Source organism: Streptomyces sp. NPDC005898 (genome assembly GCF_040629635.1).
GTDB lineage: Bacteria > Actinomycetota > Actinomycetes > Streptomycetales > Streptomycetaceae > Streptomyces.
In genome coordinates this window covers 1-112261 of sequence record NZ_JBEXWC010000023.1, presented here as the reverse complement: position 1 = coordinate 112261, position 112261 = coordinate 1, and the positions used below count along the sequence as shown (strand labels likewise).

100 protein-coding genes and 2 pseudogenes (1 of these 102 cut by a window edge) are annotated in these 112261 nt (G+C 73.2%); 47 read left to right on the top strand and 55 right to left on the bottom strand.

Going from position 1 to position 112261, the window contains the following annotated elements; all coding sequences use genetic code 11:
- The 3 genes from ABZ385_RS26355 to ABZ385_RS26345 form a co-directional block, all read right to left on the bottom strand.
- Nucleotides 1-1047 carry the 5' portion of an FUSC family protein gene (locus ABZ385_RS26355; protein ID WP_358697510.1) on the bottom strand. Its footprint begins 48 nt before the window's first position, so 1047 of the gene's 1095 nt are visible here — the first part of the coding sequence; it begins with the start codon at nt 1045-1047; its stop codon lies beyond the left edge, outside the window.
- A gap of 115 nt (nt 1048-1162) precedes the next feature.
- Nucleotides 1163-2059 carry an SDR family oxidoreductase gene (locus ABZ385_RS26350; protein ID WP_358578778.1) on the bottom strand — a complete coding sequence of 299 codons (897 nt, stop codon included), beginning with the start codon at nt 2057-2059 and terminating at the stop codon, nt 1163-1165.
- 174 nt (nt 2060-2233) lie between these two features.
- Nucleotides 2234-3727, bottom strand: coding sequence for a SulP family inorganic anion transporter (locus ABZ385_RS26345; RefSeq protein WP_358913537.1), 1494 nt, complete (start codon nt 3725-3727; stop codon nt 2234-2236).
- A gap of 702 nt (nt 3728-4429) precedes the next feature.
- Between ABZ385_RS26345 and ABZ385_RS26340 the strand changes: the two genes are divergently transcribed.
- From ABZ385_RS26340 to ABZ385_RS26320, 5 genes and pseudogenes are all read left to right on the top strand, one after another.
- The gene (locus ABZ385_RS26340) at nt 4430-5071 is read left to right on the top strand and encodes a carbonic anhydrase (RefSeq protein WP_358697509.1); all 642 of its coding nucleotides are present in this window, start codon (nt 4430-4432) and stop codon (nt 5069-5071) included.
- A 54-nt stretch (nt 5072-5125) separates the two neighbouring features.
- Nucleotides 5126-6682 carry a SulP family inorganic anion transporter gene (locus ABZ385_RS26335; protein ID WP_358913522.1) on the top strand — a complete coding sequence of 519 codons (1557 nt, stop codon included), beginning with the start codon at nt 5126-5128 and terminating at the stop codon, nt 6680-6682.
- 81 nt (nt 6683-6763) lie between these two features.
- Nucleotides 6764-6925, top strand: a complete 162-nt coding sequence (locus ABZ385_RS26330; protein ID WP_358578769.1) for a hypothetical protein — start codon at nt 6764-6766, stop codon at nt 6923-6925.
- Between the two features lie 101 nt (nt 6926-7026).
- Nucleotides 7027-8235, top strand: a pseudogene (locus ABZ385_RS26325) (hypothetical protein); the annotation flags it as partial.
- A gap of 87 nt (nt 8236-8322) precedes the next feature.
- Nucleotides 8323-8802, top strand: a complete 480-nt coding sequence (locus tag ABZ385_RS26320) for a hypothetical protein (RefSeq protein WP_358913535.1) — start codon at nt 8323-8325, stop codon at nt 8800-8802.
- A 216-nt stretch (nt 8803-9018) separates the two neighbouring features.
- Here ABZ385_RS26320 and ABZ385_RS26315 read toward each other — a convergent pair whose 3' ends face one another.
- A complete protein-coding gene (locus ABZ385_RS26315; protein WP_358913520.1) occupies nt 9019-9639 on the bottom strand; it encodes a DUF1579 family protein in 621 nt (206 codons plus the stop codon).
- 305 nt (nt 9640-9944) lie between these two features.
- Here ABZ385_RS26315 and ABZ385_RS26310 point away from each other — a divergent pair, with 305 nt between their 5' ends.
- The gene (locus ABZ385_RS26310) at nt 9945-11258 is read left to right on the top strand and encodes a phytase (RefSeq protein ID WP_358913533.1); all 1314 of its coding nucleotides are present in this window, start codon (nt 9945-9947) and stop codon (nt 11256-11258) included.
- A gap of 14 nt (nt 11259-11272) precedes the next feature.
- Here the strand turns inward: ABZ385_RS26310 and ABZ385_RS26305 are convergent, their stop codons facing one another.
- From ABZ385_RS26305 to ABZ385_RS26265, 9 genes are all read right to left on the bottom strand, one after another.
- Nucleotides 11273-12925 carry an FAD-dependent oxidoreductase gene (locus tag ABZ385_RS26305; RefSeq protein WP_358913518.1) on the bottom strand — a complete coding sequence of 551 codons (1653 nt, stop codon included), beginning with the start codon at nt 12923-12925 and terminating at the stop codon, nt 11273-11275.
- A gap of 70 nt (nt 12926-12995) precedes the next feature.
- Complete coding sequence (locus tag ABZ385_RS26300; protein ID WP_358578761.1) at nt 12996-13910, bottom strand: diiron oxygenase; 915 nt, start codon at nt 13908-13910, stop codon at nt 12996-12998.
- A 144-nt stretch (nt 13911-14054) separates the two neighbouring features.
- On the bottom strand, nt 14055-15251 hold the full coding sequence (locus ABZ385_RS26295; protein ID WP_358913516.1) for an MFS transporter: 1197 nt from the start codon (nt 15249-15251) through the stop codon (nt 14055-14057).
- Nucleotides 15229-15801 carry a GNAT family N-acetyltransferase gene (locus tag ABZ385_RS26290; RefSeq protein ID WP_358913514.1) on the bottom strand — a complete coding sequence of 191 codons (573 nt, stop codon included), beginning with the start codon at nt 15799-15801 and terminating at the stop codon, nt 15229-15231. Before ABZ385_RS26290 ends, ABZ385_RS26295 begins: the two co-directional genes overlap by 23 nt.
- Entirely contained in the window at nt 15798-16988 is a 1191-nt protein-coding gene (locus tag ABZ385_RS26285) for a type III PLP-dependent enzyme (protein ID WP_358913513.1), read from the bottom strand. Before ABZ385_RS26285 ends, ABZ385_RS26290 begins: the two co-directional genes overlap by 4 nt.
- Nucleotides 16985-18304, bottom strand: coding sequence for a DUF6271 family protein (locus ABZ385_RS26280; protein WP_358913511.1), 1320 nt, complete (start codon nt 18302-18304; stop codon nt 16985-16987). Before ABZ385_RS26280 ends, ABZ385_RS26285 begins: the two co-directional genes overlap by 4 nt.
- Nucleotides 18286-19350: a phytanoyl-CoA dioxygenase family protein gene (locus ABZ385_RS26275; RefSeq protein WP_358913509.1), complete on the bottom strand. Its 1065-nt coding sequence runs from the start codon at nt 19348-19350 to the stop codon at nt 18286-18288. Before ABZ385_RS26275 ends, ABZ385_RS26280 begins: the two co-directional genes overlap by 19 nt.
- A 355-nt stretch (nt 19351-19705) precedes the next feature.
- The gene (locus ABZ385_RS26270; protein WP_358913507.1) at nt 19706-20515 is read right to left on the bottom strand and encodes an SDR family oxidoreductase; all 810 of its coding nucleotides are present in this window, start codon (nt 20513-20515) and stop codon (nt 19706-19708) included.
- A 123-nt stretch (nt 20516-20638) separates the two neighbouring features.
- Complete coding sequence (locus tag ABZ385_RS26265; protein ID WP_358913505.1) at nt 20639-22114, bottom strand: esterase; 1476 nt, start codon at nt 22112-22114, stop codon at nt 20639-20641.
- 266 nt (nt 22115-22380) lie between these two features.
- Between ABZ385_RS26265 and ABZ385_RS26260 the strand changes: the two genes are divergently transcribed.
- Nucleotides 22381-24195, top strand: coding sequence for a choice-of-anchor A family protein (locus tag ABZ385_RS26260; protein ID WP_358913504.1), 1815 nt, complete (start codon nt 22381-22383; stop codon nt 24193-24195).
- Nucleotides 24196-24250: 55 nt separating this feature from the next.
- Here ABZ385_RS26260 and ABZ385_RS26255 read toward each other — a convergent pair whose 3' ends face one another.
- Entirely contained in the window at nt 24251-24952 is a 702-nt protein-coding gene (locus ABZ385_RS26255) for a L,D-transpeptidase (RefSeq protein ID WP_358578742.1), read from the bottom strand.
- Between the two features lie 119 nt (nt 24953-25071).
- On the opposite strand from ABZ385_RS26255, the gene ABZ385_RS26250 reads away from it, so the two are divergent.
- Complete coding sequence (locus ABZ385_RS26250) at nt 25072-25464, top strand: DUF779 domain-containing protein (RefSeq protein WP_358578740.1); 393 nt, start codon at nt 25072-25074, stop codon at nt 25462-25464.
- Nucleotides 25465-25534: 70 nt separating this feature from the next.
- On the top strand, nt 25535-26809 hold the full coding sequence (locus ABZ385_RS26245) for a phosphodiester glycosidase family protein (protein ID WP_358578738.1): 1275 nt from the start codon (nt 25535-25537) through the stop codon (nt 26807-26809).
- Nucleotides 26810-26828: 19 nt separating this feature from the next.
- On the opposite strand, the gene ABZ385_RS26240 is transcribed toward ABZ385_RS26245, so the two are convergent.
- The 12 genes from ABZ385_RS26240 to ABZ385_RS26185 form a co-directional block, all read right to left on the bottom strand.
- Nucleotides 26829-28397 carry a hypothetical protein gene (locus tag ABZ385_RS26240; protein WP_358913502.1) on the bottom strand — a complete coding sequence of 523 codons (1569 nt, stop codon included), beginning with the start codon at nt 28395-28397 and terminating at the stop codon, nt 26829-26831.
- An 88-nt stretch (nt 28398-28485) separates the two neighbouring features.
- Nucleotides 28486-28680, bottom strand: a complete 195-nt coding sequence (locus tag ABZ385_RS26235; RefSeq protein ID WP_358578735.1) for a hypothetical protein — start codon at nt 28678-28680, stop codon at nt 28486-28488.
- Between the two features lie 153 nt (nt 28681-28833).
- The gene (locus ABZ385_RS26230) at nt 28834-29706 is read right to left on the bottom strand and encodes a phosphatidylinositol-specific phospholipase C/glycerophosphodiester phosphodiesterase family protein (RefSeq protein WP_358913500.1); all 873 of its coding nucleotides are present in this window, start codon (nt 29704-29706) and stop codon (nt 28834-28836) included.
- Nucleotides 29707-30047: 341 nt separating this feature from the next.
- Complete coding sequence (locus ABZ385_RS26225; RefSeq protein ID WP_358578733.1) at nt 30048-30722, bottom strand: ATP-binding cassette domain-containing protein; 675 nt, start codon at nt 30720-30722, stop codon at nt 30048-30050.
- On the bottom strand, nt 30715-31626 hold the full coding sequence (locus ABZ385_RS26220) for an ABC transporter ATP-binding protein (protein WP_358913531.1): 912 nt from the start codon (nt 31624-31626) through the stop codon (nt 30715-30717). The genes ABZ385_RS26225 and ABZ385_RS26220 overlap by 8 nt, the downstream gene beginning before the upstream one ends.
- Nucleotides 31627-31670: 44 nt before the next feature.
- Complete coding sequence (locus ABZ385_RS26215; protein WP_358913498.1) at nt 31671-32537, bottom strand: ABC transporter permease; 867 nt, start codon at nt 32535-32537, stop codon at nt 31671-31673.
- Nucleotides 32530-33495 carry an ABC transporter permease gene (locus ABZ385_RS26210; RefSeq protein WP_358699498.1) on the bottom strand — a complete coding sequence of 322 codons (966 nt, stop codon included), beginning with the start codon at nt 33493-33495 and terminating at the stop codon, nt 32530-32532. The genes ABZ385_RS26215 and ABZ385_RS26210 overlap by 8 nt, the downstream gene beginning before the upstream one ends.
- A gap of 59 nt (nt 33496-33554) precedes the next feature.
- Nucleotides 33555-35144, bottom strand: coding sequence for an ABC transporter substrate-binding protein (locus ABZ385_RS26205; protein WP_358578726.1), 1590 nt, complete (start codon nt 35142-35144; stop codon nt 33555-33557).
- 136 nt (nt 35145-35280) lie between these two features.
- Nucleotides 35281-36372, bottom strand: a complete 1092-nt coding sequence (locus ABZ385_RS26200; protein WP_358913496.1) for an acyl-CoA dehydrogenase family protein — start codon at nt 36370-36372, stop codon at nt 35281-35283.
- Nucleotides 36369-37556 (bottom strand): acyl-CoA dehydrogenase family protein, encoded by a 1188-nt coding sequence (locus ABZ385_RS26195; protein ID WP_358913494.1) that lies wholly within the window; start codon nt 37554-37556, stop codon nt 36369-36371. Before ABZ385_RS26195 ends, ABZ385_RS26200 begins: the two co-directional genes overlap by 4 nt.
- Nucleotides 37553-38521 carry an NADPH:quinone oxidoreductase family protein gene (locus ABZ385_RS26190; protein ID WP_358578720.1) on the bottom strand — a complete coding sequence of 323 codons (969 nt, stop codon included), beginning with the start codon at nt 38519-38521 and terminating at the stop codon, nt 37553-37555. Before ABZ385_RS26190 ends, ABZ385_RS26195 begins: the two co-directional genes overlap by 4 nt.
- Nucleotides 38522-38662: 141 nt before the next feature.
- Complete coding sequence (locus ABZ385_RS26185; protein WP_358701430.1) at nt 38663-39274, bottom strand: XRE family transcriptional regulator; 612 nt, start codon at nt 39272-39274, stop codon at nt 38663-38665.
- A 118-nt stretch (nt 39275-39392) separates the two neighbouring features.
- On the opposite strand from ABZ385_RS26185, the gene ABZ385_RS26180 reads away from it, so the two are divergent.
- Nucleotides 39393-40430 (top strand): NAD(P)/FAD-dependent oxidoreductase, encoded by a 1038-nt coding sequence (locus tag ABZ385_RS26180; protein ID WP_358578715.1) that lies wholly within the window; start codon nt 39393-39395, stop codon nt 40428-40430.
- 103 nt (nt 40431-40533) lie between these two features.
- Here the strand turns inward: ABZ385_RS26180 and ABZ385_RS26175 are convergent, their stop codons facing one another.
- On the bottom strand, nt 40534-41301 hold the full coding sequence (locus tag ABZ385_RS26175) for a PIG-L family deacetylase (protein WP_358913492.1): 768 nt from the start codon (nt 41299-41301) through the stop codon (nt 40534-40536).
- 70 nt (nt 41302-41371) lie between these two features.
- Entirely contained in the window at nt 41372-42673 is a 1302-nt protein-coding gene (locus ABZ385_RS26170; protein WP_358913491.1) for an alpha/beta fold hydrolase, read from the bottom strand.
- Between the two features lie 272 nt (nt 42674-42945).
- Between ABZ385_RS26170 and ABZ385_RS26165 the strand changes: the two genes are divergently transcribed.
- From ABZ385_RS26165 to ABZ385_RS26150, 4 genes are read left to right on the top strand one after another with little or no spacing between them, the layout of a single operon-like run.
- Entirely contained in the window at nt 42946-43707 is a 762-nt protein-coding gene (locus tag ABZ385_RS26165) for a (Fe-S)-binding protein (protein WP_358913490.1), read from the top strand.
- Complete coding sequence (locus ABZ385_RS26160; protein WP_358913488.1) at nt 43704-45215, top strand: LutB/LldF family L-lactate oxidation iron-sulfur protein; 1512 nt, start codon at nt 43704-43706, stop codon at nt 45213-45215. The genes ABZ385_RS26165 and ABZ385_RS26160 overlap by 4 nt, the downstream gene beginning before the upstream one ends.
- Complete coding sequence (locus ABZ385_RS26155; RefSeq protein WP_358913487.1) at nt 45212-45859, top strand: LUD domain-containing protein; 648 nt, start codon at nt 45212-45214, stop codon at nt 45857-45859. The genes ABZ385_RS26160 and ABZ385_RS26155 overlap by 4 nt, the downstream gene beginning before the upstream one ends.
- Nucleotides 45860-45881: 22 nt before the next feature.
- The gene (locus ABZ385_RS26150; RefSeq protein WP_358578703.1) at nt 45882-47045 is read left to right on the top strand and encodes a betaine/proline/choline family ABC transporter ATP-binding protein; all 1164 of its coding nucleotides are present in this window, start codon (nt 45882-45884) and stop codon (nt 47043-47045) included.
- An 82-nt stretch (nt 47046-47127) separates the two neighbouring features.
- Here the strand turns inward: ABZ385_RS26150 and ABZ385_RS26145 are convergent, their stop codons facing one another.
- The 4 genes from ABZ385_RS26145 to ABZ385_RS26130 form a co-directional block, all read right to left on the bottom strand.
- On the bottom strand, nt 47128-48048 hold the full coding sequence (locus ABZ385_RS26145) for an ABC transporter substrate-binding protein (protein WP_358913485.1): 921 nt from the start codon (nt 48046-48048) through the stop codon (nt 47128-47130).
- Between the two features lie 179 nt (nt 48049-48227).
- The gene (locus ABZ385_RS26140; protein ID WP_358578699.1) at nt 48228-48908 is read right to left on the bottom strand and encodes an ABC transporter permease; all 681 of its coding nucleotides are present in this window, start codon (nt 48906-48908) and stop codon (nt 48228-48230) included.
- Nucleotides 48905-49594: an ABC transporter permease gene (locus ABZ385_RS26135; RefSeq protein WP_358578696.1), complete on the bottom strand. Its 690-nt coding sequence runs from the start codon at nt 49592-49594 to the stop codon at nt 48905-48907. Before ABZ385_RS26135 ends, ABZ385_RS26140 begins: the two co-directional genes overlap by 4 nt.
- A 176-nt stretch (nt 49595-49770) precedes the next feature.
- Nucleotides 49771-50355: a TetR/AcrR family transcriptional regulator gene (locus ABZ385_RS26130; RefSeq protein WP_358913483.1), complete on the bottom strand. Its 585-nt coding sequence runs from the start codon at nt 50353-50355 to the stop codon at nt 49771-49773.
- Nucleotides 50356-50472: 117 nt separating this feature from the next.
- Between ABZ385_RS26130 and ABZ385_RS26125 the strand changes: the two genes are divergently transcribed.
- The gene (locus tag ABZ385_RS26125) at nt 50473-51354 is read left to right on the top strand and encodes a methyltransferase domain-containing protein (protein ID WP_358913481.1); all 882 of its coding nucleotides are present in this window, start codon (nt 50473-50475) and stop codon (nt 51352-51354) included.
- Nucleotides 51355-51425: 71 nt separating this feature from the next.
- Here ABZ385_RS26125 and ABZ385_RS26120 read toward each other — a convergent pair whose 3' ends face one another.
- Nucleotides 51426-52088, bottom strand: coding sequence for a hypothetical protein (locus ABZ385_RS26120; RefSeq protein ID WP_358913479.1), 663 nt, complete (start codon nt 52086-52088; stop codon nt 51426-51428).
- Nucleotides 52089-52301: 213 nt separating this feature from the next.
- Here ABZ385_RS26120 and dhaK point away from each other — a divergent pair, with 213 nt between their 5' ends.
- The 4 genes from dhaK (at nt 52302) to ABZ385_RS26100 (ending at nt 55655) form a co-directional block, all read left to right on the top strand.
- Complete coding sequence (gene dhaK / locus ABZ385_RS26115) at nt 52302-53294, top strand: dihydroxyacetone kinase subunit DhaK (protein WP_358913477.1); 993 nt, start codon at nt 52302-52304, stop codon at nt 53292-53294.
- Between the two features lie 145 nt (nt 53295-53439).
- Nucleotides 53440-54060, top strand: coding sequence for a dihydroxyacetone kinase subunit DhaL (gene dhaL / locus ABZ385_RS26110; protein ID WP_358913475.1), 621 nt, complete (start codon nt 53440-53442; stop codon nt 54058-54060).
- Nucleotides 54053-54463, top strand: a complete 411-nt coding sequence (locus ABZ385_RS26105; protein ID WP_358913473.1) for a PTS fructose transporter subunit IIA — start codon at nt 54053-54055, stop codon at nt 54461-54463. Before dhaL ends, ABZ385_RS26105 begins: the two co-directional genes overlap by 8 nt.
- 205 nt (nt 54464-54668) lie before the next feature.
- A complete protein-coding gene (locus ABZ385_RS26100) occupies nt 54669-55655 on the top strand; it encodes a fibronectin type III domain-containing protein (protein WP_358913471.1) in 987 nt (328 codons plus the stop codon).
- A 9-nt stretch (nt 55656-55664) separates the two neighbouring features.
- Here ABZ385_RS26100 and ABZ385_RS26095 read toward each other — a convergent pair whose 3' ends face one another.
- Nucleotides 55665-56237: a PadR family transcriptional regulator gene (locus ABZ385_RS26095; protein WP_358913469.1), complete on the bottom strand. Its 573-nt coding sequence runs from the start codon at nt 56235-56237 to the stop codon at nt 55665-55667.
- Between the two features lie 85 nt (nt 56238-56322).
- Between ABZ385_RS26095 and ABZ385_RS26090 the strand changes: the two genes are divergently transcribed.
- Nucleotides 56323-56787, top strand: coding sequence for a nuclear transport factor 2 family protein (locus tag ABZ385_RS26090; protein WP_358578678.1), 465 nt, complete (start codon nt 56323-56325; stop codon nt 56785-56787).
- Between the two features lie 179 nt (nt 56788-56966).
- The gene (locus ABZ385_RS26085) at nt 56967-57473 is read left to right on the top strand and encodes a hypothetical protein (protein ID WP_358913467.1); all 507 of its coding nucleotides are present in this window, start codon (nt 56967-56969) and stop codon (nt 57471-57473) included.
- Nucleotides 57474-57574: 101 nt separating this feature from the next.
- On the opposite strand, the gene ABZ385_RS26080 is transcribed toward ABZ385_RS26085, so the two are convergent.
- Entirely contained in the window at nt 57575-58108 is a 534-nt protein-coding gene (locus ABZ385_RS26080) for a PadR family transcriptional regulator (protein WP_358699111.1), read from the bottom strand.
- Nucleotides 58109-58129: 21 nt separating this feature from the next.
- Nucleotides 58130-60151 (bottom strand): NADPH-dependent 2,4-dienoyl-CoA reductase, encoded by a 2022-nt coding sequence (locus tag ABZ385_RS26075; protein ID WP_358913465.1) that lies wholly within the window; start codon nt 60149-60151, stop codon nt 58130-58132.
- A gap of 222 nt (nt 60152-60373) precedes the next feature.
- Between ABZ385_RS26075 and ABZ385_RS26070 the strand changes: the two genes are divergently transcribed.
- Nucleotides 60374-60868: a methylated-DNA--[protein]-cysteine S-methyltransferase gene (locus tag ABZ385_RS26070; RefSeq protein ID WP_358913463.1), complete on the top strand. Its 495-nt coding sequence runs from the start codon at nt 60374-60376 to the stop codon at nt 60866-60868.
- Nucleotides 60869-60880: 12 nt separating this feature from the next.
- Here the strand turns inward: ABZ385_RS26070 and ABZ385_RS26065 are convergent, their stop codons facing one another.
- The 7 genes from ABZ385_RS26065 to ABZ385_RS26035 form a co-directional block, all read right to left on the bottom strand.
- Entirely contained in the window at nt 60881-61564 is a 684-nt protein-coding gene (locus ABZ385_RS26065; protein WP_358913461.1) for an alpha-ketoglutarate-dependent dioxygenase AlkB, read from the bottom strand.
- The gene (locus tag ABZ385_RS26060) at nt 61554-63926 is read right to left on the bottom strand and encodes a phosphoketolase family protein (RefSeq protein ID WP_358913459.1); all 2373 of its coding nucleotides are present in this window, start codon (nt 63924-63926) and stop codon (nt 61554-61556) included. Before ABZ385_RS26060 ends, ABZ385_RS26065 begins: the two co-directional genes overlap by 11 nt.
- Before the next feature lie 344 nt (nt 63927-64270).
- The gene (locus tag ABZ385_RS26055) at nt 64271-65440 is read right to left on the bottom strand and encodes a methyltransferase (protein WP_358913457.1); all 1170 of its coding nucleotides are present in this window, start codon (nt 65438-65440) and stop codon (nt 64271-64273) included.
- 71 nt (nt 65441-65511) lie between these two features.
- Nucleotides 65512-65991, bottom strand: coding sequence for an NUDIX domain-containing protein (locus tag ABZ385_RS26050; RefSeq protein ID WP_358578659.1), 480 nt, complete (start codon nt 65989-65991; stop codon nt 65512-65514).
- Between the two features lie 51 nt (nt 65992-66042).
- Entirely contained in the window at nt 66043-67653 is a 1611-nt protein-coding gene (gene lnt / locus ABZ385_RS26045) for an apolipoprotein N-acyltransferase (RefSeq protein ID WP_358578656.1), read from the bottom strand.
- Between the two features lie 95 nt (nt 67654-67748).
- The gene (locus tag ABZ385_RS26040) at nt 67749-68306 is read right to left on the bottom strand and encodes a hypothetical protein (protein ID WP_358578654.1); all 558 of its coding nucleotides are present in this window, start codon (nt 68304-68306) and stop codon (nt 67749-67751) included.
- Nucleotides 68307-68390: 84 nt separating this feature from the next.
- The gene (locus ABZ385_RS26035; RefSeq protein ID WP_358578652.1) at nt 68391-69179 is read right to left on the bottom strand and encodes an aspartate/glutamate racemase family protein; all 789 of its coding nucleotides are present in this window, start codon (nt 69177-69179) and stop codon (nt 68391-68393) included.
- Nucleotides 69180-69237: 58 nt separating this feature from the next.
- Between ABZ385_RS26035 and ABZ385_RS26030 the strand changes: the two genes are divergently transcribed.
- Nucleotides 69238-70425 (top strand): glycosyltransferase, encoded by a 1188-nt coding sequence (locus tag ABZ385_RS26030; RefSeq protein WP_358578650.1) that lies wholly within the window; start codon nt 69238-69240, stop codon nt 70423-70425.
- A 4-nt stretch (nt 70426-70429) separates the two neighbouring features.
- Here the strand turns inward: ABZ385_RS26030 and ABZ385_RS26025 are convergent, their stop codons facing one another.
- On the bottom strand, nt 70430-71716 hold the full coding sequence (locus tag ABZ385_RS26025) for a TerD family protein (protein ID WP_358913529.1): 1287 nt from the start codon (nt 71714-71716) through the stop codon (nt 70430-70432).
- Nucleotides 71717-72017: 301 nt separating this feature from the next.
- On the opposite strand from ABZ385_RS26025, the gene ABZ385_RS26020 reads away from it, so the two are divergent.
- The 4 genes from ABZ385_RS26020 (at nt 72018) to ABZ385_RS26005 (ending at nt 76698) form a co-directional block, all read left to right on the top strand.
- Nucleotides 72018-72452 carry a DUF6643 family protein gene (locus ABZ385_RS26020; RefSeq protein WP_358913455.1) on the top strand — a complete coding sequence of 145 codons (435 nt, stop codon included), beginning with the start codon at nt 72018-72020 and terminating at the stop codon, nt 72450-72452.
- 45 nt (nt 72453-72497) lie between these two features.
- Nucleotides 72498-73322 (top strand): MOSC N-terminal beta barrel domain-containing protein, encoded by an 825-nt coding sequence (locus ABZ385_RS26015; protein ID WP_358578642.1) that lies wholly within the window; start codon nt 72498-72500, stop codon nt 73320-73322.
- A 197-nt stretch (nt 73323-73519) separates the two neighbouring features.
- Complete coding sequence (locus ABZ385_RS26010; RefSeq protein WP_358913453.1) at nt 73520-74125, top strand: hypothetical protein; 606 nt, start codon at nt 73520-73522, stop codon at nt 74123-74125.
- Between the two features lie 173 nt (nt 74126-74298).
- Nucleotides 74299-76698, top strand: a complete 2400-nt coding sequence (locus tag ABZ385_RS26005) for a right-handed parallel beta-helix repeat-containing protein (protein ID WP_358579238.1) — start codon at nt 74299-74301, stop codon at nt 76696-76698.
- On the opposite strand, the gene ABZ385_RS26000 is transcribed toward ABZ385_RS26005, so the two are convergent.
- Nucleotides 76658-78922, bottom strand: coding sequence for a hypothetical protein (locus ABZ385_RS26000; protein WP_358913528.1), 2265 nt, complete (start codon nt 78920-78922; stop codon nt 76658-76660). The two genes, ABZ385_RS26005 and ABZ385_RS26000, sit on opposite strands and share 41 nt — an antisense overlap.
- Before the next feature lie 284 nt (nt 78923-79206).
- On the opposite strand from ABZ385_RS26000, the gene ABZ385_RS25995 reads away from it, so the two are divergent.
- Nucleotides 79207-80103 carry a DeoR/GlpR family DNA-binding transcription regulator gene (locus tag ABZ385_RS25995; RefSeq protein ID WP_358913451.1) on the top strand — a complete coding sequence of 299 codons (897 nt, stop codon included), beginning with the start codon at nt 79207-79209 and terminating at the stop codon, nt 80101-80103.
- A gap of 12 nt (nt 80104-80115) precedes the next feature.
- On the opposite strand, the gene ABZ385_RS25990 is transcribed toward ABZ385_RS25995, so the two are convergent.
- On the bottom strand, nt 80116-81213 hold the full coding sequence (locus tag ABZ385_RS25990; protein ID WP_358579379.1) for a PLP-dependent cysteine synthase family protein: 1098 nt from the start codon (nt 81211-81213) through the stop codon (nt 80116-80118).
- Nucleotides 81214-81542: 329 nt separating this feature from the next.
- Here ABZ385_RS25990 and ABZ385_RS25985 point away from each other — a divergent pair, with 329 nt between their 5' ends.
- From ABZ385_RS25985 to ABZ385_RS25950, 8 genes are all read left to right on the top strand, one after another.
- Nucleotides 81543-81872, top strand: a complete 330-nt coding sequence (locus ABZ385_RS25985) for a hypothetical protein (RefSeq protein WP_358579242.1) — start codon at nt 81543-81545, stop codon at nt 81870-81872.
- 618 nt (nt 81873-82490) lie between these two features.
- The gene (locus tag ABZ385_RS25980) at nt 82491-82964 is read left to right on the top strand and encodes an ATP-binding protein (protein WP_358579243.1); all 474 of its coding nucleotides are present in this window, start codon (nt 82491-82493) and stop codon (nt 82962-82964) included.
- A 174-nt stretch (nt 82965-83138) separates the two neighbouring features.
- A complete protein-coding gene (locus ABZ385_RS25975; protein ID WP_358913449.1) occupies nt 83139-83762 on the top strand; it encodes a TetR/AcrR family transcriptional regulator in 624 nt (207 codons plus the stop codon).
- A 14-nt stretch (nt 83763-83776) separates the two neighbouring features.
- Complete coding sequence (locus ABZ385_RS25970) at nt 83777-84172, top strand: cupin domain-containing protein (protein WP_358699174.1); 396 nt, start codon at nt 83777-83779, stop codon at nt 84170-84172.
- A 23-nt stretch (nt 84173-84195) separates the two neighbouring features.
- Nucleotides 84196-84780, top strand: coding sequence for a DUF4865 family protein (locus ABZ385_RS25965; RefSeq protein WP_358699172.1), 585 nt, complete (start codon nt 84196-84198; stop codon nt 84778-84780).
- Complete coding sequence (locus ABZ385_RS25960; protein ID WP_358699170.1) at nt 84777-85712, top strand: phosphotriesterase; 936 nt, start codon at nt 84777-84779, stop codon at nt 85710-85712. Before ABZ385_RS25965 ends, ABZ385_RS25960 begins: the two co-directional genes overlap by 4 nt.
- 43 nt (nt 85713-85755) lie before the next feature.
- Complete coding sequence (locus ABZ385_RS25955) at nt 85756-86355, top strand: TetR/AcrR family transcriptional regulator (RefSeq protein ID WP_358913447.1); 600 nt, start codon at nt 85756-85758, stop codon at nt 86353-86355.
- 117 nt (nt 86356-86472) lie between these two features.
- Nucleotides 86473-87693, top strand: a complete 1221-nt coding sequence (locus tag ABZ385_RS25950; protein ID WP_358913445.1) for an MFS transporter — start codon at nt 86473-86475, stop codon at nt 87691-87693.
- 58 nt (nt 87694-87751) lie between these two features.
- On the opposite strand, the gene ABZ385_RS25945 is transcribed toward ABZ385_RS25950, so the two are convergent.
- Entirely contained in the window at nt 87752-88984 is a 1233-nt protein-coding gene (locus tag ABZ385_RS25945; protein ID WP_358579258.1) for an ROK family protein, read from the bottom strand.
- Nucleotides 88985-89228: 244 nt separating this feature from the next.
- Here ABZ385_RS25945 and ABZ385_RS25940 point away from each other — a divergent pair, with 244 nt between their 5' ends.
- On the top strand, nt 89229-90521 hold the full coding sequence (locus ABZ385_RS25940) for an MFS transporter (RefSeq protein WP_358913443.1): 1293 nt from the start codon (nt 89229-89231) through the stop codon (nt 90519-90521).
- A 51-nt stretch (nt 90522-90572) separates the two neighbouring features.
- Complete coding sequence (locus ABZ385_RS25935) at nt 90573-91316, top strand: maleylpyruvate isomerase family mycothiol-dependent enzyme (protein WP_358913441.1); 744 nt, start codon at nt 90573-90575, stop codon at nt 91314-91316.
- Between the two features lie 63 nt (nt 91317-91379).
- Here ABZ385_RS25935 and ABZ385_RS25930 read toward each other — a convergent pair whose 3' ends face one another.
- Nucleotides 91380-91772, bottom strand: coding sequence for a MarR family transcriptional regulator (locus ABZ385_RS25930; protein ID WP_358579266.1), 393 nt, complete (start codon nt 91770-91772; stop codon nt 91380-91382).
- Nucleotides 91773-91829: 57 nt separating this feature from the next.
- Between ABZ385_RS25930 and ABZ385_RS25925 the strand changes: the two genes are divergently transcribed.
- Nucleotides 91830-92117: a DUF6332 family protein gene (locus tag ABZ385_RS25925; RefSeq protein ID WP_358579268.1), complete on the top strand. Its 288-nt coding sequence runs from the start codon at nt 91830-91832 to the stop codon at nt 92115-92117.
- Between the two features lie 5 nt (nt 92118-92122).
- Here the strand turns inward: ABZ385_RS25925 and ABZ385_RS25920 are convergent, their stop codons facing one another.
- Both ABZ385_RS25920 and ABZ385_RS25915 read right to left on the bottom strand, forming a co-directional pair.
- Nucleotides 92123-92899, bottom strand: coding sequence for an alpha/beta fold hydrolase (locus ABZ385_RS25920; RefSeq protein WP_358699390.1), 777 nt, complete (start codon nt 92897-92899; stop codon nt 92123-92125).
- A complete protein-coding gene (locus ABZ385_RS25915) occupies nt 92896-93891 on the bottom strand; it encodes an LLM class flavin-dependent oxidoreductase (protein WP_358699392.1) in 996 nt (331 codons plus the stop codon). Before ABZ385_RS25915 ends, ABZ385_RS25920 begins: the two co-directional genes overlap by 4 nt.
- Nucleotides 93892-94247: 356 nt before the next feature.
- Here ABZ385_RS25915 and ABZ385_RS25910 point away from each other — a divergent pair, with 356 nt between their 5' ends.
- Nucleotides 94248-95075, top strand: a complete 828-nt coding sequence (locus ABZ385_RS25910; protein ID WP_358913439.1) for an AfsR/SARP family transcriptional regulator — start codon at nt 94248-94250, stop codon at nt 95073-95075.
- Nucleotides 95076-95474: 399 nt separating this feature from the next.
- Entirely contained in the window at nt 95475-96929 is a 1455-nt protein-coding gene (locus ABZ385_RS25905) for an NAD(P)/FAD-dependent oxidoreductase (RefSeq protein ID WP_358913437.1), read from the top strand.
- An 84-nt stretch (nt 96930-97013) separates the two neighbouring features.
- On the opposite strand, the gene ABZ385_RS25900 is transcribed toward ABZ385_RS25905, so the two are convergent.
- Genes ABZ385_RS25900 through ABZ385_RS25890 form a run of 3 tightly spaced genes read right to left on the bottom strand, consistent with a single transcriptional unit; the run spans nt 97014 to nt 103469 of the window.
- Entirely contained in the window at nt 97014-98594 is a 1581-nt protein-coding gene (locus tag ABZ385_RS25900; RefSeq protein ID WP_358579282.1) for a long-chain-fatty-acid--CoA ligase, read from the bottom strand.
- The gene (locus ABZ385_RS25895) at nt 98591-103180 is read right to left on the bottom strand and encodes a beta-ketoacyl synthase N-terminal-like domain-containing protein (protein WP_358913436.1); all 4590 of its coding nucleotides are present in this window, start codon (nt 103178-103180) and stop codon (nt 98591-98593) included. Before ABZ385_RS25895 ends, ABZ385_RS25900 begins: the two co-directional genes overlap by 4 nt.
- A gap of 25 nt (nt 103181-103205) precedes the next feature.
- Nucleotides 103206-103469 carry an acyl carrier protein gene (locus ABZ385_RS25890; protein WP_358579287.1) on the bottom strand — a complete coding sequence of 88 codons (264 nt, stop codon included), beginning with the start codon at nt 103467-103469 and terminating at the stop codon, nt 103206-103208.
- A gap of 175 nt (nt 103470-103644) precedes the next feature.
- Here ABZ385_RS25890 and ABZ385_RS25885 point away from each other — a divergent pair, with 175 nt between their 5' ends.
- Both ABZ385_RS25885 and ABZ385_RS25880 read left to right on the top strand, forming a co-directional pair.
- Nucleotides 103645-105099 (top strand): CoA transferase, encoded by a 1455-nt coding sequence (locus ABZ385_RS25885; protein WP_358579289.1) that lies wholly within the window; start codon nt 103645-103647, stop codon nt 105097-105099.
- A gap of 82 nt (nt 105100-105181) precedes the next feature.
- A complete protein-coding gene (locus ABZ385_RS25880) occupies nt 105182-105742 on the top strand; it encodes a carboxymuconolactone decarboxylase family protein (RefSeq protein ID WP_358698924.1) in 561 nt (186 codons plus the stop codon).
- A 91-nt stretch (nt 105743-105833) separates the two neighbouring features.
- Here ABZ385_RS25880 and ABZ385_RS25875 read toward each other — a convergent pair whose 3' ends face one another.
- Nucleotides 105834-107036 (bottom strand): geranylgeranyl reductase family protein, encoded by a 1203-nt coding sequence (locus tag ABZ385_RS25875; protein ID WP_358579293.1) that lies wholly within the window; start codon nt 107034-107036, stop codon nt 105834-105836.
- 134 nt (nt 107037-107170) lie between these two features.
- Here ABZ385_RS25875 and ABZ385_RS25870 point away from each other — a divergent pair, with 134 nt between their 5' ends.
- Nucleotides 107171-108526, top strand: a complete 1356-nt coding sequence (locus tag ABZ385_RS25870) for a dipeptidase (protein WP_358579295.1) — start codon at nt 107171-107173, stop codon at nt 108524-108526.
- Between the two features lie 22 nt (nt 108527-108548).
- Here the strand turns inward: ABZ385_RS25870 and ABZ385_RS25865 are convergent, their stop codons facing one another.
- Nucleotides 108549-109604 carry an NUDIX domain-containing protein gene (locus ABZ385_RS25865; RefSeq protein ID WP_358913434.1) on the bottom strand — a complete coding sequence of 352 codons (1056 nt, stop codon included), beginning with the start codon at nt 109602-109604 and terminating at the stop codon, nt 108549-108551.
- A 286-nt stretch (nt 109605-109890) separates the two neighbouring features.
- On the opposite strand from ABZ385_RS25865, the gene ABZ385_RS25860 reads away from it, so the two are divergent.
- The 3 genes and pseudogenes from ABZ385_RS25860 to ABZ385_RS25850 all read left to right on the top strand — a co-directional run.
- A complete protein-coding gene (locus ABZ385_RS25860; RefSeq protein ID WP_358913432.1) occupies nt 109891-110289 on the top strand; it encodes an STAS domain-containing protein in 399 nt (132 codons plus the stop codon).
- 76 nt (nt 110290-110365) lie between these two features.
- A complete protein-coding gene (locus ABZ385_RS25855) occupies nt 110366-110557 on the top strand; it encodes a CsbD family protein (RefSeq protein ID WP_358579302.1) in 192 nt (63 codons plus the stop codon).
- A gap of 278 nt (nt 110558-110835) precedes the next feature.
- Nucleotides 110836-112113, top strand: a pseudogene (locus ABZ385_RS25850) (glycoside hydrolase family 27 protein); the annotation flags it as partial.
- Between the last annotated feature and the right edge of the window lie 148 nt (nt 112114-112261).

Sequence of the window (112261 nt, the reverse complement as noted above, 5' to 3'; positions counted from 1 at the left end):
CCGTTGCGTGTCGGCGGCCAGGCCGCCGAGGGCCGGGGTCGTCCCGGTGTCGGGGTCCTTGAGCAGGCCGGTCAGCCGCTCGTGCGCCTCCTTCGCCCTGCGCAGGGCGCTGTGGCGTTCGCGGGCCGTCTCGGAGGCGTCTCGCGGCCCGGTGGGTGCGGCGCCGCTCTCGTCGAGGGCGCAGAGGTCACCGGCCGCCCGCAGCAGCTCGGCCAGGATGCCCGGCGCCTCCTTCGGCAGGTCGGCGAGGGAGGGCCGGTCCTCGCCCGTCTCGGCGAGGGTGCGCACCGTCGTCCTGATGTGCTCCGTGATGCGGTCCCAGGTGAAGTCCCAGTCCGGCGAGGGCGGGGTGGGCACGGAGCGGCGCAGCTTGCGGCCGGGGTTGAAGCGGTAGCTCTCGTCGGTCCAGCGGCGGGCGGTGCGCAGGTCCGTCACGAGGTCGGTCAGCCGCTGCGCCCGGTCGTACCACCCCTCGGCCTTCTTCGGGTCGAAGGGGTCCTCCTCGATGCCGTCCGCGACGGCGTGCAGCAGCTCGGCGCTCTCCTTGGGCAGCCGGTCGCGCAGGTGCCGCACGTCGCGGCCGTGGACCGGGGGCAGGATCAGCGCGTTCACGGCGATGCCGATGAGGGCGCCGAGCAGTGTCTCGAAGAGGCGGTGCAGGATGTCGAAGGCCGAGTACGTCCCGTAGGCGAGGACGAACAGCGCCGCGGTCGGCGCGTACATCCCCTGGGTGCCGAAGCGGGCGTAGGTGCTCAGCAGGACGGTGACGGGCAGGACGATGGCCATGGCGGCGAGAGAGTTGTTGCCGGTCAGGACCGCCGCTCCGGCCGCCAGCAGGGTGCCCACCACGACGACCGCGAACTGCTGCATCGCCGACCGCAGGGAGCGGTAGACGGTGCTCTGCACGAGGAAGAGGGCCGTCCAGGGCGCGAGGAGCGCCATCGGCGCGCTCCACCACCAGCCGGCCAGCGCCCAGGCGAGCACTCCGGCGCCGGCCGCCTTCAGCGACTGCACGGTCGTGTCGCGTTCCGGTCCCGGGGTCGTCACAGCCCTGCGGACGGACTGCCGCAGGGCCGCGATTTCCCAGGTCAGTGCATTCCACCGAATGGCGGTGGCCTCCTTACGTCGTTGGCTGCGGGCGCCGTCGGCCGCGCTGTGCCGGTCACGGCAGCGGCGTGCCGCCGGTGGCGTTCATGACCTCGGCGGTGATGAAGCTCGCGTGGTCGGAGGCGAGGAAGACGTAGGCGGGCGCCATCTCGGCGGGCTGCGCGGGCCGCCCCAGGGGCGCCTGCTTGCCGAACTCCTTGGTGTCGGGCAGCGTCGCGGGGATCAGCGGCGTCCACACCGGGCCCGGCGCGACCGCGTTGACGCGGATGCCGTCGTCGACCAGCATCTGGGCGAGCCCCTGGGTGAAGGTGACGATGGCGCCCTTGGTCATGGCGTAGTCCAGCAGGTGCGGGCTCGGCTTGTACGCCTGCACGGACGTGGTGTTGATGATCGAGCCGCCCGAGGGGATGTGCGGCACGGCCATCTTGCAGAGCCAGAACATGCCGTACAGGTTCGTCCGTACGACCTGGTCGAACTGTTCGGTCGTGATGTCACCGATGCCTTCGGGCTGGGACATCTGGTAGGCGGCGTTGTTGACGAGGATGTCGATGCGGCCGAACTCCGTCACCGCCCGCTCCACGAGCCTGCGGCACTGCTCCTCCTCGCGGATGTCGCACGGCACGGCGAACGCCTGCCGTCCGGCGTCCTCCACCAGGCGCGCCGTCTCCCGGGCGTCGCCCGCCTCCGACGGCAGATGGGTGAAGAGGACGTCCGCGCCCTCGCGTGCGTAGGCCAGGGCCACCGCGCGGCCGATGCCGGAGTCGCCGCCGGTCAGCAGCACCTTGCGGTCCTTCAGCAGGCCGCTGCCCCGGTACGACTCCTCGCCGTGGTCGGGCGGCGGGTCCATGGGCCCGGTCCAGCCGGGCGGCTCCTGGTCCTGCTGGGGGAAGTCGGGCCGGGGGTGGCGGGTGGTCGGGTCCTGTCCGCCCTGTGCGCCGGGGGTGTCGTTCATCAGCTGCGCCTTCCTGGTCGTCCCTTCACACCCTCCGCTCCAGGGGCGGCTCCCACCACTTGGGCGTGGCGGGCCGCGTGTGGGCCGCCGAGGGCGGCCACCTGGCCGGGGGAAACTCCGGGTGCCCGGGCGCGCGGCCGTGAAACCGCGCGGTCAGGGAGGCAGGGGCGCAGCTCAGTGGCCGGTGAGTTCGCCGCTGAGCTTCTCGTGGAGGTGGGCGCTCGGCTGGTTCAGGCCGATGATCTCGACGCTCTTGCCGCGTTGGCGGTACTTCGTCTCGATCGCGTCGAGGGCGGCGACGGACGAGGCGTCCCAGACGTGGGCGGCGCTGAGGTCGATGACGACCACGTCGGGGTCCGTGCCGTAGTGGAACTGGCCGACGAGGTCGTTGGAGGAGGCGAAGAACAGTTCGCCGGTGACGGTGTAGACGACACTGGCCCCGTCCGGGGCGGTGACCGGGGTGACGTGGGCGAGATGGGCGACGCGCCGGGCGAAGATGACCATGGCGGTGACGGAGCCGACGACGACGCCGACGGCGAGGTTGTGGGTGCCGACGACGCACGTGACGGTGATGACCATGACCGCGATCTCCCCGGCCGGCATGCGCCTGAGCGTCCTCGGGGCGATGGAGTGCCAGTCGAAGGTCGCGAAGCAGACCATGACCATGACGGCGACCAGGGCGGCCATGGGGATGTCGGAGACGAGCGGGCCGAAGACGATGCAGAGCACCATGAGGAACGAGCCCGCGAGGAAGGTGGACAGGCGGGTGCGGGCGCCGGACACCTTCACGTTGATCATCGTCTGGCCGATCATGGCGCAGCCGCCCATGCCGCCGAGGAAGCCGGTGACGATGTTGGCGATGCCCTGGCCGATCGACTCGCGGGTCTTGGAGGAGTGGGTGTCCGTGATGTCGTCGACCAGCTTGGCGGTCATCAGGGACTCCATCAGGCCGACCAGCGCCATGGCGAGTGCGTACGGGGCGATGGTCGTCAGGGTGTCCATGGTGAACGGCACGTCGGGCAGTGACGGCACGGGCAGCGACGAGGGCAGCTCGCCCTTGTCGCCCACGGTCGGCACGGCGATGCCGGCCGCGACCGTGACGGCGGTGAGGGCGGCGATGGACACGAGCGGCGCCGGGATCGCCCGGGTGACCTTCGGGAGGAACACCATGAGGACGAGGCCGCCGGCGAGCAGCGGATAGACGGCCCAGGGCACGTCGTGCATCTCGGGGACCTGCGCCATGAAGATCAGGATGGCGAGGGAGTTGACGAAGCCCACCATCACGCTGCGGGGCACGAACCGCATCAGCCTGGCGACGCCGAGCGCGCCCAGGACGATCTGGAAGACGCCGGCCAGGATGACGGCGGCGACGAGGTGGCCGAGGCCGTGTTCGCGGTTGAGCGGGGCGATGACCAGGGCGACGGCGCCGGTCGCGGCGGAGATCATGGCGCGTCGCCCGCCGACGATCGAGATGGTGACGGCCATGGTGAAGGACGCGAACAGGCCGATCGCGGGATCGACCCCGGCGATGATCGAGAAGGAGATCGCCTCGGGGATCAGCGCGAGGGCGACGACGAGCCCGGCCAGGACTTCCGTGCGCCAGACCCGGGGGTCGCGGAGCCAGTCGGGGCGCAGACCGCGCAGACGCGCGGCCGGGGACGGAGACAGGGACGGGGACGGGGACGGGACAGGAGAGGACACGGGGGCGGGAACCTGTCGTGCTCGGGCACGCCCGGCGTGGCGAGGGGCGTGCGGGGAGGAACGGGAAGGAAGCGGAAGGCCGAGCGGCCTGCCGCAGGGGACCCGCCGACGGCGGGAGAAGTCTGTGGGTGACGCGCAAGGGGGGCCGGGCGGGGAGGATTCGCGCCGCTCAGGGATCGGCCCGCGCGTGCGGACGCGGGCCCGTGCGCGGGATGTGCGGGCGCGAGCGCGCTGCGGGCGCCGGGCCCGGGCGTTTCAGGGGCGGAGCTTCACGGCGGGCAGGCGGCGGAGCCGGCCGGCATCGACTTGCGCACGCTCTCTCCTGCGGGTGATGGATCGTCGCGGGGGCGCCGTCGGCCCCGGAATGCCGGTCAAGCCTACCGTGCCGGCCGGACGGCCACGCGGAAGCCTTGCCCAACGGTTCATGTCTGGACCAATCCGCAGGTCAGCGACGGTTATTACTCATTCTTTGGCAAGAATTTGCTCTGTCATCGAAGGTTAATGCGATGGCAAAGTGGGGGTCACGCCGCCCGACCAGGCTGCGTACCGGGCGACCCGGTGCCCGCCGCCACAGCGGCCGGGCGCCGCCCCCTCCCCCCCCACCTCGTCATCGACCCGACCACACCGCGTCCCCGGCGCCCGCCGGAGAGACGCAGGAGGCAGGCCACCGTGAAGTCACTGATCGACAACGCCCGCTCGTTCGCCGCGACGCACGTCGCGGACCCCCGCAACACCGCCGCCTTCGAGGCGCTCGGTGCCGGCCAGTCCCCCGAGGCACTCTTCGTCACGTGCTCCGACTCGCGCGTCGTTCCGGCCCTGATCACCGGAGCGCGCCCCGGCGAACTCTTCGAACTCCGCACGGCGGGCAACGTCGTGCCGCCCTACCCCTCGTCCCCTCACCCCGACCGCGCCGGCCACCCCATGAGCGAGGCGGCCACCATCGAGTACGCCGTCCGGGTGCTCGGCGTCCGCGACATCGTCGTCTGCGGACACTCGCACTGCGGCGCGGTGGGTGCCCTGGTGCGCGGCGAGGACCTGTCGGCCGTGCCGGCCGTGCGTGACTGGCTGGAGCACTCCGTCGCTCCGGACGACGCCCTGCGCTCCCTCATACCCACCTCGCCCGATGTGGCCGAGGCCGTGCAGACCCACGTACTCGCCCAGCTGGAGAGACTGCGCGCGTACCCCTGCGTCCGTGAGCGCGTCGCCGACGGCTCCCTCGCCCTGCACGCCTGGTACTACGAAGTGCACACCGGCACCGTCAGTGCCCACCGTCCGTCGTCCGACGGCCGCCCGGCGTTCGGTCCCCTGTGAGGACCGCCGCAGCCTTCCGTCCGGCCCGCTCCCACGACAGGACCCCCCACCCTCATGTCCTCCTTCCTCTCCCCCTTCCGCGCACTGCGTGAGCCCGGCGTCCTGCGCCAGGACGTACTCGCCTCCCTCGTCGTCTTCCTCGTGGCCCTGCCGCTGTGCGTCGGCGTGGCCGTGGCCTCCGGTGTCCCCGCCGAACTGGGCCTGGTCACCGGCATAGTCGGCGGCCTCGTCGTCGGCTGCCTGCCGGGCAGCGCCCTCCAGGTGAGCGGACCCGCCGCCGGTCTGACCGTGCTCGTCTTCGAGGCGGTGCAGGAGTTCGGCCTCGGCATGCTCGGCGCGATCGTGCTGCTCACCGGCGCCCTCCAGATAGCCCTCGGTCTGCTGCGGTGCGGCCGGTGGTTCCGCGCGATATCCGTCTCCGTCGTCCAGGGCATGCTGGCGGGCATCGGACTCGTGCTCATCCTCGGCCAGCTCTACACCATGGCGGGAGCGGAGCAACCCCGTTCCGGCATCGACAAGTTCGCCGGGCTGCCCGGGCTGCTCGCGGACGTCCTGAGCGACACCGCGTCCCTGACCGCCGCGGCCGTCGGCCTCGGCACCATCGCCATGCTCGTGCTCTGGCCGAAGCTGCCCGCCGCGGCCGCTCGCACGGTGCCGGCGCCGCTGGCCGCCGTCGCGCTGGCCACCGCCGTCGTCGCCGGGTTCGGCCTGGACGTGGCGAACGTGACGGTGCGGGGGCTGGTCGACGCCGTGCAGCCGCCGGGCCTCGGCGATCTGGCCGGCCTCGGGGGCGTGGCCGTGCTCGGCACCGTCCTGGCGTTCACCCTGATCGCCTCCGCCGAGTCGCTGTTCAGCGCCGCGGCCGTGGACCGCATGCACGACGGCCCCCGCACGCACTACGACAAGGAGCTGGTCGCCCAGGGCGTCGGCAACACGGTGTGCGGCGTGCTCGGGGCCCTGCCGATGACCGCGGTCATCGTCCGCAGCTCCGCCAATGTGCGGGCCGGGGCGCGCACCCCGCTCTCGCGGATCCTGCACGGCGCGTGGCTGCTGCTGTTCGCCGTGCTGCTGCCCACGGCGCTCGGCATCATCCCGCTGGCGGCGCTCGCGGGTGTGCTGGTGCACGCGGGCTGCAAGCTCATCCCCTTCAAGGAGATCGTCCCGCTCGCCCGCGCCCATCGGGGCGAGGCCCTCGTGCTCGCCACCACGGCGATCGCCATCGTCGTGACCAACATGTTCGAGGGCGTGGTGCTCGGCCTCGTCCTGGCCGTCGTCAAGTCCGCCTGGGAGACCTCCCATGTACACGTGGACGTACGGGAACTGCCCGGCGGCCGGCAGATCGTGACCCTCACGGGGAACGCCACGTTCCTGCGGCTGCCCCGCATCCTGGAGACGCTGGAGGCCCTGCCCAAGGACCGGCCCATCGAACTCGACCTGACCGTGGTGCGCCACCTCGACCACGCCTGCCGCACCGCGCTGGAGAACTGGGCGCTGCGGCACAACGACAGCGGCACGGAAGCCGTACGGATGAGGCTCCCGCAGGGGTCCGCCGACCCGGCCGCCGAACCGGCCGAGGAACCCGAGCGCGCCGAGGCCCGGGCACACGGCTGACCGGCCCCCCTTCGGCCGACTCCGGTCGGCCGCCTCGACCACCGCACACAGCAACTCAACCATCTCTCACGGAGGTTCACCATGGAGCAGCTCATCAAGCGGATGACGGAAGAGTCCGTGTGGCAGAAGTGGGTGGCCGCCAACTCGGCCTCGGGCGCCCGGTCCGCGAAGGACGGCTGCATCAGCGCGGCGCCGAAGAGCGGGTGCATCAGCGCCACCGGCAAGACCGGCTGCATCTCCTGAACCGGTAACGCCCATGGGGCCGCCGCCGCGACCGTCCACGTCCCGGCGGCGGCCCCGCCCCCTCGCCCCTTCCGCCGCCGCCAGATCGCCCCGGAGCCGCCTTGAACCCCGTGCCGAGCGCCGAAGTCCTGGACCAGGTCCGGGACATCCCCCTCTACCGCGCGTCCGTCGAGCGCGGAGACTTCCCGATTCTCGAGAAGCCGGAGATCGCCCGGGACTTCCCCGCCAACTGGATGACCCCGGAGCTGTCGCGCGCCCTGGAGACGGGCGAGGCCGAGTACGTGCTGTCCACCGGGACCAACCACGCCCGCATGCGGCTCATCCGGCCCCCGTACTTCCTGCTGCGCTCCTACTACCGGCTGTGGAGCGAGCACCCCGACCTCGGGCCCCTCTGGCACGCCGGCGCCCGCCGGATCTCGTTGACCACTGTCCTCGCCACCGAGCACGTCAGCCGCGTCAACGCCGCCAAGCCCGGTGCCACTCCCGGGGAGCGCTGGCTCGACGACCGCACGCTGTACCTCAACCGCCGCCTGGACCCCGCCGACTGGGACCGCGCGGAGGTCGAGCGGATGCTGGCGGAGATCCGCGAGGTCGCCGCCGCGCACCCACAGGGCGCCTACCTCCTGGACTGCTCCGGGTACCACCTGGCCCATCTGGTCCGCAAAGTCACCGAAGAGGACCTGTGGGACCGCTTCCCCCGGCCCGCCGGCATCGTGCACGCGTACGAGTACACGCCGCTGAACGTACGCGCGTATCTGCGGGAGCACTTCGACTGCCCGGTGGTCGACCTGTTCGGCAGCACCGAGCTGGGCTACCTCTTCTACAGCGACGCCGACGGCGGCTACCGCCCGTACCTGCACGACATGAGCGTGGAGCTGATCCCGGTGGAGCCCGGCAGCGGCATCCACAGCCTGATCGTCACCAGCGTCCGCAACCCCTACATGCCGCTGGTCCGCTACCGCTCCGGCGACTGCGTCCGCACCCGTGACGGCAGCGACGACCCGGAGCGGATCGTCTCCTTCTGCGGCCGCGAGAAGGAGCTGCTCGCCACGCCCGACGGACCCGTCGCCCAGGCCGACCTCGACGCCCGCGTCGCCGCCGTCTGCCCCCGGGTGTTCCTGCACCAACTGCGCCTGACCGGTGCGGGACACTGCCGGCTGTGGTGCACGACGTTCGACGGCGCACCGCTCGCCCCGGGCGAGGCGACCGAACTGGCCGCGGCGGTGGAGAAGCTCACGGGCCGTGCGTGCGAGGTGGAGCACCGCGCCCACGTGCCCATCGGGCGCTCGGGGAAGTACGCCTGGCTCACCACGGCCACCGCCACCGCCACCGAGGGCTCCGATGACCGGGCGGCGGCCACCGCCGAAGCGCCCCGCCGGGCCCCCACCTGCGAGGAGCTGCTCGGAGCGGACCTGCACACCGAGGTGGTGCGCCACTTCGCCGCGAAGCCCGGAGCCCCGGACACCGCCCGCGTCACCCACCAGGTCCGCGAGTGCCTGCGCTACCTCTACCTGATCTCCCGGCACCCCGAGCGGCTCGGCGGCCTCTTCCTCCCGGTGGAGCAGGAGATCGACGAGATCTGGCACTACCTGATCCTGCAGACCCGCGAGTACCGCGAGCTGTGCGAACAGCGCCTGCCCGGCGGGCACTTCATCCACCACCGCAGCATCTCGTACGAGGCCTACCAGGCGGACCCGGGCCGCGAGAAGGCCGCCGAGGAGGCGCTGCGGTGGATCCCCCTCTACACCGAGTCGTTCGGCCCCTTCGACGCGGACGCGCTGCCGCACTGGACGGTCGTGCGGTTCCTGCACGAGGAACTGGGCCTGCCCCTCACGGAGATCGCCGCGCTTGGAACGTCTCGCGACCATGCGCTATGATCGATCTTGAGCTCGCCGCCGGAACTCCGGCTCCGGGCCCGGCGTTGGTGGTCCAAGGAAAGGCGCCCCACTTCCTGTGGGGAGATGTAGGTGCAAGGCCTGCCCAGCGCTCGTGAGAGGCCCCGGTTTCCGTGACGGAGACCGGGGCCTCGTGTTTGCCCGCTGCCCCCTGGCCCTTCCCGCGCCCCTCTGCTCCCCTGCTTCCCGGGGCTTGCCTCACCTCTTGCGGTGGCAGTCCTGGGTGTCGAGCAGCTCCCACGTCCCGTTCTTCTCGATGTGCTCGCGAATGGTGAAGCGGTCCTCGTCGACGCGGGTGATGTCCCGCTTGATGGCCACCGGCCGCTGCGACTCGCCGAGCGCGTAGGTCCCGGTGAGGACGAAGTGGCCCTGCCGCCAGCCCGGAGAGGTCGAGGTGCCGCGCATGCCGGCGTCGTCGAAGTAGTAGGAGACGAACCGGCCGTCGACCCGGTCCCACCCGAGCACCCAGCTCCCCCGGACCCGTCCGCTCTTCCGCTCCCGCACCTGCGTCAGGTCCAGCTGGTAGTAGTGGCCGCCCAGAATGGGGCGCACCCGGGCGGTGCGGAGCGAGCCCGTGGCGAACAGGCAGCGCAACGTACCGAGCAGGAAGTCCAGTTCACGCATGCGTTCCGAGGGCGGTGGCGCGCTCGTCGGCAGCGCCCGTGTCGCCGCCCCGGCCGAGGAGGCGCCGAGCAGGACCGCGCCGGCCGCGGTGGCGACCGTGTCGAACCGCACCCGCCGCCACCGCGTGCGGGAGCCGGTCCGCCACCCCGGGGCGTAACCGCGCGGGGCGTGCACACCCCTGTTCTCTGTAGCCATCGTTCCCCCATCCATCCGGAAGTCGACCGGCCGTTGACACCGGCCATCAGGTGGCGCTTGGCAAAGGATCACCGCCTTCTGACCGATTACCGCATCATTTCGATCGATTAAGGGCCATATGCGGCAGCGGTTCGCCCCGAAAGTAGTCACGAACGGTCGACGGTAGTCACGAACGGCCGTCTCCATTTGTTCATACGCTGCACTAATTGACGTTGTGTTATTTGTCGGCAACTCTTCATCCAGGGATCACACACTCGCCGCGTCGCACTTCGCGACCTGCCTGATGAAGGAGTTCCCACGTGGTCATGGACCGCCCCGCCCGGTCGACGACGCTCGTCCTCGCCACGGCGCTCGCAGCGCTCACCGCGGCCGCCCTGCCGGTGCACGCCGCGGCGGAGCAGGGCCGCTCGCGCGCCGCCCTGCCCGCCGTCACCCCGGTCGCCGAGACCCCGGCCCTGCACGACGACGAGGCGGGCGGTGACGCCGACGCGGACGACCCGGCGATCTGGCGCAACGCCGCGGACCCCGCCCGCAGCCTGGTGATCGCCACCGCCAAGCAGGGCGGTCTGCGCGTCTACGACCTGCACGCCCGCGAGGTCCAGTCCGTGCCGGCGCCCGCCGCGCCCGGCCCGGACCACGCGCCCGGCCGCTTCAACAACGTCGACCTGGTGCACGGCCTGCGCCTGACGACCGGCCGCGCCGACCTCGCCGTGACCAGCGACCGGGGCAGCGACCGGCTCCGCTTCCACCGCATCGACGGCAACCGCCCCGGCGCCCCGCTCACCGACGTCACGGACCCGGCCGCCCCGCCCGTGTTCTCCTCCTCGCAGGAGGAGATCGACGAGCAGCGCACCGCGTACGGCCTCGCCACCTGGACCGACAAGTCCACGGGCCGCTCCTACGCCCTGGTCAGCCGGCGGGAGCGGTCCACCCTCGCGCTGCTCGAACTCACCCCCGCCGCCGGCGGCAAGGTCGGGTACCGCAAGATACGCACGCTCGACCTGCCCACCGACTTCCGCCTGCCCAACGGCACTTCGTGGTCACCCTGCGGTGAGCCGGGCGAGCTGCCGCAGGTCGAGGGCATGGTGGTGGACCCGGCGAACGGCACGCTGTACGCCGGGCAGGAGGACGTCGGCGTGTGGCGCGTGCGCGCCGATCTGACCGGCACGCCGAAGCTCATCGACAAGGTCCGTGAGTACGGCGTCCCCGGCACCTACGACGAGGAGACCGAGGAGTGCGTCGCGGGCGCCGACCCCGGCTTCGGCGGCACCCGCGTCACCGCCGACGTCGAAGGGCTGACGCTGCTCACCGAGCAGGACGGCGACGGCTACCTCCTCGCCTCCAGCCAGGGCGACAACACCTTCGTCGCCTACGACCGCGAGGTGTCCGACGCCAACGAGTACGAGGGCGGCTTCCGCGTCGCGGCGGCCTCCGCCACCCTGGACGGCTCCGAGGAGTGCGACGGCGCCGCCGCGCTCGCCGCGCCGCTCGGCCCCGACTTCCCCGACGGCCTGCTCGTGGTGCAGGACGGCCACGACGCCCCCGGGGACGGCGAACGCCCCTCCACCAACTTCAAGTTCGTGGACCTCGGTGACGTGAAGGACGCCCTGGAGGGCTGACCGCCGGGGCGCGCTCAGCGCGGCAGGCCCCCGCGCCTCGACCTGGCCGCGGCGACGAGTTCGTCGACCGTGGCCAGTTTGACCCGGGGGCGCCCCGCACGCCGGCCCCGCTCGGTCTCGGCCCGTTCGATCGCGGCCAGACCGCGCGCGTCCACCACCCGGCGGTTGCGGCGGCGGACCAGGCGGTGGAAGGCCCGCGTGGGGTGGCGGGGCTCGGGCAGGCTCCCGGCGACGGCGTCGGACAGCAGGGTGGAGACCGTCTCGGCGGCGCAGGTGCGGTTGGCGCCGATGCCGCCGGTCGGACCCCGCTTGATCCAGCCCACGACGTACGTCCCCGGCCGCCCGGTGACACGGCCGCCCTCGTGCGGCACGGTGCCGCTGCTCTCGTCGAAGGGCAGACCCGCCACCGGCGTCCCCCGGTAGCCGATCGCGCGCAGCAGCATGCCCGCCGGCAGGATCGACTCCCCCTCGTCGGACACGACGCGCACGGCTGCCACCCGGTCCCCACCGAGGACTTCGGCGGGCTCGCAGTGGAAGCGCAGGACGATGCGCCGCCCGGGATCCGGCGGCCGCGTCCAGTCCACCCGGCGCCGGCCGACACCGCGCAGGACGGCCGCCTTGCCCGGCGGCTCCGCCGCGTCGACGGCGAGGGCGATCCGCGGGTCGTGGTCGTCCACCACCAGCTCCACCCCCGGCAGGTGCTTGAGCGCGAGCAGTTCGGACCTGGTGTACGCGGCGTGGTCGGGTCCGCGCCGGGCGAGCAGGACCACCTCGCGGACGCGGCTGTCGCGCAGCGCCGTGAGGGCGTGGTCCGCGATGTCGGTGCGGGCCAGGGCCTCGGGAGCGGCGAGCAGGATGCGGGCCACGTCCAGGGCGACGTTGCCGTTGCCGACCACGACGACGCGCTCCGCCGACAGGTCGATGCCGTCGGGGCGCGCGTCGGGGTGGGCGTTGTACCAGGCGACGAAGGCACTCGCGGAGATGCTGCCGGGCAGGTCCTCGCCGGGCACCGACAGGCGGCGGTCGGCGGACGCGCCCACCGCGTAGATCACCGCGTCGTGGTGGGCGGCGATCTCCTCGGGGGTGACGTCGGTTCCGACGTCGAGCCCCAGGTGCATACGCACCCTCGGGTGCGTGTGGAAGCGGGCGAAGGTGTCGCCGACCTTCTTCGTCGCGGGGTGGTCGGGTGCCACGCCGTGGCGCACGAGACCGCCGGCCACCGGCAGCCGGTCGATCAGCGTCACCTCCGCGTTCGTGTGCAGCAGCAGGTCCTGCGCGGCGTACATGCCGGCCGGTCCGGTGCCGACGACGGCGACCTTGAGCGGCGCGAAGTCCGCGGGCAGCACCCGGGGGAAGTCCGGCTCGTCCCAGGAGTGGAAGTTCGGCCCCTCGCGGTCCGGCGCGGGCGCCCCGCTCCGCTCGAAGTACGCCGCGTTGATGGCGCCGTACTCCCGCTGCTCGGCGGGCAGGCGGTCCACCGGGAAGATCGCGTCGACGGGGCAGGCGTCGGCGCAGGCACCGCAGCCTATGCAGGTCTCCGGGTCGATGTGCAGCATCTCCGTGCTGCCGAAGGCCCGTTCCTGCGGGGTGGGATGGATGCAGTTGACCGGGCACACGGCCACGCAGGTGGCGTCGGCGCAGCAGGTCTGGGTGATGGCGTAGGTCATGTTCGTGGGCTCGGCTCGGCTCGGCTCGGATCGGCTCGGATCAGCGGGATCGGCTCGGACGCGGGACGGCTCAGATCAGGTGGGCCCGCTCGTAGAAGACCAGCGCCGGCTTGGTGAGCAGGCGGCACGAGGCCAGGAACTCCATGAGCCCCGCGCAGCTGGCCCGCATCATGGACTTGTGGTGCTCGTTGGCCTTCGCCTCGGCGAGGGCGCGCTTCTCGTCGAGTCCGGCGTTCGCGTAGACCTTGGGGTTCACCATGCTGGTGACGATGACGTACGACGCGATGGCGATCACCAGGGCGTTGAGCCGGCGGCGCACCCGGCCCGCGCCCGCGAGCCGCTTGCGGGTCTGGTCGCGGGCGAACTTCATGTGCCGCGACTCCTCGACGACATGGATGTTGTTGATCGTGCGTACGAACGGCACGACCCGCTCGTCCCGCATCCAGTCGCGCTGCATGACGTCGAGGACCTCTTCGGCCACGAGGATCGCGGCGTACGCGGCCTCCCCGAAGGCGACCGACTTGAAGACCCTGCCCAGTTCGACGGCGAGCCGGTGCGGCCGGTAGGCGGGCGCGCCGAGTTTCTCGGCGCCGCGGGCGAACATGATCGAGTGGCGGCACTCCTCGGCGATCTCGGTGAGCGCCCACTGGACCTCGGCGCTCGTGGGGTCCTTCGCGTAGACGTCGCGCAGCACCATCTGCTGGAGGATCATCTCGAACCAGATGCCGGTGCTGGCCACCGACGCGGCTTCCTGCCGGGTCAGCTCCTTGCGCTGTTCCTCGGTCATCTCCCGCCAGTACGCGGTGCCGTAGAGCGTGCACCACTCGGGGCTCGCCCCGTGGAAGTCACGGTCCAGCGGCGTGTCCCAGTCGACCTCGGTGGCCGGGTCGTACGCCAGGACGGCGGCGGAGTCGAGCAGCCGCCCGGCTATGTCGCCCTCCGGGGACTGCTCCTGTGCGCTCGGCCGAACAGTGCTGCCTGCCATGTCGCGGCTCCTTGACTGAAGACGTCAGGGCAGGGACCGCGACGCCCCGCACGGCACGCCACGACCCCCTTGTTAGACAGACCGTATAACAAGGGGGTCGGGTAGGCCTACCCTCAAGTAGCCACCAGGTGCGACAGGTGGTGACTAGGTCTGGCTCACCGGCTCGGCCGGCGCCGGTGCGGGCCAGCGGATGCGCGTGCTGCACGCGGACACGACCAGCGCCGAGGCCGCGACGGCGGTGAAGCCCCACACCAGGCTGCCGGCGTGGGCGATGAAGCCGATCAGCGGCGGCCCGGCGAGCAGCCCCGTCGTCCCCATGGCGGCGACCAGGGTCAGCGAGTTTGAGCCCTGGCCCGCCGCGGCCACGTAGACGCACGGGGTGACGGCCGCGATGCCGAGGCCCACGCAGGCGAAGCCGAGCAGCGCCGGCACCAGTCCCCCGCTGACCAGGGCGAGGATCAGGCCCCCGCCCGCCAGCGCGCTGCCCACCAGGACGACCCGGCCGTCCCCCCAGCGGCTGCGCCAGCCGTCGGCGAAGAGACGGGCCACGACCATCATTTCGGAGACGACGGCGATGCCGAGGGGCGCCACTTCGGCGGAGGCCCCGGCGACGTCCTTCAGGTAGAGGGCCGACCAGTCGTTCATGGCGCCTTCGGTGACGGTGCCGAAGGCCATCGCGACGCACATCCACAGCGTGACGCGGGAGGGCAGCGCCCACTTCCCGGCGCGCTTCTTCTCCCCCTTCCCGGCTGCCGGGGCCGCGCGTTGGCCGTCCGTCAGCAGGCCGGTCCGCGCGTACGCCACGAGGAGGAGCAGGATCGCCGCGGCCGCCGCGAAGTGCGCGGTGACGGAGGTGGTCAGCGCGTTCATGCCGGAGGCGAGCAGCGCGGCGAGCAGGGAGCCGCCGCTGAAGGTGGCGTGCAGCCGGGCCATGGCGTTGCGTTCGAAGGCGGCCTCAAGGGCGGCCCCCTGGGCGTTCATGGCGACGTTGAGGCAGCCCACGAGGACGCCGTCGACGCACATGACCAGCAGCGCGAGGGGGTAGTTCGGCGCCGCGGCCAGTGCCGGGAGCGCCAGCGCCAGGCAGAGCGCCGACAGCGTCGCGAGGCGCTGCGAGCCGAGGCGCCGCATCAGCGCGGCCACCAGGGGGAAGGACACCGCGGCGCCGACTCCCGCCGCCATCAGCAGCACGCCGACCTCCGCCGCACTCAGGCCGAGGCCGCTCTTGAGGGCGGGGATGCGCGACGCCCAGGTCGCGTACTGGAAGCCGAGCGAGCAGAACAGGGCCGCGATCGCCAACTGGCCCCGATGGAAAGGATCACGCACGCGGAGCACCCGCATCAGCCCACTTCTCCGATTCTCGGCGCGGCGCCGGCCCGGCCGGCAGCGCCCTGGACATGTACACGGCGGTCGGGCCGTATCCGGCCGGGGTCACGGGTCCGGCGGTGAACCCGCGGGCCGACCAGAACGTCTCGCTGCCGCCGACGGCCACCAGGGAGATCCGCTCGTACCCCTGGTGACGAGCCGTGGCCGTGAGGTGGCTCAGCAGGAGCCGGGCGAGGCCCTGGTGCCGCAGGTCCTCCGCGACGACGATGTCGTGCAGATGCAGGTTGCGCGAGGGGAGCGCGGGCGCGGCCTCGGCGCCCCGCAGGTCCGGGTAGGCGGACTCGGGGTAGGGCAGGGCCAGCAGGTAGCCCGCCAGTCGGCCGGTCAGGTCCAGCGCGAAACAGGTGGTCGGCGACGCGCTCACCTTGGCCTCCAGCGCGGCCCGGCCCTCCGACAGGCCGAGGCGGCTGTAGGCACCGCGTTCGAGGACGGTGATGTCCGGCCAGTCGCCGGCGGCGATGTGGCGTATGAGGGGCGCGTGGTGCACGCGTCTGTCGTGGTTCACGTGTCCCCGCCGTCTATCCAGGTGTACGGCAGCGGGCGGAAGCCGTTGAAGCCCCGCGTCATGTAGCTGGTCGCGTACGCGCCGCAGGACAGCACCCACACCGGGTCGCCCGAGGCCAGCGCCTTGGGCACCGGGACCAGGCCGTCCTCGTGGGAGAAGGCGTCGTCACTGTCGCAGGTGGGGCCCGCCACCACGGCCGGGACGGACTCGGCGCCGCGGTGGGAGGGGAAGACGAGGCGGTACTGCACCTGGTCCATCTCGTACAGGCCGTTGAACTTGCCGCAGCTGAGGTACAGCCAGTACTGCCGCTCACCGTCGGGGCTGCGGCGGGCCGCCAGCCGGGAGACGTGGGCGCGGATGGCGCCGTGGTCGGCGATGAGGTAGCGGCCGGGTTCGACGACGTAGCCGAGCCGGTGGCCCGGGATCTCTCCGAGGCGCGCCATGCCCTCGCGGATCACGGCGAAGATCTTGTCCAGCGGGGGGTCGAGCGCCCGGCCGTGCTTGTCGCGGTAGCCGAGGGCGGGCAGTCCGCCGCCGAGGTTGACGTGGTCCAGGGGGATGCCGCGCCGGGCCAGGGCGTGAGCCACGTCCGCGATCCGGTCGAAGGCGTCGCGCCAGGCTTCGGCCGTCATCTGCTGGGAGCCGACGTGAACGGACAGGCCCGCGGGGACGAGACCCAGTTCGCGGGCCGCGCTCAGCACGGCGACGGCGTCCTCGGGCGAGCAGCCGAATTTGTTGCTGAGCCCCCAGAGCGCGCCCTCGCCGGTGGTGGCGAGGCGGCAGAACACCCGGGCGCCGGGGGCGTGCCGCGCGAGGGCCGTCACGTCCTCCAGGCTGTCCGTCGCGAAGTCCCGCATGCCGAGGCGGTGGGCGTCGGCGATGTCGCGGTCGGACTTGACGGTGTTGCCGTAGTGCATCCGGCGCGCCGGGATCCCGGCGCGCAGGGCCTGTTCCATCTCGTGGGGGCTCGCCGCGTCGACGCCGCAGCCGCGTCCGGCGAGGCGGGTGAGCACCTCGTCCACCGGGCAGGCCTTCATGGCGAAGCGGACGGCGACCCCGGGCAGTTCGCGGCGCAGCGTCTCGTAGCGCTCCTCGATGCCCGGCAGGTCGAAGACGATCTGGTCCTCGGCGGCGGCCGCGAGCGCGTCGAACAGCGGGATGGCCTCGTGCGTCGTTGTGGCGCTCATGCGGGCTGTCCCGCCGCCCGGATCGGGCCGGCGTCCCTGGCGGCCCGGACCAGGGGCTCCCAGGCCTCGATCAGGAGGGCGAAGTCCTCGATGTCGCCGCGCGCCTCGTCCAGGAGACGCTCGCGGCGGGTGGCGAGGAGGTCGGCGAACTGCTCGTATCTGCCGCCGAGTCTGCGGTAGGCGGTGTCCACGCGCTCCAGGCGTTCGACGTTCTCGGCGCGGTCGAGTGCGGTGCTCTGCCTGACGAGGTCGGCCACCAGGGACGCGCGGACCTGGCCCCGCTCGTCCAGGAGCGTCTCCCCGGCCTCGGCCATGCGCTCGTAGATGACGTTGAAGTAGAGCATCGACAGGAAGAACTTGACGAAGCGCGTCTGGTACGCGACGAAGCCGGCGTCGGTCCTGCGCTCCGGGGTGTAGAAGTTGACGATGTCGCGGTTGTGCAGGACGCCCGGCAGCGCGGCGTCGTGGACGAGGTGGATGAGGAAGTAGTCGCTGCCGATGGTGTCGGTGGCGGGCGGCAGCGGCACGCGTTCGTGCACGCCGTGGAAGCTGATGTTGCACATGTCGACGCGCATGGGGTCGACCAGGGTCAGCGTCGCTCGGTCGTGGGTGAACCGCTCGGTGCCGGCGCCCCGGAAGGAGTCGTCGACGAGTTCCCGCTTCTGTGCGTCGCTCCAGTGGCCGGGCGCCCAGAGGCCGACCACGTCGTAGTAGACCTCGGGGTCCAGGGCGCGTATCTCGCCGATGTCGACGGACAGTTCGCCCACGAAGGAGCCGCCGACCATCGACACCCGCTTGTGGGCGTGGCGCTCGTCGAGGGCGGTGTGCACGGTGCCGCGCGCCGCGTCGGCCGCGCGTTTGCCGAGCGATGCCAGCTCGTGGTGGACGGGGAAGACGGGCGTGCCGTCGACGCTCTGGTACTCGCTGTCGGAGTCCCTGCGGTGCACGGACTCGCAGCCGAGCGCGGCGGCGAGCAGGAACGCGCGGTTGGTGCAGGCGCCGTACGAGAGCCGGGCGGGGAGCATCAGCTCCAGCAGCAGCTCGGGTTTGGCGTTCCCGGACCCGGCGATCACCCGGCGCAGGAAGGCGCGCTGCTCCGGCTCGCCGAGGTGGTGGGTGACGACGCGCGGGACGTCACCGAGCGCGCGCACGGCCCGCTCGTGCGCGGTGAAGGTGTCGGGGTCGGCGGAGTCCAGGATCAGCAGGTGCACCTCGACGTCGAAGTGCGTGGCGGCGTAGGCCGCTTCCGCGCCGATCGCCGCGATGGTCTGCGGGCAGGCGCGGTTGGTGGGCAGGGTCAGGCAGATGCGGCGCATGCGGCGTCCCCGATCGGCTGGTCGGTGTCCCGCCCGGTCCAGGACTTCAGGCCCAGCAGCTTCTCGCCCAGGTCGTTGAGGGTGGCGGTGCCGTAGCGCAGGGACTCGTGCCGGTCGGCGTCGCCGACCAGGGTGGCGTTCCAGGTGGGGGTGGTGAGGTGGCGCCAGGAGTCGATCCGGGAGCGGCGCAGCTCCTCGTGGGTCTCCAGGGCGGGCATCATCGACAGGTACTGGACGGCGCGCACGCCGTTCGCGGAGGTGTTGGGGGCGACGCCGTGCGCCAGCAGGCCGTTCCAGATCAGCAGGTCGCCCGCCGCCAGCTCGGGCCGGACGACGGGCATGTCGTCCTGGTCGACCGCGGGGCGGATGGGGTCGCGGTCGTCCGGTTGGAGGGCCTTCCAGCGGTCGAAGCGGCGGAACAGCTCGGGGCAGCACTGGAAGCCGCCGTGCTCGGGCCGGGTGTCGTCCAGGGCGATGATGCCCTGCACGCGCTGGGGCAGCACGCCGAGGGTGGTGTCGACGTCCCAGTGGAGGTTGATGTCGAAGCCGCGCTCGGTGGGGGCGATCAGGGAGCGGGAGCGGTTCTTGACGTTGGGTGGGTTGAGGTTGAGCCGGTCCAGTGTCACCCACAGCTCGTCGCAGTCCCAGACGTCGGTGAAGGCGTCGTAGACCCGCTGCGTCTGGCGGCTGTCCCAGATCAGCTGGTGGTGGTAGGCCTCGACGAAGCCGTAGACGTGCAGCTCGCGGTCCAGGTCCGAGCGGAACTCGCGCTCCTCGTACCAGGTCTCGGGGCGGCCCCGGTCGAGCCCCTGGAACTCCCAGGCGAAGTCCAGGAGGTCCTTGGCCGCCCGCGTGGGGATGGCCTGCTTCACGACGACGTAGCCGTACGTCTGCCAGAAGGCGAAGTCCTCCTCGGAGAGCACCTTGAGCGGCCGCGTCTTGGTCAGGTCCCGCAGCTGGGTCTGCGCCAGGTAGGTCTCGCCGTCGGCGCTGAAGTACGGGACGTCGCCGGGGGCTCGGTGGAGGTAGCGGTCGGAGGCTGGCATGGCGGGCTCCAAGGTTCGGTCTGTTCCGGGGCGGGCACGGCGGCAGGGGGTGTGCTCCCCCCGGGAGGTCCGCGCCGGGCCGGCGGGCCGCGTCAGGTCGGCCGGGGCGGCGCGTCTCACATCCGCCCCACGTCGAACTTGCGTACCATCAAAATGGACTAGACCAACGACCGCTGTCAACAATTGACTTGGGCGCCTTGTCGCTGAAAACGACGATATTCGCCCCCGGTTCACGCACGCTTCACCTCAGGCCGGGGCGGTATTTGCGCCTTCAACTGCCCTGGTCAGGAACCCAGTTGATGTCGTGCGGAGCGTCTCGGCCGACGCCGGGGCGGGAAGCCGTCGCCGGGGGACGTCAGTGGCGCGGCACGATCCCGAAGTCGAAGGCGACCGTGCCCGGGTCGATGGCCGTCACCCCGCCGTCCACCGTCAGCGTCGCGCCGTTGACGAAGGACGCCGCGGGCGAGAGCAGCCAGGCGATCGCCTCGGCGACCTCCGCCGGCCGCCCCGGACGGCCGGCCGGGATCAGCCGCGTCGCCTCCTCGTACGCCGCGTCGGCCCCCCGCTCCCCCAGTTCCGCCTCGTCGGCGAAGCGGGCCATGCGGCGGTCGGCCATCTCGGTGCGCACCCAGCTCGGGCACACCGTGTTGGCGCGCAGCCCGTCCTTGCCGTAGTCCACGGCGAGCGAGCGGCACAGCTGGAGGAGCGCCGCCTTCGACGTCGCGTACGCCGCGTTCGCCACGCCGTTGCGCAGGGCGGCGACCGACGCGACCGCGACGACCGCGCCGCGCGCCGCCAACAGGTGCGGCAGCGCGGCCCGCAGCAGCAGGAAGGGACCGGTGAGGTTGGTGCGCATCACCAGGTCCCAGTCCTCGTCGGAGAGCTCCCCGACGGCGCCGCTGCGCCCGACGCCGGCGTTGAGCACGACCCCGTCGATCCGGCCGTACGCGGCCACGGTCGCCTCGACCAGGCCGGCGACCGCCTCGGGGTCGGCCGCGTCGGCGGGGTGGGCCAGCGCCCCGGTCTCCTCGGCGACCCGGTGCAGCGGCTCGGGACGGCGGCCGGAGACGACCACCCGATGCCCGTCGGCCCGCAGCCGCCGGGCGGTGGCCGCTCCGATGCCGGTTCCGCCGCCGGTGACGATGACAACTCGGCTCTCCGTCATGCCTGTTCAGCCTCCGAACGCGGTCGTGAGCGCGGGGTGCGATCTCTTCCGTGATCATACGGAGAGGGCCCGCTCACGACCGCGCCCGGATGGCCCGAACCCGGCCGGCCGCTCAGGCGGTGTTCACTCGTCGATCGCCGCGCCGAACGCCGCCCCGGTGCCCGGCGCGCCCAGCGACGCCCCGCCGTACGTCCAGGACCCGGCGGCGGTGACGCCGCCCGAGCCCGCCGACAGGACCCAGACCACGCCGTCCCCGGCGTTCTCACCGGGTGCCGACGCGAGGAGGCCGAAGCGGCCGTCGTTGTTCGGGTCCGAGAGCCGCACCTGGGCGCCCCACTTGTCGCCCTTCTCGGGCACGCCCGGGATGTCCGCGGAGTCCTGGTCCCAGGACTTGGCGCCGGTCGCCGTCATCCCGTTCCGCGAGCCGCGCAGCACCCATACCGCGCCCGCGTCGGCGACGGTGCCGATGTCCTCGCCGGGCGCGCCGATCGCCACGTCCGCGTAGCCGTCGCCGTCGGTGTCCGCGACGGACAGGTCGGCGCCCCAGCGGTCACCGGGCTCGGGGGTGCCGGGTACGCCGGCGGAGCCCTGCGTCCACCACTTGGCCTCCTCGCCGAGGCCGTCCGCGGTGCCGTAGCGCACGCCGACCAGACCGCCGGTCATGGTCTCGCCGCCGTCGTCGGGCGACGCCGGCTCGCCGGTCACCAGGTCGTCGTAGCCGTCGTGGTCGATGTCACCGGACGCGGCCGCCGGGCCCCCGCGCAGGTCGCCCTTGTAGCTGAGTCCCTCCGCGCTTCCCGCGAAGTGCTTGGACCAGCCGTGCCCCGGCTCGTCGCCCACGCTCACCCCGGACACGACGAGGTCCGCGTAGCCGTTGTCGTCGTAGTCCCCGGTGGTGAGGGACTTGGGCAGGATGTCGCGCTCCTCGGCGGCCGCGCCGAGCCGCCGGGTGTCCTGGCGGCGCAGCGGGGGCTCGCCGGGCTGCGGCGCGGCTTCGTAGACGTACAGGTTCAGGTCGTCGCGGTCGAGTACGGCGAGCACGTCGCCCGGCGTGTCGCCGGTGAGGTGCGCGGCGGCGAGGCCGAGGCCGAACTGCTTGCCCGCGGCCGGCTCCTGGGCCTGGAGCCAGTCGCTGGCGGTCCCGCTGAGCCCGGTCTTGGAGCCCCACAGGATCGCGACGCCGCCGGCATCGGCCGTGGTGCCGATGTCCTCGCCGGGGATGCCGATGATCGCGTCGTCGTAGCCGTCGCCGTCCAGGTCTCCGGTGGCGACGGTCTTGCCGAAGCCGTCGCCGGCCTCCGCGGCGCCCGCGACCCCGTCCGTCGACTGGCTGAACCGGGCGACGTTGCTGGTGCCGATGCCCCTGGTCGAGCCGTACTGGACGGTGACCAGGCCTGCGCCCTTGTCACCGCTGACCGTGGCGCCCGGGGCCCCGACCAGCACGTCCTCGTATCCGTCGCCGTTGAAGTCGCTGTTGCGGTCGTCGGCGTGCGTACCCCCAGGGGTGCCGGCGAAGGCGGAAGGGGCGGCGGCGATACCGGCCCCGGTCAGCAGAAGGAACGATGCCGCGGCGAGGGCGGCCGAACGGTTCTTGCGCACGAGCGGCTCCTGTGAAGGAAGGTGGCCGGGCTGGCGCGGGGGCGTCCGGAAAGGGCCCGTTCCTTGTCCGGCGTCCTGTTCGACACGGCATGGCCCATAAGGGTTGTACGCGATCGCCGCCTTCTCGCCTCCGGCCATACGCGTGGGCCGCGGCCCCAGGCGCGGTGCTCTTTTCGTCGGGTCGCGCGGATCGGCCGGACGGCACAAGCTGTTGATCATGCGAGCCCCCTCCACGTCGATCCGCCCCCTGAGGAGCTGATGTGCCCGTGATCTCCCCTTCCCTCGCCCGGTCCGGGACGAGGTACCTCTGTCTCCTCGGCCTCGTGGCCGGGAGCACTCTGGCGGCGGTGCCCGCCGCGCAGGCCGGGCAGGCCGGTCCCGTCCCGGTGCCGCCCCCGCAGAGAACCGTCTTCGCCGCCGCGAAGCCCCTGCCCGGCGGGCTCGGGCCGTGCGTCCCCGGCACCTGCCCGCCCGACGGCTACCCGCCCGTCCACAACGGCTCGATCCGGTGGCGCGACAACGGCATCAACGTCTACGTGGGCGAGGACTTCCACGTCCGCGAGCGGGCGGCGGAGGCCGAGGGACGCGTCGTCGTCCTCGGGGACTTCGACCAGCGCAAGGCGGCCGGCGCCAGCGCCGTCTACAACGTCGGCGAGGCCGGTGTCGGCTCCCGGGTCGCGCCTCCGGTGGGCGCGGACTGGCTCACCACCGGAGGGGACGTCACGGTCGCCGCCGGGCAGCGGCTGCTCGCCGAGGGCGGCGTCGTGCGCCACGCGGGTGACGCGTCGGGGAGGATCCTCGCCACCCTGCGCCAGGACCCGGAAGCCGCCGCGCCCTACCGGGGGCTGCGGGACGAGCTGACGGAAGCCAGCCAGTGCTACGCGCACCCCGAGGGCGGCACGCGCACGCCCACCGGCCGGGCCGTGCACGCGGGCGGTGAGACGCTGTTCACCGGGGACGGTGTCTCCGCGCTCCAGGTCTTCAACGTCGACTTCGACCTGATGAGCGGTGGCGGCGGACAGGAGGGCATCCGCTTCGCGGCCATCCCCGAGGGCGCCACCGTGCTGGTGAACGTGCTCGGCACCCGGCGCACCATCAATACGTACAGCGGCACGATCGACGACAGCAGCCCGTTCAACAAGCTGCGCGGCCGCCTGCTGTGGAACTTCCCCGACGCCACCTCCGTCGAGTTCAAGGGCACCGGCCAGTTCCAGGGCAGCGTCCTGATCGGCGATCAGCGGTCGACGACCACGGTCAGCGTGCCGGGCATGAACGGCCGCTTCTTCACCACCGGTTCCCTCACCCACACCAGCGCGGCGACGGGCGGCGGCGGCCAGGAGATCCACAACTACCCCTTCGACGGGGACCTGCCCGACTGCGGCGGCGGCGACACCAGCGGCCGGATCTCGATCGTCAAGACGGACGAGGACGACGGGACACCGCTCGCGGGCGCCGAGTTCGAACTGTGGCGCGAGTCCAACGGCGTCGAGGGGCTGCAGACCCGCGGCGACGACCCGGACACCGAGGTCGGCGACGCCTGCGTCACGCCGGCCTCCGGTGAGTGCGTACGGACGGTGCCCACCGGCACGTACTACTGGCGCGAGACCAAGGCCCCCAGCGGTTACGAACTGCCCTCGCGGAACATCTTCGGGCCCGTCGAGCTGACCGGGGCGAACGCCTCCGACGGCGTGACGGTCACGGCCACGAACGACAAGGAGGACGACGCCGTCGAGAAGGGCGGCGTCACCGTCGTCAAGAAAGACCGGAAGAGCGGCAGGCCGCTGGCCGGCGCCGTCTTCCAGCTGTGGCGCGAGACCAACGGCACGCCGGGACTCCAGACGACCGGGACGCGCCGGGACCGGCTCGTCGACGGGGGCTGCGCGACGGACGGTCGGGGCCGGTGCGAGTTCCGGGGCCTCGACCTCGGCTCGTACTACCTGAGGGAGACCGCGGTCCCCGACGGCTATGTGCTGCCCGGGAAGACGGTGAGCGGCCCGCATGCAGTCACCGCCGGCAATGCCGCCAAGGGCGTCACGGTGACGCTCACCAACGAGCGCGGCGGCGGGAAGAAGGGCAAGTGAGCGGCGGCGGGGGCCGGTGAGGCCGGCCCCCGCCACGGCCCGGGCACGGGTGGCGTCAGCCGCCTGTGCCCGGTTTCGTTCCCCAGATGTACAGCATGTCGTCCTCCTTCAGGAGCCCGTACAGTCGTTCCGCGTCGCGCAGGGCGAGGTTCACGCAGCCGCCCGAGCCGGAGGAGAACAGGTCCGCGTGGGTGCCGTGCAGGGCCTGGCCGCCGTTGAAGAACTGCGCGAACGGCATGGGGACGTCGTAGAGCGTGGAGTAGTGGTCGCGGCTCTTCCAGTAGATGCGCTGCCAGCCGCGCCGGGTCTCCAGTCCGTCGCGGCCGCTGCGGATCGGCACGGGGTCGAAGACCAGCCTGCCGCCGCTCTGGCTCCACAGGATCTGCCGGGTGAGGTCCACGCACGTCACCCGGTGGGACCTGGTGGGGCACGCGCGCCGCTGCGCGGGGTCGCGCCGGGCGCGGTCCGCGACGACGAAGCGGTAGGTGCGCAGGGACGCGGCCCCGTCCGCCGGGCGGATGCCGAGGCGTTGTTGGAGTGCCCGGATGGCCGCGCAGTCGGCCGGTGACTGCCGTCCGTCGACCGGCAGGCCCAGCTCACGCTCCAGCTCGCGCTGGTAGGGGGCCGTTTCGGCGAGGCACGGCGGTTCGGGCGCGAGGACGCCCTTCGGCCCGGCGGCCGCGGCGAGCGGAGCGGAGGCGGCCGGGAGGGGAACGGCCAGAGTGAGGGCGGCGATCGACGAGAGGACCCAGCGCATCGCCCCAGCTTGGCCGCTGCCCGGCCGCCCGCCCGGCGACACGACCCGACGATCCCACGATTGGGCCATGTGCCGGGCGTGCAACCCTGTTGCAACGTGCCGAGGGGAAGAGTCCTGCCATGGACCGCCATGAGAGCCCTGAGAGCCCTGAGAGCAAGGACGACGCTCCCCGCGTACGGCTGACCCCCGCCGCCGCCGAACTCCTGCGGCGACTGCGCGCCCTGCACGGACCGCTGATGTTCCATCAGTCCGGCGGCTGCTGCGACGGCAGCGCGCCCATGTGCTTCCCCGCCGGCGAGTTCCGTACCGGTGACTCCGACATCCGGCTCGCGTCGCTGACCGTCGAGGGCGTGGCCGAGCCCATACCCTTTTGGATGTCCAAGAGCCAGTACGACCTCTGGAGCCACACCCGGCTGATCGTGGACGTCGTGCCGGGGCGGGGCAGCGGCTTCTCGCTGGAGGCCCCGGAAGGCGTACGTTTCCTGATCCGTTCCCGGATGGCCGGGTCATAGCCACCGCCGTCTGGTGAACTCCGCGTGCCACTGGGACAGTTGGTGGCCCGGCCGACCCCAGGGGGAATACGTGACACGGCAGACGCAGCACGGCGGACGGTTCAGGACGGCCCTCGCCCTCCTCTCCACGCTCGGCGCGCTGGCCGGTGCGGCGCTCACGGGAGCGGCGCCGGCCAGCGGTTCCGTGGGGGACGAGCGGCGGGCGGGGGTGGAGATCGCGCCGGGTGTCGCCTACCGGTACTTCGACGTCCCGGCCTCGCACGGCACCGCCCGCGCCCATCTGCTCGACGTCGACCTGCGCGATCGGCGCACCGCCGTGGGCCTGCTGTACCCGGGCAAGGTCGCCGCGCGCTCGCCGGTCTCCGCGCTCGCGGACGGGGCCGGTGCCGTCGGCGGGATCAACGGCGACTTCTTCAACATCAGCGAGACGCAGCATCCGGGCGTCGAGGCGACCGGCGCGCCGGTGGGCCCGGCGGTCACGGGCGGCCGGGCGCTCAAGGCCGCCGTGCCCGACGGGCAGCGGTTCGGCCCGGCGATGCCTCCGGGCGTCAGCACGAAGGCGGTCCTCGGCGTGGGCGTCGACCGCCGGGCCCGCATGGACGACCTCTCCCTGGACGGGGCCGTGCGCACCAAGAACGCGCGGCTGCCGCTGGGCGGGCTCAACCAGTACGCGCTGCCGGTGGGCTCCGTCGGCGCGTTCACCGGCGACTGGGGCGCCGTCTCGCGGGTGCGTGCCACCTGCGGGACGGACACGAGCCGCGGCGCGCCCTGCAGCACCGACACGCATGAGGTGACGGTCCGCGACGGGCGCGTCGTGGAGTCGGCCGACACGCCGGGCAGCGGTCAGATCGCGCCCGGCAGCACGGTGCTGGTGGGCCGTGAGGCGGGCGCGCAGCAGCTGCGGAAGCTGTCGGTGGGCGACCGGGTGCAGGTCAGGCACCGCCTGGTCGCGGCCGGTTCCCGCACCCCGTTCCGCTTCGCGCTCGGCGGTTGCCCCGTGCTGCGCGACGGCGCGCCGCTGCCGGGGCTCGACAACACCACCTCCGCGGTGCGGACCGCGGCCGGGATCGCCGACGGCGGCCGACGGCTGCTGCTGCTCTCGCTCGACGGCGCCCCCGAGTTCCGTACCGGCCTGACGATCGCCGAGATGGCTCAGACCTTGCGGGAGTTGGGGGCGCGGGACGGTTTCAGTCTGGACGGCGGCGGCTCCTCCACCCTGGTGTCGTCCACGTCCACGCTGGTCGCGCGGGCCCCGGGGGCCGAGGCGGTGACCGTGCGCAACCACCCGAGCGGCGGCGTGGAGCGTCCGGTGCCCAACGGCATCGGCGTGTTCTCCCGGACGTGACGGCCCCGCCCCGCCCGGGTCACGGCGTGTCCCGCACCGCCACCAGGCCGTTGAAGACACCCACGTAGGCCGTCCCGTCGGGGCCCAGCGTCACGGGCGCCCAGTTGTTGTCGTACACGATGCCCGTGCCGGCGAGCCGCTTCCACCTGGTCACGCCGGTACGGAAGTCGACCGCGGTGAGGTACCAGGCGTCGACTCCCAGGCGGTTGGGTGCCTTGGTGTAGAGGTACAGCAGGCCGTTGGCGGTGGAGAGTTTGGGGACGGTGGAGGGGACGCGCTCGGCGCTCTCCCAGACCGTGTCGCAGCCGCTGCCGTCCGCACGGACGTCGATCCTGCTGACGCCGCCGACGACGCTGCGGCCGAGGGTGAGCGAGGTGATGTTCTCGTAGCCGTAGTTGTTCTCGACGATCAGGCTGTCGCCCCAGGTGATCAGCGAGTTGTCGGTGGTGGACGCGCCGGAGCCGAAGACGGGGACCTTGCAGACGAGCCGCCGGTCCGCCGGCACGTCGGTGTCGCGTCGGTAGACGAGGACGTTCATGCGGTCGTCGGCGTTGTCGGTGATGGCCACGTAGCGTTCGCGGGCGCCGAAGAGGTCGGGTGTGGTGCCGGACCCCTGGTTCACCGAGCCGGGTTTGGTGCCGGTGCCGCGGTCGTACGTCTCGCGCCACCGGACCTCGGGGGTCCCGTCCGGCGCGGCCCGGAAGCTGTAGAGGGCGTGGTCGGAGACGATGGAGACGCCGTCCTCGGCGACGGAGAAGGAGTTCTGGATCTCCTCGCCGTCGAGCCGCACGGAACGGACGGCGCCGGACCCGGGGTCGACGGTGCCGACGCGGCCCTGCCGTGTCACCCACCAGATCCGGCCGTCCCAGTCGGGCATCACCGAGGTGACCGGGTCGCAGGTGCCGCTCGGGTGGAGGTTGATCCACGAGACGCAGTCGTGCGGGACGTGCGAGGTCAGGTCCCAGTCCTTGTCGACGACGAAGCGCCAGCCGCCGTCGGCCGTCCGCTCGTGGGCCAGTCTGACGATGTGCCGGCGGGAGTCGGCGAGGACGAGACGGTCCTCGTGGTCGAGGTAGGAGTAGGCCCCGCCCGAGGTGTCCTTGAAGATCTTGGAGAAGTCCAGCCGCGTGATCGCCTCGATCGTGGAGGGCCGCTGGGGCAGCTTGTACTCGGCGAGGGTGGCGAGTGTCTTCGGGTCGAGCAGTTTGACGAGGAAGCCGGTGAAGGTGCCGCACACGGTGACGATGCGGCCGTCGCGGTCGAAGGTGACGGTCGCGCACTCGCCGCCGAGCGCCGCCATCTTCTCGCTGTCGACGGTCGGCGCCTTGCCGAGCGGGCCGTTCCAGGGGTACGTGCCGCTGCCCGCCGCGTCGGCGTGCATGCCGCTGCGGCCGTTGGCGGCGAGGTAGGGGTGCTGGGGCGGCGGGGTGCCGGGCAGCGGGTGGGCGGCGGCGGGCGCGCCCTCGTAGCTCTCGACCAGCCGGTGCCCGGGCGCGTCGGGGATGTCGTCGGCGTGCGCGGGGCCGGTGAGCGACACGGCGAGGGCCAGGACACCGGCGGGGGCGAAGCGGCGCAGTCTGCTGGGCATGCGCCGAAGCTAGAACGGGCCTCTTGAAGTGTCCATGAGAGACCGTCAGTTGTTCATGAACCCGCAAGAAGGGCGGCGCCCAGACCGGTCACGGCCGGATTCCGCTGACGATGTCGGCGGTGGCCGTCAGGCCGTTGTGAATGGTCGGCGCCATGCTCGTGCTGGCCAGGTAGAAACCCAGCAGCAGGCAGACGATGGCGTGCGAGAGCTTCAGCGCGCCGTTGCGCAGAAAGACCGCCGCGAGGATCACGAGCAGCAGCACGACAGAGATCGAAACAGCCATGGGAAGAACCTCCTCCGCCACGCGGGAACCGCGGCTTCCGGCCGCCAGTCTGGCGCAGCGGAGGGGGCGTCCGGGCGTCTTACCTGTGCTCCGAACGGGTTCTACTTGCGGCAGGGTTGAGGGGCGCGGATCGCCCCTCGGGTGCCTGCCGGGTCAGCCGCCGTGTGCGTCGAGGAACGCTTCGAGGCCCGCGAGGTCGTCGGTGTTGAGGTGGTCGACGCCTGCCGCGAGCAGTTCGCCCCAGACCGCCTCGCGCTGCGGGCCCGGCACGTCGGGCGTCGCCCAGAAGCGGACGCGCTGCCCGCGCACGTGGGCGGTGGCGACGATGCCGCGCAGCTTGTCGCGCTCGGCGGCGGGGATCGCACCCGCGCCCTGCCAGCTGAAGTTGAGCGACCAGTTGTCGCTGATCAGCGGGATGAAGGAGGCGGGCGCCTCGGAACCGAGATCGGCGAGGCGGCCGTCGTAGAAGGCGTGGCGGACCTGCTGCGCCCGCATCGGGGCGCGGGCCGCGCGGTCGCCGGAGACGACGGCGGTGACGGCCGAGCGGCGCACCTTTCCTCGCGCGTACGTCGTGAACAGGTGCCGGTAGGGGCGCAGCCGGCGGTGCAGCTCGGCGTAGGTCGCAGCGCCCTCGGTCTTGATGTCGATCAGGAGCTGGAAGGGGGTGCGGTGGTGGCCGCGGTGGACGGCGCCGTGGTGGGCGCGTATGCGGGCGGCCAGGGGTTCCAGGTAGAGGGATTCGAGGGTGCGGGCGGGGTCGAGGTCCACCGGGTCGTGGGCGACGAGAAGTTGGCCGTCCACGAGGTAGATGTCGGCCTCGACGCTGTTGAAGCGGTGGTCGAGGGCGTCGAGGAGTGGCCTGGGGTGCGCGTAGTCGTTGTGCGCGTGCGCGTGGGCGTGGAGCAGGGGGCGGGGGCGCGGGGGGCGGCCGCGTTCGTCGGCTCGCGCGGGGGCGGGCAGCGCGGCGCCGCCGACGAGGGCGGCGCCGAGGGTGGTCAGCGCACCGCGACGGGTGGTGAGGGGCATGTCTGCCTCCCGGCAGGAGTGGCCGCGGCGCGGGGTGCGCCACGGGGACGACGGGCGGAACCTCAGGTGAGTATGAGGCTCGGCCCGCGCCAGAACACCCCGCGCGCACGCGAGTTGGCACGGGCGACGCCGGCTGTTCACTCCGGTCGCCGGGCGCCGCGGGGCGTGACTGCCCCTATCACCCACGCTCGGCATCCGCCCGCAGGAGCGTGGCGGCGGCGCGCCCACACGTGCCGGCGCGCGGGAGGCCCCACGCGTTCACAGAGAACTGCGGGACCACCACCAGGGAGGTGTCCGTATCGGTCGCCTGCCACCTGCCGCTTGCCGCCTGCCGTCGCGGCCTACGTGCCCAGAGGCGCCGGCGTCCTCAGTTCGTCCCAGTGGGCGGTGCGGTCGCACCACCGTTCGAGGAGTACGCGGTCGTGGCCGACGGCCAGCAGGCCGGCGCCGCTTTCGGCCCGGTACTCCTCCACGACGTGCACGAGCGCCGCGGTCGTCGACGCGTCCAGCATCGCCGTCATCTCGTCGCAGATCAGCCAGCGCGGGCGCAGCACCAACGCGCGTGCCAGGCAGGCCCGTTGCAGCTGCCCGTCGCTGACCTCGTGCGGTCGGCGCCCCAGGAGGTCCTTGCCGAGGCCGACGCGGGCCGTGAGTTCCGGGACCAGTGCGGCGGCCTCGGCGGACCGGCCCACCGCGCGCAGTGGTTCCGCGACCAGGTCCCGCAGAGCCAGCCGGGGGTCGGCGGACAGCCTCGGCTGCTGGAAGACGACGCCGAAGGCGGTGCGCTGCTCGCGCGGGGCACGGTGGCGCCAGCCGCCCGCGGCCGTGCCGTCGATGACGACCTGCCCCGCGTCGGGCCGGTGCAGCAGCGCGGCGACCCGCGCGAGCGTCGACTTGCCGCAGCCGCTCGGTCCGAGCAGCCCGACGGACTCGCCGGGGGCGATGGCGAGGTCCACGGAGCGGACGACGGGGGCGCGCCGGTCGTATCCGGCGGTGATGGAGCGCAGTTCAAGCACGGGGCGCCTCCGGCACGTCCGCGTGGGGGTGGTGGCAGGCGCTGCCGCCGATCAGCGCGGGCACGGCGGCGCACGCCGGGTCGGCACGCTCGCAGCGCGGCGCGAACGCGCAGCCCTCGGGGAGCGCGGTCAGCTCGGGCGGCATGCCGGGGACGGGGGTGAACTCCCGCTCGGGCAGGGCGTTCAGGAGTCCCCGGGCGTAGGGGTGCCGGGGTCCGCGCGCGCCGAAGAAGTCGGCGGAGCCGGCGATCTCGACGACGCGGCTCGCGTACATCACGGCGACGCGGTCGGCGATGCGCGCGGCGGCGGCCAGGTCGTGGGTGATCAGGAGCAGCGCGCGGTCGTCGCCGACATGGCGGCGCAGTTCGTCGACGGTGCGGTCCACGAGGTCGCGGTCGAGGCCGGTGGTGGGCTCGTCGGCGAGCAGCAGCGGCGCGTCGCCGATGAGGGCGAGCGCGGTGGCGGCGCGCTGGGCGAGGCCGCCGGACAGCTCGTGGGGGTAGCGGTCGAGGTGCCCGGCGGGGAACGCGGCGCGTTCGGCGGCCGCTTCACCGGCGGCCCGCAGCTTCGCCCTGGGCACGCCGGCGAGTTGGCGCAGGGTCTCCTCCAGCTGGGAGCGCACGGTCCGCACCGGTGTGAGGTGGGCGGCGGGGCTCTGCGGCACGAGGCCGACGCGCCGCCCGCGCACGGTGCGGGCCAGGGTGCGCTCGTCGGCGGTGAGCAGATCGATGTCGCCGAGCAGGGCGGCACCGGCGGTCTGCGCGTTCTCGGGGAGCAGGCCGAGCAGCGCGGAGGCGAGCACGGACTTGCCGCAGCCGCTCTCGCCGACCAGGGCGAGGCACTCCCCCGCCGCGAGGTCGAAGGTGGCGTCGGTGACGGCGGAGACATGGCCGCCGCCGCGCATGCGGAAGCGTACGGACAGGCCCTGGACGGACAGGACGGGGACCGTCACAGCATGAGCTCCGATCGGCGCCGGGGGTTGATGCGTTCCCGCCAGGCGCCCGCGAGGCCGGCGATGGCCAGGGTGGGCACGATGATGAACAGGCCGGGGAAGAGCGTCGGCCACCAGTGGCCCGCGAGGAGCGAGCCGCGCGCGCTCTGCACGAGGGTGCCCAGGCTGGCCTGGTGGGTGGGCAGGCCGAGGCCGAGGAAGGACAGCGCGGACTCGTGCCAGATGGCGTGCGGCACCATCAGGACGGCGGCGAGCCCGGCCTGCGGCAGGACGGCGGGCAGCAGGTGCCGCACGGCGACGCGCAGCCGGGAGGCGCCGCCGGATATCGCCGCGTCGATGTAGGGCCGCGAGCGCAGGGAGAGCACCTCGGCACGCACGATGCGGGCGGTGGAGAGCCAGTGCGTGAGCGCCACCGACACCACCACCGGCCACACGCCGGGGCGGAACATCGCGACGATGAAGATGCCGAGCAGCAGGTGCGGCACGGACGAGAAGACGTCGACGAGCCGCATGACGATCCGGTCCACCCAGCCCCCGGAGGCGGCGGCGAGGGCACCGACCGCGGTGCCGATGACGGTGGCGACGACGGCTGCCACGACACCGACGAGCAGGGAGACGCGCAGGCCGTAGACGCAGCGCAGCAGCAGGTCGCGGCCCACGTCGTCGGTGCCGAAGGGGTGCGCGGGTGACGGCGGCCGCAGCTTCGCGGCCAGGTCGACGGCCTGCTGGTCGAGGTCGGCGAGGGGCGGTACGACGAGGACGGCGAGGACGACCGCGGCGATGATCACCGCACAGGTGCGGACACGCCACGCGCGCGTGGAGCGGCGTGCGCCGCCGCGGGCGCGCCATGCGAGGTCAGCCATCGAAGCCCACCCTCGGGTCGGCGAGGCCGTAGAGGAGGTCGGCCACGAGGTTGCCGAGCAGCACCGCGGCCGTGGCGAGCGCGGTCAGCGCGGCGAGCAGCGGGAAGTCCACGGAGGTCGCGGCCTGCACGGTGGCCGCGGCGATGCCGGGCCAGCTGAAGACGGTCTCCACCAGGAGTGCCCCGGTGATCAGTTCGGGTACGCGTGAGCCGATGAGCGTGAGCACCGGGAGCATGCCCGAGCGCAGGGCGTGGTGGAGGAGGACGGTCCGTTCGGCGAGGCCACGCGCGCGTGCCCCGCGCACGGGGTCGTCGCCGAGCGCGTCGCCGACGCCTTGACGTACGTACAGGACGAACCAGGGCAGTTGGGAGACGGCGAGTACCCCGGCGGGCAGCACCAGGTGGCTCGCGACCTGGCCGGCGGTCACGGTGGAGCCGGCCGTGTCGGTCAGGCCGCCGGAGGGCAGCACGCCGAGTTTCAGCGCGAACAGCCAGACGGCGAGGAGGCCTAGCCAGAACGGCGGTGCCGCTTCGAGGAGGTAGGCGAGGGAGGTCACGGCGCGGTCGACGAGGCCGCCGGGGCGGCGCGCGGCGAGGACGCCGAGCGCCGTGCCGAGGAGGATCGCGACGAGGAACGCGGTGGCGGCGAGCAGCACGGACCAGCCGACGCGTTCGCCGATGACGTCGGCGACGGGCTGGCGCAGCGTGCTGGAGTCGCCGAGGTCGCCGGTGAGGGCGGAGGTCAGCCAGTCCCACCAGCGGGCGGCGGTGGGCCGGTCGACGCCGAGGTTGGCGCGCAGCTGGTCGAGGTTGTCCTGCGAGGCGGTGAGCCCGGCCGTGCCCGCGTACGCCTTGACGGGGTCGAACGGCGAGGCGGCGGCGACGGCGAAGACGCCGAAGGTGACGACGAGCAGCACGGGCACGGCGAACAGCGCGCGCCGTCCGGCGAGGCGGGCCATCGGCCCCCAGGGAAGTCGCCGGCGTGTGGCCTTCCCGGGGGTCTCGCGCAGCGCGGTGGTCACTTCTTCGGCTGCCAGTCCTCGACGTTCCACCAGGGGCCGGAGGCGAGGCCGTGGTCGTGCGGCTCGACCTGGGTGGTGAGGTTCCCGAAGCGCTTGTCGGCGACGTACAGGTGGTCGATGTGGGTGAGGAAGGTGTAGCCGGGGTTCTTCACCAGTTCGCGCTGGATGGTGTCGTAGGCGGCCTTGCGCTCGGCGTGGTCGCCGCTCTTGCGGGCGTCCTCGAGGGCCTGGTCGACCTTCTTGTTGTCGTAGTGCGCCATGTTGTTGAAGCCGTCGCCGGCGAGGGAGGACTTCAGGAGGGTGTACTGGTCGAAGTCGGGGTCGGCCGGGGAGCCGCCGCCGGCGAGGACGGCGTCCTTCGGCATGCGCGGCTCGATGACCTCCCAGGTGCCGGACCGCACCTCGACCTCGATGCCGAGCTTCTTGGCGTCGGAGGCGTAGGCGAGGGCGTGTTCCTGGCGGAGCTTGTCCCCGGAGAGGTACCAGAGCGGGAACGAGGCCGGGACGCCGTCCTTCTCGCGGACGCCGTCCTTGCCCGGCTTCCATCCGGCGGCGTCGAGGATCTTCTTCGCCCGGCCGGCGTCGAACTTGCGCTCGGTGCCCTTGGTGAACCACGGGCTGTCGGTCGGGACGGGCCCGTAGGCCTCCTTGCCGGCGCCGTCCAGGATCGAGTCGACCATGGCCTTGCGGTCGACGCCGATGTCCAGGGCGCGGCGGATCGCGGTGTCGCCGGCGACCTTGTTGCCGGTGGGCAGCGTCACCACGCGGTAGTCGAAGGTCTTGGCGGCGTAGGTGTGCTTGGCGCTGTCGCCCCGGTACTTCTGGGCCAGGTTGGGCGGCAGGATGGCTCCGTCCAGCTCTCCGGCGTCGAGCCGGGTGGCGCGGATGTCGTCGTCCTTGATGATCGCCATCGTGAAGTTCTTGATCTTCGGTGCGCCGCCCCAGTAGTGGGGGTTGGCCTTGAAGGTCAGCTTCTCGCCCTTGGACCACTTGACCAGCTCGTAGGGGCCGGTGCCGATGGGCTTGGTGGTGAAGGCGCCGGTGTTCACGTCCTGCTTCGCCGCGATGTGCCGGGGCGCGATGGGCAGGACGGTGCGCTCGGCGAACGGCGCGTAGGGGTACTTGAGGTGGAAGACGGCGGTGTCGTCGCCCTTGGCCTCGACGCTCTTGACGGCGTCCAGCTCGGTCTTGGAGGCGTTGTTCGTCTTCTTGTCGAGGATGGTCTCGTAGGTGAAGACGACGTCCTTGGCGGAGAAGGGCTTGCCGTCGCTGAACCTGACGCCCTCGCGGAGCTTGTACGTATAGGTCCTGCCGTCGTCGGTGACCTTGGGCAGGGCGGCCGCGAGGGCGGGCCTGAGCTTCATGTCGGCGTCGTGCGTGAGCAGCCCGTCGAAGATCTTCGAGTTGCCGTCCTTGCCGTAGCCGAGGAGCGGGCTGAGGGTCTCGGGCTCGTACGCGATGCCGACCACCGCCGAGTCCTTGGCGCCCCCGGCACTGTCACCCGGCGCCGAGCAGGCGGAGGCCGCGACGGCCGTGGCGACGGCCGCCGCCACGCCGGCCGCGCGCCGTATCGATCGGGCCCTCATGCTCCACACCCCTACTGAAGATCAACGGTTATTGCGAACGGCTCGCAATTATGCCTCACCCAAAGGGGTGGAAAACCCGCAGCCCGCACGCGGTACGTGCGGGCTGCATCGATCTCTTCAGGAGTGGATACGCAGGTCAGGGCGCCGGAAGCGCGACCAGTTCCGCCAGTGCCGCGCGGTGGTGCCCGGCCGTGCCGTAGGCGAGGGAATCGGCCTTGGCCCGCTTCAGGTAGAGGTGGACGGGGTGCTCCCAGGTCATGCCGATACCGCCGTGCAGCTGGAGCGCCTCCTCGGCGGCGCGCACCGCCACCGGTGCCGCGTAGGCCTGTGCCACCGCCGTCGCGAGGTGGGGTTCGTCGCTGCCCGTGGCCAGCGCGTCCGCCGCGTGGCGGGCGGCGGCGCGGGTGTTCACGACCTCCAGCCAGAGCTGGGCGAGGCGGTGCTTGAGCGCCTGGAAAGAGCCGACGGGCCGGTTGAACTGGTGCCGTTCCTTCACGTACCGCACGGTCTCGGTCAGGCACCACTCGGCGACACCGAGCTGCTCCGAGGCGAGGAGCCCCGCCCCGGCCCGCAGCCCTTGCCCGACGGGGAGGCGGGCGTCGGGGGCGAGGAGCCGCGCGCGTGCCCCGTCGAAGGTGACGGTCGCGAGGGGGCGCGTCAGGTCGAGCGAGGTCTGGGGGACGACGTCCACGCCGCTGTCGGCGGTGTCGACCGCGTGCAGCCCGCTCTCGGTGGGCACCAGGAGCACGTCGGCGACGACGGCGTCCGCCACGCCGGTCACCCGGCCGTGCAAGGCGCCCCCCGTCTCCCGTACAGGGAACAGGGTGTCCCCGTGAGCGTGCGACAGGGGCATGGCGAGCACGCCGATCCTGCGGCCGGAGGCGAGCGAGCCGAGCAGTTCACGCGCCGCCTCGCCCTCGCAGGCGAGCAGTGCCTCGGTCGCCACGACCGCGCTGGTCAGGTACGGCACCGGGGCGACGGCCCGGCCCAGCTCCTCCAGGACCACGGCCGCCTCGCGGTGCGTGGCTCCCTGGCCGCCCAGCTCCTCGGGGACCAGCAGGCCGGCCAGGCCCATGCCGTCGGCGAGGGCCTTCCACAGCGCGCGGCCGTGCGGCTCGGCGGTCTCGGCGCGGGCCAGCACGGACGCGGCGTCGCAGTGGTCGGCGAGCAGGTCGCGCACCGCGGAGCGCAGTGCCTCTTCCTCTTCGGAGTACAGCAGATCAGTCATCGCGCGAGGTCCTTCCAGGCGACGTCCTTGTCGGTGCGCGGCTCGGAGGGCAGGCCAAGGACGCGTTCGGCGACGATGTTCAGCAGGACCTCGCTGGTCCCGCCCTCGATGCTGTTGCCCTTGGACCGCAGGTAGCGGTAGCCCGCGTCGCGGCCGGTGAAGTCGACCAGCTCGGGCCGGCGCATCGTCCAGTCCTCGTACAACAGCCCCTCCTCGCCGAGGAGTTCCACTTCCAGGCCGCTGATCTCCTGGTTGAGGCGGGCGAAGCCGAGTTTCATGCCGGAGCCCTCGGGTCCGGGCTGTCCGGCGACGAGCTGCTGGCGCAGCCGCTCGCCGGTGAGCCGGGCGACCTCGGCGTCGACCCAGAGCTTCAGCAGGCGCTGGTGGAGGTCGTGGGTGCGCAGCTCGGGGCGCTCGCGCCAGGCCTTGGCGACGGGGCCGATCATGCCGCCCTCGCGCGGGATGCGCATGCCGCCGATGGAGACGCGCTCGTTCATGAGCGTGGTCTGGGCGACCTTCCAGCCCTCGCCGACCGCGCCGAGGCGGTGCGCGTCGGGGATGCGCACGTCGGTCAGGAACACCTCGTTGAACTCGGCCTCGCCGGTGATCTGGCGCAGCGGCCGCACCTCCACGCCCGGGTCGCTCATGTCGCACACGAAGTACGTGATGCCGCGGTGCTTGGGCACGTCCGGGTCGGTGCGGGCGATGAGGATCGCCCAGCGGGCGGTGTGGGCGCTGGAGGTCCACACCTTCTGTCCGTTGACGATCCAGTCGCCGCTCGCCTCGTCACGGATGGCGCGGGTGCCGAGCGCGGCGAGGTCGGAGCCGGCGCCCGGCTCGCTGAAGAGCTGGCACCACACCTCCTCGCCGGTCCACAACGGCCGCAGGAAGCGGCGCTTCTGCTCCTCCGTGCCGAAGCCGAGGACGGTCGGCGCGGCCATGCCGAGGCCGATGCCGATCCGGCGCGGGTCGTTGTCGGGCGCGCCCGCGTCCTCCAGCTCGGCGTCCACGACGGCTTGCAGGGAGGGCGCCAAGCCGAGGCCGCCGAGGCCCTCGGGGTAGTGCACCCAGGCGAGCCCGGCGTCGAAGCGGGCCTTGAGGAAGTCGGCGCGGTCGGTGGTGGCGGGCGGGTGCGCGGCGAGGAACTCGCGGGTACGGGTGCGCAGTTCGGCGGCGTCGGTCATGCGGCACCCCCGTGCGGCAGGACGGTCACGCGTCCGGTGGTGAGGCCGTCGGCGACGCGCTGCACGGCGGCGGCCGCGCCGGACATCGGCACGCGCTCGCTCACCAGGGGCCTGATGGCGCCCTTGGCGGCGAGTTCGGTCAGCTCCTGGTGGCAGCGCGCGATCGAGCGCGGGTCCTTGGTGTTGTACAGGCCCCAGTGCAGGCCCATGATCGCGTAGTTCTTCACCAGGGCGTGGTTGAGCGCGGGCGAGGGGATGGTGCCGCTCGCGAAGCCGACGACGACGATCCGGCCCTCGAAGGCCACGCACTTGGCGGACTTGGTGTACGCGTCACCGCCCACGGGGTCGTAGATCACGTCGGCACCGCGGCCGCCGGTGGCCTCCTTGACGCCGGCGACGATGTCGTCCGTACGCCGGTCGAGCACGACGTCGCAGCCGAGGTCGCGCGCGACCCGCGCCTTGTCCGCGCCGCCGACCACGCCGATGACCTTGGCGCCCGCCGCCTTGCCGAGCTGCACGGCGGCGCTGCCGACGCCGCCCGCCGCCGCGTGCACGAGGAGGGTCTCGCCCTCCTCCAGGCGGGCGCGCCGGTGCAGGCCGAACCAGCCCGTCTGGTAGCCGATGTGCAGGGCGGCGGCCTCGGCGTCGTCCAGCGCGTCCGGCGCGGGCAGCAGGGCGGCGGCGTCCGCGACGGCGTACTCCGCGAAACCGCCGTACGGCAGGGCGGGGTTGGCGAGCACGCGCCGCCCGTCCTCGGTCTCGCCGCAGATCTCCACGCCCGGTGTGAAGGGCAGCGGGGGCCTGACCTGGTAGTGGCCGCGGCAGAGCAGGGCGTCCGGGAAGTTGATGTTCGCGGCGCGGACCTTCAGGAGCACCTGCCCCTCGCCGGGCGTCGGGCGGTCCGTCTCCGCGAGGCGCATCACCTCGCCCGGCTCGCCGTTCTCGTGCACTTGCCATGCCTGCATGCGGGGCCTCCACGGGGGGTGTCGTAGACCTGGCTCGTGCGCATACTAAGCGGTCGCTTGCCGTGAGGGGAACCGCTGGTCGCCCTTGTCCTTCCGCGAGGGGCGTGCCTAATCGCCGGCGCCCTTCCGCGAGGGGCGTGCCTAATCGCCGGTGCCCTTCCGCGAGGGGCGCGCCCGTACGTGCATGCGCTCCCCCTGCGGCCCGAAGAGGCTGAGGAACTCCGCGCCTCCTTCACCCGTGGCCCCGAACCAGTGCGGGACGCGCGTGTCGAACTCCGCCGCCTCGCCGGGGCCGAGCAGTACGTCGTGGTCGCCGAGGATCAGGCGCAGCTTGCCGGACAGGACGTACAGCCACTCGTACCCCTCGTGGGTCTGGGGGGCGGGGGCCGGGGACGTGCGGGCGGGTTCGATCACCTTGTACGCCTGGAGGCCGCCGGGCTGGCGGGTGAGCGGCAGCATCGTGCGGCCGTGCCGCACGATCGGCTTGGCGCGTACGCGCGGGTCCCCCACCGGCGGGGCGCCCACCAGCTCGTCCAGGGGGACCTGGTGGGCGCGGGCGATGGGCAGCAGCAGTTCGAGACTGGGCCTGCGGTTGCCGGACTCCAGGCGGGACAGGGTGCTGACCGAGATGCCCGTGACGGCGGAGAGCCCCGCGAGCGTGGCGCCGCGCTCCTTGCGGATGCGGCGCAGCCGGGGCCCGACCTCGGTGAGGACCTGAACCATCTCCTGCGGCACTTCGCTCTCTTCACTCATGCCTCCATCATGGTGCCCAGCTTGCCGAAACAGCAATGCTCCTTGTCATTTCCGTGCCTTGCGAGCGAGGGTCTGAGTCATCGCGACAGCAGGCAGGCACAGGCTCAAGGAGGACGGGATGAACACGTGGAACAGGGCGATGGGGAACGAGGCGTACGAGGTGGTCGTGGTCGGGGGCGGCGCGGCGGGGCTGAGCGCGGCGCTCGTGCTCGGCCGCTCCCGCCGCCGGGTCCTGGTGGTCGACGCGGGCGCACCGCGCAACGCGCCCGCCGCGCACATGCAGGGCTACCTCTCGCGGGACGGCATGCCCCCCGCCGAGTTTCTCGCCGAGGGGCGCCGGGAGCTGGCGCGGTACGGGGTCGAGGTGGTGCGGGGCCGGGTGGCCGAGGTGCTGCCGGACGGCCGGGGCGAGTTCGGGGTGCGGCTCGCGGACGGCGGGGCCGTGCACGCGCGCCGGATCGTGCTGGCCACCGGTCTGGTGGACGAGCCGCCCGCCGTACCGGGCGTCGCCGGGCGCTGGGGCCGTGACGTGCTGCACTGCCCGTACTGCCACGGCTGGGAGGTGCGGGACCAGGCCTTCGGCGTGCTGGCCTCCGAGCCGTTCAACAGCCACCAGGCGCTGCTCGTCACGCAGTGGTCCAAGGACGTGACCCTCTTCCTGCACACCGTGCGGGAGCTGCCGGACGCGGAGTGGGAGCGCCTCGCGGCGGCCGGCGTCTCGGTGGTCGAGGGCGAGGTCGCGGGCGTGGAGGTCGAGGACGACCGGCTGACGGGCGTGCGGCTGGCCGATGGCCGGGTGGTGCCCCGCTCCGTCCTGTTCGTCGCCGCGCGGCCGGTGCCGAGCGACGACCTGCTCAGCGCGCTCGGCGCCGAGACGCGACCGACTCCGGTCGGCCCCTACCCGACCGTGGACGAGACGGGCCGCACCACCGTCCCCGGCGTCTGGGCGGTGGGCAACGCCGCGGGACCCATGGAGCAGGTGGTCAACGCGGCGTCCGCCGGCTACCGCGCCGGCGTCACGATCAACGCAGAGCTGGTCATGGCGGACATTGAGGCGCGGGCCGCCCGGCGCCGGGCGGGCGTCTTCTCGCCGGGGATGGAGGCGACGGCGGCGCGTGTGGTCGCGCGCGGCCGCGAACATGGGCTGGCGCGGTAGCGGTGGTGGGGCGGCTCCGGCGTGGGCTTCGACTTGGGCTTCGGCTTCGGCTTCGGCTTCGGCGTGGGCTTCGGCTCCTGAAGGGACTTACCGGCTCGGGGGCTCAGCGGCTGAACACCTCGAAGCCGACGGCCGGCCTCCCGCCGAAGCGGGGCGCCAACGCCTGGGCGTTGCCCGTCAGGAACGTGCGGCAGTACTTCTCCGGGTCCTCGTCCGTCAACGCCTCGATGTAGGTGCGGTGTTCGAGGAGGGAGGCCACCGAGCGGTCCAGCCCGGCCGAGGCGTCCGCCGCGTGCGTGGGTGTCGCCGAACCGACGACGGCGACCCACCGCACGCCGTTCCAGGGCTCCAGGCCCTGCTCCGCGATCAGTTCGGGGAAGATCCAGCGGTTGCCCGCGTCCGACGCGGCGTCGAGCGTGGCGCGGCCCACCGCGACGTGGTCGGGGGTGTTCCAGGCGACGCCGCCCCAGGTGTCGCGGTGGTTGAGCGTGATGACCAGTTCGGGCCGGTGTCTGCGGATCGCGGCGGCGATGTCACGGCGCAGTGCCGTGCCGTACTCGATGACGCCGTCCCTGTGGTCGAGGAACTCCACCGTCTCGACGCCGACGACGGCCGCGCTCGCCCGCTGCTCCCGCTCGCGCAGCGGGCCGCAGGTGGCGGGGTCGATCGTGTCGATGCCCGCCTCGCCGCGGGTCGCCAGGACGTAGGCGACGTCGCGGCCGGCGTCCGTCCAGCCGGCGATGGCGGCCGCGCAGCCGTACTCCAGGTCGTCGGGGTGCGCGACGACGGCGAGCGCGCGCTGCCAGTCCTCGGGCATGGGGGTGAGCTGGACGGGCGCTGCGGCCTCGGCTGCGGTCTGCGACTCGGTCATGATCGCAGCCTAGCCAAGACCACTGACAACGGCCGTCCCCCCAGCGCCCGTCAGCGCCCTGTCCCGCTCCTCACGCCTGTCCGCGCAGGAGGGCGAGGAGGCGGTCGAGGACCCTCGGGCCGCCGACCCGCAGGCCGTCGTGCTCGAACTCGTCCGTGACCCAGGTGCGCAGCCCCCGTACGGCGCGCGCGGTGCTCAGCGAGTGCTCCGTGTCCACGTACAGGTCGTCGTGGTAGATCGCGGCGGCGACCGGCACCTCGTTCGCCGCGAGGCGGTCCACGTCGTACAGGCGCGGCCAGTCGCTCCGCGCGGCGATCAGCTCGGCGCTCTCGCGCAGCGGGCGCAGCGCCGGGTCGCTGTCGAACATCCAGCGCTGCACGGCCTCGCCGGTGAACAGCAGCGGTTCGTCGCCCGCGAGGGTCTTGCCCGCGTCGAACCGCGGGAATTCGGCGCGCACCCGCTCGGCCGCCCAGGCCGTGGGCCGCTCCCCCTGGGCGTAGATCGCCTCGTGCAGCACGGCGTAGAGCGGGTTGCCCGCGTACGAGAGGAGGGCCTGCACGTTCTCCTGGAAAGCGTCGCTCAGTGCGGTCCCCGAAGGCGTGCGCACGAAGGCGTCCTCCATGAGGTAGTGCAGGCGGTGGCTGCCGTCGCCCGTGCCGAGCAGGATGCCGAGGGACTGGAAGGCGGGAACGGTCAGCTTGTAGCCGCCGCTCAGGACCGGCTCGTGTTCGGCGAGATACGCGGCGATGCGGCGGGCGCGCTCGACGTCCTGGGGGTAACGGGCGTAGTGCGCGGCGCTCTTGCGCGCCATCCGCGGGTAGGCCGCGCGGTACACGGCGTCCGCGTCGCCGTCGAGGGTCGGCAGCCCACCGGTGATGAGCGCGCCGGCCAGGCCTTCGGGCGCCACCGACAGGTAGTGCGTGGCGCAGAAACCGCCGAAGCTCTGCCCGAGGACGGTCCAGGGGGCGCCGCCCGTCACCTCGGAGCGGACCGCCTCGCAGTCGCGGACGATGGAGTCGGCGCGGAAGTGGGCGAGGTAGTCGGCCTGTTCGCGCGGCCCGCCGCGCAGGGGCAGCGTCTGGCGGTTGGCGGGCGTGGAGCTGCCGGTGCCGCGCTGGTCCAGGAGGAGGACGCGGAAGTCGCGCAGGGCGCGGTCCAGCCAGGACTCCCTGCCGTGGAAGCGGGTGGCCCCGAACCCCGGGCCGCCCTGGAGATACACCAGCCAGGGCAGCTCCGCGCCACCGCGCGCCGCGGGCACGACCTCGCGCGCGTAGAGCTCTATCCGCTCCCCCGCCGGATCGTCGTGGTCGAGCGGAACACTGAAGCGCCGGTCGGTGAGAACGACTCCCGGCTGGCGGTACGAGACGGTCAAGGCTGCTCCTGGACTGGACACTGGGGTTGCGAGGCTGGTCTTGTGCCCCAGTCCAGCACATCAGGGGGCCGGCCGGGCCCCTGGCCCGAGTGCGGCGCGGTCCCATGCCCCGTCCCGCTGCCGGTACCCCCTCCACCGTGCCGGGGGTGAGGCGGCCGTCGGGGTCCTTCGTGCCGCGCACCGGCTGCGCCGACTGACCGCCGGTGACTCCCACCCCATTTCCGCCCCGCGTACGCTGCATCCATCCGATGACCAAGGAGGGGGAACTCGCGATGCGTGTCGCTCTGTTCCTGACCTGTGTCAACGACACGCTCTATCCGGACACGGGCCGTGCCGTGGTGAAGCTGCTGACCAGGCTGGGAGTCGACGTCGACTTCCCGATGGCGCAGACCTGTTGCGGGCAGGCGCACTACAACACGGGCTACCGCCATCAGGCGGAGCCGCTCGCCCGGCACTTCTCCGAGGTCTTCGGCTCGGACGCCTATGACGCGATCGTGACGCCGTCCGGTTCGTGCGGGGCGATGGTGCGCGAGCTGTATCCCCGCATGGGCGAGCGGGCGCGCGCGGAGGGCCGGGGGGACGCTCTGGCGCGGCGGCTGGCGCCGGTGGTGCCCAAGACCTTCGAGCTGACCGAGTTCCTGGTCGACGTCCTCGGTGTCGTGGACGTCGGGGCGTATTACCCGCACAAGGTGACGTACCACCCCACCTGTCACGGCCTGCGGAGCCTTGGACTGCGCGAGCGGCCCGCCCGGCTGCTCCAGGCGGTGAAGGGACTCGAACTGGTCGAGCTGCCCGGCGCCGAGGAGTGCTGCGGCTTCGGCGGCACCTTCGCCGTGAAGAACCCCGACGTCTCGGCGGCCATGGGCGCGGACAAGGTGCGGCACGCCGAGTCGACCGGGGCCGAGGTGCTGTGCGCGGCCGACAACTCCTGCCTGATGCACATCGGCGGCACCACGGCCCGGCTCAGGAGCGGGGTGCGCCCCGTCCACATCGCGGAGATCCTGGCGAGCACGGAAGAGGAGCCCCTGTCATGAGCGGCGGCACATTCGTCGGCATGCCCGCCTTCCCCGAGGCGGCCCGCGAGGCGGTGAGGGACAAGACCCTGCGCGCCAACCTGCGGCACGCGACGCACACCATCCGCGACAAGCGTGCCAAGGCCGTGGCCGAGCTGGCGGACTGGGCCGAGCTGCGCGAAGCGGGCCGGCGCATCAAGGACCACACACTGCGCCGTCTCGACCGCTATCTGGTGCAGCTGGAGGAGTCCGTCACCCGGGCCGGCGGCACCGTGCACTGGGCGGCCGACGCCGACGAGGCGAACCGGATCGTGGCGGACCTCGTCGTGGCGACCGGCGAGCGGGAGGTCGTCAAGGTCAAGTCGATGGCGACGCAGGAGATCGGGCTCAACGAAGCGCTGGAGGCCCAGGGCATCCGCGCCTACGAGACGGACCTCGCCGAGCTCATCGTCCAGCTCGGCGAGGACCGCCCCTCGCACATCCTCGTCCCCGCGATCCACCGCAACCGCGGCGAGATCCGTGACATCTTCCGCGAGAAGATGGCCGACTGGGGCCGGCCCGCCCCGCAGGGACTGACCGACACCCCCGCGGAACTGGCCGAGGCCGCCCGCCTGCATCTGCGGGAGAAGTTCCTGCGCGCCAAGGTCGGCGTCTCCGGGGCGAACTTCATGGTCGCCGAGACCGGCACCCTGGTCGTCGTGGAGTCCGAGGGCAACGGCCGCATGTGCCTCACCCTCCCCGAGACGCTGATCTCCGTCGTCGGCATCGAGAAGACCATCCCCACCTGGCGCGACCTGGAGGTCTTCCTCCAGACCCTCCCCCGCTCCGCCACGGCCGAGCGCATGAACCCCTACACCTCGATGTGGACCGGCACCACCGACCAGGACGGCCCGCGCACCTTCCACCTGGTCCTGCTCGACAACGGCCGCACCGACACCCTCGCCGACCAGGTCGGGCGCCAAGCACTGCGCTGCATCCGCTGCTCGGCGTGCCTGAACGTCTGCCCGGTGTACGAGCGGGCGGGCGGTCACGCCTACGGCTCGGTCTACCCGGGGCCCATCGGCGCCATCCTCAGCCCCCAGCTGCGGGGCACCGGCAGCGAGATCGACGCCTCCCTGCCCTACGCCTCCTCGCTGTGCGGCGCCTGCTACGAGGTCTGTCCCGTCGCCATCGACATCCCCGAGGTCCTCGTGCATCTGAGGGAGCGCGTCGTGCAGGGCGGTGAGGTCACCCGGCGCGGGGTGAAGGTGACGCTGAAGCCGGCGAAGGGGCACGCGGCGGAGCGGGCCGCGATGCGCGCGGCGGGTATGGCCTTCGCCCGCCCGGGGGTGCTCCGGCTCGGCCAGCGCCTCGCCTCCCGCACCCGCCGGTTCCATCCGCGTACGCTGCCGGGCCCCGGGCGGGCCTGGAGCGCCACGCGGGAGCTGCCGAAGGTCCCCCCGGAGCCGTTCCGCGACTGGTGGCAGCGCACGCGGGGCGGCACGAGTGAAGGCACGACCGGGGACACGACCGAGGGGAACGCCGGGTGAGCAGCAGGGACCGGATCCTGGGCCGGGTGCGGCGGGCGCTGGCCGATGTGCCGGCCGACGACACCCCGTACGAGGAGGCGGTGGAGCGCTCGTATCCGCGGGAGCACGGCGGGCGCACTGTCGCGCAGAGCGTCGACCTGCTCGCGGAGAACCTGGCGGACTACCGCGCGCTCGTTCATAGGTGCGCCGACGCCCAGTTGCCCCCACTGCTGGCGCGCCTGCTCGCGGGGCGCGGCTCGCGGACCGTCCTCGTGCCGCCGGGCCTTCCTCCGTACTGGCTGGAGGCCGGAGACGTCACCCTCGTCGGCGACCGGGCGGCGAGCACCGCGCGGGAGCTGGACCGGGTGGACAGCGTCGTCACCGGTTGCGCGGTCGCCGTCGCCGAGACCGGCACGCTCGTCCTGGACGGCTCCCCGGACCAGGGGCGGCGGCGCATCACCCTCGTCCCCGACCACCACATCTGCGTCGTCCGCGTTCCGGACCAGGTCGTCTCGTCCGTGCCGCAGGCCCTCGAACGGCTGGCCCCGGACCGGCCGCTCACCTGGATCTCGGGGCCCTCCGCGACCAGCGACATCGAGCTGGACCGGGTCGAGGGAGTGCACGGGCCGCGCACCTTGGAGGTGGTGTTGGTGAGCGGTGAGTGACGGGCGCGGCTAGCGTGAGGACATGATCCGGTTCGAGCAGGTGACCAAGCGCTATCCGGACGGCACGACGGCCGTGGACGACCTCTCCTTCGAGGTCGCCGAGGGTGAACTGGTCACGCTGGTGGGGCCGTCCGGCTGCGGCAAGACCACGACGATGATGATGGTGAACCGCCTCATCGAGCCCACCTCGGGCCGCATCTTCGTCAACGGCGAGAACATCGCCGAGGTGGACCCGGTCCACCTGCGCCGCCGCATCGGCTACGTCATCCAGCAGGTCGGCCTGTTCCCGCACCGCACGGTCCTCGACAACACGGCGACCGTCCCCGCGCTCATCGGCTGGAAGAAGTCCCGCGCGCGGGCCCGTGCGGCGGAGCTGCTCGACCTGGTGGGCCTGGACCCGAAGACCTTCGGCTCCCGCTATCCCGAGCAGCTCTCGGGCGGTCAGCGCCAGCGGGTCGGGGTGGCACGGGCGCTGGCCGCCGATCCTCCGGTGCTGCTGATGGACGAACCGTTCGGGGCGGTCGACCCGGTGGTGCGGGAGCAGTTGCAGGACGAGTTCCTGCGGATGCAGGCGGCCGTGCGCAAGACGGTGCTGCTCGTCACGCACGACATCGAGGAGGCCGTCCGGCTCGGTGACCGCATCGCGGTGTACGGCAAGGGGCGCATCGAGCAGTTCGATACGCCGGGAGCGGTGCTGGGGACGCCGAGGACTCCGTATGTCGCGGAGTTCGTGGGCGCCGACCGTGGATTGAAGCGGCTGTCGGTCACCGAGATCCAGACGGACGACCTGGAGGCGCCGCCGATCGCCCGCCTGGACGAGCCGGCCGCGCAGGCGGCGGCGCGGCTGCGCGAGGAGGAGGCCCGCTGGGCGGTCGTCCTGGACGCGAGCGGTGATCTGCACGGCTGGGTGGGCGTCGACGAGGTCGCGCTGGCCGGTACCGGGGGCACGGTGGGCGATCTGGCGCACCGCATGAACTCCTGGGTGCCGGTCGGTGCCCCGCTCAAGCAGGCGTTCGGGGTGATGTTGCAGCACGACGCGGGCTGGGTCGCGGTTCTCGACGGGGCGCGCTTCCTCGGCGTACTGACCCCGGCGAAGCTGCACGAGGCGCTGCGCCGTTCGGTGGACGCGGACGCGCAGGGCGTGGCACGCGACGAGGTGGAGTTCGACTCGGTCGCCGACGCGTAGGCATGCCGCCGGTCGGCCGGTCTCGCGCCGCCACTGGCCGCCTGCGGCTGGTCGCGCGGTTCCTCGCGCCTCTCGCGGAGCGCTACAGCAGCCCCTTGTCCTCCAAGTAGGCCCGTGCCACGTCCTGGGGCAGCCGCCGCCAGCTGTCGACCTGCTCGTTCATGGCAGCGAGGTCGGCGGTCGTGAGGACGGAGTTGAGCCGTCCCAGCGCGGCCGCGACACCCTCGCTGCCCGCCTGGGAGCGGTTGACCACGGGCACGATGTAGTCGGCGTTCTGCAGGTGCTTGTCGTCCTCCAGGAGCACGAGGCCGAAGTCGTCGAGGGTGGCGTCCGTGGACGTGGTGAGCACCATCTGGTCCTGTCCGCTCTGGACGGCCTTCTTGGCCTGGGTCGTGCCGACGCCCTTGGGGTCGACGCCGGTGAGGTCGATGCCGTAGACCTTCTTGAGGCCGGGGGCGCAGTAGGGGCGCTGGACGCATTCGTCGCCCGCGGCCAGGCGCACCTTCAGGCCGGACCTGCCGAGGTCGCCGAGCGTCTTCAGGCGGTGCCGGGCGGCGTACGGGGCGGCGACGGCGAAGGCGTTCTGGTCGACCGCCTTGCCCGGGTCCAGGACGGTCAGGCCGCGCGGCGCGGCGAGCCCGCGCAGGGCCTTCATCGTGGTGGCGAGGTCGGGTGAGCCGACGGGCGGTGCGCCGGCGCCGTTCTTCTTGGCGTTCAGCCAGTCCGCGAACGTGGCCGCGTACTCGGGGACGACGTCGATCTGGCCGGATTCCAGGGCGGGTTCGTAGAGCTCGCGGTTGGCGACGGAGAGGATCCGTGTGCCGTAGCCGGCCTTGTGCAGCAGCAGCGCGTACATCTGGGCGAGCAGGTCGGACTCGGTGAAGCCCGCCGAGCCGACGACGAGGTTCTTGCTGTCGCCGGGCGGTGCCGTCACCTCGCCCCGGTTCTCCAGCGAGGGCCCGGACGCGCAGCCCGCCACCAGCACGAGCAGGGCGGCCCCCACGGCGGCTCCGGGCCGCACGGACCACGCCCGCCGCGCTCGGGGGCGCCCCCGCCCCATCCGGTGCCCTCGCCACATCCGGTGCCCCAGCCGCATCCAGTACCCCCGCGGCACCCGGTCCGCCGGTGGCACCCGGAGCGCCGGTGGCATCCCGTGCGCCCGCAGCATCCGACGCGCCCGTCTCACCCGGCGCTCCCGCGACCCCGCGTCCACCCGGGCGCGATCCGCTCGGCCACCTCGAAGACCCCCTCGACGAGCAGCGCGAACACGGCGACGAGCACGGCGCCCGCCACCACCTGCGGGGTGCTCGCGAGGTTGAACCCGGCGGTGATGATCCGGCCGAGGCCGCCGCCGCCCGCGAGCGCGGCGATGGTGGCGGTCGCGACGAGCTGGACGGCGGCGATGCGGACGCCGCTCAGCACCAGGGGCAGTGCGAGCGGCAGTTCGACGCGCCACAGCATCTGGCGTCCCGTCATCCCCATGCCGCGCGCCGCCTGCACGACACCCCGGTCCACGCCGCGCATCCCGACGTAGGCGTTGGTGAGCAGCGGGGGCACGGCGAAGAGCACGAGGGCGACGACGGTCGGGCCGTCGCCCCATGTGCCGAGCGGGGTCAGCAGGAGCAGGACGAGCACCGCGAAGGTGGGCACGGCGCGGCCGACGTTGGAGAGGTTCACGGCGAGCGCGCCGCCCTTGCCGAGGTGGCCGAGGACGAGCGCGACCGGGAGGGCGATAAGACAGCTGATCAGCAGGCAGGCGAGGGTGAGGACGAGGTGTTGGGTGAGCCGGTGCCAGATGCCGTCGTCGCCGGCCCAGTGCGCCGGGTCGGTGAGCCACGCCCAGGCGTCGCCGAGGGTGTTCATGGGCGGGCCGTCCGGGCGGCTCTCTCCCAGGGGGTGAGGAGGCGCTGCACGCCGAGCAGCAGCAGATCGGCGGCGACGGCGATGACGACGCAGAGCACGGAGGCGGTGAGCACCTGGGCCTTGAAGTAGGTGTTCATGCCGGCGTAGATGAGGTTGCCGAGCCCGCCGAAGCCGACGATGGCGCCCACGGTGACCAGGGAGACGGCGGAGACCATGGCGATGCGCACCCCGGCCATGGCGGCGGGCAGCGCGAGGGGCATCTCGACGGTGAGCAGGAGCCGGATCGGGCCGTACCCCATGCCGCGTGCGGCCTGCCGGGTGTCCTCGGGGACGGCTCGCAGCCCGGCGAGGATGTTGCGGACGAGCAGGGTGAGCGAATACAGGACGAGTCCCGCGACGACGAGCGACGCGGAGAGGCCGTACACCGGCAGCAGCAGCGAGAACATCGCGAGCGAGGGAATGGTGTAGAGGACCGTGGTGAGCGCGAGGACCGGGCCCGCCGCCCACGACCAGCGGCGGGCGAGGACGGCGAGCGGCACGGCGACGACCAGCGCGAGCGCGACGGAGAGCGCGGTCAGCTGGAGATGCTGGACGACCGCGTCGACGATGATCTGGCGGCGGGTGCTCAGATACTCGCCGCAGATCCATTCGTTGCGCGCGAGGCAGTCGTCGGGAGGCGCGGTCACCCGTCCATTGAAGGCCGGGGCGGCGGGTGACGGCGCGTTCTGGTGACCCGAACGGGCGGGCACGCCTACGCCTGCCACACCCTCGCCGACCCCTCTCGGACCTCCGGGCCATCCGGGCGCGGGCACCTTCCGTACGCACGCCCTACGCGTCGGCGCCACGGACGGCGCCGACGGCCTCAGCGCGACACGAGCAGAGCCACCAGCCGTTCCGTCTGCTCCCGGGGGTCGGGCACACCGGCCCAGCCGGTCATCAGCAGATGGTGGACGGTGCCGACCAGCGCGAGCGCGATGGCGGCGGTGTCCGTGCCGTCGGCGAGGCGGCCGAGGCGCAGTTCGGCGTCGAGGTAACCGGTGAGCGCGTCCTGGATCGAGGCGAAGCCCGGTGCGCCCGCCGCCATCGCCTCGCGGAGGGTCCGGGAGGTGGCGTGGCTGGTCATGGCCAGGCCCACGACCCCCGGGTCGAGGGAGTTCAGGAGCGAAAGGGCGACCCCCATGAGGTTGCCCGCCACCGTGTCCCGGCCCGCGCGCGCGGGCAGCTTCGCCGCCTCCCGCGCGGTGCGCGCGAACCGGTCGAGCACCAACTCGGCGACGAACGCGTCCACTCCGCCGAAGTGCGTGTGCAGCACCCCCTTGGCGCACCCCGCCTCCCCCGTGATGGCCCTGCTCGTCAGGGCGGACGCCCCGTCCCGGGCGACGATCCGCTCGGCGGCGTCGAAGAGCCGCTCCCGCAGGTCGGGGATGGCTACACCGCGCGGTGCCATGGTCTCTCCTCGGTGTGCGTCGACCGCCCCTTGCCAGTATGGGCGCTCGCCCATACTCTTTGGGCGAGCGCCCATACTAGTCGTGTGCAGGCGCCTCGACCATGAGGGGGCAGACGCATGGGCAACACCTTCGACACCACCGGCACCACCGGCACCACCGGCACCGCCAACGCCGAACAGGCGCAGGCCTGGAACGGCTACGAGGGCGAGCACTGGGCCCGCAACCAGGACCGCTGGGACGCGGTGAACGCGGGTCTCAACGACCCGCTCCTCGCCGCCGCGGCGATCGGCGGGCAGGACCGCGTCCTCGACGTCGGGTGCGGCGCCGGCCAGACGACCAGGCTGGCCGCGCGCAGGGCGAGCGGCGGTCACGCGCTCGGCCTGGACCTGTCGGCGCCGATGCTGGAGCGCGCACGCCTGAGCGCGCTCCAGGAAGGCCTCGACAACGTCTCCTTCGCGCAGGGTGACGCCCAGGTGCACGCCCTGGGACAGGGCGCCTTCGACGTCGCGATCAGCCGCTACGGCGTGCTGTTCTTCGCCGACCCGGTGGCCGCCTTCGCCAACATCGGGTGCGCGTTGCGCCCCGGCGGGCGCGCGGCGTTCGTCTGCGGCGCGTACGCCGAGGGCAACGAATGGCTGCGGGCCTTCGCCGCGTTGGGCGACCTGCTCCCTGTCGGCGGTTTCGGTGCGCCAGGCGGGCCGGGCATGTTCTCCCTGGCGGACGTGGACAGGACACGCGGGCTGCTGTCCGCCGCCGGGTTCGCGGACATCGGGGTGACGCGCGTGGAGGCGTACGGCACCTGGGGGCGGGACGCCGCCGACGCGGCGGGCTTCCTCCTGGACAGCGGCCCCGGACGCCATCTGATGGGCCAGGTACCGCCGCGGACGCGGGAGTGCGCCCGGCACCGGCTCACCGAGATCCTGCGCCCCTACGAACGCGACGGCGCCGTACGCCTGCTCAGTGCGGCCCTGCTGGTGACCGCCGTCCGAGCGGCCTGAGGGCCCCCGCAGTCACCCGGCAGGCACCCGGCGCGGAGGGCGGCCCCGGTCAGGCCCGTGCCGGAGCCCGGTCAGGTCAGCAGGTCCGTGACGAACTTCCGCAGCCGGCCGCCGCGCACCGGCCGCACCCCGTGGATGACCTGGGCGCCGTAGGCGAGGGCGACGCCCGCGGCGACGTCCGTCACCCACCGGGTGCGATCCGCGTCGGCCAGCCACCCGGGCACGCCGTGGTGCGGGCCGCTCGCGGGCCCGGAGGCGTGCGGCATGCTCCTGGTCAGCGGGGTTCCCGGCAGGAAGTTCTCCTTCTCGCCCACCACCTGCCCGCTCCAGACGCTGTCGTCGGCCGTGGTCTCGACGTAGAACTCGCCCCCGCTGTCGGCCTCCTCCAGTAGGACGCCGATCCTGCCGAGGCGGCAGTGCTCGGCCTCCGGGTCCGGGATGCCGTCGACGTGCGTCGGCACGCAGCGGCCGGCCGTCAGTTCGGTGTAGCCCCAGGGGGCGGCGGAGCGGAGGGACGGAATGGCGCGGCGCAGAGTCGGCATCGCCCTGGCGGTGGCGTGCCGGAGGATCTCCTCGGCCTGCGGCGGCACCGCCACGACCTCCGCCTGGAAGCGCGGGCTCCAGTCCGCGAGGTGCGGATCGGCGTCCATGATCTTGCTCAGGGACGCCAGCTCCTCGCGGGTGAGGAAGCCCTCGACGCTCTGCAGTACGAGGGACTCACTGATGTGGATCACGGACGTCTCCCGGGTCGAAGGTGCCGTAAGTGACGCACCGTCAACCCTCCGCGCGGAGGGCGGCCCGGTCCATGGCCCGGCACGTCGGGCGGGAGCACGAGGGGCGGTCGCGGGGAAGGGCGCGACGCGGGTGTGCGCCGGTGAGCGCCTGCTGCTTTCGGCCGACCCGCGTATACCGTTCGAGGCAGTCGCCGTCTCATCAGGAGGTCCCTCATGCAGATGCTGATCAACGTTCCCGAGACAGTCGTCGCCGACGCGCTGCGCGGCATGGCCGCGGCGCACCCGGAGCTGACGGTCGACGTCGAGAACCGCGTGATCGTCCGCAGGGACGCCCCCGTCGAAGGGAAGGTCGCCCTCGTCTCGGGCGGCGGCTCGGGGCACGAGCCGTTGCACGGGGGGTTCGTGGGACCGGGGATGCTGTCGGCCGCCTGCCCCGGGGAGGTCTACACCTCGCCGGTGCCGGACCAGATGGTGCGGGCCGCGGCCGCCGTGGACAGCGGCGCGGGCGTGCTGTTCGTGGTGAAGAACTACACGGGCGACGTGCTCAACTTCGACATGGCCGCCGAGCTGGCCGAGGACGAGGGCGTGCAGGTGGCGAAGGTGCTCGTCGACGACGACGTGGCCGTCACCGACAGTCTCCACACCGCGGGGCGCCGCGGCACCGGCGCCACCCTCTTCGTGGAGAAGCTGGCGGGCGCCGCGGCCGACGCGGGCATGCCGCTGGAGCGGGTCGAGGCGATCGCCCGGCGGGTGAACGAGAACGCGCGCAGCTTCGGGGTCGCCCTCAGCGCGTGCACCACGCCGGCCAAGGGCGGCCCCACCTTCGACCTGCCCGCCGGGGAGCTGGAACTGGGCATCGGGATCCACGGCGAGCCGGGGCGCGAGCGGCGTCCGATGATGACCTCCCGCGAGATCGCCGACTTCGCCGTGCACGCCGTACTGGACGATCTGCGCCCGCGCAATCCCGTACTCGTGCTGGTCAACGGCATGGGGGCCACTCCGCTCCTGGAGCTGTACGGCTTCAACGCCGAGGTGCAGCGCGTGCTCGTGGAGCGGGGCGTCGCGGTGGCGCGCACGCTCGTCGGCAACTACGTGACCTCGCTGGACATGTCCGGGGCGTCCGTGACGCTGTGCCAGGTGGACGAGGAGCTGCTGCGGCTGTGGGACGCGCCGGTGCGCACGGCCGCGCTGCGCTGGGGCGTCTGACCCTCCGAGAACCGCGGCCCACCCGTGCCCGTGCGCCCGTGCGCCCGCCCGCCCGGCCGTGCACCCTGGGACCAGGCCTGATCGAGCAGCCGTGCCGCTCCACCCGGTCGGGCAGCCGTATCGCCGCTCAAGCAGAGGAGAACCCGTGCTCGACGTCGACTTCTTCCGCCGCTGGCTGACGAACGCCGCCGCGGCCGTCGACCGTGAGGCGGCCCGGCTCACCGAGCTGGACTCGCCCATCGGTGACGCCGACCACGGCGGCAATCTGCGGCGCGGCCTGTCCGCCGTCGTGGCGGCCCTGGAGAAGGAGGCGCCCGCCACGGTGGGCGGTGTCCTCACGCTGGCGGGACGGGAGCTGATCTCGGCCGTGGGCGGCGCGTCGGGGCCGCTGTACGGCACGCTGCTGCGCCGCACCGGCAAGGCCCTCGGCGACGCCGTCGAGGTCGACGAGGCGGCCTTCGCCGCGGCCCTGCGCACCGGCGTCGACGCCGTCGCCGCGCTCGGCGGTGCCGCGCCCGGCGACAAGACGATGCTGGACGCCCTCGTCCCCGGGGTGGACGCGCTCGGCACCTCCTTCGACGCGGCGCTGGCGGCGGCCCGTCAGGGCGCGGTCGCGACGGTGCCGTTGCGGGCGCGCAAGGGCAGGGCCAGCTATCTGGGCGAGCGCAGCGTCGGGCACCAGGACCCGGGCGCGACGTCCTCGGCGCTGCTCTTCGAGGCGCTGGCGCAGACCGCGCAGGGCACGCCGGGAGCGGGCCGTGCCTGACGGCCCGCTCGTCGGCATCGTCCTCGTGTCGCACAGCGGCCCCGTCGCGGAGGCGGTCGCCGCTCTCGCCACGGGCCTCGCCCAGGGCGGCGCCACCGCTTCGGTGGCCGCCGCGGGAGGGGCCCCGGACGGCGGCCTCGGGACCAGCGCGGAGTCGGTCTCCGCGGCCGCCGCGCGGGTCGATCGCGGCGCGGGGATCGCGATCCTCGCCGACCTCGGCAGCGCCGTCCTCACCGTGAAGGCCCTGCTCGCGGAGGGCGACGCGCTGCCCGTCGGCGCACGCCTGGTGGACGCCCCCTTTGTGGAGGGCGCGGTGGCGGCCGTGGTGACCGCGTCGGCGGGCGCCGACCTCGCGGCGGTCGAGGCGGCGGCCACCGAGGCGTACGCCTACCGCAAGGTGTGAGCCGCACACGACCGGGCGTGTCCTTGAGAGCGGCCGAAGTGTGCGTGAGAGCCGAAGTGTGCGTGAGATACGTGCGCCGCACCTCTTGATGTGTCCCCGACCACTGTGTCAAATAGGTCCGGACCAATGCAGTCGGTCCGGAGCAACGCGGCCCGTCCGGCACCGCGGTCGGTCCGGACCGTGCCGTCGAGTGGAAGGCAGCGCCATGCCCCGCACCCCCCGGTTGGCCGGTTCCCTGGCGCTGCTGACCGTCGTCGCGGGTGCCGCCCTCGGCGGCTGCGCCCGGGGCGGTCAGGACGAGCGGCACGACACCACGCCCCCCGCCGCGCCCCGGGGTCTCACCGTACAGGCGGGCAGCGCCACCACCGCCCACGTCATGTGGAACCAGGCCACCGACGACACCGGCGTCACCGGCTACGAGGTGTACCGCGACGCCAAGAAGGTCAAGGAAGTGCCGAGCGGCAAGCACATGGTGGACATCGTGGGCCTGCGGCCCGCGACGACGTACGCCTTCACCGTGCGCGCCCGCGACGCCGACGGGAACGTCAGCCCGGACAGCAGGAGACTGTCCGTCACCACGCCCGCCGCGGCCGCCGCCGACCACAAGCCGCCGACCCCGCCCGCCCGGCTCCGCGGCCGGGCCGAGGGGAGCCGGTCGGCGATGCTGACCTGGGACAAGTCGTCGGACGACCGGGGCGTGGCCTCGTACGAGATCTATCAGGGCTCCTCGAAGATCCACAGCGTGGGCGGCGGGCAGACTGCGACGCTCGTCACGGGGCTGCGACCCGGCACCCACTACACCTTCACGGTCAAGGCGCGCGACGCCGCCGACAACTTCTCCGACGCCGGACCGAAGCTCCGCCTCACGACCGCCGCGGGCAAGGACTCGGGGCGCGGCACGGCGCCCACGGCGTTCCGCGCCGCGACGCACCGCGCCGACGGGGCGTACTACATCGACCTGTCCTGGCGGCCGCCGCGTACCGGCGGGGCCGTGACGGAGTACCAGATCCGGCTGGACGGGCGCACCGCCACCTCGCTCGTCTTCGGCGGCACCGCGCCCACGGACAAGGCCGACCACAGCTTCTACATCGGCAGGAAGGCCGGGGAGCGGCACCGGATACAGGTCCGCCCCAAGCTGCCGGACGGGACGTGGGGCGCCTACTCGCCCGAGCGGACCGTCACCACGGGCTGACCCCGGCGCTCAGCCTCCCGCTCGCGCGGCGGCCGCCCGTGCGCCCAGCAGGGCCGCCGCGCGCCGGCACCAGTCGCGGGACTCGCGCTCGAAGGCGAGGCCGCGCAGGCAGGTCAGATAGGGGCCGACGCGGTCGCCGGTGCGCAGGAACTCGTCCTCGTCGATGCCGCCGCGCAGCTTCACCAGGAGCTTTTCGAGCACCTCGATCTTGGCGTCGGCCACCTGGGCCCGCTCGATGAGCTGCCCGATCACCGGCGCCGCGGCGATGCCGTCGACGGCCTGCACCTTGACGAGCAGGTCGTCGCGGATGAAGGACGGCTTGGCGGCGCGCGCGGCGAAGCGCTCCATCTCGGCGAGGCCCTCGTCGGTGACGCGGAACAGCCGCTTGTTGGGCCGGCCCTCCTGGACGACCTCCCGGCCGTGGACCAGGCCGTCCGCCTCCAGTTTGGCCAGCTCGGCGTAGAGCTGCTGGGGCAGCGCGTGCCAGAAGTTGGCCACGCCGATGTCGAAGCCCTTCGCCAGCTGATAACCGCTGTACTCGCCGTCCAGCAGTGCCGCGAGCACCGCGTGCCGCAGAGCCATCGCCCGGATCCCCTTCCCTTCCGCCGCCTCGCACCCCCAGCATAGTCATCAATCTGACTAGTCAGATTGATGACTATGCCCGGCCATGGCTCCGGCTCTGGCTCCCACCCTTTGGAGGACCGCCGTGCACCCCACCGCCGAACGTTTCCGCGCCGTGGTCGAGAAGCGCGATCTCGACGCCCTGGAGGATCTGCTCACGCCGGACGTCCGCTTCTACAGCCCGGTCAAGTTCACCCCCTTCGAGGGCAGGCCGATGCTGCTCGGGCTCTTCGGTGTGCTGCTGCGCACGTTCGAGGACTTCCGGTACGTGGGGTCGTACGCCGGGCAGGCGGACACGAGCGCCGACGGGAGCGAGGCCGAGTCGGCGGTCCTGCTGTTCCGCACGGTGGTGAACGGCAAGGAGATCCACGGCATCGACCTGCTGCACTTCGACGCGGACGGCAGGATCAAGGAGTTCACCGTGATGGTGCGCCCGCAGTCCGCGGTGCGGGCGCTCGGGCAGGCCGTGCACGAGGGCCTCGTCGCGGACGGCCTGATCCCTCCCGGCTAGGGCCGGCTCTGGGCCGGTCGGCTCTGGGCCGGACGATGGATTCCGTCACCTGCCCGGAGGCGGTCCGCATGCGGTTTCGGCCCGGGGCGAGTTGGCTCTTCGTCAGGTAGCACGGGCGTTCCCCGATTCGCGGCGGCGCATGGGTTGTACCGCCTCCCGTGCCACCGGAGGGCAGACTCATGCGTACTACTCAGATATGTGTCCGTGCCGGCCTGACCGTAGCCTCCGCCGCGCTGCCGCTGGCGCTGGCCACCCCGTCCGCGTTCGCGGGCGGTGGCATCACTGTCACCGCCACCGGCTCCACCGTGCAGGTCACCACCGCCGCGTGTCCCACCGGCGGAACGGCCTCATTGATGGGCAACCGCAACGCGAGCTTCGCGGGAGGCCAACAGATGCCGCTGTCGAACGGCAGCGCCACCTGGCGGAATGTCAGTGCCGGCTCCTACACGGTCCTGGTCACGTGTCAGGACGGCTCGCAGGCCGGGCCTCAGACCGTCACCGTCGGCGCGGCGCCGACGGCCTCCTCGACGACCGCGCCCTCGCGCGGCGTACGCGGTGGACTCGGGGGCGGTTCGAAGGACCGGGGCACGCTCACGCTCGTCACCGGCGGGGCGCTGGTGTCCCTGGTGGCCGCGAGCGGCGGCGTCTGGTACCTGCGCCGACGCGGCGCGGGTCACCGGATGTGACCGGACACGCGACACAGCGGCATCATCGGCTGCCGCCCTCCCGTCAGCACGTCGGGCGGGCGGCAGCCGCCGCGTGTCCGGCCGCCGGGCGCCCCGCCGCGCTACGGCGTCTGGAGTTCCTCGATCGTCCGGGTGAGCCACTGCGTCCAGAACGTCTCCAGGTCGATGCCCGCGCGCAGCACCACATGCCGCAGCCGGTCCTCCATGGCGTCCTTCTCCGGCGGGAAGTCCCGGCGCTCGATCTCCTCGTACTGGGCCAACTGCCGCCGGTGCAGATCCAGATGGCGGTGCAGATCCGCCTGGATTCCCTCGGTGCCGACGACCGCGGCGGCGCGCAGCCGCAGCAGCAGGGTGTCCCGCATCGGCTTCGGGTCCTGGCTCGCCGCGGTCCAGCGGGCCAGTTCGGCGCGGCCCGCGGGCAGGACCTCGTACTCCTTCTTCTGCCCGCGCGTCGCCCCTTCCCGCGGCAGCGCGCGGATCGCCCCCTCGCGCTCCAGCCTGCCCAGCTCGCGGTAGATCTGCTGGTGCGTGGCCGACCAGAAGTAGCCGATCGACTTGTCGAACCTGCGGGTCAGTTCGAGCCCCGACGACGGCTTCTCCATGAGGGCGGTGAGGATCGCGTGCGGGAGTGACATGGGGTCATCCTAGGGAGGGCCTCACAGGGCCGCGGCCAGCTCCGTACCCTGCTTGATGGCGCGCTTGGCGTCCAGCTCGGCGGCGACGTCGGCGCCCCCGATGAGGTGCACGCTGCGTCCGGCGGCGCGCAGCTCGTCGTAGAGGCCGCGGCGCGGTTCCTGGCCCGCGCACAGGACGACGGTGTCGACGGGCAGGACGGAGGAGACGCCGTCGACGGTGATGTGCAGCCCCGCGTCGTCGATCAGGTCGTAGCTGACGCCCGCCACCATCGTGACGCCGCGGTGGCGCAGTTCGGTGCGGTGGATCCAGCCCGTCGTCTTGCCGAGGCCCTGACCGACCTTGGTCGCCTTGCGCTGGAGCAGGTGGACGGTGCGCGGCGGGGTGGGCCGCTCGGGCTTCGTCAGGCCGCCGCGCTCGCGGTAGTCCATGTCGACGCCCCACTGGCGGAAGTACGTCGCCGGGTCCAGACTCGCCTTCTCGCCGCCGTCGGTGAGGTACTCCGCCACGTCGAAGCCGATGCCGCCCGCGCCGATGACGGCGACCCGCTCCCCGACGGGCGCGCCGTCGCGGAGCACGTCGAGGTAGCCGACGACGCTGGGGTGGTCGATACCGGGGATCTCGGGGGTGCGCGGGGTCACGCCGGTGGCGACGACCACTTCGTCGTACGCGGCCCCGGCCAGTTCGTCGGCGGTGACGACGGTGTTCAGCCGGACATGCACGCCGCGCAGGGCGAGCTGGGTGCGGAAGTAGCGCAGGGTCTCGTCGAACTCCTCCTTGCCGGGGACCTTGCGGGCGACGTTGAGCTGCCCGCCGATCTCGGGGGCGGCGTCGAAGAGTGTCACGTCGTGGCCGCGCTCGGCCGCCGAGACGGCGAAGGCGAGTCCGGCGGGCCCGGCGCCGACGACGGCGATGCTCTTCCTGGTGCGGGTCGGCGAGAGCACCAGCTCGGTCTCGTGGCAGGCGCGCGGGTTGACCAGGCAGGAGGTGATCTGGAGATTGAACGTGTGGTCCAGGCACGCCTGGTTGCAGCCGATGCAGGTGTTGATCGCCTCGGACCGCTCGGCCGCGGCCTTGGCGACGAAGTCGGGGTCGGCGAGGAGCGGGCGGGCCAGGGAGACCATGTCGGCGGCGCCGTCGGCGAGCAGTCGCTCGGCGATCTCGGGGGTGTTGATGCGGTTGGTGGTGACGAGCGGGACGGAGACCTCGCCCATCACCTTCTTGGTCACGAAGGTGTAGGCGCCGCGCGGCACCGAGGTGGCGATGGTGGGGATGCGCGCCTCGTGCCAGCCGATGCCGGTGTTGATGATCGTCGCGCCGGCGGCCTCGATCGCCTTGGCGAGGTGGACGACCTCCTCCAGGGTGGAGCCGCCGGGGACCAGGTCCAGCATGGAGAGCCGGTAGATGAGGATGAAGTCGGTGCCCACGCGCTCGCGGGTGCGGCGGACGATCTCCACGGGGAAGCGCACGCGGTTCTCGTAGGCGCCGCCCCAGCGGTCGGTGCGCCGGTTGGTGGGGGCCGCGATGAACTCGTTGATCAGGTAGCCCTCGGAGCCCATGATCTCGACGCCGTCGTAGCCGGCGAGCTTGGCCAGTTCGGCGGCGCGGACGAAGTCCTCGATGGTCCGCTCGACGTCCTCGTCGGTGAGTTCGCGGGGCACGAAGGGGCTGATGGGGGCCTGGAGCGCGCTCGGGGCCACCAGCTTGTCGTGGTAGGCGTACCGCCCGAAGTGCAGGATCTGCATCGCGATGCGGCCGCCCTCGGCGTGCACGGCGGCGGTGATGCGGGCGTGCTCCTCGGCCTCGGCCTCGGTGGTCATCTTGGCGCCGCCCTCGTAGGGGCGCCCCTCGTCGTTGGGGGCGATGCCGCCGGTGACGATGAGGCCGACGCCGCCGCGCGCGCGGGTCGCGTAGAACTCCGCCATGCGCTCGAACCCGTTCGGCGCCTCTTCCAGGCCGACGTGCATGGAGCCCATCAGGACCCGGTTGGGCAGGGTGGTGAAGCCCAGGTCGAGCGGGTTCAGCAGGTTCGGGTAACGGCTCATGCGGCGCCTCCGTACGCGGTGTCTACCCGACAGTTGTAGACGACCCCGGGAAGCTTGTGCAACTAGTTGCATAAAGCGTGAGCGGCATCTCACGGCGCATGCCTCCCGGCACACCGGGGCCACCGGCGCCCCCGCCTGAACGTCCTGTCCGAATCCCGCCAGCCGCAGCCGCGTGCGGGGCGCAGACTGGAGGCCGGCCACAGAACGCGAGGAGAGTTTGCGATGACCGTCCACACCACGATCGACAGCCCGCTGGGCGAGCTGCTGCTGGTGGGCGAGCCGTCGGCCACCGCCAAGGGCGGCACGGCGCTGGCCTCGCTGTCCATGCCGGGCCAGAAGGGCGCGGCGGTCGTGCGCGAGGGCTGGGTCCGTGACGACGCGGCGTTCGAGACGATCGCCGCGCAGCTTCGCTCCTACTTCGCCGGGAGCCTGACCCACTTCGACGTCGAGTACGCCGAGGGGGCGGGCACCGCGTTCCAGCGCAAGGTCTGGCAGGCCCTGGACACGGTCCCCTACGGCACCACGACCACCTACGGGCGGCTCGCCGAGCAGCTGGGCCTGTCCCGGGCGGCGGTCCGCGCCCTCGGCACGGCCATCGGCCGCAACCCCGTGCTCGTCGTGCGCCCCTGCCACCGGGTGATCGGCGCCGACGGCTCCCTCACCGGGTACGCGGGCGGCCTCGAACGCAAGCGGCTGCTGCTCGACCTGGAGGCCTGAGCGCCCCGGGGGTCACGGCCCCTCGTCCCGCAGTCCGCTCACCCGCAGCGTGATGTTCAGCCGCCCGGTCAGCCCGAGCGCCGGCGGGGCCGTGCCGGGCAGCACCCGGGGCACCCCGTGGTACGCGAGACGGGACGGCCCCCCGAAGACCACGAGGTCGCCGCTGCGCAGCTCGACGTCGGTATAGGGCTTCGTGCGCGTGCGGGTGTTGCCGAAGCGGAAGAGGCAGGTGTCGCCGAGGCTCAGCGACACCACCGGGGCCGGGGACTTCTCGTCGCTGTCGCGGTGCATGCCCATGCGGGCGTCGGCCTCGTAGAAGTTGACCAGCGCGATGTCGTACGCCTCCCCGCCCTGCTCCCCGCTCCCGTACCCGGCCGCCTCGGCCGCCGCGCGGCCCAGTTCGGCGAGCCACGGCGGCATCGGCTTCACCGGCGCGCCGTCCCCGTCGACGGCGGTGCGCGCGTACCCGTACGGATACCAGTGCCACCCCAGGCCGAACTGCCGGGCCGTCATGGTCCCGCCGCCGGGCGTGCTGACCAGCCGCAGCCCGGCCGGCGGCTTCGCCCACCGCCGGCACGCCTCCACCAGCCGAAGCTGCGCCGCCGCCGGCAGCCAGTCGGGCAGGTGCACGGCCCCCGGGCCGATCTCGGCGCGGTCCCGGGGGAACAGTCCGGCACCGAACAGTTCATCCGGCACTGGCGCCCGGCCACTTCCAGTCGGCGACCTCGGGCAGGTCGGTGCCGTGCTCGCGGATCCACGCGTGGTGGCGGGTACGGGCGTCGGCCATCGCCCGGCGCGCCTGCGTGGCCCGCGCGGCGAGGCCGGGGACGCGGTCGATGACGTCCATGACCAGCCGGTACCGGTCGAGGTCGTTGCGGACGACCATGTCGAAGGGGGTGGTGGTCGTGCCCGCCTCCTTGTACCCGCGCACGTGGAGGTTGGCGTGCCCGGTGCGGCGGTAGGCCAGGCGGTGGATCAGCCAGGGGTAGCCGTGGTAGGCGAAGATCACCGGCCGGTCGGCGGTGAAGAGGGCGTCGTACTCGTCGTTCGGCATGCCGTGCGGGTGCTCCTCCCGGGGCATGAGGCGGGCGATGTCCACGACGTTGACCACCCGGACGGCCAGCTCGGGCAGCAGCTCCCGCAGCAGGCTCGCCGCGGCGAGGACCTCCTGCGTCGGCACGTCGCCCGCGCAGGCCAGGACCACGTCGGGTTCGCGCGAGCCGTCGTCCGTGCCCGCCCACTCCCACACGCCGGCGCCGCGCGCGCAGTGCGCCCTGGCCGCGTCGAGGGAGAGCCAGTCGAAGCAGGGCTGCTTGCCCGCGACAACCACGTTGACGTAATCGCGGCTGGCCAGGACGTGCTCGGTCACCGACAGCAGGGTGTTGGCGTCCGGCGGCAGGTAGACGCGTACGACGTCGGGGCTCTTGTTGAGGACGTGATCCACGAACCCCGGGTCCTGGTGCGAGAAGCCGTTGTGGTCCTGGCGCCACACGTGCGAGGTGAGCAGGTAGTTGAGCGAGGGGACGGGTGCGCGCCAGGGCAGGGAACGCGAGGTCTTCAGCCACTTGATGTGCTGGTTGACCATCGAGTCGACGATGTGGACGAACGCCTCGTAGCAGGAGAACAGGCCGTGCCGGCCGGTGAGGGTGTAGCCCTCCAGCCACCCCTGGCACAGGTGCTCGGACAGGACCTCCATGACGCGGCCGTCCCGGGCGAGGTGCTCGTCGGTGTCGAGGACGCGCTCCTGCCAGGCCTTGCCGGTGACCCCGTAGAGCGCGCCCAGGCGGTTGGACTCGGTCTCGTCCGGCCCCACGACGCGGAAGTCCCGGCGCCGCGCGGTGTCGGCCATGACGCGGGCGAGCAGGTCGCCCGTCACCCGGGTCGGTTCGTGCAGGGTGGCGCCGGGGCGCTCGACGGGGACGGCGAAGTCCTCCAGCGGCGGCAGCGGCAGCGGGCTGCTGAGCAGGCCGCCGTTGGCGTGCGGCGTCGCGCCCAGCCGGCGTTCGCCCTCCGGCACCCACGCCAGGACCTCGGGGACGGGCGTGCCGTGCGCGTCGAAGAGGTCCTCGGGGCGGTAGGAGCGCAGCCACTGCTCCAACTGGCGCAGATGGGCCGGGTTCTCCCGGACCTCGGAGAGCGGCACCTGGTGGGCGCGCCAGGTGTTCTCGACCGGCTCGCCGTCCACGGTCGCCGGGCCGGTCCAGCCCTTGGGGGTGCGCAGCACGATCACGGGCCAGCGGTGGCGGCTGTGCGCGCCGCCGCCGCGGGCGGCGCGCTGGAGGGCGGCGATGCGGTCCAGCGCCTCGTCCATGGCGTCGGCCATCGTCTGGTGGACGGTGAGCGGGTCGTCACCCGCCACGTACAGCGGCTCGTGGCCGTAGCCCTTGAGCAGCGCGTCCAGCTCCGCGTCGGGCAGGCGGGCGAGCAGCGTCGGGTTGGCGATCTTGTAGCCGTTGAGGTGGAGGATCGGCAGGACGGCGCCGTCGTGCACGGGGTCGAGGAACTTGTTCGAGTGCCAGGATCCGGCCAGCGGCCCGGTCTCGGCCTCGCCGTCGCCGATGACGCAGGCCACGACCAGGTCGGGGTTGTCGAAGGCCGCGCCGTACGCGTGCGCGAGGGAGTAGCCGAGCTCACCGCCCTCGTGGATCGAGCCGGGCGTCTCGGGCGCGACGTGGCTCGGCACCCCGCCGGGGAAGGAGAACTGGCGGAACAACCGCGCCATGCCCTCCTCGTCCCGCGTCACCGCCGGGTACGTCTGGGTGTAGCTGCCCTCCAGCCAGGAGTTGGCGAGCACGGCCGGGCCGCCGTGGCCGGGCCCCCACACGCACAGCGCCTCCAGGTCACGCTCCTTGATGACGCGGTTGAGGTGGGTGTGGACGAGGTTGAGTCCCGGTGAGGTGCCCCAGTGGCCCAGCAGGCGCGGCTTGATGTGCTCGGGTCGCAGCGGCTCGGTCAGCAGTGGGTTGCTCATCAGGTAGATCTGGCCGACGGCCAGGTAATTGGCGGCACGCCAGTGTGCGTCGAGTGCCGCCAGGTCCTCCTTCGCCATGGGCGCCATGAGGTCTCCTCGCGAGGGTCGGGGTGTGCGGCGGATACGGGGATACGTGGTCGGGGCGCGGGTTCCACGAGAACGCCGGGTCACTCGTCGCGACGCCGGTTCGGTCCGGGCCGATCCGGAACGGGCCGCCGGAACCGGAACGACCGGCCGAACCGGAACGGACCGCCGCAACCGGAGCGGACCGCCGGAACCGGAGGGGACCGGCCCCGGCATTCCTCCCTCCGACGCTGCCACCGCCCGGGCGCCGCCGCGAACCCGGCCAGGGCCGTTCGGCCCCGCCGAGGTGCACGGGCGCCCCGCGGCGGCGGCCGGCACACCTGGGCGCGGCGCCGGGCGGCCGTGGCTCAGTTACCGCCCTTGACCGCCCGCAGCACGACGAACTTCGGGTCGCTCGCCACGACTTCCGCGTTGCCGAAGAGCTTGCGGAGCTTCACGTGGTAGCCGAGGTGGCGGTTGCCGATGACCCACAGCTCCCCGCCGGGGCGCAGCGCGGCCCGCGCGCCGCCGAACATGCGCCGGGCGGTCGCGCCGGTCGTCGCCTGGTGGCTGTGGAACGGCGGATTGTTCAGGACGAGGTCCACCGACCCGGGCGGCACGGCGGCCAGCGCGTCACCGGCCACGAAGTGCGCCTTCGCGCCCTCGGCGGCATTGGCCCGGAAGGTGGCCTCGGCGGAGGCGACGGCCGGGAACGACTCGTCGATGAAGGTGACGGCGGCGTCGGGCTCGGCGACGGACACGGCGGTGCCGAGCACGCCGTTGCCGCAGCCCAGGTCCACGACGTGCGCGCCGGCGCGGGCGCGCGGCAGGTGCTTCAGGAAGAAGCGGGTGCCGATGTCGAGCCGGTCGGCGCAGAAGATGCCGGCGTGGTTGACGACCGTCAGCCCGGCGCCGGCCCCGGCGTCGTCGGCCAGCGTGTACGTGGTCGGCCAGGGGCTCGGTCCGGGGGTGCGCGCGGGGTCCGGGGTGCTGAAGACGAGCCGCGCCTTCTGCCGGGCCAGGGAGGTCTTGGTCGGCCCGACGAGCCGCTCGAACAGCTCCAGCGTCGACGTGTGGATCTCGGTGACCATGCCGGTGCCGACGACGACGGTGCCCTCGTGCAGTGCGGGGGCCAGCCGGTGGAGCTGGTCCTCCAGGAGCGCGAGGCTCTTCGGTACGCGGACCAGGAGGACGTCGATCCGCGCGGGCGGCGTGTCCCTGGTCGTCAGGAGCCGTGCCGCGTCCGGCGCCAGGCCCGCCCGCGCCAGATTGGCCCGGGTGGCCTGCTGGGCGAGGAAGGAGTCGGTGATCTGCACCGGCACGCGCGCGTGCCCGGCGAGAACGGTCGTCAGCGCCCCCCACCGGTCGCCCACGACGGCCACGGTGCCGCTGAGGTCCAGGGCCGGCGCCCCTTCCTCGCCGGCGAGGTGCCGCAGCAGATAGGCGTCGGCCGCCGACCAGGCGCGCAGCTGATCGCGGGGGTCCTGCGGAAAGCGGGTGAGGTCGTACGCGCCCCATGACGTGCTCAAACGGTTCATCGTGCCCTCAGGCTAACGGAGGTCCCACCAGCCACGGCGGGGCCCGGTGAGCAGCAAGGCACGCTCGGCGCTCAGCGCTCCGCGGACGGCTCGAACCACGTGGGGCCCTCCACCAGCGCCTGCTTGACGCGGAAGAGCGAGAACTCGTGCAGGTCCGGCAGCGCGTCCACGTCGAACCACGCCACCTCCAGCGACTCGTCGTCGTTGACGCGCGCCTCGCCGCCGACGGCACGGCAGCGCAGCGTGATGTCCATGTACTGGCAGGTGTCGCCGTTGGGGTAGGTGACCGGTTCGAGCGCCTGCACCAGCACGATGCGTTCGGGCACGCAGCGCACCGCCGTCTCCTCGTACACCTCGCGCACCGCGCACTGTGCGGGCTGCTCCCCCGGTTCCGGGATCCCGCCGATCACCGACCACCGGCCGTTGTCGGAGCGCCGTCCGAGCAGCACCCTGCCCGCGTCGTCGAAGACGATGGCGGTGACCCCGGGGAGCCACAGGAGCTGCTGGCCCGCGTCGGCGCGGATCGTGCGGATGAAATCAGGAGTTGCCATGCCCCGACCCTAGCCGCGCCTCGCCGCTGCCCCGGCCGACACCGGCCGGGGTCACCCGGCGGTGGTCCGCCGGGTCCGCGCCGACGCCGCGGCCCAGCCGAGGCCGCCCGCGGCGAGCAGCGCCAGGACGCCCTCGGGCAGCGCGCCGAGGCGGGTGGCCGGGGTCCGCGACGAGCGCAGCGGGACCTCCTCCACGAGCGAGTCGGCGGTGAACCACTTCGTCTTCGCCCGCACCGCGCCGTCCGGCATGATGACCGCGCTGACGCCGCTGGTCACCGGGACGACGACGGCGCGGCTGTGCTCGACCGCGCGCACCCGGGACATCGCGAGCTGCTGGTACGTCATCTCGCTGCGGTCGAACGTGGCGTTGTTGCTGGGTACGGAGATGATCTGGGCGCCGCCCGTCACGGTGTCCCGCACCGCCCAGTCGAAGGCGGCCTCGTAGCAGGTCGCGATGCCCACCTTGGTGCCGGCCATGGTGAAGACGCCGGGCTTTGACCCACGGCTGAAGTCCTGGCGGACCATGTCGACGTCGCTGCTGAAGACCCCGATGAGGCCGCGCAGCGGGATGTACTCGCCGAAGGGCTGGATCTGCCGCTTGTCGTAGGTGTCCGTGGGGCCCTTCTCCGGGTCCCAAAGGATCTGCTCGTTGTAGAGCCTGCCGTCCGGCTTCTCGACGACGCCGCCCACCGACAGCGGGACCCCGATCGCCGCGACGGCGTCCTCGATCTCCTGGCGCGCGTCGGGGTTGGTGAACGGGTCGATGTCGGAGGAGTTCTCCGGCCACAGCACGAGGTCGGGGCGCTTGATCCGGCCGGCCCTCACCTCGGCGGCCAGGCGCTCGGTCTCGCGCACGTGGTGGTCGAGGACCGCGCGGCGCTGCGCGTTGAAGCCGAGCCCCGCGCGCGGGACGTTGCCCTGGATCGCGGCGACGGTCGCGGTGCCGTCCTGCGCGTCGTCGCCGACGAGCGGCCGCGCGGCGAAGGCGCCGAGGAGGGGTACGAGCACACTGAGCCCGGCGACGGCCACCGCCCCGCGCCGCAGTCCGCCCTCGGCGCGCGCGTCCCGGGCCCGGCGCGCGACCTCGTACAGGCCGAAGCCGCACAGGACGACCGCGAAGCCGAGCACGGGAGTACCGCCGAGCGCGGCGAGCGGCAGGAAGACGCCGTCCGCCTGGCCGAAGGCGATCTTGCCCCAGGGGAAGCCGCCGAAGGGCGCACGCGCGCGTGCCGCCTCGCCCGCGGTCCACAGGGCGGCTGCCCACAGCGGGTACCCGGGCAGGCGGGAGAGGGCCGCGATGCCCGCGCCGACCAGGGCGACGAGGACGGCCTCGACTGCGGCGAGCGCCAGCCACGGACCCGGGCCGACCTCGACGCCGGTCCACACCAGGAGCGGCAGCAGGAAGCCGAGGCCGAAGAGGTAGCCGAGGCCGAGACCGGCCTTCCAGGTGCGGCCGCGCAGGGTCCCGGCGAGGACGGCGAAGGCGGGCAGGGCGAGCCACCACAGCGTGCGGGGCGGGAAGCTGACGTAGAGCAGCACTCCGGAGAGGGCCGCCGCGGTGGCGGGCACGAGCCGTCGCAGGGCGCGCGGGGGGCGGGGGGCCGGCGCGGGCCGCGGATCGAGCTGGTCCGGCTCGTCCACGGGAGTGGTGGTGGCGGTCACCCGGGGAGTGTACGGCGCCTCAGCTGGGCGCCGACAGCGCGGTCGGAGCGCCCGAGGGCACCCCGTTCCGGCGCGGTGGACGCCGTCGGCCGGGGTCAGGGCGATGTGCCCCGGAGCTTCAGCCGGGCCCGGATCGCGCGGACCGCGGATTCGGCGTCGTCGACGGTCACCGTGAACGTATGGCCGTCGCCCAGCCGGATCACCATGCCCTCGCCGCGCCGGACCACGACGGCCGTGCCCTTCTCGGGCCGCCACCGGTAGCCCCAGCCGCCCCAGTGCCGGGGGGTGACCGTGGGGGCGAAGTCCGCGCCGACGACGTGGGAGAGCGGGATGTGGCGGCGCGGCAGGCCCAGATGGCCGCAGCGCACCTCCAGGGAATCCTTGTCGACCTTCACGGCCACATGGACGAAGGCGAGCGTCCCGAAGAGCATCAACAGGCCGGCGGCGATGCAGCCCACGACGGACATGAGCAGGGGCGCGATGCCGGAGGTCCACACGGAGCCGACCGCGAGCGCGATGCCGAGGGCCAGGCAGGCCGCGCCCGCGCAGGCCAGCAGCCACTGCACGCGGTTGGTCGCGCGGCCGGTCCAGACCTCGGGCTGGCCGTCGGTCACGGCTCGCTCGCCGTGCTCCTCATGGGCTCGGTCCTTCATGGCTTCGAGACTACTCAGGTTCCGCCGCGAAGGCATGCCGTCGCTCAGAGTGACCAGCACGGGAGCAGGGGCACGCCGGGTGAGTCAGAGCGCGGGGCTGACCGCCGCGAGCATGCGCCCTTCGGCGTACGCGAGTGCCGCCGCCGGCAGCCGCTCCTCGCGCCCGCTCAGCAGCACCGTGAGACCGGGCGTCGCGGGGCTGGACCCGGCGACGGCGGACCGGCCGACCCGGCGCAGCGCCTGGGCGGCGACGGCGCCGGCCGAGCCGTACAGCGCGAGCGGCGGCAGCTGGGGCCGCTGCACGGCGGCGCGGATCCGCTCCGCGACCAGTTCGTAATGGGTGCAGCCCAGGACGACGGCCCTGACATCGGGCGGGGTCAGGGCAGCGGCTGCGGCGATCGTCTCGTCGATGGCCCGCTCGTCCGCGTACTGCACGGCGTCGGCGAGGCCGGGGCAGGGCACCTCGGTGACGGCGACGCCGCTCGCGAACTGCTCGATGAGGCCGCGCTGGTAGGGGCTGCCGGTGGTGGCGGGCGTGGCCCAGATGGCGACGGGGCCGCCACCGGAGGCGGCGGGCTTGATGGCCGGCACGGTCCCGATCACCGGGATGCCGGGCTCCAGGCGGGCCCTCATGGCGGGCAGCGTGTGCACGGACGCGGTGTTGCAGGCCACGATCAAGGCGTCGGGCCGGTGCGCTGCGGCGGCCTCGGCGACCGCGAGGGCACGCCTGGTGAGGTCCTGCGGGGTGCGCGGCCCCCACGGCATCCCGTCGGGGTCGGAGGCGAGCACCAGATCGGCGTCGGGCCGCAGGCGGCGCACCGCGGCCGCCGCGGCGAGCAGTCCGATACCGGAGTCCATGAGCGCGATCTTCACCCGGTCACCATAGTCGATGGCCCCCGCGGGCCCGGGTCCGTGGGGCAGACTTCGACGGATGAGCGCCGTTGCGTGGATCGCCGCCGGATCGCTTGCCGCGTGGCTGTGGCTGCTGTGGGGGCAGGGTTTCTTCTGGCGTACGGATGTACGCCTTCCGCCCCGTGCTGACCCCGGGCGCTGGCCGTCGGTCGGTGTGGTCGTGCCCGCCAGGGACGAGGCGGACATGCTGCCCGTGAGCCTGCCGTCCCTGCTCGCGCAGGACTATCCGGGCCGGGCCGAGGTCTTCCTGGTCGACGACGGCAGCTCGGACGGTACGGGCGAGCTGGCGCGCGTGCTGGCCGAGCGGCACGGGGGCCTGCCGTTGACCGTCGGCTCGCCCGGTGAGCCGCCCGCGGGGTGGACCGGCAAGCTCTGGGCGGTGCGGCACGGGATCGCTCTGGCCCGCGCCCGGGACCCGGAGTACCTGCTGCTCACCGACGCGGACATCGCTCACGCGCCGGACAGCCTGCGGCAGCTCGTGGCCGCCGCCCACGCGGGCGGTTTCGACCTGGTGTCGCAGATGGCCCGGCTGCGCGTGCGGAGCCTGTGGGAGCGCCTGGTGGTGCCGGCCTTCGTCTACTTCTTCGCCCAGCTCTATCCCTTCCGCCGGATCGGGCGGAAGGGGGCGCGCACGACGGCCGCGGCGGGCGGCTGCGTCCTGCTGCGCGCCGACACCGCCGAGCGGGCGGGCGTTCCCGACTCCATCCGGCACGCGGTGATCGACGACGTGGCGCTGGCGCGCGCGGTGCGGCGCTCGGGCGGCCACCTCTGGCTCGGGCTCGCCGAGGGCGTCGACAGCGTGCGCCCCTATCCCCGCCTCGCGGATCTGTGGCGGATGGTGGCGCGCAGCGCGTACGCCCAGCTGAGGCACAACCCGCTCGTGCTCGCCGGCACGGTCGTCGGGCTCGGGGTGGTCTACCTCGCCCCGCCGTGCGCGTTGGTCGTGGGCCTGGTTACGGGCGAGGTGCCGGCCGCCGCGCTGGGGGGCCTGGCGTGGCTGGTGATGGCCGGCACGTATCTGCCGATGCTGCGGTACTACGGGCAGCCCTGGTGGCTCGCTCCCCTCCTGCCCGCCACCGCCTTCCTGTACCTCCTGATGACGGTGGACTCGGCGGTGCGGCACTACAAGGGGCGGGGCGCGGCCTGGAAGGGGCGTACGTACGCGCGTCCGGACGCCGCGGCCGGGCCCGCCGTCGAGCGGCGCTGAGCGGTCACTTCCTGCCCGGGGTCCAGTTCATGCCCCATCCGTAGGCCTGGTCGATGGTGCGCTGCGGGCTCACCCCGCGCTCGGGGACGAGGTAGCGGGCCTCGCGCTGGACGACGAGGTCGCCGCCGGTGTTGGTGAGCAGGGCCAGCGCGCACACCGTCGAGGGGACCGTGCACTCGTCGAGCGAGAAGTCGACGGCGGCGCCGTGCTGCGGCTGGAGGGTGACGGTGGCGTTGAGGTCGGCGAAGCTGCGGGCGCCCTCGTAGATGGTCACGAAGATGACGACGCGGCGGAAGTCCTCGATGTGGTCGAGGTTGATGGTGAGGTTCTCCCCACTGGCGACCGCGCCGGTGCGGTCGTCGCCGTCGAGCAGCATGTACGGCGGTTGGTGCAGCGCCCCGAAGGCGTTGCCGAGGGCCTGGACGACTCCCTTGCGGCCGTCGGCGAGTTCGTAGAGCGCGCAGAGGTCCAGATCGAGGTCGGCGTGCAGAGCGACGGCCCTGCCGAGCTTGGCGCCCCAGCCCTTGAACTGCTTGCGTGTCTGCCAGTTGAGGTTCACGCGCATGGCGCCCGAGGTGCCGCCCTGCTTGGTCAGCGAGACGGACGGGGCGTCCTTCGTCAACGTGACCTTGCTCAGGCGCACAGGGGCGGAGGCGGGGGCGGGGGCCGGTTCGGGTGCGGGTGGAGACGCGGGCGCGGGTGCGGCGGTGGGTGCCGGCGCGGGTTCGGGTGCCGGCGCGGGTGCGGTGGCGGGAGGCGGTGTCCTGGCCGGCTGGTCCACCGTGATCCCGTAGTCCGTCGCGAGTCCCTCCAGGCCGCTGCCGTATCCCTGGCCCACGGCGCGGAACTTCCACGCGCCCTGGCGCCGGTAGAGCTCGCCGAGCACGAAGGCCCGCTCCACGGTCGCGTCCGCGCTGTCGTAGCGGGCGAGTTCGGCGCCGCCGGCCGCGTCGAGCACCCGGATGTAGAGGCCGGGGACCTGCCCGAAGGTGCCGCTGTCGGCCGAGGCCGCGAGCACCACGGTCTCGATCGCGGGCTCCACGCGCGCGAGGTCGACGGTCAGCACGTCGCTGACACCGCCCTCGGCGTGCCGCTTGCCCTCGTGGCGCACCGCCCCGGAGGAGTGGGCGGGCTGGTTGTAGAAGACGAAGTCCGCGTCCGAGCGCACCTTCCCGGAAGCGGTGAGCAGCAGGGCGGACGCGTCGGCGTCGGGCACTCCGGCGCCCGAGGCCCACCCCAGCTCCACCCGCACGGCGGATGCCGGCAGGGGAACGTTCGATCCTTTAGACATGGTCATGTCCGCACCCAATCGTGAGTCACCGCGTCCGGCAGGGCCGCCGATTCCGTTCGCCGCCAACCTATTACCCGCGTCACAGGCGGGCCCATGACCGCGTCCCGCGGGCCTCGCGGCCGCGCCGCGGCCGACCGCGGGTAACCCGCCAGGATCACGGTCTTTACACGATTCGTACGCCGTTCGGCGACCGATTTTCCCAAGTTCGCTCGCATTGGGGGGCCATCGCCACTGCCGACACGTAAAACAACCCTCTTATCGGTCTCCCCAACCAGCACATCAAGGGCTTAACTTATGGGGTATGACCTCCCCCCGCTCCACCTATGGCGGCGGTTACTACTCCGCGCCGTCCTTCACGGACACTCCGATCTACGACTCCCTCGTCGCAGAGCGGGGCACTCCCCAGATCGCCCCGATTCGGGTCCCCTCCGCGTACGACACGGGTAGCCACAGCCACCTGCCCGCCCTCCAGTCCGCGCTGCCCGCGCTGCCGGCCGCCCCCGCCCAGCACAATCCGGGGTACGGCTACCCGCAGGCCCAGCAGCCGGCCCCGCTGCACCAGGCCGCTCCCGCGCCCTACATCCCGCAGCAGGCCGCCGCTCCGCGCGGGTATCCGGGCGCCCAGCCCCAGCGGCCGGCCGCCGGCACGGGGTACGAGGCGATGCGCCCGGCGGCGCCCCGCCCCGCTCCCGCGCCGTACGAGGATCCGTACAACCGCCCCTATCGCGGGTACTGATCGCCCTGGGGCGTCGCTGTCAGTGACTGCTGGCAGGATGTCCCCATGTCTAAATCAGCCCTTCGGTCGATCCACGTCCACCCGCTCAAGGCGGCCCAGGGACATGCCCCGCGCGAGGCCGTCGTGGAGCCCTGGGGGCTCGCGGGTGACCGACGGTGGATGCTGGTGGACGACGACGGCCGGTTCATCTCACAACGGCCGCATCCGCGCATGGCGTTGGCCGCCGCCGGGCTTCTGCCCGGCGGCGGCATCCGTGTGTCCGCTCCCGGCCGCAGGCCCCTCACGATCGCCGTGCCCGAGCCGGTGGCGACGGTGCCGGTGGAGATCTGGGGGGACAGGATCGAGGCGGTGCCGGCGAGCGCCGAGGCGCACGCCTGGTTCAGCGCCCACCTCGACGCGAGCGTGCGGCTCGTGCACCTCGACGACCCCGCCAAGCGCCGCCCCCTCGACCCCGGGTACGCCGAGGAGGGCGAGACGGTCAGCCTGGCGGACGGCTTTCCGCTGCTGCTCACCACCCTCTCCTCGCTCGACGCCCTGAACTCCCTGATCGCCCAGGGGGACCACGCCGACGAGGGCCCTCTTCCGATGAACCGCTTCCGGCCCAACGTCGTCGTGGACGGCACCCCGCCCTGGGCCGAGGACGACTGGAAGCGCCTGTCCATAGGCGAGGTCACCTTCCGCGTCGTCAAGAAGTGCGGGCGCTGCGTCGTGACGACCACCGACCAGAACACCGCGGAGCGCGGCAAGGAACCGCTGCGCACGCTGGCCCGCCACCGCCGCTTCGGCGACCAACTCGCCTTCGGGCAGAATCTGGTGCCCGAACACACCGGTACGATCCGCGTCGGTGACGCCGTCACGATCCTCGAATGACGGGCGTCTCGGTGGGGAACTCGAAGGCGGGACAGGGACGTTGAGGGTGGTGGGCGCGAGAGGGACGAGCGCGGCCGCGAAGGTGTCGTGCGGGAGGGCGGCTTCGCGGGCCGATGCCGCTCCCCCTTCTCGACCACCCGCGCGGGCCGTGCCCATCCAGTCCCGGCCATGACGGACGCGGAAGGGGGTGCGGGGCTGTGCGAGCGGTCGCCGGACTCTGGCGGTGGCGGCACAATCCGCTGCGCCGCCGGACCGACCTGGCCGAGGCCTGGCTGGCGCTCGCCGCGCTCGTGCTGATCGTGGTCGCCGCCCCCCTCGTCGGCACGCTCGCCGCCGGTGTCTCGCGCGGCGCCCTGCTCGGTTCGGTGCGCGAGCAGCGCGAGACCCGCCACGCGGTCGTCGCCGCGGTCCTGCGGCGGGTCCCCGCTCCCCCGCTCGACCCCGACCCCGAGACCTCGTCGGCGCGCGACGCCCACAGCCGGGTGCTCGCGCGCTGGACGGCGCCGGACGGCACCCGTCGCGCGGGGGTCGTCGTGGCGGCGCTCGACACCCCGGAGGCCGGGGACCGCTTCCGGCTGTGGACCGATGAGCGCGGCCGGGTCGTCGGCCGGCCGCTGGACACCGCGACGGCGACCACGCACGCGGCCCTCGCCGGACTCGGCGCGGCCACGGCGGGCGTCGCCGTCATCGAGGGCACCCGCAGGCTCGTCCTGTGGCGGATCGTGCGGGGCCGCCACCGCCGGCTGGACCAGGCCTGGGGCGAGGCGGGCCCGGACTGGGGCAGGACCGGCACCGGTTCCTGAGCCGCCCCGGACCCGACCGCGCGGGCAGCAGCCCGGCGATCGGGTCAACTGGCCCTGCTCCCGCGCGCTACGGTGGACCGGCCGAAGTCTTCGGCTCCTCGCGCGGCGGTGCGGCACATCGCGCACACCGGCGCAGGATCCCGCGTACGACGAGGTGGGGGCAGAGCAACTCCATGGCACAGGGCACGGTCCAGGTGACGCACACCGGCACGTCGCGGTGGCGGCGCCGCACCGGCGAGTACGCATCCCTCGCCGCCGCCTTGGAGGCCGCGGCCGACGGCGACATACTGACCGTCGCCCCGGGCACCTACCGCGAGAACCTCGTGGTCCGGCGCGCGGTGACGCTGCGCGGCCCGGACGGCCCCGGAGGCTCCGTGCGCATCGCGCCGTCCGACGGCGTGCCGCTCACGGTGCGCGCCTCCGCGATCGTGCGGGACCTGCACATCGAGGGCCAGGACTCCGCCGCGCCCGCGCTGCTGATCGAGGACGGCGCCCCCGAGCTGACGGACATCCGGGTCGTGACCCGCTCCGCGGCCGGCATAGAGGTGCGCGGCGGCGCCCGCCCCACCGTGCGCCGCTGCACCGTCGACAACCCCGGCGGCATCGGCATCGCGGTGCTCGACGGCGGCGGCGGGGTCTTCGAGGAGTGCGAGGTCGTCGCGGCGGGCCAGTCCGGCGTGGCGGTGCGCGGCGGCGCGCACCCGCGCCTGGAGCGCTGCCGGGTGCACCACGCGTCGGGCGCCGGGTTCTCGGTGACCGGCGAGCACACCGGTCTGGAGGCCATCGGCTGCGAGGTGTACGAGGTCAAGGGCTCGGGCGTGCACGTCACGGGGCGGGCGTCGGCCCAGCTGACCGACTGCGACGTGCACCGCACCACCTCGGACGGCGTCACGCTCGACACGGACGCCGTGCTGACGCTGGCGGACTGCCGCATCCACGACATCCCGGAGAACGCGATCGATCTGCGTTCGCGCTCCGTGCTCACGCTGACGCGTTCCACGGTCTGCCGGTTCGGCCGCAACGGCCTGTCGGTGTGGGACCCGGGCACGCGCGTGGACGCCAACCAGTGCGAGATCCACGACAGCACCGGCGACTACCCGGCGGTCTGGGTCAGCGACGGCGCGACGGCCGTCCTGGAGTCCTGCCGGGTGCGGGACGTGCCGGACGCGCTGTTCGTCCTGGACCGGGGCTCGCGTGCCGACGTCGTGGACAGCGATCTGACGCAGGTGCGCAACACGGCGGTGTCGGTGAGCGACGGCGCGACGGCGCAGCTGGACGACTGCCGCATCCGGGAGGCGGCGACGGGCGCGTGGTTCCGCGACCACGGCAGCGGCGGCACCCTCTCCGGCTGCACGATCGACGACGTGCAGACCGGCGTGATCGTCACCAAGGGCGCGGACCCCACCATCGAGCGCTGCACGGTCACCTCGCCCGCCGAGGCGGGTTTCTACGTCTCCGCGGGCGGCCGGGGCGGCTTCCACGGCTGCCGGGTCAGCGGCAGCGGCGGGTACGGCTTCCATGTCATCGACGGCTGCCGTACGACGCTCAAGAAGTGCCGCACGGAGCGGTGCGCGCGCGGCGGCTTCGAGTTCGCCGAGGAGGGTCCGCTGGTCGAGGACTGCGCGAGCGACGAGAGCGGCGGGCCGCGCGCTCCCGGTGCGGCGCCGCAGGAGGCACCGGCCGTGCGGACGGCCACGCAGACCGTGGGGCTGCTCGCCCCGGTCCCCGCCCAGCAGGCGGCGCCGGTTCCCGTGCCGTCCGCCCGCGCCTCCAAGGAGGTGCTGGGCGAACTCGACGCGCTGGTCGGCCTGGACAGCGTCAAGCGGGAGGTGCGCGCCCTCACCGACATGATCGAGGTGGGCCGCCGCAGGCAGCTGGCCGGGCTCAAGGCCGCCTCCGCCCGCCGCCACCTGGTCTTCACCGGCTCGCCGGGCACGGGCAAGACGACGGTCGCCCGGCTCTACGGCGAGATCCTCGCCTCGCTCGGCGTCCTGGAGAGCGGCCACCTCGTCGAGGTCTCGCGGGTCGACCTGGTCGGCGAGCACATCGGTTCGACGGCGATCCGCACCCAGGAGGCCTTCGACCGGGCGCGCGGCGGGGTGCTGTTCATCGACGAGGCGTACGCCCTGTCCCCCGAGGACTCCGGGCGCGACTTCGGCCGGGAGGCCATCGACACACTCGTGAAGCTGATGGAGGACCACCGCGACGCCGTCGTGGTGATCGTCGCCGGCTACACGGCCGAGATGCGGCGCTTCCTCTCCGTCAACCCCGGCGTCGCGTCCCGCTTCTCACGGACCATCACCTTCAGCGACTACGCCCCCGAGGAGTTGCTGCGGATCGTGGAGCAGCAGGCCGAGGAGCACGAGTACCGGCTCGGCGCGGGGGCGGGCGAGGCGCTCCTGAAGTACTTCACGGCTCTCCCGAAGGGCCCGGCGTTCGGCAACGGCCGCACCGCGCGCCAGACCTTCGAGGCGATGGTGGAGCGGCACGCGGGCCGCGTGGCCCAGCTGCCCGAGCCGAGCAAGGACGACCTCACCCTGCTGTATCCGGAGGATCTGCCGGAGCCGGTGTGAGGGGTGGCGTCGCCGCGGGCCTCGGGGCGGGCACGACCGCCTTGAGGCGGGCGAGGAGCCGCGCGCGTTCCTCGGCGAACGCGGGGTCGGACTGGTAGTCGCCGTGGCCGCGGATCGGTGCCGGGAGCGGGTGTTCCTCCGTACGGCCGTAGGCGAGGGGGTCCTTGAGGGCGGCGCGGTCGACCTGTGGGCCGCAGTCGCCGCGCAGGCCGATGGGGCCGCCGATGGGGTCGGTGGGGCGGTGCAGGTTGCGCCAGCAGTCGACCTCGCGGTGCAGCGAGGTGAGCGCCGCCGGGCCGAAGTGGGCGGGGAACCAGCGGCCGTAGAGGCGCTCCAGGGGTGAGCCGTAGGTGAGCAGGGCGACGCGCCTGCGCACCGAGGGGCGCAGCTGCCAGGCGGCCGCCGCGGCGAGGACGCTGCCCTGGGAGTGACCGGAGAGGACGAGGCGGCCGCCCGTGGCGCTGGTGGCCCGGGTCCAGGCGGCCATGCGCCAGGTCAGGTCGGGCACGGCCCGCTCGGCGTAGCAGGGCGGGGCGAAGGGGTGGGCGGCGCGCGGCCAGAACGTGCCGACGTCCCACAGGATGCCGATGGTGCGGCGGGCCGAGGCGTCCTTGTAGGCGCGGCGCCCCCAGGTGACGAACAGTATGAAGCCGAAGCCGATCAGCCAGGAGCCGAGCGCCTGGCAGGTCTCGGCGGCGCCCTCCACGACGGCGGGGGTGCCTTGCGCGGCCTTGGCGGGGACCTGCTTCGTCAGCCAGGCACCGGCGAGGGCTCCCGCGCCGAGCAGCAGGGTGACGGCGGAGACGATGCCGACGAGCAGCGGGGCGCGGTCGGTCAGGGCGGCCCGTGCGCGGGTGCCCGCGATGCGGCGGGTGCGGGTGGTGTCCTGGGGCTCGCCGGCGTACTCGGCCGCCACCGCGGCCATCTCGCGGCGCTTGCGCTGGAGGGTGCGCACGCCGAAGTAGGCGCAGAGCAGGGCGACGACGACCAGGAGCGCCGGGATCACGGACGCCTGCCAGGTCAGGAGCACGGGCGGGCCGGCGATGGAGCCGTGTGCGCCGTCCAGCCAGTCGGCCACCCGCTGTGCGCCGCCGCCGGACATCACCCCGCCGAGGGAGCAGGCCAGCATCGCGACGGCGGGGCCGCCGAGGCCGCGGATGGCGGTACGGGCGTTGGGCGCGGTGCGGTACAAGAAGTGGGCGCACCCGGCGAGAGCGACGATCAACAGGCCCTGGACGAGGGCGATGCCGCCGAACGTGGCGTCGCCGGGCAGTCGGCCCGCGGACTGCCAGGCGGGGCGCGACCAGCCCGCGTACAGCAGGGTCAGCACGAGCAGGGCGAGCGTGGCCAAGGGGAGCCCGCGCACGAGGGCCCGGTCCAGTTCGCGGTCGAGCCGGTTCTCGGTGCGCCCTCTGCGGCACACCACCCACACGACGACTCCGATGCCGAGGACGAACGCCGTGACGAGGGTCCAGCCGAGGACGTCGAGGAGGGCGGGTCCGCCGGGGCGCCGGTCGTGGCGCGCGGCCGCGGCGCCGACGGCGGCGGCGACGGTGAGCAGGCCCGCGGCGGTGTGGGCGGCGCGCAGCCGGGCGACGAGCCTGCGGCCGTACCAGAAGCCGGGCCTGCCGAGCGCGGTGCGGCTGGTCTCCTCCTCCGGGTCGGGCTGGTGGGGCAGCGGCTGCTGGGATTCGTACGCGCTCCAGGTGCGGTGGGAGAGGTACCAGAGCAGGCCGGTGAGGGCGGCGGGCAGCAGGGCGGCGAGGGCCAGGCGGCGGCCGGGCTGTGCCCACCAGCCGCCGTGGCCCGCGCCGTCGGTGGCGAGGAAGCCGAGCCAGGCGCGGTCGGCGGAGCACCGGGGGGTGCCCGCGCACTGCCAGGCCGTGAGGTCGAGCGCGACCTCGCAGGCGGCGGCGACGAGCAGCACGGTGAGGGTGAGCCCGGTCAGCCGTACCAGGAGGCCGTAGGCGCGCGCGAGGCGTCGGCGGTGGCGGGAGGTGGGGCGCATCCAGTGGGCGAGGTTGACGACCATGAAGGGCAGCAGCAGGAGCCACAGGGCACGGGAGCCGTTGCCGGAGGTGAGGTTGCACCAGACGTAGGCCTCGGGGACCGGTTTGCCGCGGTAGTCGTCGGGGCGCGCTTCGGCGTCGGCGTCCTCGGCGCGGCGGAAGAGCGCCGCCGTGTCGTCGCCGGCGATCCGCACGGTGCGCGGGTCGCCCAGCATCTGGTCCGGTGTGGTGCCCCCGACTCCATGGACCAGGAGTTCCAGGGCCGTCTCGTCCTGTGTCGCACGCTCCACTGTTCCGCTTCCCCCGAGGTGTGCGTGGTGGGGAACAAGGATCCCGGCTCACTGCCGACGGCGCACCCCTCGTCACGTAATCTCCCCGTCCCGGGTGGCCGTGAACCCGCGCGCGGGTGATCGTCCGGCTGTCGGTGGCACATGCGAGGATGAGGTCGTGCGCCGGTCGGGCGCGGTGGGTGTGACGAGGCAGAGGAGCCGGGCCGGGTGTGAGTGAGAACCAGAACCTTCTCGCCGAGCAGCGCCGTGCCCTGATCCTCGACGAGGTGCGCCGGCGGGGCGGGGTCCGGGTCAACGAACTGACCCGGAAGCTGGGCGTGTCCGACATGACGGTCCGCCGTGATCTCGACGCGCTCTCGCGCCAGGGAGTCCTGGAGAAGGTGCACGGCGGCGCGGTGCCGGTGGTCGAGGCGAGCACGCACGAGCCCGGGTTCGAGGCGAAGTCCGGCCTGGAGCCGACCGCCAAGGAGGACATCGCGCGCGCCGCCGCGTCCCTGGTGGCGCCGGGCTCGGCGATCGCGCTGTCCGGCGGCACGACGACGTACGCGCTGGCGCACCACCTCCTCGACGTGCCGGATCTGACGGTGGTGACCAATTCGGTGCGGGTCGCGGAGGTGTTCCACAGCGCCCAGCGCGGCTCGGGGCAGCGGCAGGGCGGGGCCACGGTGGTGCTGACCGGCGGGGTGCGCACGCCCTCGGACTCGCTGGTCGGGCCGGTCGCGGACCAGGCGATCGCCTCGCTCCACTTCGACGTGCTCTTCCTCGGGGTACACGGCATATCGCCGCTGGCCGGCCTGTCGACGCCCAATCTGGCCGAGGCGGAGACGAACCGGCGGCTGGTGGGGTCGGCGCGGCGGGTGGTGGTGGTCGCGGATCACACCAAGTGGGGCACGGTGGGGCTGAGTTCGTTCGCCACGCTCTCGCAGGTGGACACGCTGGTGACCGACGCGGGGCTGCCGGCCCAGGCGCGCGCGGAGATCTCCGAGCGGCTGAACCGGCTGCTGGTGGCGGGCGAGGGCGGCGGGGGCACGGCACCGACCGCCGGCGCCGACGAGGCGTCGGACGCCGGGGCCTCCACGGACGCCGAGGACGCGACGGGCGCCTGACGGGCCGTCGGCCTACTCGGGCCACGCTCCCGTCGTGAGCAGCGTGTCGATCGCGCGGGCGTACGGCGTGATGTCCAGGCCCTGTTCGGCGAGCCAGGTGTCCGAGTAGTACTTGTCCAGGTAGCGGTCGCCCGGGTCGCAGATCAGGGTGACGACGCTGCCCGTGCGGCCCGCGGCCACCATCTCGGCGACGATCTTCAGGGCGCTCCACAGGCCCGTGCCGGTGGAGCCGCCCGCCTTGCGGCCGATGGCCTGCTCCAGGGCGCGCACGGCGGCGACGGACGCCGCGTCGGGCACCTTCATCATGCGGTCGATCGCGCCGGGCACGAAGCTCGGTTCCATGCGGGGGCGGCCGATGCCCTCGATGCGGGAGCCGCAGTCACTGCTCGCGTCGGGGTCGCTCTTGGTCCAGCCGTCGAAGAAACAGGAGTTCTCCGGGTCGGCCACGCAGATGCGGGTGTCGTGCTGCATGTAGTGCACGTAGCGGGCGATGGTCGCCGAGGTGCCGCCGGTGCCGGCCGTGGCGACGATCCACGCCGGCTCGGGGTAGCGCTCCAGGCGGAGCTGCTGGTAGATCGACTCGGCGATGTTGTTGTTGCCGCGCCAGTCGGTGGCGCGTTCCGCGTACGTGAACTGGTCCATGTAGTGGCCGCCGGTCTCGACGGCGAGGGCGGCCGACTCGGCGTACATCGTGCGCGGGTCGTCCACGAAATGGCACTGACCGCCGTGGAATTCGATCAGCCGGATCTTCTCGGCGCTGGTCGTGCGCGGCATCACCGCGACGAAGGGCACGCCGACCAGTTTCGCGAAGTACGCCTCGGAGACGGCCGTGGAGCCGCTGGAGGCCTCGATGACCGGGCGGCCCGGCCTGATCCAGCCGTTGCACAGGCCGTAGAGGAAGAGCGAGCGGGCGAGGCGGTGCTTGAGGCTGCCGGTCGGGTGCGTCGACTCGTCCTTCAGGTACAGGTCGATGCCCCAGTGCTCGGGCAGCGGGAAGCGCAGCAAGTGGGTGTCGGCCGACCGGTTGGCGTCGGCCTGGACCTTGCGGACGGCTTCTTTGAGCCAGGCGCGGTACTCCTCGTCGCTGTGGTCGACGTCGAGCGTGGGCATCGGACCGACGGCTCGATCCGGCTGTGGGGTGCTCACCGCGGGGCTCCTTCGCGTCGTGCCGGACGCGATTCGACGCGGCCGTACCCTCCGATCATAGACACCCCTCACACGCCTCTCACCTGCATAAACACACCTTTGAGCAGCCCAAAGCCACCGCTGGCCCCCGCCGTCGGGCGGCCGGTGGCGCGGGGGCGGCACGGATCGTGTGCCGCGTGTCGGGACGTCTCCACGCACACTGGTGCTCGGCGCCGGTGGCGTGCAGACTGCACCGCAGGGGCACGTGTCCCGACAGGAGCGGTTCACCGAGAAGCACAAGGGGGCGGAGCCTCATGGCGGAGCCGGAGTTCACGGCCACGGGCGTGCGGATCGGCCGGCGCCTGCGTTCCCTCACCCGGGCCGGGCAGGTCCGTATCGCCGACGGCAGACTGGAGTTGCTCACCAGTTACGGCAAGGAGATCGACAGCGCGCCGGTGCAGGCGGTGCGCACGGGCAAGCCGTGGTTCGCGGCGCAGGACCAGGCGCTGGCCGACGTGAACGGCAGGCGTTACACCCTCACGCTCGGCGAGCGGGAACCGGGCCCGGGGCAGGGCGGCCCGCCGACCGTGCGCAGATTCATCGAAGCCGTCCGCCGGGCCGGCGAGCGACGCCGACGGCTCTGACCGGAAGCGTCCCCCGACGCCGTGAGCGGGTCCTCGACGGCGGGCGGGGGCCCGACGCGCGCGTCCCCCGGTGCCTACGGGCGGGCGCGGGAGCGGGCGGAAGGCTGTCCGGCGCCGTGGGCGGGAGCGGGAAACGCAAGTCTTCGCTACCGCGGGCGGGGCCGGGCGGAAAGCTGTTCGGCGCCGTGGGCGGGGTCGGGCGGAAGGTTGTTGGCCGCTGTGGGCGGGAGCCGGGCGCGCAGGGCCTCGCCACTGCGGGCGGGGCCGGACGGAAGGCCGTCCCGGTGCCGTGGGTTGGGTCGGGGCGGAAGGCTGTGGGCGGCAGCCGGACGCGCGGGGCCTCGGCGCCGTGGGCGGGGTCGGGCGGGAGGGCGTCCGGTGTCGTGGGCCGGGGCGAAGGGGAGAGGCGGCGCCGCCCGGCGGCGGAGCCCCGGCGGTGCGCGCGGTTGCACGCCCGCACCCCCTGGGTCACTCTGGTCTCACATCACTCTGGGTTTACCGGCGATGACGCTGAAGAACCAGCCCGCCGCCGGCCACGCAGCAGGCGGCAGACCACGCGGCCCCCTGCTCGATCCGAACGTCGTCTTCTTCCGGACCTCAATTCGGGGAGTCGCAGCCGTGATCAGCCAACCAAGCAGGCATTGCACGGTGGAGCTCCAGGCTCTGCCGTCGCGGATCCGCCAGGTCCGCAGAATCATCTCTGCGCAGTTGCGCTACTGGCATCTCGATCCCTTGATAGACCAGGCCGCGCTCGGCGTGACCGAGTTGCTCAGCAACGTCCACCGGCACGCCGAACCGGACAAGGGCTGCACCGTGGAGATCGAGCTGCTGCTCGACCGCCTCACGGTCTCCGTCCACGACAACGACCCTCGGCTTCCCGAGGTCCACGACGCCGAACCCTTCGCCACCTGTGGCCGCGGCCTCGCGATGGTCGCGGCGGTCAGCGAGAGCTGGGGCGTGAGTCCGCGGGGCGACACGGGCAAGACCGTGTGGTTCACACTGCCCGCGCCCTCCCCCTTGGCGACCGTGCCCGCGTACCCCGTGTACGGGTCGGCCGCGAAGACTCCCGCCCGGTCGGCCATTGCCGGCTGACCGGGCGGTGACCCTCCTTTCCGCCCGCACCCGGTGAAGACGGCCGGCGGCACATCGAGACGTGCCGCCCGCCGAGCGGGGCGCGGGCCCCCGACGCTCCCCTGGCCGGGCCCCCGGCAGGGGTAACCGAACGACAGAGAGGCGCGCCCCTCATAGACCTCTATACCTACTAGTATGTACAGTGTCCGCATGAGCACTCCGGAGCGTCTGATCGAGTCCACCCGCGCGCTGCTGTGGGAGCGGGGTTACATCGGCACCAGCCCCAAGGCGATCCAGCAGCACGCGGGCGCGGGGCAGGGCAGCATGTACCACCACTTCGCGGGCAAGCCCGATCTCGCGCTGGCCGCGATCCGGCGGACGGCCGAGGAGATGCGGGCCGCCGCCGAGGCCGTGCTGGGCGCCCCGGGATCCGCGTACGGGCGGATCGAGGCGTATCTGCTGCGCGAGCGGGACGTGTTGCGGGGCTGCCCGGTCGGGCGGCTCACGATGGACCCGGACGTCATCGCGAGCGACGAACTGCGCGCCCCGGTCACCGCGACCCTCGACTGGCTGCGCGACCGGCTCGCGGGAATCCTTGAAGAGGGCCGCGAGCGCGGCGAGTTCACGTCCGCGCTCGACGCGCGAGAGATCGCCTCGACGGTCGTCGCGACGGTCCAGGGCGGTTACGTGCTGGCCCGCTCCGCCGGCTCACCGGCCGCCTTCGACGCGGCGGTACGCGGCCTGCTCGCGCTGCTCAGGGGATGTGCGGCCCCGCACGCCACCACTGCCATCGCCTCTCACGCCGACACCAACGAGTAAGCAGGGAACACCCGTTGCACATCACCCGTCATCGGCCCGACAGCCGGCCGGGCCCGGCCGAGCACTTCACCGGAACGGTCTGGCTCGACGAGATAGCCGCGCCTCCACCCCCTTCACGCCTGCGGATGTTCAGTGTCCACTTCGCGCCCGGCGCCCGGACCGCCTGGCACCGCCACCCGCACGGCCAGGTCCTCCACGTCACCGAGGGCGAGGGCCTCGTGCAGCGCGAGGGAGGCCCGGTGGAGACCATCCGGGCGGGTGACACGGTGTGGATCGAGCCCGGCCAGGCGCACTGGCACGGCGCGGGGCCGCGCACGTTCATGACGCATCTGGCCGTGGTCGAGGCGGCCGAGGACGGGACGACCGCCGACTGGGGCGCCCTGGTCGACGCCGGCGCCTGTCCCAACTGAGCCCGCCACCAAGGAAGTACACGATGCGTGCCATGCAGTACGAGATCACACTGCCCGCCGACTACGACATGGGGATCATCCGCCACCGCGTCGCCTCGAAGGGCCACCTCCTCGACGCGTTCGCCGGGCTCGGCTTCAAGGCGTACCTGATGCGCGAGCGCGGCAAGGACGGCTCGCCCGTCAACCAGTACGCGCCGTTCTACTGCTGGAACACCGCCGCGGGCATGAACTCCTTCCTGTGGGGGCCCGGTTTCCAGCAGCTCGCCGACGATTTCGGGCGGCCGGTGGTGCAGCACTGGTCGGTCCTCGCGTACGAGGACACGGGCGCGCCCGCCGCGACACCGCGGACGGCGGTACGCCACCGCCAACCGATCCCCGCGACGTCACGCCTGCCCGAGCTGGCGGAGCAACTCGCCGACGAGGCACGGCAATCGGTGCGGCACGACGGCGCGATGAGCGCACTGACCGCGATCGACCCCCGTACCTGGGAAGCGGTGCACTTCTCGCTCTGGGAGGGTGCGGCGCCCAAGGGCCCCGGAGAGGTCTTCCAGGTGCTGCACCTGTCGGCGCCCGAACACGAGAAGCCGGCGACGGGACGGCAGTGGTGACCCCGCCGGAATCGGGCGCCGCCCCCGCGGTGCGCACCGTCCTCGGGGACATCGCCCCGGCCGACCTCGGCGTCTGCGACGCCCATGACCACCTCTTCCTGCGCAGCCCGCAACTGCCGGGCCAGGAACTGGACTCGGCGGAAGCGGCGGCGGACGAGCTGGCCGCGTTCCACGCGGTGGGCGGGCGCGGCGTCGTGCAGTGGACGCCGTACGGGATGGGGCGGCACGCGGCCCGACTGCCGGAGCTGTCGCGGGCGACCGGCGTACGGATCGTCGCCGCGACGGGCCTGCACCAAGCCGTGCACTACCCGGCGGAGCTGCCGACGCGCCTGCGCACCGAGGGGCTCGCGGAGCTGTTCGTCCGCGAACTCACGGAGGGCATCGGGGACTCCGGTGTACGCGCCGGGCTGATCAAGGTCGCGGGCGGTTTCCACGGGCTGGACGCCCACGCGTGCTGGACGATGGGCGCGGCGGCCGAGGCGCACCACGCGACGGGCGCGCCGATCGCCGTCCACCTGGAGCTGGGCACCGCCGCACTGGACGTACTCGACCTCCTCTGCGGGGAGTTGGCGGTCGCCCCGCGCCGGGTGGTCCTCGGGCACCTCAACCGCTCCCCCGACCTCGCCGTCCACCGCCGGGCCGCCGAGGCAGGTGCTTTCCTGGCCTTCGACGGCCCCTCCCGCGCCCATCACGCCACGGACTGGCGCATGCCGGAAGCGGTGCGCGCCCTGGTGGAGGCGGGGTACGCCGACCGCCTGCTGCTGGGCGGCGACACGACCACGGCGGGGGCGAGGTCGGTGCGGGGCGGGCCGGGGATGCCCCATCTGCTGCGGGGAGTGCGGGACCGGCTCGAGGCCGCCGTCGGCGCGGAGCCGGTGGAGCTGATGCTCACGGCCAACGCGGGACGGGCGTTCGGGGCGGAGTGGGCGTAGGAACGTATTGCACCGTCCGTTCCAAAACCGGTACGGTCTCCCCATGGCCCGCCCGAGGACTTTCGACGAGGAACGGGCCCTGGACGCGGCCATGCGCGCGTTCTGGGTGAACGGCTACGAGGCCACCTCGACCCAGGACCTGTGCGAGGCCACCGGCCTGGGCCGCAGCAGCATCTACAACACGTTCACCAGCAAGCACGACCTGTTCCGGCGCGCCCTGGCCCGCTACATGCAGCGCATGAACGCCGGGCAGATCGAGATCCTCGAGGACGGGGAGCGGTCGGCGACGGAGCGCGTCCGCGCGCTGTTCGCCCGCATCATCGACGGCGAGTTCGAGCACCGCGAGGACGGGCGCAGCATCGGCTGCCTCACCGTCAACACGACCGTCGAACTCGCCGCGCGGGACCCGGAGTCGGCCGCGATGCTGGAGCGGGACCTCGCGCTCCGGCTCACGGCGCTGCGGGCCGCGATCCGCTCCGGGCAGCGGGACGGCGACATTACGCGGAAGCGGGACGCGGACACCCTGGCCCGCTATGTCAACGCCGTCATCGGCGGGATGCGGATCTCCGCGCAGGGCGGTGCCGACCGGGCCGCCCTGGAGGCCATCGCCGAGACCGCCCTCGACGCGTTGGCGGTTCGCTGACCGCCCCGGAGTCGACCGCACGGGCCCGACCCGCACCCTCGTCGCCTTTGCATGCCCGCATTTTGTACCGACCTATCCAAAACGTTCGCCCGCCGCGCCCGACAGGAGCACACCGCCATGCCCCGTGCCGTATACGTCCTGGCCCTCGGCATCTTCGCCATGGTGACCAGCGAGTTCGTGGTCGCAGGCCTGATGCCGCGGATGGCCGAGGGACTGCACGCCACGATTCCCGAGATCGGCTACCTCATCACCGCCTTCGCCGCCGCGATGGCCCTCGGCGGGCCCTGCCTCACCGTGGCTCTGCTGAGATTGCGTCAGAAGACCGCGCTCATCCTGCTGTTCGGCATCTTCCTCATCGGCAACGTGCTCGCCGCCCTCGCGCCCGACTACCGCACGATGCTGGTGGCCCGGGTGCTCACCGGCATCGCGTCCCAGGCCTTCTTCGGCGTCTCCATCTCCCTGGCCTCCCGCCTCACCCGGCCCGACATGCGCGGACGCGCCATCGCCGTGGCCCTCAACGGGCTGATGCTCGGCACCCTGCTCGGCCTGCCGCTGTCGACCGTCATCGGCGAACACCTGGGCTGGCGGGCCGCGTTCTGGGCCATCACCGCCCTGACCGTGCTCGCGGCGCTCGCCACGCTCGCCGGCGTGCCGGGCGCGGACAGTGATGCCGACGAGAGCGGCGGTCTCCGCGCGGAGCTGGGCGCCTTCCGCAGTCGGCGCCTGTGGCTGACCCTCACCACCAGCACCTTCGTCATCGGTGCCACCTTCTCCGCCTTCAGCTACCTCACCCCGATCCTCACCGAGGTCACCGGCTTCGCCACCGGGACCGTCCCCCTGCTGCTCATCGCGTACGGCGCCGCCACCGTCGTCGGCAACACGATCGTGGGGCGGCTCGCCGACCGCCGCGCCGTCGCCGTCCTCGGCGTGGGGCTCGCGCTGAACGTCGCCTTCCTGACGGGGTTCGCGCTTTTCGCCCAACTGACCGTGCCCGCCGTGGCGTTGACGATGGGCATCGGGCTGGTCGGGGTCACCATGAACCCGGCCCTGGCGACCCGGGTCCAGCGGGCCGGCAACGCCCGGCCCCTGGTGAACACCGTCCACTCCTCGTTCATCACCCTCGGCATCATCATCGCCACGTCCGTCGGCGGCCCCGCCATCGACGCCTTCGGGCTGCGGGCACCCCTGTGGATCGGCGCGGGACTCGCCGCGCTCGGGCTCGGCACGCTGGTACCGGACGTGCTGCGCCGCCGGGCCGGGGCGAGGGCGAGCACGGCGGCGCCGATCGAGACCTCCCGCCCCGCGGCCCCCGGCCTGGAGGTGCCCGAGAGGGTGTAGCACCCGTCCGGCCCCGGCGGCCGTCGCCGCGACGCCCGCGGCCGCCAACCCGGCCGTCCTATCCCAGCGCCCCCAGGGGGTCGTCGAGCACCGGCTGCCAGGCCAGCTCCGCGGCCCCCACCAGGCTGTTGTGGTCCAGGGTGCAGGCGAGGATCGGCACGCTGCCGCTGCGCCCCCACAGGCTCCGGTCCGCCACCACGGCGCGCAGCCGCTCCGGGTCGGCCTCCAACAGGGCGCGGTGCAGCCCGCCCAGGATGATCCGGTCCGGGTTGAGGATGTTGACGAGGCCCGCGAGACCGAGGCCGAGCCGGTCGATCAGCGCCTCGGCGGCGGCGCGCACCGCCGGGTCGCCGTACGCGTCGCGCAGCAGGGTCCGGGCCTGGACGAGCAGCCCCTCGGGGCCCGGCTCGCGGCCGGCCTGCGTCAAGAAGGCGAGGGGGTCCGTCTCCACGTCCAGGCAGCCCCGGCTCCCGCAGTAGCAGGGCCGCCCCTCGGGGTGCACGGTGAGGTGTCCGACCTCCAGGGCGAGGCCCGAACTCCCGGTGTGCAGACGGCCGTCGAGGACGAGGGCGCCGCCCACGCCCCGGTGGCCCGTCGCCACGCACAGCAGGTCCCGGGCGCCGCGCCCCGCGCCGTGGCGGTGCTCGGCGAGGGCGGCGAGGTTCACGTCGTTGCCCGCGAAGGCCGGTCCCTCGATGCCCGCGGCCCGCACGCACTCGGTGAAGATCTCGCGCACCTGCGCGCCCGCGGGCCAGGCGAGGTGCAGCGGATTGAGCGCGGTGCCCTCCGGCTCGGCCACCGCGGACGGCACCGCGAGGCCCGCGCCCACACAGCGCCGGCCGGTCTCGCGCAGCAGCCGCGCGCCCGCGTCGACCACGGAGCGCAGCACCTGGGCCGGGTCGGCGTCGACGGTCTCGCAGCCGGGAGCGGTCGCGACGGCGCGGCCGCCGAGGCCGACCAGTGCGGCACGGAAGCCGTCCGCGTGCACCTGCGCCGCCAGCACGACGGGCCCCTCGTCCGCGACGGACAGGCGGTGCGAGGGCCTGCCCTGCGAGCCCGCCGCCGCGCTCGGCTTGGCGTCGATCCGGATCAGGCCGAGCGCCTCCAGCTCGGCGGCGACGGCGCCCGCCGTGGCGCGGGTGACGCCCAGCTCCGCCGTGAGGACGGCACGGGTGGGGGCGCGCCCGGTGTGGACCAGTTCGAGCGCGGGGCCCAGCGCGCCGCGGCCCCGCTCCAGGCGGGTACGCGTGGTCACTTCCCCCTCGGCGCGGGGGTCAGCCTTGCCGTTCATGAGGGCGAGTCTCCCATGATCCGTACACGGCATCGCCTGCTCCGTACACGGCGTCGTCGTGCGCAGGTCATCCGCCCGTTCCCCGGCGAGGGGGCCGGGGCCTTCGCCGAGGAGCCGGGGCGCGGGCGTCTTCGTACGCCGGGCCGGTCCGTGCCCCGGCGCCGCGTGCGGGGATCGCCCCCCGGGTCGTCCCGAGCGCCGAATCGCCTTGTACGAGACCGGTGCGCACCCCTACCCTGACTTTGTGCCGCTACTAAACAAACTCGGGACCGCGGCGTCGCGGCCCACCGATCCCGCCCTGCGCCGCCTGCGCGCGGCCCTCACCGTCTTCTTCGCCCTCGACGGCTTCGTCTTCGCCGGCTGGGTCGTCCGTGTCCCCGCCATCAAGGAGCGGACCGGCGCCTCGGCGAGCCAGTTGGGGCTCGCCCTGCTCGCCGTCTCCGCCGGCGCGGTGGTCACGATGACGCTGACCGGCCGCCTCTGTCGGCGCTATGGCAGCCTGCCGGTGACCGTGGCCTGCGGGGTGCTGCTCCCGCTCAGCGTCGCGCTGCCGCCGCTCACGGATTCGGTCCTCGTGCTCGGGCTCGTCCTGCTGGTCTTCGGGGCCGCGTACGGGGGCATCAGCGTCGCGATGAACAGCGCCGCCGTCGATCTGGTGAGCGCTCTGCGGCGCCCCGTGATGCCGAGCTTCCACGCGGCGTTCAGCCTGGGCGGCATGCTCGGCGCGGGGCTCGGCGGCCTCGTCGCGGCGCACCTCTCCCCCACGCCCCATCTGCTCGGCATCACGGTGACCGGCCTCGCGGTCACGGCCGTGACGGCGCCCACGCTGCTGCGGCCGGGCGCGGCGGAACTCCTGCGGGCGCACTCCCCCGTCAGGCCCGACGGCCCCGCCGCGGCGTCCAAGCGGGGCGGTTCGCGCCGCATGGACCGCCGCACCCGCGGCCTCGTCCTGGTCTTCGGGCTCATCGCGCTGTGCACGGCGTACGGCGAGGGCGCCATCGCGGACTGGGGTCCCCTGCACCTGGAGCAGGACCTGCACGCGCACCCGGGCGTCGCCGCCGCGGGGTACTCGTGCTTCGCCTTCGCGATGACCGTCGGCCGTCTGCTGGGCACCACCTTGCTGGAGCGGCTCGGCCGGACCCGTACGGTCGTCGCCGGCGGCGCCACCGCGTGCGCCGGGATGCTGCTCGGCGCGCTCGCGCCCTCCGCGGGCCCGGCCCTCGCCGGATTCGCCGTCACCGGGCTCGGCCTCGCCAACATCTTCCCCGTGGCCGTCGAACGGGCGGGCGCGCTCGCCGGACCCGACGGGGTCGCCACCGCCTCCACGCTCGGATACGGCGGCATGCTCGTCGGACCGCCCCTCATCGGGTTCATGGCCGACTGGTACTCCCTGCCGGTCGCCCTGACGAGCGTCGCCGTGCTCGCGGGGGTCGCCGCGTGCGTCGGCCTCGCGACCCGGCGCCCGGAGCGGAGCGGACGCCCGGAACCGGATCACACGGGACGCCCGGAGCGCAAGCGCTCCGCGGAAACGGTCTGACATCTCCCCCGGGCTCCCGTTCGAGCGCGCTCCATCCGACACAATCCCCGCATGGACATTTCCCGGCACATACAAGTGGTCAGCGACGAGGGGCGGTTGCTCGCCCGGGCCGCCGAGGAGGCCGGGCCCGACGCCAAGGTGCCCACCTGCCCGGACTGGGAGGTGCGGGACCTGCTGCGGCACACGGGCATGGTGCACCGCTGGGCGACGGCCTTCCTCGCCGAGCGGCGCACCGAGTTCCGGCTCGGCGGGCAGCTGCCCGACCTCGACGGCACGGCGCTCCTCGACTGGTTCCGCGAGGGGCACGCCGCGCTCGTCGACACGCTCACCTCGACTCCCGCCGACGTCGAGTGCTGGGCCTTCCTGCCGGCCCCCTCGCCGCTGGCCTTCTGGGCCCGGCGGCAGGCGAACGAGACGACCGTCCACCGGGTCGACGCCGAGTCCGCGCGCGGCGGCACCCCCTCGCCGGTGGACGCCGATTTCGCCGTGGACGGGATCGAGGAGCTGCTGCTCGGCCTCCACGCGCGCGAGAAGAGCCAGGTGCGCACCGCCGAACCCCGGGTGCTGCGGGTGCGCGCCACGGACGCGCCCGCCGAGTGGACCTGGACCATGCGCCTGTCCGACGGACCTCCGGTCACCGAGCGCGGCGCCACGGCCCCTGCCGACTGCGAGATATCGGGGCAGGCCGCGCGGCTCTATCTGGCGCTGTGGAACCGGCTGCCGTTCCCGGAGGTGACGGGCGACCGCTCGCTCGCGGCCCTGTGGCGCGAGAAGTCGGCCATCGTCATGCGCTGAACGCCGAGGCCCGTCGACACGTGCTGAACGCCGACACTGGCCGGGCCCGCACGCGCGCCCGGCTCAGCCGGTGAGCATCCGGGCGAGGACCGCCCGCTGCACGGGCCGTACCTCGCGATGGAGCGCGCGGCCCTTGTCCGTGAGGGAGACCCGCACCCCGCGCCGGTCCTCGCTGCACATGCCGCGCTCCACGAGGCCGTCCTTCTCCAGGCGCCCGATGAGGCGGGAGAGGGCGCTCTGGCTCAGGTGGACCTGCGCCGAGATCTCCTGCACACGGAACGTGCAGCCGCCGTCGTCCGAGGACCCTTCGGCCAGCACGTCGAGCACCTCGAAGTCGCTCGCGCCCAGGCCGTGGGGGTGCAGCTCCCGGTCGAGTTCGCACAGTGTGCGCGCGTGTACCGCGAGGATGCCCCGCCATTGCTCCACGAGCCCCTGCTCGGCTGTGTTGGCCGCCATGTGTCGCACGGTAGCAGAGGATGTCCAGATTGTTGCATCGTCATCTATTGCACGTGCATGCGATACGCGCGCCAGCCAGGTGCGCGCACGGGAAGGCGGACTTCCGCCGAGCGGGACGCGATCACGATCGAGATCGGATACGCGCTCATCAGCGCGGCCGTCGTGGCCCTCGCCGTGATCGGCGTGGTGGCCGCCGGTCCGCTGCTGGCGTTCGACCCGCCCCGCGCCGTGGCGAGCGTACTGAAGGTGGCGGGCCCCGTGCTCGGCGCGGTGGCGTTCGCCGTGCGCGTCGCCACCGTCCTGTGGCGGTTCCGCGGCCGCGGGGCCGCCCGGCCTCGTTCATAGGCGGCTCACGCCCGCGCGGTCAGCCGGCGCAGATGGCGGACCAGGCTGTGCTGGACGGCCGCGGTGTGCTCGAAGAAGTAGAAGTGGCTGCCGGGGAACTCGGCCGCGCCGAGGAAGTCGGTGCAGTGGTCCTCCCAGGCGGCCATGCCGGCGGGGGCGGCGATGGGGTCGGACGTGCCGCAGTAGGCGGCGACCGGGCAGGGCGCCGGTTCACCGTCCTCGCGCAGGCTGCCTGCGGCCAGGAAGTCGGCGCGCAGCGCGGGCATGATCGAGGCCAGGGTGGCCGGGTCGAGCGTCGCGCCCTCCTGCATCAGGCCCAGCTGGGCCACCCGGGCGAGGAGTTCGTCGTCCGACATGGAGGCCACCCGGGCCAGCTCGGCGGCGGGTTCGAGACCCGGGGCCCAGGCGGAGACCGCGAGGAGCGCGGGGGCGGGCAGGCCGTTCCACTCGGCGGCCACGGAGAGCCGGTAGGCGAGCAGGCCGCCGAAGCTGTGGCCGAGCAGGACGTAGGGCCTGCCGTCCAGCTCGGCCTCGAACGCCTCCAGGAGCGCGTCGACCAGGGGCTCCACCTCGGTGTAGGGCTCCTCCGCCAACCTCTCCTGGCGGCCGGGCAGTTGCAGGGTGCGCACCTCCATGGTGGAGGGCAGGGTGGCCGCCCAGGCCTGGTACGCCGGTGCCGTGCCGCCGGCGTGCGGGAGCAGGAACACCTGGTGGTCGGCGTTCGGGTCGGCCCCGGACGTGGTGAACCAGCGGGTGCGTCGCGGGCTGCCGGTGGTGGTCATGCGCTCTCCTGATCCGTCTGGCGGGCCTTGGACATGAGGACGTCCGCGATCTCCCGCAGGTGGGTCTCCGGCCGCAGCGATCCGATGCGGAGCACGATGTGGCGGGCGCCCGCCCGCACATAGTCGGCGAGGCGTTGCGCGCAGTGCTCGCTCGGGCCCCAGGCGTAGGCCTGGACGGCCGACATCTGCTCCAGGGTGCGGCCGTAGCAGTGCTCCAGATAGTCGTCGAGTTCGACCCGGGCACCCCGCTCGTCCGCGCCGACGGTGACCGTCAGGTACAGGGCCGGGGTCACCGCGCCCTCCCGGCGGCCCGCGCGCCGGCAGAGGTCCTCCAGGCGGCGCCTGGCACAGGCGTAGGCCTCGGCGGAGGTCAGGAACGGCAGCCAGCCGTCGTAGCGGCGGGCCGCCCGTTCCAGTACCGGGGCGGTGTCGTCGGCGGCGAGCCACAGCGGCGGCCCGTCGGGGGCGGCGGGGCACACCAGCCGGTCCAGGCCGTGTGCCTGCCAGCGCCGTCCGGCGAAGCTGTTCGGCGCGCCGGGCCGGGTGCTGCTCCAGGCGGTGCGCCACAGTTCGGTGATCTCGTCCAGCCGGTCGGCGCCGTCGGTGACCGGGACGCCCAGCGCGGCAAGTTCCTCCTCGGTCTCCGGTGCCGGGAAGCCCGATCCCACCCCGAGGACGAGCCGGCCGGAGCTGACGTGGTCCAGGCTGCTGGCCATGCTCGCGGCCACGAGCGGATGCCGCAGGGCCGGCGTCAGGGCGGCGGTGCCGAGGAGCACCCGGCGGGTCACCGCGCCCACGGCGGACAGGACGACGAGGGGGTCCAGCCGGGGGCGGGCGGTGAGCGAGTCACCCGTCCACAGGGAGTCGAAGCCCAGTTCCTCGGCCCGCCGCGCGAAGTCCAGCAGGGGCGAGACGCCGTACTCGCCGAGGACGGCCTGTTCCCTGGTCGGCAACAGGACCCCCACGCGCAGCGGCTGACGGGCAGCCCCCATCGCACACCTCTTTCTCGGGTCATGGTCAGTGGTCCCTGGGATCCAAGCAGTCGCACCTGACAGAGTCCTGATCGCGCGCCCCGGTCCCGCCCCTTTCCGGTGCCGCGATCGAAAAATTGTTAATACGGAAACCGAATCAGCCATGAGCGGGACCGAACAACCCCCGCAGAGGCACGGAAAACGCGCACATTCACTGTCCGAGATGTCCGGGTCCGCCCCGACATCACCATCGGGATTCAGCTTTGTTGCAGGGAGCACGCACTGGCGCGGAAACGACGGCTTCCCCTCATGGGCTCTTGCGGTCATGAAGAGACCCGGAGCAAATAGAGGGAACTGGTTCAGCACTGGAGGAAAAAGTGATCACATATTCGCGGTTCGACGACGCGCGCGCTTGCGGAACCGAGCCCGTCTTCGCCTTTCTGGGGCCGTTGGAAGTGCGCGCGGGCGGCCGTATCCACACCGTCGGGGGAAACCGGCAGCGCACCTTGCTCGCGGCGTTGCTGGTGAGTGCGGGGCGGCCGCTGTCCGCCGAGCAGTTGTACACCGAATTGTGGGGGGAGAACCCTCCGCCCACCTTCGAGAACTCGCTCCAGGCCCACATCTACCGGTTACGCCGCACCCTCCAGCAGGCGGCGGGCACGGACGGGCGGGCGCCCGAGCTGCTCACGCGCTCGTCCGGATACGTCCTGGAGACGGGCGGCGAGGAGAGCGACGCGGCCGCCTTCCGCCGGCTGACCGGCCAGGCCCGCGCCCGCGTCCGGCACAGTCCCGCCGAGGCGCACCGGCTGTTCGGCGAGGCGCTGGCGCTCTGGCGCGGCGCGCCCTTCCAGGACGTCGCCCAGGGGCCGATGTCGCAGAGCGTGGCGCTGGCGCTGGAGGAGGAGCAGCTGTGCGCCGTCGAGGACAGGCTCTGGCTGGAGATACAGCTGGCGGACCCCGTGCACAGCATCGGCGAGCTGAAACGCATGCGCACCATCCACCCCTGGCGGGAGCGCCTGACCGAGCTGCTCATGCTGGCCCTGTACCGGACCGGGCGACAGGCCGAGGCGGTGGAGACGTACAACAGCACGCGGCACAGGCTGGCGAACGAGCTGGGCGTGGAGCCCTCGCTCAAGCTGCGCGAGCGGCTACGGGAGATCCTCAACCAGGCCCCTTCCCTGGACGCCGCCACCGTGCCCGCGTAGGCGGCTCACACGCGCACGGTGCGGCAGGGCCGCGGACGAGACCGCGGCGGTACGCCCCCCGAATTCTTCCGGAGGGTGTACCGCCGCGGTCTCTTTGTGTCGCGTCAGTCACGCGTCAGCGCCGGGCGGCAGAATATGCATCGACCGCTTCTCGATTTCCCTCCCTTTGCCTGCCGCTTTTCATGCCGCCTTCCCTACCCCTATTCGCACCCCTTTTCGCGTCGAGTAAAGGGGTTGCTTTCGCATGCCCAATTCTCCCGGCATTCCTCGGTCGTGCCGTTGCCGTGCCGCGGCCATTTCATGGCTTCGACGCGTTATCAGCCGTCCTTCAGGCGTCGATCAGCTCCGCTGGCCAAGGTGAGCGACGACGACGGTAAAGACACTGCGAAAGGGATGACTATGGTCGAGGACTTTGAGGTCGTCATCATCGGCGCCGGGATGTCGGGTCTCGGCATGGCCGCCCGGCTGAAGGAGGCCGGGCGGCACGCGTTCACGATCCTGGAGAAGGCCGACTCCCTCGGAGGGACCTGGCGCGAGAACACGTATCCGGGCGCCGCCTGCGACGTGCAGTCCCACCTGTACTGGTACTCGTTCGGGGAGCAGCCCGACTGGACGCGGACCTACGCCGGGCAGCCGGAGATCCTGCGCAACCTCGAACGGTTCGCCGCGAGCCACCGGCTGGCGGAGCACATCCGCTTCGGCGTGGAGGTCACGCACGCCACCTGGTCGGACGACGACGGCAGCTGGCTGCTGCGCACCTCGCGCGGCGAGCGGCTGCGGGCCCGCGTGCTCATCACCGCGTGGGGGCAGCTGGACCGGCCGGCCTGGGCGCGCGTCGAGGGCGTGGACAGCTTCGCCGGCACCCAGGTGCACACGGCGCGCTGGCCCGAGGACCTGGACGTCACGGGCAAGCGGGTCGCCTGCGTCGGCAGCGCGGCCAGCGCCGTCCAGCTGGTGCCCGCCATCGCGGACGCCACCGAACGGCTGACGGTGTTCCAGCGCTCCCCCAACTATCTGCTGCCGCGCCAGGACCGGGCGCTCCCGGACGAGGAGCGGGCCGCGCTGCTCGCCGAACCGGAGCGCTACACCGCTCTGCGCGAGGGCCTCTACCGCGAGCGCGACGGCTGGGCCGCCGGTCTGCGCGACGACGGCAACCCGGTGCGGGACGAGTTCCGGCGGGTCGCCGGAGAGCATCTGGCCGCCCAGGTCGCCGACGGGCAGCTGCGCGAACGGCTCACCCCCGACTACGCGTTCGGCTGCAAGCGCGTCCTGATCAGCGACGACTACTACCCGGCGCTCTCCCGCGACAACGTCGAGCTGGTGACGGAGCCCATCGCCCGCATCGAACCGGAGGGCGTGCGCACCACGGACGGGCGGCGGTACGACGTCGACGTGATCGTGCACGCCACCGGCTTCCAGCCGCTCGACCGCACGGGCGGGGTGGAGATCGTCGGACGGAATCTGCTGACGCTGCGCGAGGCGTGGAAGGAGGGTCCGGAGGCCTACCTGGGAGTGGCCGTGCACGGCTTCCCGAACATGTTCATGCTGTACGGCCCGAACACCAACCTCGGCCACCACTCGATCCTGTTCATGGTGGAGTGCCAGATCGCCTACGTGCTCCAGGCGCTCGGCTCCCTCGACTCCGGGCGGGACCGCACCCTGGACGTCCTGCCCGAGGTGCAGCGGCGCTACAACGAGGAGCTGCGGCGGGACCTCGCGGGCACGGCCTTCGCCGCCGGCTGCGGGAGCTGGTACACGACCGGCGACGGCCGTGTGGTCAACAACTGGTCCTCCAGCATCGAGGCCTACCGGGAGCGCACGGCCGTCTTCACCGAGCGGGACTACGCCGGCTAGCTCTTCGACCGGCCCGCACACAGCACGGCGGTGGCCCGCCCCCTCGGTCAGGGGGCGGGCCACCGCCGTGTCGTGCGCCGCGGCTCAGCCCTTGGCGGCGGCGAGTTCGTCGCGCACCGCGCGTCGCAGGACCTTCCCGCTGGGGTTGCGGGGCAGTGCCTCGGCGAAGTCGTAGGACGTGGGCATCTTGAAGTCCGCGAGGCGTCCGCGCAGGAACAGCAGCAGGTCCCGGGCCCCCGCCTCCTGGCCCCGCTCCAGGACGACCCGGGCGTGCACGGACTCGCCCCACCGCTCGTGCGGCAGGCCCACCACGGCGGCCCCGGCCACGGCGGGGTGCCGGGCGAGGGCGTCCTCGATCTCCGCCGGGTAGACGTTCTCGCCCGCCACGATGATCATGTCGTTGACCCGGTCGCGTACGTAGAGGAAGCCGTCCTCGTCGAGACAGCCGGCGTCCCCCATGTGCACCCACCCGTCGACCACGGTGCGCTCCGTCGCCTCGGGCAGCCGCCAGTAGCCGAGCATCCGGGCCGGGGTGCGCACGCAGATCTCCCCGATCTCCCCTACGGGCAGCTCCTTGCCCTCGGGGTCCTCGATGCGGACCTCGATCCCCGGGTAGGGGCGGCCCGCCGCGCGCAGGCGCGGGCTGCCGGGGACGTGGTCGGCGGGCGGCAGGCAGACGGCGAAGTTACCGGTCTCGCTGCTGCCGTAGATCTGGAGGAAGTCGCAGTCCAGCACCTCGATCGCCCGGCTCAGCAGCTCCTCGCCGATGGGGGAGCCCCCGTAGACGACCTTGCGCAGCGTGGCGAGGGCGCCCCGGCCCGCGGCCGGTTCGGCGAGCATCAGCTCCAGCATGGCGGGCGCCACGATGGCGGTGGTGACCCCTTCCTCGGCGACCACCCGTACCGCGTCGGAGCTGATGAAGGCGGGCAGGGAAACCACGGTGGCCCCGGCGTTGAACGCCTGCATCCCGTAGGAGAGGCCGCCGATGTGGAAGCCGGGCAGGCCGATCAGGCTGCGGTCGCCGGGCTTCCAGTCGAGCCAGTCGAGGCCGTGGTCGTCCATCGCCGCGGCGACGTTGAAGAAGCTGCGGTGGGGCAGGACGACGCCCTTGGGCAGGCCACTGGTGCCGCTGGTGTAGATCTGCACGACGGGGCTGTTCTCGTCGCCGTCCGCCGGCTCGCCCCCGGCCTCCGGGCCCGAACCGGTGGCCACCGAGCGCTTGCGGGCGGCCAGGGACTGCGCCTCTGGTGCGCCGGCGTCCAGGCACAGCACCGTACGCAGCGAGGGCAGGCCCTCGCGGACCTCGGCGGCCACCGGCAGGTGCTCCGCGTCGACCAGGAGCATCTCAGTGGTGGAGTCGCGCAGGATGTGGTCGACCTCCTGCGCGGTCAGCCGCCAGTTGACGGGGACGAGGACCGCGCCCGTGCGGGCGCAGGCGAAGGCCAGCTCCCAGTACTCGACGGCCTCCTTGCCGAGGTAGCCCACGCGGGAGCCGGGGCCGACGCCGGACGCGCGCAGCACCCGGGCCGTGAGCGCGCTCTCCCGGTCCAGTTCCCGGTAGGTGAGCGTCCGGCCCGCGCAGACGACGGCCGGCTGGTCCGGCCGGAGTCCGGCCTGCCGGGCGATCACTTCCTGAAGCGTCCGCGAGCGGGGTGAGGTGGTCATCGGTGGGCTCCTGTTCCTGCCGCGTGCGCCGGTGCCTCGGCACCGGACAGCAGCTCTTCGATGTAGGCGCTGAGCAGGTCCACGCTGGGCCGGTCGAAGGTGACGGACGCCGGCAGCGTGATGCGGAAGGCGGCCTCCAGGGCGTTGCGGATCTCGACCGCGTTGAGCGAGTCCATGCCGAGGGCGGCCAGTTCGGCGTCGGGTTCCACGTCGTCGGCCGACTCGAAGCGCAGGACGTCCGCGAGCCGGTGGCGCACGATCGCGTTGACACCGGCCGAGCGGGCGGCCCCGGGGTCCGAGGCCAGCGCGCCGACGTCGGTCCCCGCGCCGGCCGCGGCGCACCCGGGCACGAGGTCCTCGAAGAGCGCGCTCGGCGCCCTGCGGGCCACGAAGCGCTTCCAGTCGCAGTGGCCCATCAGGATCTGGGGGCGCCCGGCGTCCAGCAGCGCGGGCAGGGCGTCGGTCGCCTCGTCCTGGTCGAGGAGCGTGATGCCCTGGCCCTCCCAGCTGCGGACCAGCGAGGAGCTGAGCTGCCGCCCGGGTCCCCGGGGCGCCCACGGCCCCCAGTTGACGGCGGTGGCGGGCAGCCCCGCGCCGGCGCGCTGGGCCATCAGGTGGTCGAGGAAGGCGTTGCCCGCGCCCGCGCCGGTCTGGGTGGCGGCGCCGAGCAGCGCCCCGGCCGTGGAGCAGCCGAGGAAGAAGTCCAGCTCGGGCAGGTCGGCACTCGCCTCGTGCAGCAGCCAGGCGCCGTAGACCTTCGTACGGAAGACGGCGTCCAGACTCTCCCAGCTCTGCTGGGCGAGCGGCAGGTCCTGGGCGGCCTCCTGGGCGGCGTGGACGACGCCGCCCACCGGGGGCGCCTCCTCGGCGAGTTCGGCCAGGACGCGTGAGACGTCCGGCGCGGAACCGAGGTCGCAGGCGTGGACGCTCGCCGTGACGTCGTCACCGAGGACGGGGGCGGGGCCGCCGGTGCGGCTCAGCAGCGCCACGTGGCGGGCGCCCAGGGCGGCGAGGCGGCGCGCGAGGGCCCGGCCGACCATGCCGGTGCCGCCGGCCACCACGTAGGTGCGGTCGGCGCGGACGGCGAGCGGCCGGGAGTCCGCGGGCACGGCGTCGGCCGTGCGCAGCCGGCGCACCAGGCGCCCGCCGTCGCGGTGGGCGATCTCCAGCTCGCTCTCCCCGGCCGCCAGCCACTCCCCCACGAGAGCGGGGGCGCCGTCGGCGCCGGGCGGCAGGTCGACGAGGGTCACCCGGTAGCCGGGGAACTCCATGCCGAGGGCCCGGCCGAAGCCCCACAGGGTGGCTGCCGCCGCCGGTTCGGTGGACTTGTCGCCGGGCAGGTGCTGCGCGCCCTCGCCCACCAGCCACAGCCGTTGCCCGCGGCCGAAGCCCTTGCGGCCCAGGGTGTCGAGGACGGCGAGGAGGTCGCGGTAGTTGGCCTCGCACTCGGCGCGCAGACGCTCTGCTCCGGTCATCCCATCCGCCGTGGGGTCGTCCGGGGCGGTGCGCCACAGCCAGCACACGTCGGTGGGCGGCTCGCCGTCCAGTGCCTCGGCCAGGGCCGTGGGGCCGGTGGCCACGGCGAGGGCGACACCCTCCGCGGCGGCCGCCTCGGCGAGCCCGCGCGGCAGCCGGGCCGGGTCGCCCGCGACCAGCACGCGCCGCCCCTCCCGCCGGGTGTCGGGCAGCGGCTGGGGAACCCAGTGCTGCTCGTAGAACAGGCCGCCGCTCGCGGCCTGTTCGCCGCCGGGGGTCTTCTCCGCCTGCCAGGCCGCCTCGGCCGCTTTGCGCCGCGGGGTGGGCAGCCAGTACCGCTTGCCGTCGAAGGGGTACGAGGGCAGCGGGATCCGGCGCCGCGAAGCGCCGTCGTGGTAGCCGGCCCAGGAGACCTGCACGCCCGCCTCGTACGCCTTGGCGAGGGACCGGCGGATCATGTCGCCGTCGTGGTCGTCGCGGAAGGTGCTGCTCAGCCAGACGTGGTCCGCCTCGCCGGCCGAGGTCCTGGCCAGCGCGGTGAGTGCGGCGGAGGGGCCCAGTTCGACGAAGACGTGCCGCCCGCGCTGGTCCACCGCCCGTACGCCGGCCTCGAACTGCACCGGTTCGAGCAGGTGCCTGATCCAGTACTCGGGGTCGGCCATCTGGCGCCCGCGCGCCACGCGGCCGGTCACGTTGGAGACGACGGCCATGGTCGGCGTGCGGAACTCGACGGTGTCCAGCACCGCGCGGAACTCCTCGACGATGTCGGCCATCAGCGGCGAGTGGTAGGGCACGGCGCCGCGCAGCGGGGTGACCTTCACCCCGCGTTCGGTGAGCCGCCGGCCCACCTCGGCCAGCGCGTCGTCGCCGCCGGTGAGCAGGCACTGCCCGGGGCCGTTGACCGCGCCGATCGTCAGGTCCGGCCAGTCCTCGAGGAGCGGGGCGACCTCGGCGGCCGGCGCGCCGACCGCGGCCATGCCGCCCTTGTCCCGCACCGCCTCGCTCAGCCGTCCGCGCGCGGCCACCAGCCGGGCCCCGTCCTCCAGCGAGAAGACCCCGGCCACCGCGGCGGCGGCGAACTCGCCCAGGCTGTGCCCCATCAGCACGGAGGGGCGCACGCCCCAGGACAGCCAGAGCCTGGCCATCGCGTATTCGAGGCTGAAGAGCGCCGGCTGGAGGTAGCGGGGCTCGTGGACGCGCTCGGGCGCCTCGCCCCCGCCGCGCACCAGCTCACCGAGGGGGACGCCGATCAGCGGGGTCAGGATGCGGTCGCACGCGTCGAGCGCGGCCCGGAAGGCCGGGTACTGCGCATAGAGCGCGGCGCCCATCCCGGGGTACTGCGTGCCCGTCCCGGAGAAGAGGAACGCCACCTTCGGGACGCCCGCCGAGCCCCCGCCGCGCGTGGTGCCCGCCGCCAGGGAGGCGATCCGCTTGTCCAGCGCCCGGACCGTGTCGTCGCGGTCGCCCACCACCTCGGCGATCCGGTGACGGAAGTGCGCGCGCCCGGTGTTGGAGGTGCGGCACAGGTCGGCGAGCGGGGTGTCGGGGTGCCGGGTCAGGTGGTCGAGGTAGCGCTCGGCGAGCCGGCGCAGCGAGGTGCGGTTCTTGGCGGACAGGGTGAGGACGGCGCTGGGTCGTACGTCGGCCGTCTCCTGCCGCGTGGGCGCGGCGGTCTCGGCCGGCGCCTCCTCCAGGACGACGGAGGCGATCGTGCCGGTCACACCGAAGCCGTTCACCATGGCGCGCCCGGTGCCCGTGCCGGGCCAGGGACGGCACTCGGTGGGGACGGTGACGGGGGCTTCGTCCCAGGCGATGCGCCGGGAGGGGGTGACGAGGTTCAGGTGCGGGAAGACCGTCTTCTCCCGCAGCTGGAGCACCGCCTTGATGATCGAGCCGACGCCGGCCGCGCCCTCCATGTGGCCGATGTTGGTCTTCAGGGAGCCCACCACCATGGGCGCGGCCTTGGTGTGCGACTCGGCGAACACGTCGCTGATGGCGTCCATCTCGGTGGGGTCGCCGAGCGCGGTGCCGGTGCCGTGGGCCTCGACGTACTGGATGTCGCCCGGCGTCAGGCGGCAGCGGGCGAGGGCGGAGCGCATGACCTGTTCCTGCGCGGCGCCGTTGGGCGCCACCAGGCCCGCGCTCTCGCCGTCCTGGCCGACCGCGGAGCCCCGGATCACGGCGTGGACGGTGTCGCCGTCCCGGCGCGCGTCGGACAGCCGCTTGAGGACCAGCACCCCGCACCCCTCGGCGCGGGCGTAGCCGTCGGCGCGCTCGTCGAAGGTCTTGCACTGGCCGTCGGAGGCGAGCACCCCGCCCAGGGACAGGATGGTGTGGTTGTGCGCGTTGTGGATGACGTTGACGCCGCCGCTCAGCGCGATGCCGCACTCGCCGCCGCGCAGCGCCTGCACGGCCAGGTGCGTGGCCGTCAGCGACGAGGAGCAGGTGGTGTCGACGGTCATGCACGGGCCGCGCAGCCCGAGGAAGAACGACAGCCGGCCCGAGACCGCGCTGTGCGTCAGTCCGGGCGCGAGGTAGCCGTCGAGGTCGGCGGGGGCGAGGTCGGTGGACTCGAAGATGTAGTCGAGCGTGGTGACGCCCATGAAGACGCCGGTGTCGCCGTGCCGCAGCGAGGTGGGGTCGACGCCCGCGTGCTCCAGCGCCTCCCAGGCCGTCTGGAGGGCCAGCCGCTGCTGCGGGTCGATGTACGGGGCCTCTTTGGGGGACACCGAGAAGAAGGCGGCGTCGAAGCGGTCGACGTCGTGGATGAAGCCGCCGCGCGGCCAGTCGCCGTCTTCGGCTCCGCCCGCCGCGTCGTCCCCCGCCTCGCCGGACGCACCGGCGCCGTCCTCGTGGGCCGCGCCGCCGTCCGGGGCCATCTGGCGGCGCTCGCCGGCCGGCAGCGGCCCGACGCCCGAGCGGCCCTCGCGCAGGAAGCGCGCGAAGGTGTCGACGTCGTTGTTCCCACCCGGAACGCGCAGCCCCATTCCCACGATGGCGATGGGTTCGTATTTCTCGCGTTCAAGGGCGGCGAGCGCTTCCTCCTTGCTTCGTAATTCGGCGAGTACGGCGGCCAGCTCGGCCGCGTTCGGTTGCGATGCCTCCGACATTTATTCCCTCCGGTCAGGAAATTGATCACGCACAGAGATGGTCTATCAAGTGACCGGCGGTCGGGTGACCGAAAAGAGCGGCCGTCGAAATCTCGCAGTCCAGCTTCCGCTCCAGGGAAAGCTTCACCTCGCTGAGCCGCAGCGAGGTGAGCCCCAGGTCCAGGAAGCCCATGTCCAGCGGGAACTCCTCATGCGGGGTCATGAAGAGGGCGCTTCTGAACTCCCCCACGACCAGCTCCTCGACGAGCTCCCGGCGCTCGTGCTCCGGCAGGAGCCTCAGCTTCTCCATGGCGGGAAAATCTTGCGACACCCACGCCACCGCCTCTCTACGAATCGACTGCTGACCAAAATCGAAACAGCCGTTCCTGATAGTGACCTGATAGCCGACTGATGGCCCGCGGCAATGGCCGACGTACGTCCGGAGGATGGTTTATTCATGGCACATCAGTGTTATGTTCCATGACATGGATGAAAATGAATTCGACTTGGTCGGTGAATTAGACAGGACACTGAAGGCGCTGGGTCTGTCCCGTGCCGAGGCCGTGAGCGAACTGGTGGTGGAGGGGCGGGACCCGCTGGTGCCCTCCACGCTGCGCCTGGGCTCGGCGATGGGGATAGCCCTGCTGTCCGCCGCCGTCGGCGCCGCGCAGATCTGGCGTACCGCGACGGGCCGCCCGCAGCGGCTGGGTCTCGACCTCGGCCAGGCGCTCCACCAGCTCACGCCCTACCTCGGCGGCGGCAACACCCTGAACGGCTACGGCTCCAACATGGGCAGCGTCTTCGGCCTCGGCGGCACCCCCGCCCCCGCCCTGTGGGACCTGTACCGCACCGCGGACGACCGCTGGGCCATCCCGATCGCCTGCTATCCCCACACCCGGGACGCCTTCCTGGACCTGCTCGGCACCGCGCACACCCGCGAGCACATCGGTCGGGCCATCGCGGGCCGGATCTCCTGGGACCTGGAGGAGGAGGCGGCCGCCAAGGGGATACCGCTGGCCATCGTGCGCAGCAGGGAGGAGTTCCTCGACCACCCCCAGGGCCGGGCCGTGCTCGCCGAGCCCCTCGTGTCCGTGGAGCGGGTGGGCGACGCCCCGCCGCGCCCGCTGCCGGCCGGCGCCCAGCCGCTGTCCGGGCTGCGCTCCCTGCAGTTCACGCACGTCTTCGCGGGCACCGCGGCCGGCCGGGTCCTCGCCGAGCAGGGCGCCGACGTCCTGCACGTCTGCGAGCCGAACGCCTTCGACCACGACCTGTGCTGGAACGAGACGGGCGTCGGCCTGCGCTCGGCCCGCCTCGCCCTGGCCGCCGGCGGCGAGGGGCGGCGTGCCTTCGAGGACCTGCTGCGCACCGCGGACGTGTTCGTGCACAACCACCGGCCGGGCAAGATGGCCCGGCTCGGACTCGGCCCCGAGGAGTGCGCCGAGATCTCACCCGGTCTCATCCACGTCTCGGTGCGCTGTTACGGACACAGTGGCCCCTGGCAGGAGCGCGGCGGCTTCGACCAGCACGCCCAGGCCCTGACCGGCGTCAACTGGAGCGAGCGGCAGGACGGGCGCCCCCAACTGCCGCCCGGCCGCATGCTCAACGACTACCTGGCCGCCTATCTCGCCGCCGCCGGCGTCATGAGCGCGGTCCTGCGCCGCGCCCGCGAGGGCGGCAGCTACCAGGTCAAGGTCTCGCTGGCCGGTGTCTCCAACTGGGCCTGGGAGCTGGGCACGTTCACGCGCGAGCAGTCCGAGCGGCTCGCGGGGCCGGCCCAGGTGCCCTCGCCCAGGCGCATCGCCCGGGCCACCCCGCTCGGCGACCTCTCCCTCGTGGCGCCGCCGGTCAGCCTCAGCGAGACACCGCCCGCCTGGCGCGGCCCGCTGCTCGTCCCCCGCGGCTCGTCACAGCCCCGCTGGTACGACGACGTGGCGTCCTGACACCCCGCGCCCCCTGTCGCGCCCCTGTCGCGCCGTCGGCGCACCCCTGCCGTGCCCCTGCCGTATCCCGAGGAGCCCTCTCATGTCCCGTATCCCCTGCCTCGACACCGAGGCCCTGCCCGAGTCGCTGCGTTCGCTGGCCCAGGGGCGCGTCATCAACGTCTACCGGACGCTCGGCCACGCCCCCCGGTCGGTCACGCAGATCGCCCGGCTGGGCGCCGCGCTCTTCGCCGACGCCAGTCTCGACGCGGTCGACCGCGAACTGCTCATCCTCACCTACGGCACCGTCTACGAGGCGGAGTACGAGTGGGCGCAGCACGTGCCCATATCACGGGCCGTCGGGGTCACGGACGCCCAGCGCGCCGCCGTGCGCGCCGAGCGGTACGACGCCGACGTCTTCACCCCGGCCCAGCGGGCGCTCCTCGGCTTCGCCGCCGCCGCGGCCGCCGCGCCCTTCGTGGACGAGGCCCTCCACACGGCCGTGGCGGCCCACTACACCGAGGAGCAGATCGTCGAGACCCTCGTCCTGGCGGGCTTCTACTTCCTGCTGGGCCGCGTCTGCACCGTCCTGGACGTCGAGGTGGACGCGGCCCAGGGCGACGAACTGGTGCGCATGGCGCAGACCATGCACGACGACCACTGACCCGCGGCAGCGCCGCCCGGGGAGCTAGAACGTGTTTCGAAAGTCCCGTCTACCTGCCCTGCGGGCGGACGACGCCACTTTCGAAACACGCCTAGCGGTCGAGCGTGCTCAGGGCCCGCCGCGCCAGCGGATGCGTCCGCACCAGTTCGGCCAGCGTCGTCGAGCCGCGGGTGATCTTCGCGAACGCGTTCCAGGCGGGGCGCAGGCCGGTGATCGCCGCGTGGAACATGCCGGGCCGGCGTTCGAAGAGCTGGAGCAGGCGGCGCCCCACGCTCATCTCCACCCCGAGCCCGGCCTTGACGGCGAACGCGTAGTTCAAGGCCTGGCGGCGGGCGTCCACCGCGTCGTGCGCCTCCGCGATCCGCACCGCCCACTCCCCCGCGAGCCGCCCGGAGCGCAGCGCGAAGGAGATGCCCTCACGGGTCCACGGCTCCAGGAGGCCCGCCGCGTCCCCGCACACGAGGACCCGGCCGCGGGAGAGCGGCGAGTCGTCGCTGCGGCAGCGGGTCAGGTGCCCGGAGGAGATGCTGGGCTCGAAGCCGGCGAGGCCGAGCCGGGCGATGAAGTCCTCCAGGTAGCGCTTGGTGGCGGCGCCCTCGCCGCGCGCGGAGATCACGCCGACGGTCAGGGTGTCGCCCTTGGGGAAGACCCAGCCGTAACTGCCCGGCAGGGGACCCCAGTCGATGAGGACCCGGCCCGCCCAGTCCTCGGCGACGGTCGCGGGCACCGGGATCTCGGCCTCCAGGCCGAGGTCGACCTGGTCCAGCTTGACGCCCACGTGCGCGCCTATCCGGCTGGCGCTGCCGTCGGCGCCGACCACGGCGCGGGCCAGGACGGTCTCGCCGCCCTGGAGCACGACGGCGACGGTCCGCCGGTCGGGCACCTCGGGCCCGTGCTGCTCCACGCGGGCGACGGTGACGCCGGTGCGCAGCTCGGCGCCCGCCTTCTGGGCGTGCTCGACGAGCCGCTGGTCGAACTCGGGCCGGTTGACGAGCCCGAAGAGCGTCTGCCGGGAGCGGCGGGTACGCGTGAACTTCCCGTCCAGGGAGAACGTCACCGCGTGCACCCGGTCGCGCAACGGCAGTTCGAAGCCGGGCGGCAAGGAATCGCGCGACGGACCGATGATGCCGCCGCCGCACGTCTTGTACCGCGGGAGTTCGGCCTTCTCCAGGAGCAGCACGCTGCGTCCCGCGACGGCTGCCGCGTAGGCCGCCGAGGCCCCCGCCGGGCCGGCCCCGACCACGACGACGTCCCACACGTACCGGGCGTCGTCCGCTGAGTTCTCGCTGCTCACGTTGGTCTACCGCTCCTGATCCCGCTGTTGGCCGCGCTTTCCCCAGGCATCCTACGGCCGAGCCCTTCGCGCCCCTCCTGTGGGAGGATCACCTCCACCCACACGCACACCATCGCACCACGAGGAGCGTGCCCATGTCGCCGCATCCGATCGCCGAGACCGTCGCCTCACTCATGCCGAGGGCGAAGGCGGAGCTCACCGAACTGGTGGCCTTCAAGTCGGTGGCGGACTTCGAGCAGTTCCCGAGGAGCGAGAGCGAGGCCGCCGCGAACTGGGTGGCGGACGCGCTGCGCGCCGAGGGCTTCCAGGACGTCGCGCTGCTCGACACCCCGGACGGCACCCAGTCGGTGTACGGCTTCCTGCCGGGCCCCGAGGGCGCGCCGACGGTCCTTCTGTACGCGCACTACGACGTGCAGCCGCCGCTGGACGAGGCCGCGTGGACCAGCCCGCCGTTCGAGCTGACCGAGCGGGACGGCCGCTGGTACGGCAGGGGCAGCGCCGACTGCAAGGGCGGCGTCATCATGCACCTGCTCGCCCTGCGCGCCCTGAAGGCGAACGGCGGCGTGCCGGTGAGCGTCAAGGTGATCGCGGAGGGCTCGGAGGAGCAGGGCACGGGCGGCCTCGAGCGGTACGCGGAGAGCCACCCCGAGCTGCTCACGGCCGACACGATCGTCGTCGGTGACGCGGGCAACTTCCGGGTGGGCCTGCCGACGGTGACGGTGTCGCTGCGCGGCATGACCCTCGTACGCGTCAGTGTCGACACCCTGGCGGGGAACCTGCACTCGGGGCAGTTCGGCGGCGCGGCGCCCGACGCGCTCGCGGCGCTGGTGCGGGTCCTCGACTCGCTGCGCGCCGAGGACGGCTCGACGACGATCGACGGTCTGACGAGCGACGCGGTCTGGGAGGGCCTGCAGTACGAGGAGGAGGCCTTCCGCGGCGACGCCCACGTCCTGGACGGTGTCCGGCTGATCGGTGAGGGCACGGTCTCCGACCGGATCTGGGCGCGCCCGGCCGTCACCGTGCTCGGCATCGACTGCCCGCCGGTGATCGGCGCGACGCCGTCCGTGCAGGCGGGCGCGCGGGCGCTGATCAGCCTGCGCGTGCCGCCGGGCGTGGACGCCGCCGAGGCGACGAAGCTGCTCCAGGCCCATCTGGAGGCGCACACACCGTGGGGCGCCCGGGTGCACACCGAGCAGATCGGCCAGGGCCAGCCCTTCCGGGCGGACACCACGAGCCCGGCGTACGCGGCGATGGCCGAGGCGATGAGCGAGGCCTTCCCGGGCCAGGAGATGCAGTACGCGGGCCACGGCGGTTCGATCCCGCTGTGCAACACCCTCGCGTCGCTCTACCCGAGCGCGGAGATCCTGCTGATCGGGCTGAACGAGCCCGAGGCGCGCATCCACGCGGTCGACGAGAGCGTGTCGCCCGAGGAGCTGGAGCGCCTCTCGGTCGCCGAGGCGCTGTTCCTGCGGAAGTACGCCGCGAGCTGACGGCCGTCCCCGGGGCGGTCTCCTATCCCCTGGGCGGGCTTCCGTCCAGGGGGACACCCGCCTCCAGGTAGAGCGGAGCGCCGCGCTCGCGTGCCCGCAGGGCCCAGCGCAGCCGTTCGTGGCGCACGGCGGGCAGCAGGCCGGCGGCCTCCTCCTCGGTGACGAAGCGCCAGCCGCGCAGCTCGGGGCCGGGCAGCAGCACGCGGTGGGCGTCGGCGCTGTCGAGCCGGCCGCCGTCGAAGAGGAACCGCATCCCTCCGTAGCCGGGCGGTTTCGGCGGCTCCCAGTCGGCGACGAGCAGGCGCAGCGGGTCGCGGAGGTGGATGCCGGTCTCCTCGGCGACCTCGCGCACGCCGGCGCGCGCGGGCGCCTCGCCCGGCTCGACGACGCCGCCGGGGAACTCCCAGCCCGCCTTGTACGTCGGGTCGACGAGCAGGACCCGGTCCTGTTCGTCGAAGAGCAGCACCCCGGCGGCGACGGTCTCCGCGGTGGGCTCGGGTGTCTGCACGATGTCGCAGGCGGGCGCGGAGCCGGTGCGCACGGCGTCCGCGAGGCGTGCGGCGGTCTCGCGGGGGCTGAGGGCGCTGGTGTCGACGCGGTGCGCGTCGGCGCCGAGCCAGCCGGCGAGCGCGGCGCGGTAGGGCTCGATGTGGTCGCCCGGCCATGGGCGCGGGTCGCCGCGGCCGGGCAGGTGGGGCGGTGCCTCGCGGCCGGATATGCGCTCGCGCAGGATCGTTTCGTCCGGGGCGAGCAGGATGTGCCGCACGGGAATCCTGCGGGAGGCGAGAGCGCCGAAGATCTCGTCGCGGTACTCCTGGCGCAGCAGTGTCATCGGCACCACGAGGACGCCGCCCACCTCGGCGAGGAGCGCGGCCGCCGTGTCGACCACGAGGCGGCGCCAGATCGGCAGGTCCTGGTAGTCGCTCACCTCGGCGAGACGCTTGGGCGGCAGCAGGCCGGGCAGTGTGCCGCCGATGACTTCCGGGTCGAAGAGTGTGCTGTTCGGGATCAGCTCGATCAGTTCCCGTGCGGTGCTGGACTTGTCCGCACCGAACGCGCCGTTGATCCAGACGATCACGGTTCCCCCTCTTCCGTTGGCCCCTGTGGCTTGCCCGCGACACCCTGTCACGGAAACCAAGGGTTGATAGATGAGGAGTGCGCACGGCCCAACCATCTGTCAAGCGACTCGCCTCAGTTTCACCTGATCGCGTGATGTCGGCTTTTCGTGAATCGTTCCCGCACTCCAGGGTGCGCCGCTGACCGCTAGCGTGAGCACGAGGCGCCCCAGTCCCCGGTGCACCCGAGAGAACTGGCATTCCGCCGCGCCGCCCCCACGAAGGTCGGCGTCGGCGCTGGGGGGATCAATGCGGCAGGACGAACTGAGTGAATACGCGTGCGAGGAACACACCCCACCGCGCGTGTACGAGATCGACCGCGCGATCGTGGTCGAGTTGCACGGCGAGATCGACCTCGCCGGCTGTCGGCGGATAGCTCCGCTGATCGACGCGGTGGCCTCGGGACCGGAACCGATCGTGCTCGTCGATCTGAGCGAGGTCCACTTCTTCGACTGCTCCGGCCTCACCCTGCTGGTGCGGGTTCACCGGCGGGTGAGCGAGAGAGGCGCCCGATTCGGCGTCGTGTGCGCCCATCCGCTGACCTTGCGCATCCTGCGCCTCACCCACCTCATCGGGCTCCTGCGCCCCGCGCCGACGGTCGGCGCGGCGCTGGCCGCCCTCGGCGAGGTGACGCAGCGCGACGCTTGAGCGAGCGCGGCGCGCCCCTTCGTCTTACGTTGGCCGGGTAAGCCCCCGGCGACGGATCAGGACACAAGGAGCAGCCATGGGTGACAAGGGCGGCATGGACAAGCTGAAGGGCAAGGCCAAGGAGATGACCGGCAAGGCCACCGGCGACGACCGGCGCGCGGCCGAGGGCCGGACGGACCAGGCCAAGGGCGAGGCCAAGAAGGCCATGGGCTCCGCCCGCGACAAGGCCAAGGGCATGAAGGACTCGCTGAAGCGCGACGACTCCTAGCCCCAGTTCCGCGGTACGCCCCCGTAGGAGTGAGGGCGTACTCGCAGCCGCATCGAACCGCGGTTCCAGTGCGGTGACGCAGGTGTTCCGCCCCTGCCCGAGGTCCGGGTGGGGGCGCTGCGCTGCCCGGCCCCGCTTGGCCTGTTCGTGTGCTTGTTCCGCACAGGGGCTCTTGCGGTGGGAGAAGGCCCCCGAAGAGTAGGAGTGCGGCTCTGGCGGCCGCGCGCCCAGCAGCACGCCGTCCCCGGCGTCTTCCGCACGTACGGAGGAACGTAACGATGCGTCAGCTCCCGTCCCCCGCCGCCCGCCACCGAAGAGTGGTCGGCCCGCTCGTCGCCGCCCTGTTGTGTGCCGGGAGCCTCGCCGCCCCGGCCTTCGCGCACGATACGGCCGGCGCGTCCGCCGCCGAGCCCTCCGCGCGGCTCCCCGACGGCCTCGCGGCCACACCTCCCATGGGCTTCAACAACTGGAACTCCACCCACTGCCGGGCCGAGTTCGACGAGGCGATGGTCAAGGGCATCGCGGACATCTTCGTCGAGAAGGGTCTGAGGGACGCCGGCTACCAGTACGTCAACATCGACGACTGCTGGGCGCTGCCGCAGCGCGACGCCGACGGCGAACTGGTGCCGGACCCCAAGCGCTTCCCCCACGGGATCAAGGCCGTCGCCGACTACGTCCACGCCAGGGGCCTCAAGTTCGGCATCTACACCAGCGCGGGCACCAAGACCTGCAACGAGGCCGGTTTCCCCGGCGCCCTCGGACACGAGCGCGGCGACGCGCGGCAGTTCGCCGAGTGGGGTGTCGACTACCTCAAGTACGACAACTGCAACAACCAGGGCGTGGACGCCAAAAAGCGGTACACCGCGATGCGGGACGCCCTGAGGGCGACCGGCAGGCCCATCGTCTACAGCATCTGCGAATGGGGCGAGAACAAGCCGTGGGAGTGGGCCGCGAACGTCGGCCACCTGTGGCGCACCACCGGTGACATCAGCGACAACTGGGCCTCCATGGTCTCGATCATGAAGCAGAACCTGCCGCTCGACGCGTACGCGGGCCCGGGCCACTGGAACGACCCGGACATGCTGGAGGTCGGCAACGGAGGCATGACGGACACCGAGTACCGCACGCACTTCTCGATGTGGTCGATCATGGCCGCGCCGCTGCTCATCGGCTCCGACCTGCGCAAGGCCTCCCCGAAGACCTTCGAGATCCTCGGCAACAAGGAAGTCGTCGCCGTCGACCAGGACCCGCTGGGCAGACAGGGGAGGGTCCTCTCCGCCGAGAACGGCCGCTGGGTCGTCGTCAAGGAGCTGAGGGGCGGCAGCCGCGCCGTCGCCCTCTTCAACGAGAGCGGCACCGCGCGGACCATCTCCACCACGGCGAAGGCGGTCGGCCTCCCCGACGCCCCCGCGTACACGCTGCGCGACCTGTGGCGGCACAAGAGCTCCCGCACGGCGGGCCGGATCTCGGCGACGGTCCCCGCGCACGGCACCGTGCTGCTGCGCGCGACGGCCCACGGCAAGCGGGCCGAACACCCGCCGGCCGTCGAACTGGGCTAGGGCATGTTTCGAAAGTCCCGTCTGCCTGGCGACGCTACTTTCGAAACACGCCCTAGTACTGCAACGGTGTTTGTGCTGATTGCTGGGCAGTTTCAGGGACTGTGTCCGCGCCGTTTGTAGTGACTGATGCGGGCTTGTTTCTGGC

Excerpts from the sequence above, each read along its gene's own strand:
- ABZ385_RS26275 (WP_358913509.1), bottom strand. The coding sequence starts at position 19,350 with ATGCCAGCCTCCGACCGCTACCTCCACCGAGCCCCCGGCGACGTCCCG.
- ABZ385_RS26160 (WP_358913488.1), top strand. The coding sequence starts at position 43,704 with ATGAGCGGCGGCACATTCGTCGGCATGCCCGCCTTCCCCGAGGCGGCC.
- ABZ385_RS26140 (WP_358578699.1), bottom strand. The coding sequence starts at position 48,908 with ATGAACACCCTCGGCGACGCCTGGGCGTGGCTCACCGACCCGGCGCAC.
- ABZ385_RS25920 (WP_358699390.1), bottom strand. The coding sequence starts at position 92,899 with ATGACCACCACCGGCAGCCCGCGACGCACCCGCTGGTTCACCACGTCC.
- ABZ385_RS26005 (WP_358579238.1), top strand. The coding sequence starts at position 74,299 with ATGGCACAGGGCACGGTCCAGGTGACGCACACCGGCACGTCGCGGTGG.
- ABZ385_RS25915 (WP_358699392.1), bottom strand. The coding sequence starts at position 93,891 with ATGGGGGCTGCCCGTCAGCCGCTGCGCGTGGGGGTCCTGTTGCCGACC.
- ABZ385_RS26210 (WP_358699498.1), bottom strand. The coding sequence starts at position 33,495 with ATGGCCCGCCTCGCCGGACGGCGCGCGCTGTTCGCCGTGCCCGTGCTG.
- ABZ385_RS26185 (WP_358701430.1), bottom strand. The coding sequence starts at position 39,274 with ATGAGTGAAGAGAGCGAAGTGCCGCAGGAGATGGTTCAGGTCCTCACC.
- ABZ385_RS25975 (WP_358913449.1), top strand. The coding sequence starts at position 83,139 with ATGTACAGTGTCCGCATGAGCACTCCGGAGCGTCTGATCGAGTCCACC.
- ABZ385_RS25925 (WP_358579268.1), top strand. The coding sequence starts at position 91,830 with ATGCGATACGCGCGCCAGCCAGGTGCGCGCACGGGAAGGCGGACTTCC.
- ABZ385_RS26215 (WP_358913498.1), bottom strand. The coding sequence starts at position 32,537 with ATGGCTGACCTCGCATGGCGCGCCCGCGGCGGCGCACGCCGCTCCACG.
- ABZ385_RS25870 (WP_358579295.1), top strand. The coding sequence starts at position 107,171 with ATGTCGCCGCATCCGATCGCCGAGACCGTCGCCTCACTCATGCCGAGG.
- ABZ385_RS26030 (WP_358578650.1), top strand. The coding sequence starts at position 69,238 with ATGAGCGCCGTTGCGTGGATCGCCGCCGGATCGCTTGCCGCGTGGCTG.
- ABZ385_RS25885 (WP_358579289.1), top strand. The coding sequence starts at position 103,645 with ATGGATGAAAATGAATTCGACTTGGTCGGTGAATTAGACAGGACACTG.
- ABZ385_RS26235 (WP_358578735.1), bottom strand. The coding sequence starts at position 28,680 with ATGGCTGTTTCGATCTCTGTCGTGCTGCTGCTCGTGATCCTCGCGGCG.
- ABZ385_RS26255 (WP_358578742.1), bottom strand. The coding sequence starts at position 24,952 with ATGCGCTGGGTCCTCTCGTCGATCGCCGCCCTCACTCTGGCCGTTCCC.
- ABZ385_RS25935 (WP_358913441.1), top strand. The coding sequence starts at position 90,573 with ATGGACATTTCCCGGCACATACAAGTGGTCAGCGACGAGGGGCGGTTG.
- ABZ385_RS26315 (WP_358913520.1), bottom strand. The coding sequence starts at position 9,639 with ATGGCTACAGAGAACAGGGGTGTGCACGCCCCGCGCGGTTACGCCCCG.
- ABZ385_RS26305 (WP_358913518.1), bottom strand. The coding sequence starts at position 12,925 with ATGACCTACGCCATCACCCAGACCTGCTGCGCCGACGCCACCTGCGTG.
- ABZ385_RS26125 (WP_358913481.1), top strand. The coding sequence starts at position 50,473 with ATGGGCAACACCTTCGACACCACCGGCACCACCGGCACCACCGGCACC.
- ABZ385_RS25890 (WP_358579287.1), bottom strand. The coding sequence starts at position 103,469 with ATGGAGAAGCTGAGGCTCCTGCCGGAGCACGAGCGCCGGGAGCTCGTC.
- ABZ385_RS25860 (WP_358913432.1), top strand. The coding sequence starts at position 109,891 with ATGCGGCAGGACGAACTGAGTGAATACGCGTGCGAGGAACACACCCCA.
- ABZ385_RS25950 (WP_358913445.1), top strand. The coding sequence starts at position 86,473 with ATGCCCCGTGCCGTATACGTCCTGGCCCTCGGCATCTTCGCCATGGTG.
- ABZ385_RS26330 (WP_358578769.1), top strand. The coding sequence starts at position 6,764 with ATGGAGCAGCTCATCAAGCGGATGACGGAAGAGTCCGTGTGGCAGAAG.
- ABZ385_RS26050 (WP_358578659.1), bottom strand. The coding sequence starts at position 65,991 with ATGGCAACTCCTGATTTCATCCGCACGATCCGCGCCGACGCGGGCCAG.
- ABZ385_RS26280 (WP_358913511.1), bottom strand. The coding sequence starts at position 18,304 with ATGCGCCGCATCTGCCTGACCCTGCCCACCAACCGCGCCTGCCCGCAG.
- ABZ385_RS26310 (WP_358913533.1), top strand. The coding sequence starts at position 9,945 with ATGGACCGCCCCGCCCGGTCGACGACGCTCGTCCTCGCCACGGCGCTC.
- ABZ385_RS26020 (WP_358913455.1), top strand. The coding sequence starts at position 72,018 with ATGACCTCCCCCCGCTCCACCTATGGCGGCGGTTACTACTCCGCGCCG.
- ABZ385_RS26350 (WP_358578778.1), bottom strand. The coding sequence starts at position 2,059 with ATGAACGACACCCCCGGCGCACAGGGCGGACAGGACCCGACCACCCGC.
- ABZ385_RS26095 (WP_358913469.1), bottom strand. The coding sequence starts at position 56,237 with ATGGCTCTGCGGCACGCGGTGCTCGCGGCACTGCTGGACGGCGAGTAC.
- ABZ385_RS26000 (WP_358913528.1), bottom strand. The coding sequence starts at position 78,922 with ATGCTGGGCGACCCGCGCACCGTGCGGATCGCCGGCGACGACACGGCG.
- ABZ385_RS25930 (WP_358579266.1), bottom strand. The coding sequence starts at position 91,772 with ATGGCGGCCAACACAGCCGAGCAGGGGCTCGTGGAGCAATGGCGGGGC.
- ABZ385_RS26130 (WP_358913483.1), bottom strand. The coding sequence starts at position 50,355 with ATGGCACCGCGCGGTGTAGCCATCCCCGACCTGCGGGAGCGGCTCTTC.
- ABZ385_RS26070 (WP_358913463.1), top strand. The coding sequence starts at position 60,374 with ATGACCGTCCACACCACGATCGACAGCCCGCTGGGCGAGCTGCTGCTG.
- ABZ385_RS26025 (WP_358913529.1), bottom strand. The coding sequence starts at position 71,716 with ATGTCTAAAGGATCGAACGTTCCCCTGCCGGCATCCGCCGTGCGGGTG.
- ABZ385_RS25945 (WP_358579258.1), bottom strand. The coding sequence starts at position 88,984 with ATGAACGGCAAGGCTGACCCCCGCGCCGAGGGGGAAGTGACCACGCGT.
- ABZ385_RS26240 (WP_358913502.1), bottom strand. The coding sequence starts at position 28,397 with ATGCCCAGCAGACTGCGCCGCTTCGCCCCCGCCGGTGTCCTGGCCCTC.
- ABZ385_RS26300 (WP_358578761.1), bottom strand. The coding sequence starts at position 13,910 with ATGGCAGGCAGCACTGTTCGGCCGAGCGCACAGGAGCAGTCCCCGGAG.
- ABZ385_RS26180 (WP_358578715.1), top strand. The coding sequence starts at position 39,393 with ATGAACACGTGGAACAGGGCGATGGGGAACGAGGCGTACGAGGTGGTC.
- ABZ385_RS26285 (WP_358913513.1), bottom strand. The coding sequence starts at position 16,988 with ATGAGCGCCACAACGACGCACGAGGCCATCCCGCTGTTCGACGCGCTC.
- ABZ385_RS26175 (WP_358913492.1), bottom strand. The coding sequence starts at position 41,301 with ATGACCGAGTCGCAGACCGCAGCCGAGGCCGCAGCGCCCGTCCAGCTC.
- ABZ385_RS26090 (WP_358578678.1), top strand. The coding sequence starts at position 56,323 with ATGGCTCCGGCTCTGGCTCCCACCCTTTGGAGGACCGCCGTGCACCCC.
- ABZ385_RS26205 (WP_358578726.1), bottom strand. The coding sequence starts at position 35,144 with ATGAGGGCCCGATCGATACGGCGCGCGGCCGGCGTGGCGGCGGCCGTC.
- ABZ385_RS26195 (WP_358913494.1), bottom strand. The coding sequence starts at position 37,556 with ATGACCGACGCCGCCGAACTGCGCACCCGTACCCGCGAGTTCCTCGCC.
- ABZ385_RS26015 (WP_358578642.1), top strand. The coding sequence starts at position 72,498 with ATGTCTAAATCAGCCCTTCGGTCGATCCACGTCCACCCGCTCAAGGCG.
- dhaK (WP_358913477.1), top strand. The coding sequence starts at position 52,302 with ATGCAGATGCTGATCAACGTTCCCGAGACAGTCGTCGCCGACGCGCTG.
- ABZ385_RS26270 (WP_358913507.1), bottom strand. The coding sequence starts at position 20,515 with ATGACGGAGAGCCGAGTTGTCATCGTCACCGGCGGCGGAACCGGCATC.
- ABZ385_RS25880 (WP_358698924.1), top strand. The coding sequence starts at position 105,182 with ATGTCCCGTATCCCCTGCCTCGACACCGAGGCCCTGCCCGAGTCGCTG.
- ABZ385_RS26165 (WP_358913490.1), top strand. The coding sequence starts at position 42,946 with ATGCGTGTCGCTCTGTTCCTGACCTGTGTCAACGACACGCTCTATCCG.
- ABZ385_RS26055 (WP_358913457.1), bottom strand. The coding sequence starts at position 65,440 with ATGAACCGTTTGAGCACGTCATGGGGCGCGTACGACCTCACCCGCTTT.
- ABZ385_RS26075 (WP_358913465.1), bottom strand. The coding sequence starts at position 60,151 with ATGAGCCGTTACCCGAACCTGCTGAACCCGCTCGACCTGGGCTTCACC.
- ABZ385_RS26190 (WP_358578720.1), bottom strand. The coding sequence starts at position 38,521 with ATGCAGGCATGGCAAGTGCACGAGAACGGCGAGCCGGGCGAGGTGATG.
- ABZ385_RS25990 (WP_358579379.1), bottom strand. The coding sequence starts at position 81,213 with ATGCCCACGCTCGACGTCGACCACAGCGACGAGGAGTACCGCGCCTGG.
- ABZ385_RS26060 (WP_358913459.1), bottom strand. The coding sequence starts at position 63,926 with ATGGCGCCCATGGCGAAGGAGGACCTGGCGGCACTCGACGCACACTGG.
- ABZ385_RS26220 (WP_358913531.1), bottom strand. The coding sequence starts at position 31,626 with ATGCGCGGCGGCGGCCATGTCTCCGCCGTCACCGACGCCACCTTCGAC.
- ABZ385_RS25985 (WP_358579242.1), top strand. The coding sequence starts at position 81,543 with ATGGCGGAGCCGGAGTTCACGGCCACGGGCGTGCGGATCGGCCGGCGC.
- ABZ385_RS26295 (WP_358913516.1), bottom strand. The coding sequence starts at position 15,251 with ATGCGGGTGCTCCGCGTGCGTGATCCTTTCCATCGGGGCCAGTTGGCG.
- ABZ385_RS25895 (WP_358913436.1), bottom strand. The coding sequence starts at position 103,180 with ATGTCGGAGGCATCGCAACCGAACGCGGCCGAGCTGGCCGCCGTACTC.
- ABZ385_RS26040 (WP_358578654.1), bottom strand. The coding sequence starts at position 68,306 with ATGAAGGACCGAGCCCATGAGGAGCACGGCGAGCGAGCCGTGACCGAC.
- ABZ385_RS26335 (WP_358913522.1), top strand. The coding sequence starts at position 5,126 with ATGTCCTCCTTCCTCTCCCCCTTCCGCGCACTGCGTGAGCCCGGCGTC.
- ABZ385_RS25965 (WP_358699172.1), top strand. The coding sequence starts at position 84,196 with ATGCGTGCCATGCAGTACGAGATCACACTGCCCGCCGACTACGACATG.
- ABZ385_RS25855 (WP_358579302.1), top strand. The coding sequence starts at position 110,366 with ATGGGTGACAAGGGCGGCATGGACAAGCTGAAGGGCAAGGCCAAGGAG.
- ABZ385_RS26085 (WP_358913467.1), top strand. The coding sequence starts at position 56,967 with ATGCGTACTACTCAGATATGTGTCCGTGCCGGCCTGACCGTAGCCTCC.
- ABZ385_RS26150 (WP_358578703.1), top strand. The coding sequence starts at position 45,882 with ATGATCCGGTTCGAGCAGGTGACCAAGCGCTATCCGGACGGCACGACG.
- ABZ385_RS26200 (WP_358913496.1), bottom strand. The coding sequence starts at position 36,372 with ATGACTGATCTGCTGTACTCCGAAGAGGAAGAGGCACTGCGCTCCGCG.
- ABZ385_RS25900 (WP_358579282.1), bottom strand. The coding sequence starts at position 98,594 with ATGACCACCTCACCCCGCTCGCGGACGCTTCAGGAAGTGATCGCCCGG.
- ABZ385_RS25905 (WP_358913437.1), top strand. The coding sequence starts at position 95,475 with ATGGTCGAGGACTTTGAGGTCGTCATCATCGGCGCCGGGATGTCGGGT.
- ABZ385_RS26230 (WP_358913500.1), bottom strand. The coding sequence starts at position 29,706 with ATGCCCCTCACCACCCGTCGCGGTGCGCTGACCACCCTCGGCGCCGCC.
- ABZ385_RS25955 (WP_358913447.1), top strand. The coding sequence starts at position 85,756 with ATGGCCCGCCCGAGGACTTTCGACGAGGAACGGGCCCTGGACGCGGCC.
- ABZ385_RS26250 (WP_358578740.1), top strand. The coding sequence starts at position 25,072 with ATGGACCGCCATGAGAGCCCTGAGAGCCCTGAGAGCAAGGACGACGCT.
- ABZ385_RS26080 (WP_358699111.1), bottom strand. The coding sequence starts at position 58,108 with ATGTCACTCCCGCACGCGATCCTCACCGCCCTCATGGAGAAGCCGTCG.
- ABZ385_RS26100 (WP_358913471.1), top strand. The coding sequence starts at position 54,669 with ATGCCCCGCACCCCCCGGTTGGCCGGTTCCCTGGCGCTGCTGACCGTC.